Origin of the sequence: Ruegeria sp. R14_0, from assembly GCF_017743975.1 — a bacterium.
GTDB lineage: Bacteria > Pseudomonadota > Alphaproteobacteria > Rhodobacterales > Rhodobacteraceae > Ruegeria.
Genome location: NZ_JAGHRC010000001.1, coordinates 228,890 through 341,713, shown reverse-complemented (window position 1 = coordinate 341,713; position 112,824 = coordinate 228,890). Strand labels below are relative to the sequence as shown.

At 58.7% G+C, this 112,824-nt stretch carries 112 protein-coding genes, 2 tRNA genes and 1 pseudogene (2 of these 115 only partly in view); 60 read left to right on the top strand and 55 right to left on the bottom strand.

Going from position 1 to position 112,824, the window contains the following annotated elements; translation table 11 throughout:
• The 9 genes from cobA to mdoH all read left to right on the top strand — a co-directional run.
• Positions 1–281: the end of a uroporphyrinogen-III C-methyltransferase gene (gene cobA, locus J7416_RS01650; protein ID WP_209222453.1), read on the top strand. The gene continues 448 nt to the left of window position 1, outside the view; the window shows 281 of its 729 coding nt (coding positions 449–729); the start codon falls outside the window, past its left edge; its stop codon occupies positions 279–281.
• Entirely contained in the window at positions 274–1,017 is a 744-nt protein-coding gene (gene cobF, locus J7416_RS01645; protein WP_209222451.1) for a precorrin-6A synthase (deacetylating), read from the top strand. Before cobA ends, cobF begins: the two co-directional genes overlap by 8 nt.
• Before the next feature lie 115 nt (positions 1,018–1,132).
• The gene (locus J7416_RS01640; RefSeq protein WP_209222448.1) at positions 1,133–1,591 is read left to right on the top strand and encodes a DUF302 domain-containing protein; all 459 of its coding nucleotides are present in this window, start codon (positions 1,133–1,135) and stop codon (positions 1,589–1,591) included.
• Positions 1,592–1,669: 78 nt separating this feature from the next.
• Positions 1,670–3,289, top strand: coding sequence for a thiamine pyrophosphate-binding protein (locus tag J7416_RS01635; RefSeq protein ID WP_209222446.1), 1,620 nt, complete (start codon positions 1,670–1,672; stop codon positions 3,287–3,289).
• Positions 3,276–4,460, top strand: a complete 1,185-nt coding sequence (locus tag J7416_RS01630; RefSeq protein ID WP_209222444.1) for a CaiB/BaiF CoA-transferase family protein — start codon at positions 3,276–3,278, stop codon at positions 4,458–4,460. Before J7416_RS01635 ends, J7416_RS01630 begins: the two co-directional genes overlap by 14 nt.
• A gap of 181 nt (positions 4,461–4,641) precedes the next feature.
• On the top strand, positions 4,642–6,012 hold the full coding sequence (locus J7416_RS01625; RefSeq protein ID WP_209222442.1) for a tetratricopeptide repeat protein: 1,371 nt from the start codon (positions 4,642–4,644) through the stop codon (positions 6,010–6,012).
• A gap of 32 nt (positions 6,013–6,044) precedes the next feature.
• Positions 6,045–7,262, top strand: a complete 1,218-nt coding sequence (locus tag J7416_RS01620; protein ID WP_209222440.1) for an OpgC domain-containing protein — start codon at positions 6,045–6,047, stop codon at positions 7,260–7,262.
• Complete coding sequence (locus J7416_RS01615) at positions 7,259–8,758, top strand: glucan biosynthesis protein G (protein ID WP_209222438.1); 1,500 nt, start codon at positions 7,259–7,261, stop codon at positions 8,756–8,758. The genes J7416_RS01620 and J7416_RS01615 overlap by 4 nt, the downstream gene beginning before the upstream one ends.
• Positions 8,755–10,623 carry a glucans biosynthesis glucosyltransferase MdoH gene (mdoH, locus tag J7416_RS01610; protein ID WP_209222436.1) on the top strand — a complete coding sequence of 623 codons (1,869 nt, stop codon included), beginning with the start codon at positions 8,755–8,757 and terminating at the stop codon, positions 10,621–10,623. The genes J7416_RS01615 and mdoH overlap by 4 nt, the downstream gene beginning before the upstream one ends.
• On the opposite strand, the gene J7416_RS01605 is transcribed toward mdoH, so the two are convergent.
• Together J7416_RS01605 and J7416_RS01600 are read right to left on the bottom strand one after the other, a co-directional pair.
• Entirely contained in the window at positions 10,624–11,448 is an 825-nt protein-coding gene (locus J7416_RS01605) for a PHB depolymerase family esterase (protein ID WP_209222434.1), read from the bottom strand.
• The gene (locus J7416_RS01600; RefSeq protein ID WP_209222432.1) at positions 11,445–11,918 is read right to left on the bottom strand and encodes a rhodanese-like domain-containing protein; all 474 of its coding nucleotides are present in this window, start codon (positions 11,916–11,918) and stop codon (positions 11,445–11,447) included. Before J7416_RS01600 ends, J7416_RS01605 begins: the two co-directional genes overlap by 4 nt.
• A gap of 220 nt (positions 11,919–12,138) precedes the next feature.
• Here J7416_RS01600 and J7416_RS01595 point away from each other — a divergent pair, with 220 nt between their 5' ends.
• Genes J7416_RS01595 through selD form a run of 7 tightly spaced genes read left to right on the top strand, consistent with a single transcriptional unit; the run spans position 12,139 to position 20,231 of the window.
• The gene (locus J7416_RS01595) at positions 12,139–15,009 is read left to right on the top strand and encodes a monovalent cation/H+ antiporter subunit A (protein ID WP_209222430.1); all 2,871 of its coding nucleotides are present in this window, start codon (positions 12,139–12,141) and stop codon (positions 15,007–15,009) included.
• Entirely contained in the window at positions 15,009–15,368 is a 360-nt protein-coding gene (locus J7416_RS01590; protein WP_209222428.1) for a Na+/H+ antiporter subunit C, read from the top strand. Before J7416_RS01595 ends, J7416_RS01590 begins: the two co-directional genes overlap by 1 nt.
• Positions 15,365–16,909, top strand: coding sequence for a monovalent cation/H+ antiporter subunit D (locus J7416_RS01585; RefSeq protein ID WP_209222426.1), 1,545 nt, complete (start codon positions 15,365–15,367; stop codon positions 16,907–16,909). Before J7416_RS01590 ends, J7416_RS01585 begins: the two co-directional genes overlap by 4 nt.
• Positions 16,909–17,406, top strand: a complete 498-nt coding sequence (locus J7416_RS01580; protein WP_170465898.1) for a Na+/H+ antiporter subunit E — start codon at positions 16,909–16,911, stop codon at positions 17,404–17,406. Before J7416_RS01585 ends, J7416_RS01580 begins: the two co-directional genes overlap by 1 nt.
• A complete protein-coding gene (locus J7416_RS01575) occupies positions 17,403–17,672 on the top strand; it encodes a K+/H+ antiporter subunit F (RefSeq protein ID WP_209222424.1) in 270 nt (89 codons plus the stop codon). Before J7416_RS01580 ends, J7416_RS01575 begins: the two co-directional genes overlap by 4 nt.
• A 7-nt stretch (positions 17,673–17,679) precedes the next feature.
• Positions 17,680–18,066, top strand: coding sequence for a Na+/H+ antiporter subunit G (locus J7416_RS01570; protein ID WP_209222422.1), 387 nt, complete (start codon positions 17,680–17,682; stop codon positions 18,064–18,066).
• Positions 18,067–18,071: 5 nt separating this feature from the next.
• On the top strand, positions 18,072–20,231 hold the full coding sequence (gene selD, locus J7416_RS01565) for a selenide, water dikinase SelD (protein ID WP_209222420.1): 2,160 nt from the start codon (positions 18,072–18,074) through the stop codon (positions 20,229–20,231).
• Here the strand turns inward: selD and mnmH are convergent.
• From mnmH to J7416_RS01550, 3 genes are all read right to left on the bottom strand, one after another.
• Positions 20,222–21,274, bottom strand: a complete 1,053-nt coding sequence (mnmH, locus tag J7416_RS01560; protein ID WP_209222419.1) for a tRNA 2-selenouridine(34) synthase MnmH — start codon at positions 21,272–21,274, stop codon at positions 20,222–20,224. The genes selD and mnmH overlap by 10 nt on opposite strands.
• Positions 21,275–21,310: 36 nt before the next feature.
• Entirely contained in the window at positions 21,311–21,976 is a 666-nt protein-coding gene (locus tag J7416_RS01555; protein ID WP_209222417.1) for an SOS response-associated peptidase, read from the bottom strand.
• A 132-nt stretch (positions 21,977–22,108) separates the two neighbouring features.
• Positions 22,109–23,692, bottom strand: a complete 1,584-nt coding sequence (locus tag J7416_RS01550; RefSeq protein ID WP_209222415.1) for a bifunctional metallophosphatase/5'-nucleotidase — start codon at positions 23,690–23,692, stop codon at positions 22,109–22,111.
• Positions 23,693–23,800: 108 nt separating this feature from the next.
• On the opposite strand from J7416_RS01550, the gene J7416_RS01545 reads away from it, so the two are divergent.
• From J7416_RS01545 to arsC, 4 genes and pseudogenes are all read left to right on the top strand, one after another.
• Positions 23,801–24,139 carry a DUF952 domain-containing protein gene (locus J7416_RS01545; RefSeq protein WP_209222413.1) on the top strand — a complete coding sequence of 113 codons (339 nt, stop codon included), beginning with the start codon at positions 23,801–23,803 and terminating at the stop codon, positions 24,137–24,139.
• A complete protein-coding gene (locus J7416_RS01540; protein ID WP_209222412.1) occupies positions 24,136–24,567 on the top strand; it encodes a DUF1330 domain-containing protein in 432 nt (143 codons plus the stop codon). Before J7416_RS01545 ends, J7416_RS01540 begins: the two co-directional genes overlap by 4 nt.
• Positions 24,564–25,622, top strand: coding sequence for a quinone-dependent dihydroorotate dehydrogenase (locus J7416_RS01535; protein WP_209222410.1), 1,059 nt, complete (start codon positions 24,564–24,566; stop codon positions 25,620–25,622). The genes J7416_RS01540 and J7416_RS01535 overlap by 4 nt, the downstream gene beginning before the upstream one ends.
• Positions 25,619–25,959, top strand: a pseudogene (gene arsC / locus J7416_RS01530) (arsenate reductase (glutaredoxin)). Before J7416_RS01535 ends, arsC begins: the two are co-directional and overlap by 4 nt.
• Here arsC and J7416_RS01525 read toward each other — a convergent pair.
• The 3 genes from J7416_RS01525 to J7416_RS01515 are packed head-to-tail and all read right to left on the bottom strand — an operon-like array spanning position 25,956 to position 28,216.
• Positions 25,956–27,272, bottom strand: a complete 1,317-nt coding sequence (locus J7416_RS01525; RefSeq protein WP_209222409.1) for an MATE family efflux transporter — start codon at positions 27,270–27,272, stop codon at positions 25,956–25,958. The pseudogene arsC and the gene J7416_RS01525 overlap by 4 nt on opposite strands.
• Positions 27,273–27,281: 9 nt before the next feature.
• On the bottom strand, positions 27,282–27,797 hold the full coding sequence (locus J7416_RS01520) for a PaaI family thioesterase (protein WP_170426565.1): 516 nt from the start codon (positions 27,795–27,797) through the stop codon (positions 27,282–27,284).
• A complete protein-coding gene (locus J7416_RS01515; protein WP_209222408.1) occupies positions 27,797–28,216 on the bottom strand; it encodes a PaaI family thioesterase in 420 nt (139 codons plus the stop codon). The genes J7416_RS01520 and J7416_RS01515 overlap by 1 nt, the downstream gene beginning before the upstream one ends.
• Before the next feature lie 117 nt (positions 28,217–28,333).
• Between J7416_RS01515 and J7416_RS01510 the strand changes: the two genes are divergently transcribed.
• The 8 genes from J7416_RS01510 (at position 28,334) to J7416_RS01475 (ending at position 36,306) form a co-directional block, all read left to right on the top strand.
• Positions 28,334–28,702 (top strand): MerR family DNA-binding transcriptional regulator, encoded by a 369-nt coding sequence (locus tag J7416_RS01510; protein ID WP_209222407.1) that lies wholly within the window; start codon positions 28,334–28,336, stop codon positions 28,700–28,702.
• A 283-nt stretch (positions 28,703–28,985) separates the two neighbouring features.
• Complete coding sequence (locus J7416_RS01505; RefSeq protein WP_170426568.1) at positions 28,986–29,387, top strand: MerR family DNA-binding transcriptional regulator; 402 nt, start codon at positions 28,986–28,988, stop codon at positions 29,385–29,387.
• A 48-nt stretch (positions 29,388–29,435) separates the two neighbouring features.
• The gene (locus J7416_RS01500) at positions 29,436–31,217 is read left to right on the top strand and encodes an acyl-CoA dehydrogenase C-terminal domain-containing protein (RefSeq protein WP_209222405.1); all 1,782 of its coding nucleotides are present in this window, start codon (positions 29,436–29,438) and stop codon (positions 31,215–31,217) included.
• A gap of 55 nt (positions 31,218–31,272) precedes the next feature.
• Positions 31,273–31,485 carry a hypothetical protein gene (locus tag J7416_RS01495; protein ID WP_170426570.1) on the top strand — a complete coding sequence of 71 codons (213 nt, stop codon included), beginning with the start codon at positions 31,273–31,275 and terminating at the stop codon, positions 31,483–31,485.
• A 276-nt stretch (positions 31,486–31,761) separates the two neighbouring features.
• Positions 31,762–32,400, top strand: a complete 639-nt coding sequence (locus tag J7416_RS01490; protein WP_209222403.1) for a glutathione S-transferase — start codon at positions 31,762–31,764, stop codon at positions 32,398–32,400.
• 12 nt (positions 32,401–32,412) lie between these two features.
• A complete protein-coding gene (locus J7416_RS01485; RefSeq protein WP_209222401.1) occupies positions 32,413–33,624 on the top strand; it encodes an acetyl-CoA C-acetyltransferase in 1,212 nt (403 codons plus the stop codon).
• Complete coding sequence (locus tag J7416_RS01480) at positions 33,624–34,112, top strand: cupin domain-containing protein (RefSeq protein WP_209222399.1); 489 nt, start codon at positions 33,624–33,626, stop codon at positions 34,110–34,112. Before J7416_RS01485 ends, J7416_RS01480 begins: the two co-directional genes overlap by 1 nt.
• Positions 34,105–36,306 carry a 3-hydroxyacyl-CoA dehydrogenase NAD-binding domain-containing protein gene (locus J7416_RS01475; protein ID WP_209222397.1) on the top strand — a complete coding sequence of 734 codons (2,202 nt, stop codon included), beginning with the start codon at positions 34,105–34,107 and terminating at the stop codon, positions 36,304–36,306. Before J7416_RS01480 ends, J7416_RS01475 begins: the two co-directional genes overlap by 8 nt.
• Positions 36,307–36,370: 64 nt before the next feature.
• On the opposite strand, the gene J7416_RS01470 is transcribed toward J7416_RS01475, so the two are convergent.
• A complete protein-coding gene (locus J7416_RS01470; RefSeq protein WP_209222395.1) occupies positions 36,371–37,108 on the bottom strand; it encodes a Hint domain-containing protein in 738 nt (245 codons plus the stop codon).
• A 286-nt stretch (positions 37,109–37,394) separates the two neighbouring features.
• Positions 37,395–38,330: a DMT family transporter gene (locus J7416_RS01465; RefSeq protein WP_209222393.1), complete on the bottom strand. Its 936-nt coding sequence runs from the start codon at positions 38,328–38,330 to the stop codon at positions 37,395–37,397.
• 151 nt (positions 38,331–38,481) lie between these two features.
• Between J7416_RS01465 and J7416_RS01460 the strand changes: the two genes are divergently transcribed.
• Positions 38,482–39,495, top strand: coding sequence for a hypothetical protein (locus J7416_RS01460; RefSeq protein ID WP_209222391.1), 1,014 nt, complete (start codon positions 38,482–38,484; stop codon positions 39,493–39,495).
• Between the two features lie 6 nt (positions 39,496–39,501).
• On the opposite strand, the gene upp is transcribed toward J7416_RS01460, so the two are convergent.
• The 7 genes from upp to J7416_RS01425 form a co-directional block, all read right to left on the bottom strand.
• Positions 39,502–40,134 carry a uracil phosphoribosyltransferase gene (gene upp, locus J7416_RS01455; protein WP_209222389.1) on the bottom strand — a complete coding sequence of 211 codons (633 nt, stop codon included), beginning with the start codon at positions 40,132–40,134 and terminating at the stop codon, positions 39,502–39,504.
• Positions 40,131–41,117 (bottom strand): adenosine deaminase, encoded by a 987-nt coding sequence (locus J7416_RS01450; RefSeq protein WP_209222387.1) that lies wholly within the window; start codon positions 41,115–41,117, stop codon positions 40,131–40,133. Before J7416_RS01450 ends, upp begins: the two co-directional genes overlap by 4 nt.
• Positions 41,114–42,325: a phosphopentomutase gene (locus J7416_RS01445; protein WP_209222385.1), complete on the bottom strand. Its 1,212-nt coding sequence runs from the start codon at positions 42,323–42,325 to the stop codon at positions 41,114–41,116. The genes J7416_RS01450 and J7416_RS01445 overlap by 4 nt, the downstream gene beginning before the upstream one ends.
• On the bottom strand, positions 42,322–43,629 hold the full coding sequence (locus tag J7416_RS01440; RefSeq protein ID WP_209222383.1) for a thymidine phosphorylase: 1,308 nt from the start codon (positions 43,627–43,629) through the stop codon (positions 42,322–42,324). Before J7416_RS01440 ends, J7416_RS01445 begins: the two co-directional genes overlap by 4 nt.
• Positions 43,630–43,633: 4 nt before the next feature.
• A complete protein-coding gene (locus J7416_RS01435; protein WP_209222381.1) occupies positions 43,634–44,026 on the bottom strand; it encodes a cytidine deaminase in 393 nt (130 codons plus the stop codon).
• Between the two features lie 105 nt (positions 44,027–44,131).
• Positions 44,132–45,235 carry a cupin domain-containing protein gene (locus J7416_RS01430; protein ID WP_209222379.1) on the bottom strand — a complete coding sequence of 368 codons (1,104 nt, stop codon included), beginning with the start codon at positions 45,233–45,235 and terminating at the stop codon, positions 44,132–44,134.
• Positions 45,198–45,902 carry a hypothetical protein gene (locus tag J7416_RS01425; protein WP_209222377.1) on the bottom strand — a complete coding sequence of 235 codons (705 nt, stop codon included), beginning with the start codon at positions 45,900–45,902 and terminating at the stop codon, positions 45,198–45,200. The genes J7416_RS01430 and J7416_RS01425 overlap by 38 nt, the downstream gene beginning before the upstream one ends.
• 185 nt (positions 45,903–46,087) lie before the next feature.
• Between J7416_RS01425 and J7416_RS01420 the strand changes: the two genes are divergently transcribed.
• The 3 genes from J7416_RS01420 to J7416_RS01410 all read left to right on the top strand — a co-directional run bounded on the left by J7416_RS01420 (position 46,088) and on the right by J7416_RS01410 (position 52,054).
• Positions 46,088–48,361, top strand: coding sequence for an NADP-dependent malic enzyme (locus J7416_RS01420; RefSeq protein ID WP_209222375.1), 2,274 nt, complete (start codon positions 46,088–46,090; stop codon positions 48,359–48,361).
• A gap of 275 nt (positions 48,362–48,636) precedes the next feature.
• Positions 48,637–50,526: a propionate-CoA ligase PrpE gene (gene prpE, locus J7416_RS01415; protein WP_209222373.1), complete on the top strand. Its 1,890-nt coding sequence runs from the start codon at positions 48,637–48,639 to the stop codon at positions 50,524–50,526.
• A 94-nt stretch (positions 50,527–50,620) separates the two neighbouring features.
• Positions 50,621–52,054 (top strand): amidase family protein, encoded by a 1,434-nt coding sequence (locus J7416_RS01410; protein WP_209222371.1) that lies wholly within the window; start codon positions 50,621–50,623, stop codon positions 52,052–52,054.
• Positions 52,055–52,313: 259 nt separating this feature from the next.
• Here J7416_RS01410 and J7416_RS01405 read toward each other — a convergent pair whose 3' ends face one another.
• Entirely contained in the window at positions 52,314–53,075 is a 762-nt protein-coding gene (locus J7416_RS01405; protein ID WP_209222369.1) for an NAD kinase, read from the bottom strand.
• Positions 53,076–53,243: 168 nt separating this feature from the next.
• Here J7416_RS01405 and glyA point away from each other — a divergent pair, with 168 nt between their 5' ends.
• The gene (glyA, locus tag J7416_RS01400) at positions 53,244–54,539 is read left to right on the top strand and encodes a serine hydroxymethyltransferase (protein ID WP_209222367.1); all 1,296 of its coding nucleotides are present in this window, start codon (positions 53,244–53,246) and stop codon (positions 54,537–54,539) included.
• 59 nt (positions 54,540–54,598) lie between these two features.
• Here the strand turns inward: glyA and J7416_RS01395 are convergent, their stop codons facing one another.
• The gene (locus tag J7416_RS01395; protein WP_209222365.1) at positions 54,599–54,973 is read right to left on the bottom strand and encodes a hypothetical protein; all 375 of its coding nucleotides are present in this window, start codon (positions 54,971–54,973) and stop codon (positions 54,599–54,601) included.
• Between the two features lie 89 nt (positions 54,974–55,062).
• On the opposite strand from J7416_RS01395, the gene J7416_RS01390 reads away from it, so the two are divergent.
• Positions 55,063–55,821 carry an alpha/beta fold hydrolase gene (locus tag J7416_RS01390; RefSeq protein WP_209222363.1) on the top strand — a complete coding sequence of 253 codons (759 nt, stop codon included), beginning with the start codon at positions 55,063–55,065 and terminating at the stop codon, positions 55,819–55,821.
• Here the strand turns inward: J7416_RS01390 and J7416_RS01385 are convergent, their stop codons facing one another.
• The 6 genes from J7416_RS01385 to J7416_RS01360 all read right to left on the bottom strand — a co-directional run bounded on the left by J7416_RS01385 (position 55,822) and on the right by J7416_RS01360 (position 64,989).
• On the bottom strand, positions 55,822–56,010 hold the full coding sequence (locus tag J7416_RS01385) for a hypothetical protein (protein ID WP_209222361.1): 189 nt from the start codon (positions 56,008–56,010) through the stop codon (positions 55,822–55,824).
• A 101-nt stretch (positions 56,011–56,111) separates the two neighbouring features.
• Complete coding sequence (locus J7416_RS01380) at positions 56,112–56,483, bottom strand: rhodanese-like domain-containing protein (protein ID WP_209222359.1); 372 nt, start codon at positions 56,481–56,483, stop codon at positions 56,112–56,114.
• An 80-nt stretch (positions 56,484–56,563) separates the two neighbouring features.
• Positions 56,564–57,916, bottom strand: a complete 1,353-nt coding sequence (locus J7416_RS01375) for an HlyD family type I secretion periplasmic adaptor subunit (protein ID WP_209222357.1) — start codon at positions 57,914–57,916, stop codon at positions 56,564–56,566.
• A complete protein-coding gene (locus tag J7416_RS01370; protein ID WP_209222355.1) occupies positions 57,913–60,168 on the bottom strand; it encodes a type I secretion system permease/ATPase in 2,256 nt (751 codons plus the stop codon). The genes J7416_RS01375 and J7416_RS01370 overlap by 4 nt, the downstream gene beginning before the upstream one ends.
• Positions 60,169–60,242: 74 nt before the next feature.
• Complete coding sequence (locus tag J7416_RS01365) at positions 60,243–62,189, bottom strand: type I secretion protein (RefSeq protein ID WP_209222353.1); 1,947 nt, start codon at positions 62,187–62,189, stop codon at positions 60,243–60,245.
• A gap of 130 nt (positions 62,190–62,319) precedes the next feature.
• Entirely contained in the window at positions 62,320–64,989 is a 2,670-nt protein-coding gene (locus J7416_RS01360) for a hypothetical protein (RefSeq protein WP_209222350.1), read from the bottom strand.
• Between the two features lie 602 nt (positions 64,990–65,591).
• Between J7416_RS01360 and J7416_RS01355 the strand changes: the two genes are divergently transcribed.
• Complete coding sequence (locus tag J7416_RS01355; RefSeq protein ID WP_209222348.1) at positions 65,592–66,341, top strand: response regulator transcription factor; 750 nt, start codon at positions 65,592–65,594, stop codon at positions 66,339–66,341.
• On the top strand, positions 66,334–66,831 hold the full coding sequence (locus tag J7416_RS01350) for a hypothetical protein (RefSeq protein WP_209222346.1): 498 nt from the start codon (positions 66,334–66,336) through the stop codon (positions 66,829–66,831). The genes J7416_RS01355 and J7416_RS01350 overlap by 8 nt, the downstream gene beginning before the upstream one ends.
• Before the next feature lie 8 nt (positions 66,832–66,839).
• On the opposite strand, the gene J7416_RS01345 is transcribed toward J7416_RS01350, so the two are convergent.
• Positions 66,840–66,925: transfer RNA gene (locus J7416_RS01345), tRNA-Leu, on the bottom strand.
• 199 nt (positions 66,926–67,124) lie between these two features.
• On the opposite strand from J7416_RS01345, the gene J7416_RS01340 reads away from it, so the two are divergent.
• Positions 67,125–67,607 (top strand): hypothetical protein, encoded by a 483-nt coding sequence (locus J7416_RS01340; protein ID WP_209222344.1) that lies wholly within the window; start codon positions 67,125–67,127, stop codon positions 67,605–67,607.
• Between the two features lie 409 nt (positions 67,608–68,016).
• Here J7416_RS01340 and J7416_RS01335 read toward each other — a convergent pair whose 3' ends face one another.
• On the bottom strand, positions 68,017–69,774 hold the full coding sequence (locus J7416_RS01335; protein ID WP_209222343.1) for an ATP-binding protein: 1,758 nt from the start codon (positions 69,772–69,774) through the stop codon (positions 68,017–68,019).
• Positions 69,775–70,123: 349 nt separating this feature from the next.
• Positions 70,124–70,199, bottom strand: a tRNA-Thr gene (locus J7416_RS01330).
• Positions 70,200–70,383: 184 nt separating this feature from the next.
• Here J7416_RS01330 and J7416_RS01325 point away from each other — a divergent pair.
• Positions 70,384–71,259, top strand: coding sequence for a hypothetical protein (locus J7416_RS01325; protein WP_209222341.1), 876 nt, complete (start codon positions 70,384–70,386; stop codon positions 71,257–71,259).
• Positions 71,260–71,273: 14 nt separating this feature from the next.
• Here the strand turns inward: J7416_RS01325 and J7416_RS01320 are convergent, their stop codons facing one another.
• Positions 71,274–71,540 (bottom strand): DUF2312 domain-containing protein, encoded by a 267-nt coding sequence (locus J7416_RS01320; RefSeq protein ID WP_170426601.1) that lies wholly within the window; start codon positions 71,538–71,540, stop codon positions 71,274–71,276.
• A 161-nt stretch (positions 71,541–71,701) separates the two neighbouring features.
• Here J7416_RS01320 and J7416_RS01315 point away from each other — a divergent pair, with 161 nt between their 5' ends.
• Positions 71,702–71,920 carry a hypothetical protein gene (locus J7416_RS01315; protein WP_209222339.1) on the top strand — a complete coding sequence of 73 codons (219 nt, stop codon included), beginning with the start codon at positions 71,702–71,704 and terminating at the stop codon, positions 71,918–71,920.
• Between the two features lie 9 nt (positions 71,921–71,929).
• Here J7416_RS01315 and J7416_RS01310 read toward each other — a convergent pair whose 3' ends face one another.
• A complete protein-coding gene (locus J7416_RS01310; protein ID WP_209222337.1) occupies positions 71,930–72,145 on the bottom strand; it encodes a hypothetical protein in 216 nt (71 codons plus the stop codon).
• A 244-nt stretch (positions 72,146–72,389) separates the two neighbouring features.
• On the opposite strand from J7416_RS01310, the gene J7416_RS01305 reads away from it, so the two are divergent.
• The 4 genes from J7416_RS01305 to J7416_RS01290 are packed head-to-tail and all read left to right on the top strand — an operon-like array spanning position 72,390 to position 74,580.
• Positions 72,390–73,253 carry an MBL fold metallo-hydrolase gene (locus J7416_RS01305; protein WP_209222335.1) on the top strand — a complete coding sequence of 288 codons (864 nt, stop codon included), beginning with the start codon at positions 72,390–72,392 and terminating at the stop codon, positions 73,251–73,253.
• Between the two features lie 32 nt (positions 73,254–73,285).
• Complete coding sequence (locus J7416_RS01300; RefSeq protein WP_170465386.1) at positions 73,286–73,708, top strand: YeeE/YedE thiosulfate transporter family protein; 423 nt, start codon at positions 73,286–73,288, stop codon at positions 73,706–73,708.
• Positions 73,708–74,139, top strand: a complete 432-nt coding sequence (locus J7416_RS01295; RefSeq protein ID WP_209222333.1) for a DUF6691 family protein — start codon at positions 73,708–73,710, stop codon at positions 74,137–74,139. Before J7416_RS01300 ends, J7416_RS01295 begins: the two co-directional genes overlap by 1 nt.
• Before the next feature lie 9 nt (positions 74,140–74,148).
• Positions 74,149–74,580 (top strand): TIGR01244 family sulfur transferase, encoded by a 432-nt coding sequence (locus J7416_RS01290; protein WP_209222331.1) that lies wholly within the window; start codon positions 74,149–74,151, stop codon positions 74,578–74,580.
• Positions 74,581–74,593: 13 nt separating this feature from the next.
• Here J7416_RS01290 and J7416_RS01285 read toward each other — a convergent pair whose 3' ends face one another.
• From J7416_RS01285 to J7416_RS01265, 5 genes are all read right to left on the bottom strand, one after another.
• Positions 74,594–75,700 carry a FliM/FliN family flagellar motor C-terminal domain-containing protein gene (locus J7416_RS01285; protein WP_209222329.1) on the bottom strand — a complete coding sequence of 369 codons (1,107 nt, stop codon included), beginning with the start codon at positions 75,698–75,700 and terminating at the stop codon, positions 74,594–74,596.
• 77 nt (positions 75,701–75,777) lie between these two features.
• Positions 75,778–78,456 carry an ATP-binding protein gene (locus J7416_RS01280; RefSeq protein WP_209222327.1) on the bottom strand — a complete coding sequence of 893 codons (2,679 nt, stop codon included), beginning with the start codon at positions 78,454–78,456 and terminating at the stop codon, positions 75,778–75,780.
• On the bottom strand, positions 78,444–78,758 hold the full coding sequence (locus tag J7416_RS01275) for a hypothetical protein (RefSeq protein ID WP_209222325.1): 315 nt from the start codon (positions 78,756–78,758) through the stop codon (positions 78,444–78,446). The genes J7416_RS01280 and J7416_RS01275 overlap by 13 nt, the downstream gene beginning before the upstream one ends.
• Positions 78,755–79,135, bottom strand: a complete 381-nt coding sequence (locus J7416_RS01270; protein ID WP_170426611.1) for a response regulator — start codon at positions 79,133–79,135, stop codon at positions 78,755–78,757. Before J7416_RS01270 ends, J7416_RS01275 begins: the two co-directional genes overlap by 4 nt.
• Positions 79,136–79,211: 76 nt before the next feature.
• Entirely contained in the window at positions 79,212–80,507 is a 1,296-nt protein-coding gene (locus J7416_RS01265; RefSeq protein ID WP_209222323.1) for a helix-turn-helix transcriptional regulator, read from the bottom strand.
• Between the two features lie 193 nt (positions 80,508–80,700).
• On the opposite strand from J7416_RS01265, the gene J7416_RS01260 reads away from it, so the two are divergent.
• The 4 genes from J7416_RS01260 to aat all read left to right on the top strand — a co-directional run bounded on the left by J7416_RS01260 (position 80,701) and on the right by aat (position 83,929).
• Positions 80,701–81,237 (top strand): helix-turn-helix transcriptional regulator, encoded by a 537-nt coding sequence (locus J7416_RS01260; protein ID WP_170426613.1) that lies wholly within the window; start codon positions 80,701–80,703, stop codon positions 81,235–81,237.
• A gap of 151 nt (positions 81,238–81,388) precedes the next feature.
• Entirely contained in the window at positions 81,389–81,889 is a 501-nt protein-coding gene (gene accB / locus J7416_RS01255) for an acetyl-CoA carboxylase biotin carboxyl carrier protein (protein ID WP_209222321.1), read from the top strand.
• A gap of 9 nt (positions 81,890–81,898) precedes the next feature.
• Positions 81,899–83,248 carry an acetyl-CoA carboxylase biotin carboxylase subunit gene (accC, locus tag J7416_RS01250; protein WP_209222319.1) on the top strand — a complete coding sequence of 450 codons (1,350 nt, stop codon included), beginning with the start codon at positions 81,899–81,901 and terminating at the stop codon, positions 83,246–83,248.
• Between the two features lie 48 nt (positions 83,249–83,296).
• The gene (aat, locus tag J7416_RS01245) at positions 83,297–83,929 is read left to right on the top strand and encodes a leucyl/phenylalanyl-tRNA--protein transferase (RefSeq protein ID WP_209222316.1); all 633 of its coding nucleotides are present in this window, start codon (positions 83,297–83,299) and stop codon (positions 83,927–83,929) included.
• Here the strand turns inward: aat and J7416_RS01240 are convergent.
• The 6 genes from J7416_RS01240 to J7416_RS01215 form a co-directional block, all read right to left on the bottom strand.
• Positions 83,884–84,252: a DUF2155 domain-containing protein gene (locus J7416_RS01240; RefSeq protein ID WP_209222314.1), complete on the bottom strand. Its 369-nt coding sequence runs from the start codon at positions 84,250–84,252 to the stop codon at positions 83,884–83,886. The two genes, aat and J7416_RS01240, sit on opposite strands and share 46 nt — an antisense overlap.
• A complete protein-coding gene (mlaD, locus tag J7416_RS01235) occupies positions 84,249–84,701 on the bottom strand; it encodes an outer membrane lipid asymmetry maintenance protein MlaD (protein ID WP_209222312.1) in 453 nt (150 codons plus the stop codon). Before mlaD ends, J7416_RS01240 begins: the two co-directional genes overlap by 4 nt.
• 13 nt (positions 84,702–84,714) lie before the next feature.
• On the bottom strand, positions 84,715–85,098 hold the full coding sequence (locus J7416_RS01230; protein WP_209222310.1) for an NADH:ubiquinone oxidoreductase subunit NDUFA12: 384 nt from the start codon (positions 85,096–85,098) through the stop codon (positions 84,715–84,717).
• Positions 85,099–85,177: 79 nt separating this feature from the next.
• Positions 85,178–85,540 carry a RidA family protein gene (locus J7416_RS01225; RefSeq protein WP_209222308.1) on the bottom strand — a complete coding sequence of 121 codons (363 nt, stop codon included), beginning with the start codon at positions 85,538–85,540 and terminating at the stop codon, positions 85,178–85,180.
• Positions 85,541–85,603: 63 nt separating this feature from the next.
• Positions 85,604–86,869: an ATP-dependent Clp protease ATP-binding subunit ClpX gene (gene clpX / locus J7416_RS01220; RefSeq protein ID WP_209222307.1), complete on the bottom strand. Its 1,266-nt coding sequence runs from the start codon at positions 86,867–86,869 to the stop codon at positions 85,604–85,606.
• 134 nt (positions 86,870–87,003) lie between these two features.
• Positions 87,004–87,636 carry an ATP-dependent Clp protease proteolytic subunit gene (locus tag J7416_RS01215; protein ID WP_170426621.1) on the bottom strand — a complete coding sequence of 211 codons (633 nt, stop codon included), beginning with the start codon at positions 87,634–87,636 and terminating at the stop codon, positions 87,004–87,006.
• Positions 87,637–87,951: 315 nt separating this feature from the next.
• On the opposite strand from J7416_RS01215, the gene J7416_RS01210 reads away from it, so the two are divergent.
• Positions 87,952–88,293 carry a metalloregulator ArsR/SmtB family transcription factor gene (locus J7416_RS01210; RefSeq protein WP_209222305.1) on the top strand — a complete coding sequence of 114 codons (342 nt, stop codon included), beginning with the start codon at positions 87,952–87,954 and terminating at the stop codon, positions 88,291–88,293.
• Positions 88,294–88,491: 198 nt separating this feature from the next.
• Entirely contained in the window at positions 88,492–88,629 is a 138-nt protein-coding gene (locus J7416_RS01205; RefSeq protein WP_209222303.1) for an entericidin A/B family lipoprotein, read from the top strand.
• A gap of 969 nt (positions 88,630–89,598) precedes the next feature.
• On the opposite strand, the gene J7416_RS01200 is transcribed toward J7416_RS01205, so the two are convergent.
• The 3 genes from J7416_RS01200 to lepA all read right to left on the bottom strand — a co-directional run bounded on the left by J7416_RS01200 (position 89,599) and on the right by lepA (position 93,572).
• Positions 89,599–90,048, bottom strand: a complete 450-nt coding sequence (locus J7416_RS01200) for a hypothetical protein (protein WP_209222301.1) — start codon at positions 90,046–90,048, stop codon at positions 89,599–89,601.
• 305 nt (positions 90,049–90,353) lie between these two features.
• Positions 90,354–91,739 carry a hypothetical protein gene (locus tag J7416_RS01195; protein ID WP_209222300.1) on the bottom strand — a complete coding sequence of 462 codons (1,386 nt, stop codon included), beginning with the start codon at positions 91,737–91,739 and terminating at the stop codon, positions 90,354–90,356.
• A gap of 33 nt (positions 91,740–91,772) precedes the next feature.
• On the bottom strand, positions 91,773–93,572 hold the full coding sequence (lepA, locus tag J7416_RS01190) for a translation elongation factor 4 (RefSeq protein WP_209222297.1): 1,800 nt from the start codon (positions 93,570–93,572) through the stop codon (positions 91,773–91,775).
• Between the two features lie 163 nt (positions 93,573–93,735).
• Here lepA and J7416_RS01185 point away from each other — a divergent pair, with 163 nt between their 5' ends.
• The 3 genes from J7416_RS01185 to J7416_RS01175 all read left to right on the top strand — a co-directional run bounded on the left by J7416_RS01185 (position 93,736) and on the right by J7416_RS01175 (position 96,154).
• On the top strand, positions 93,736–94,836 hold the full coding sequence (locus tag J7416_RS01185) for a Hint domain-containing protein (RefSeq protein WP_209222295.1): 1,101 nt from the start codon (positions 93,736–93,738) through the stop codon (positions 94,834–94,836).
• Positions 94,837–94,838: 2 nt separating this feature from the next.
• Positions 94,839–95,147 (top strand): hypothetical protein, encoded by a 309-nt coding sequence (locus tag J7416_RS01180; RefSeq protein WP_209222293.1) that lies wholly within the window; start codon positions 94,839–94,841, stop codon positions 95,145–95,147.
• Between the two features lie 65 nt (positions 95,148–95,212).
• Entirely contained in the window at positions 95,213–96,154 is a 942-nt protein-coding gene (locus tag J7416_RS01175) for a LysR family transcriptional regulator (protein WP_209222291.1), read from the top strand.
• On the opposite strand, the gene J7416_RS01170 is transcribed toward J7416_RS01175, so the two are convergent.
• Positions 96,151–96,594, bottom strand: a complete 444-nt coding sequence (locus J7416_RS01170) for a low molecular weight protein-tyrosine-phosphatase (protein WP_209222289.1) — start codon at positions 96,592–96,594, stop codon at positions 96,151–96,153. The two genes, J7416_RS01175 and J7416_RS01170, sit on opposite strands and share 4 nt — an antisense overlap.
• 28 nt (positions 96,595–96,622) lie before the next feature.
• Between J7416_RS01170 and J7416_RS01165 the strand changes: the two genes are divergently transcribed.
• Positions 96,623–97,318, top strand: a complete 696-nt coding sequence (locus tag J7416_RS01165) for an NAD-dependent deacylase (protein WP_209222287.1) — start codon at positions 96,623–96,625, stop codon at positions 97,316–97,318.
• A 63-nt stretch (positions 97,319–97,381) separates the two neighbouring features.
• Positions 97,382–97,990, top strand: a complete 609-nt coding sequence (locus J7416_RS01160) for a DUF308 domain-containing protein (RefSeq protein ID WP_209222285.1) — start codon at positions 97,382–97,384, stop codon at positions 97,988–97,990.
• 87 nt (positions 97,991–98,077) lie between these two features.
• Here J7416_RS01160 and J7416_RS01155 read toward each other — a convergent pair whose 3' ends face one another.
• The 5 genes from J7416_RS01155 to meaB form a co-directional block, all read right to left on the bottom strand.
• Positions 98,078–98,563, bottom strand: coding sequence for a copper chaperone PCu(A)C (locus J7416_RS01155; RefSeq protein ID WP_209222283.1), 486 nt, complete (start codon positions 98,561–98,563; stop codon positions 98,078–98,080).
• A 45-nt stretch (positions 98,564–98,608) separates the two neighbouring features.
• Positions 98,609–99,004, bottom strand: coding sequence for a hypothetical protein (locus J7416_RS01150; RefSeq protein ID WP_247744073.1), 396 nt, complete (start codon positions 99,002–99,004; stop codon positions 98,609–98,611).
• A 360-nt stretch (positions 99,005–99,364) separates the two neighbouring features.
• On the bottom strand, positions 99,365–99,652 hold the full coding sequence (gene rpmB, locus J7416_RS01145; protein WP_170426633.1) for a 50S ribosomal protein L28: 288 nt from the start codon (positions 99,650–99,652) through the stop codon (positions 99,365–99,367).
• A 162-nt stretch (positions 99,653–99,814) separates the two neighbouring features.
• Positions 99,815–100,963 carry a Hint domain-containing protein gene (locus J7416_RS01140; RefSeq protein WP_209222281.1) on the bottom strand — a complete coding sequence of 383 codons (1,149 nt, stop codon included), beginning with the start codon at positions 100,961–100,963 and terminating at the stop codon, positions 99,815–99,817.
• A 148-nt stretch (positions 100,964–101,111) separates the two neighbouring features.
• Positions 101,112–102,089: a methylmalonyl Co-A mutase-associated GTPase MeaB gene (meaB, locus tag J7416_RS01135; protein ID WP_209223798.1), complete on the bottom strand. Its 978-nt coding sequence runs from the start codon at positions 102,087–102,089 to the stop codon at positions 101,112–101,114.
• 84 nt (positions 102,090–102,173) lie between these two features.
• On the opposite strand from meaB, the gene J7416_RS01130 reads away from it, so the two are divergent.
• The 4 genes from J7416_RS01130 to J7416_RS01115 all read left to right on the top strand — a co-directional run bounded on the left by J7416_RS01130 (position 102,174) and on the right by J7416_RS01115 (position 107,493).
• Positions 102,174–102,878, top strand: a complete 705-nt coding sequence (locus tag J7416_RS01130; RefSeq protein WP_209222279.1) for a DUF3108 domain-containing protein — start codon at positions 102,174–102,176, stop codon at positions 102,876–102,878.
• 41 nt (positions 102,879–102,919) lie between these two features.
• Positions 102,920–105,355: an ATP-dependent helicase HrpB gene (gene hrpB / locus J7416_RS01125; protein ID WP_209222277.1), complete on the top strand. Its 2,436-nt coding sequence runs from the start codon at positions 102,920–102,922 to the stop codon at positions 105,353–105,355.
• A gap of 110 nt (positions 105,356–105,465) precedes the next feature.
• Positions 105,466–105,924: an NUDIX hydrolase gene (locus J7416_RS01120; RefSeq protein ID WP_209222275.1), complete on the top strand. Its 459-nt coding sequence runs from the start codon at positions 105,466–105,468 to the stop codon at positions 105,922–105,924.
• A 90-nt stretch (positions 105,925–106,014) separates the two neighbouring features.
• Complete coding sequence (locus J7416_RS01115; protein ID WP_209222273.1) at positions 106,015–107,493, top strand: inorganic phosphate transporter; 1,479 nt, start codon at positions 106,015–106,017, stop codon at positions 107,491–107,493.
• On the opposite strand, the gene J7416_RS01110 is transcribed toward J7416_RS01115, so the two are convergent.
• The 3 genes from J7416_RS01110 to J7416_RS01100 all read right to left on the bottom strand — a co-directional run bounded on the left by J7416_RS01110 (position 107,494) and on the right by J7416_RS01100 (position 110,454).
• On the bottom strand, positions 107,494–108,468 hold the full coding sequence (locus J7416_RS01110) for a 2-dehydropantoate 2-reductase (protein WP_209222271.1): 975 nt from the start codon (positions 108,466–108,468) through the stop codon (positions 107,494–107,496).
• Between the two features lie 67 nt (positions 108,469–108,535).
• A complete protein-coding gene (locus J7416_RS01105; RefSeq protein WP_209222269.1) occupies positions 108,536–109,498 on the bottom strand; it encodes a pirin family protein in 963 nt (320 codons plus the stop codon).
• 119 nt (positions 109,499–109,617) lie between these two features.
• Complete coding sequence (locus J7416_RS01100; protein ID WP_247744072.1) at positions 109,618–110,454, bottom strand: phytanoyl-CoA dioxygenase family protein; 837 nt, start codon at positions 110,452–110,454, stop codon at positions 109,618–109,620.
• 193 nt (positions 110,455–110,647) lie between these two features.
• Here J7416_RS01100 and J7416_RS01095 point away from each other — a divergent pair, with 193 nt between their 5' ends.
• Both J7416_RS01095 and J7416_RS01090 read left to right on the top strand, forming a co-directional pair.
• Positions 110,648–111,136, top strand: a complete 489-nt coding sequence (locus J7416_RS01095) for a twin-arginine translocation pathway signal (protein ID WP_209222266.1) — start codon at positions 110,648–110,650, stop codon at positions 111,134–111,136.
• Between the two features lie 5 nt (positions 111,137–111,141).
• Complete coding sequence (locus tag J7416_RS01090) at positions 111,142–111,741, top strand: ferric reductase-like transmembrane domain-containing protein (RefSeq protein ID WP_209222265.1); 600 nt, start codon at positions 111,142–111,144, stop codon at positions 111,739–111,741.
• Here J7416_RS01090 and argF read toward each other — a convergent pair.
• Entirely contained in the window at positions 111,738–112,664 is a 927-nt protein-coding gene (gene argF, locus J7416_RS01085) for an ornithine carbamoyltransferase (protein WP_209222264.1), read from the bottom strand. The two genes, J7416_RS01090 and argF, sit on opposite strands and share 4 nt — an antisense overlap.
• Before the next feature lie 73 nt (positions 112,665–112,737).
• Positions 112,738–112,824, bottom strand: the end of a protein-coding gene (locus tag J7416_RS01080) for an aspartate aminotransferase family protein (RefSeq protein WP_209222263.1). The gene runs 1,101 nt beyond the window's last position; the window shows 87 of its 1,188 coding nt (coding positions 1,102–1,188); its start codon lies off the right edge, out of view; its stop codon occupies positions 112,738–112,740.

The following is a 112,824-nucleotide window of genomic DNA, read 5'->3' as shown; positions in this document are numbered from 1 at the left end:
GCAAGCTGCCTGAGGACCTGAATCTGGCCGCGCTTGCCGATCCCTATGCTACGACTGTCGTTTTCATGGGCAAGCGCACGTTTCCGCTGTTGGTCAATGCACTGCACGACCATGGCCTGCCGCTGGATACACCTGCGCTAATGGCCGAATCCGTATCCACTCCGGATCAGGTATTGCACCGGTCGACCGTTGGCGGATTGGCCGAGAAGTTGGGGTCCGAGATTGGAACTGCCCCTGCCCTGATCCTGTATGGCCCGCTTGCTGAGACCGATAATGTTTGACCTGACCCTGATCGGTATCGGCACCGGCAACCCTGACCACGTGACCTTTCAAGGCGCGCAGGCCATCCGCAACGCAGACTTGATCCTGATCCCGCGCAAGGGTGAAAACAAAGCCGATCTGGCCGGGCTTCGAGAGGAGATCATCGCTCAGGTCACCGAGACTCCTCCGCAAATTGCCTATTTCGACATCCCCAAACGCCGGGCCGATGACGGGTATCTGCGCGGCGTGGATGAATGGCACGATGCCATCGCGGTTCGATGGCAAGAAGCGATCCGGGCGCATCCCGACGCGAAACAGGTCGCTCTGCTGATCTGGGGCGACCCTTCGCTGTACGACAGTTCGCTGCGCATCGCGTCCCGATTGAGCCCGCAACCCAGAACCCGTGTGGTTCCCGGCATCACCGCTCTGCAGGCGCTTACGGCGGCCCATGCGATCCCGATCAACGATCTGGGCGCGCCTTACGTGGTCACCACAGGGCGCCGCATTCGGGATGAGGGGTGGCCACAGGGCGCATCGACGGTTGCGGTCATGCTGGATGGCGAGTGCTCCTTCCAAAGCCTCGAGATGGCGGAATACGATATCCGGTGGGGCGCTTATGTGGGCATGGAAGAAGAGATTCTGGTCACAGGGGCCTTGGTAGATGTCGCCAAGCAGATCGTTGAAATCCGCGCGAAGGCTCGCGCAGATCACGGCTGGATCATGGACATTTACCTGCTGAGGAAACGTGTCGCCTGAAACTTTGCCCAGTTGACCGTGCAGTAGCCATAGCCTGAAACCCCACGGGATTGTGAGTGCGCGAAACGCCGGTTTCTGGCATCAATCCCGCATCCGAACCGATGAGGACAGCACGATGAAGGCTTTGGTAACTCTATTGTTCATGCTGGCCCTGCCCGCCTTGGCGCAGGAACCACCCGTCGGCTGGGCCGTTCACCCGACCGACAAAAGCTATGAGGAACTGGTCGCAGACACCAAAGCCGCCGTGAAAGAAAACGGTCTGATCGTAGTCACGCAGGCCGGACCGACCAAGGCGGCGGCAGCGCGCGGGATCACCATTCCGGGAAATCTGGTCATCGGTGCGTTCAACAACGATTTCGCCGTTCGGGTTCTGGAAACGTCGGTCCATGCCATGATCGAAGCCCCCATCCGCTTCTACGTGACCGAAAACGCGGATGGAACAGCGACACTGTCCTACAAAACGCCCAGCTTCGTGTTTGCGCCTTATGTCCACGAAGGCGGAGAACCGTTGCGCGAGATTGCCGAAGAACTGGACTCAAGGTTCCAATCCGTGGCGGAATCCGCAGTCAAATAGTCACACTGCTGTGAAGCTGCTTGCGTCGGGGCGTGTCCTCCGCAATCTGCAAAGACGTATTACTTCGGAGCACAACTGATGCAGGACCTCTCGCCCCGCGCCGCGGACCTTTTGGCCCAACGTCTCTATGAGGCCGGATGCCGCCACGCCTTTGGCATGCCCGGCGGCGAGGTTTTGACCCTGGTGGATGCGCTGGAACAGACTGGGATCACCTTTCACCTGACCAAGCACGAAAACGCCGCCGGTTTCATGGCTGAGGCTGTGCATCACCGCGACGGCGCGCCTGCCATTCTGGTGGCCACGCTCGGCCCCGGCGCGATGAACGGGATCAATGTGGTCGCCAACGCGCTGCAAGATCGCGTGCCCATGATCGTGCTGACCGGCTGTGTCGATGCGGATGAGGCACTGACCTATACCCATCAGGTTATGGATCATGCGCAGGTGTACCGCTCGATCACCAAGGGAACGTTCACGCTGACGGCGCAGGGGTCGGACATCGTGGCGGATAAAGCCGTGTCTCTGGCCAATCAGCCGCGCCCCGGCCCCGTCCATATCGACGTTCCGATCTCGGTCGCGGATACGCGGGTATCCGATGTCAAAAAGCGACGTTTGAAAAAAGCGGCTGTCGTCGCGCCCGAAGGCAACTGTGTTGAAAAAGCGCGTCGCTGGGTGGCGGATGCCGAGCGGCCTGTCGCGATTGTCGGTCTGGATGTTCTATATGACGGGTCGCGCAATGTGGTGCAGGCCTTCCTTGAACACTTCGGAATTCCCTTGGTCACCACCTACAAGGCCAAGGGCGTCGTCCCCGAAGACAACCCGCTGTGCCTTGGCGGGGCCGGGTTGTCGCCACTGGCGGATAAGCACCTTTTGCCATTGGTCGAACAGGCCGATCTGGTCTTGTGTCTGGGTTATGATCCGATCGAAATGCGACTCGGTTGGCGTGAGGTCTGGGACCCCGAAGAAACACGCGTCATCGACATATCCGCCGTGGTCAACGATCACTACATGCATCAGGCCGGGCTGAACCTTGTGGCCGATACCGGGGCGACTCTGGAAGCAATCGCCAAGGGCAACCCGGCGCGTGAAACATGGCCCGGAGGCGAGCCTGCGAAGGTCAAGGCCGCGCTGGCGCAGGCCTTTCCGACCAACGAAGACTGGGGCCCGGCTGCCGTCATCGCTGAAACCCGCGCCACTCTGCCTGCCAACACGCTGGCCACCGCCGACAGCGGCGCGCATCGCATATTGCTGAGCCAGATGTGGGAGTGTTCCGAGGAACGCGGGCTGATCCAGTCTTCGGCTTTGTGCACCATGGGCTGTGCTGTGCCGATGGCGATTGGCCTGAAACTGGCCGAGCCAGACCGTCCGGTCATCAGCTTCTCGGGCGACGCCGGTTTCCTGATGGTCGCCGGAGAGCTGTCGACCGCCGCCGAAATCGGCGGAAACCCAATCTTTCTGGTCTTTGTCGATGCCAGCCTTGCGTTGATCGAGTTGAAACAGCGCCAGCGCCAGATGGGCAATAAAGGCGTGGATTTCGACCGCCACGACTTTGCAGCTATGGGTCGGGCGTTTGGCGGCAAGGGACACACGGTCCGTAACCGCGAAGAACTGCGCGAGGCTCTGAATGACGCGATGAAGGCTGATACCTTCACCGTGATTGCCGCCGAGATCGACCGCGGAGGTTACGATGGCCGGATCTGAAGGACCGCTTAAAGGCGTCAAAGTGCTGGACCTCAGCCGCATTCTGGCCGGACCGACCTGCACGCAGCTGCTGGGCGATCTGGGTGCCAGCGTCATCAAGATCGAGAACCCTGCGACTGGCGGGGACGATACCCGCCAATGGGGTCCGCCTTACGTCGAGGATGCCGAAGGCAACAGATCGGACCTGAGCGCCTATTTCATGGCGGCCAACCGCAATAAGAAATCCGTCGCCATCGACATCACCACGCCCGAAGGTCAGGCCGAAATCAAACGCCTGGCGTCACATGCTGATATCCTGATCGAGAACTTCAAACCCGGCGGTTTGGCAAAATACGGTCTGGACTACGCCACCCTGTCGCAGGATTTCCCCAGCCTCGTCTATTGCTCTATCTCGGGCTATGGGCAAACCGGTCCGAATGCGTCCAAACCCGGCTACGACCTGATGGCGCAGGGCTATGGCGGCGTCATGTCTCTGACCGGCGACCCCGAAGGTGCACCGATGAAGGTTGGGGTCGGCATCGCCGATGTAATGTGTGGCATGTACGCGAGTGTCGGCATTCTGGCCGCGCTGCGCCACCGCGATCAGACCGGTGAGGGGCAGCAGATCGATCTGGCTTTGGTGGATGCGCAGATCGCGTGGCTGATCAACGAAGGGGTGAACTATCTGACCTCGGGCAACGTGCCGCAACGGCGCGGCAACGGGCACCCGAACATCGTGCCTTATGACGTATACGAAACCGCTGATGGCCACGTCATTCTGGCGGTCGGCAACGACAGCCAGTTCCAGCGTTTTTGTGAGTTTATCGGCCATCCGGAATTGTTCGACGATCCGCGTTTTGCCACCAACCCTGCCCGGCTGGAACACCGCGACGCCCTGAATGCCATTCTGCGCCCGGCGGTCAAATCGCACCCGACTGACACTGTTATTGCCGAACTTGAAGCTCGCAAGGTGCCGGTCGGCCCGGTGCAGACGCTGGATCAGGTTTTTGCCACCGATCAGGTCGCAGCACGCCAGATGCAGATCGCGATGCAGGCTGACCCGGGTCAGGTGCAACTGATCGGAAATCCGCTGAAACTGTCGCGCACACCTGTAACATATCGTACCGCTCCGCCGGTTTGTGGGGCTGATACGCAGACCGTTCTGAGTGCTGAAAACCCCTTTGAAGATTGAAACACTCTGCCTATTTCGGCGGCATGTTGCTGAAACATGCCATTGAATCGGCGGTTTTATTCATTTTTTGCCCACACGAGATTTCACCAATTCGAGAGCAGGGCCGATACTGATACGACGCTGCCAGAGTCTCTGCTACATCAATTGGTGTAGGAATTCTCGATTGGATCGGAACATGAACATGAAGCAAGACGTTTTCGGACAGATGAACACCCTGAGCCACCCGGCGAGCGTCGAGGCGTGGGATGGTGTTCTGCTTGGGTTCATGGCCCATGCCGCCGTTACGCCGCAGCATCTTGGCAAAGTTCTTGAGCTTGAGCCCGATTTTGCACTGGGCCACGCAGTCAAGGGGTTGTTCATGGTCCTGCTGGGCCGTCGCGAGATGATGCCCGTCGCCGTCGAAGCGCTGGCAGCTGCCAACACCGCGATAGAGCGTCAACCGGTGTCAGAGCGCGAGCGGCTGTATGTCGAAGCCCTTGCTTTGTATCTGGCCGACCTGCCCTCGCAGGCCATCCAGAAGTTCGAAGAGATCCTGCGCGCGCATCCGCAAGACACGCTGGCGATGAAACTCAGCCACGCGACGCGTTTTGTGCTGGGAGATTCAGCAGGGATGCGTCGGTCGATCGAGCGGGTTTTGCCATCTTATGCACCGGATCATGCTGGCCGCGGCTACCTGCTGGGCTGTCACTCTTTCGCGTTGGAAGAGACCGGTGCCTACGAAAAGGCCGAGATTGCCGGACGTCAAGCGCTGTGGATGGTGTCGGACGACGCCTGGGGTTTGCACGCTGTAGCACACGTGCATGAGATGACAGGCAACGCGCAGCTGGGGCTGGATTGGCTGGCGGGCCGCGAAGAGGCTTGGACCCACTGCAACAACTTCCGTTATCACGTCTGGTGGCACAAGGCGCTGATGCATCTGGATCTGGGTCAGGTCGATCAGGTGATGGAACTGTATGACAACTACATCCGTCAGGACAAAACCGACGATTACCGCGACATCTCGAACGCGACCTCGCTGCTATCGCGGCTGGAGCTTGAGGGTGTCGATGTCGGCAACCGCTGGGAAGAGCTGGCCGACCTCAGCGCCGCACGGACCGAGGATGGTTGCCTGATTTTTGCCGACCTTCACTATCTGCTGGCGCTGACGAGTGACAACCGATCGGACGCAACCGGCAAAATGCTGCAGCGTATTCAAAAGGATGCGCAGCGCAATCAGGGGGATACCCCGATCCGAATGTCCGATCCGGGCATTGCGGCGGCCAAAGGGCTTGAGGCCTTTGGCGATGGACTGTACGGCGAAGCCTTCGACTTTTTGTCGAACGCCCGAGCAGGCATGCAACTGGCAGGTGGAAGCCACGCCCAACGTGATGTCTTCGAGCGCATCACAATTGATTCCGGCCTGCGCGCTGGCCGTCTGGATGCTGTCGAGCGCATTCTGGATGACCGCCGCGCAAAACGCGCCGGGGGCGAAGACAATTACGCTCTTGCGCGCCGCGCATTGATCGACGCGGCCCGCGACAACGGAGACGCACAAAGCGTCCCGGCTGAATAACAAAAACAAAAACCAAGAAGGACAGAATTCGCATGGCGACAGTTTCGCCCGCTTCTGATTTTGCGCCGGTGGCTGCCTCTGCAGCCGCCCCTGCCCGCACGCGCGACCCGCGCCTGGATTTCTATCGCGGAATCGCGATGTTCATCATCCTGATCGCCCATATCCCGAATGACCCATGGGCCAGATGGATTCCCGCGCGGTTCGGATTTTCGGATGCAACCGAAATCTTTGTCTTCTGCTCCGGTATGGCTTCGGCCATCGCCTTTGGTGGCGCGTTCCTGCGCAAGGGCTGGTGGATGGGCACCGCGCGCGTGTCCTTCCGCATCTGGCAGGTCTATTGGGCGCATATCTGTCTGTTCTTCTTTGTGGCCATGTCCATGGCCGCACTCGATCAGTCAGGTTTGTTCGAAAAAACATATATTTCCTCGCTGAACCTGCAGCACTTTTTCAACGACCCCGCGCCGCAGATGGTGGGACTTTTCACGCTGACCTACGTGCCGAACTACTTTGACATTCTGCCAATGTATCTGGTGGTTCTGGCGATGATGCCGATCTTTATGGGTCTGTATCGCATCGGATTCTGGGCGGTCGCCGCGACCTCGATCACGATCTGGCTGGTGGCTCAGTTCGACGTCTTGGACTTACCAGCCGAGCCGTGGTCAGAGCGTCAGTGGTTCTTCAACCCCTTCGGCTGGCAGCTGCTGTTTTTCACCGGTTTCGCCTTCATGCGCGGCTGGATCCCGGCCCCGCCGGTCTCGAAAACCCTGATCTGGGCAGCCGCGCTGTTCCTGATTTTCTCGATGCCGTTTGGGTCGTGGAAAGTGTTCACATGGATCAATTCCGCCGCCCCCGATCTGGCGGATGAAATCCGCAAGGTCTGGCCGGTCACCAAGGAATTCCGCGACAAGACCGATTTCGGCCTGTTCCGTTATCTGCACTTCCTGTCGCTGGCCTATTTGGGCTGGGTCGTGGCTGGTGAACACGGCCACCGCCTGATCGCAACCGGTCAGGGCGCAGCGGCCAAAGTGTGGCAATTCCTGCTGACCGTGATCACGAAAGTCGGGCAGCAATCGCTGGCGGTGTTCGTATTTTCCATGGCCGCTGCACGACTTATCGGCGTTGGCCTGGACCAGAGTGGGCGAGATGTCGCCAGTGTCTTTGTCGCCAACATGATTGGCTTTGCGATGATCATCGGCGTGGCATACATGGCCGCTTGGTTTAAGTCTCAACCTTGGAAGTCTAAGAAATGAATTTTACACGCCGCGCATTTCTGGCCTCGTCCACTGCTCTTGCCTTCGCTCCGGCGGCTTTCGCCACAGGGGGCGCAGCGCCGTTTAGCCGCAATGATGTGATTGAGCTAGCCCGTGATCTGGCCAGCCGCCCCTATGCTGAACGCGATATGGTACCAAAGGAATGGCAGGACCTGACGTATCCGCAATATCGCTCGATCCGGTTTAAGCTGGAAAAGGGCCTGTGGTACGACACAACAACCCCGTTCGAGGTCGATTTCTTTGCGCCTGGACTGTACTTCCCCCGCGCTGTGCAGATCTCTACCGTGGACCACGGTCAGGTAGAGCCTGTGGCGTTTGATCTCGACATGTTCACCAAAAGCGAAGATGTGCCTGTCCTGCCCGCCGACGAAACGCTTGGTTTTTCAGGATTTCGCCTGCGGGCCGAGATGCACCGCCCGGGGCTGACCGATGAATTCTGTGTCTTTCAGGGTGCAAGCTATTTCCGCGCCATCGGACTACACGAAGCCTACGGTCTGTCGGCGCGTGGGCTGGCTTTGAAAACCGGCGATCCGGACGGTGAAGAGTTTCCGGAGTTCATACGTTTCTGGCTGGAACGCCCTGCGCCCGGCCAAAGGAACATGGTTGTTCATGCGTTGATGGACAGCCCCAGCGTCAGTGGTGCGTATCGCTTTGAGGTCACACCCGGACAAGACACCATCATGGATGTCGAGGCGACGCTTTTCCCGCGTGAAGAGATGACGCATGTCGGGATCGCTCCGGGCACCTCGATGTTCCTGTTCGATCAGACCAATCACAGCCGGTTTGACGATTTCCGCCCTGCCGTCCATGACAGCGACGGCCTTTTGGTTCGTAACGGCGCTGGCGAGGTTCTGTGGCGGCCTCTGGCCAACCCGACCCGCCTGCAGATTTCGTCCTTCGTCGATACCAACCCGCGTGGTTTTGGCCTGTTGCAACGAAAACGAGAGTTTTCGGACTATGCCGACCTTGAGGCAAACTATCACAAGCGCCCCAGCCTGTGGGTCGAACCTGCCGGGGATTGGGGTAAAGGGTCGGTCACGCTGGTTGAAATTCCGGCGGATCAGGAAATCTATGACAACATCGTCGCTTATTGGCGACCCGCCGAGCCCTATACGCCGGGCAGTCAGGTCGATCTGTCCTACCGCCTGATCTGGGGTGAAGAACCCCAGCGCTCGCCAATGCCGCGTGTGATCAACACAGCCATGGGCGACAACACCTTTGGCGAAGGGCGTCTGGCCGTCATCGACTTTGAAGAAAGTGAGCTGTTTGACGACCCCGAGGCGATGACGATCTTTGTGGACTCTCCGCACGCTGAAACCTCAGAGGGTGTTTTGCAGCGCAACCCTGACACGGGTGGCCTGCGTCTGGCGTTTTCGTTCCAGCCCGGCGACCGCGATCATGTCGAGCTGCGTGCGCAATTGCTGAAAGACAGAAAGCCGGCCTCTGAGGTGTGGCTGTACCGTTGGACCACATGAGCCGCGACCTACATATCATGCCGCCAGAGGCCCCTCTGGCGATGCCCGCGCAGGATTTCAGCGCGGGGTTTCGGGATGCGCAGGTGCCCGATGCCAAACGCCCCTCGGCCGGGTTCTGGCGCGCGCTGGCGTTTTCGCCCGCAATGGTGGCGACACTTGGCCTGCTGTGGGTCATGACGGATTGGTTCGGTGCCGAAGGCATCAACATGATCGAGGCAGTGCTGCTGGCGCTGATCTCGTTCAACTTCTTCTGGATTTCCTTCACGGTCTGCACCGTCTTGCTGGGCATGGTGTCTCTGTCCCGGCAAGATCGTCCTGTCCGGCGGGGCCGGGCTCAACCTCTGCGCGTCGCGCTGCTGACACCCGTTTATAATGAGGTGCCGTGGAACGTGCTGGGCAATGCCCGCACGATGCTTGAGGATTTGCAGAAGCGTGGCGGACAGCACCACTATGCCATGTTCATCCTGTCCGACACACGCGACCCTGAGATCGCCGCACAGGAACAAGCCAGCGTAGAGGCGCTGCGCACCACACTCGCCCCCGGTCTTGAGCTCTATTATCGCCGCCGTCCGCAGAACACGGACCGCAAGGTTGGCAACATCGCCGATTGGGTCAGCCGGTGGGGCGCGGACTGGGACGCGATGCTGGTGCTGGACGCCGACAGTCTGATGACGGGCCGTGCCATATCACGGCTGACGGACGCGCTGGCCCGCGATCCCGGTGCCGGGTTGATCCAAAGCTACCCGCAATTGATCGGCGCGCAATCCGTCTTTGCCCGGATGCAGCAGTTTGCAAACGGCGTCTATGGCATCGCTTTTGCCGAGGGTCTGGCGCGCTGGTGTGGGCAGGAAGGTAACTATTGGGGCCACAACGCCATCATCCGTACGCGAGCGTTCGCGACCAGTGCAGGTTTGCCGAAACTGCGGGCGATGAACGGTCAGGAAAAGCTGATCATGAGCCACGATTTCGTCGAGGCCGGGTTGTTGCGCCGGGCCGGGTGGGCCGTGCGGTTCCTGCCGCGTATTCGTGGATCCTACGAAGAAACCCCGCCCACTCTGATCGACCACGCTCTGCGCGACCGGCGCTGGTGTCAGGGCAACCTGCAGCATCTGAAACTGCTGGGCTCGGCTGGATTCCAGCCTGTGTCACGGTTCCACATGTTCCACGGCGCGGTCGGCTATTTGATGTCGCCGCTGTGGTTTGCGCTGCTGGTCATGTGGGCACTGATCGGTCAGGGCGAAGAAGCGTCCGTCCTTCATTACTTCAGCCCCGACAATCCGCTGTTCCCGCAATGGCCCGAGATGACGGAAACCCGCCATGTGCTGATCATTCTGGTCATGTATGCGATGCTGCTCGCACCCAAGGTGCTGGGCGTTCTGGCGCTGCCGCTCAGCGGTGTGCGCTATGCCGAGTTCGGTGGTGGGCGCAAGTTCCTGACCTCTTTCCTGACCGAGGTCGTGTTGTCGATCCTCTACGCCCCTATTCTGATGGTCCAGCAGATGATTGCCGTCATCCGCACCGCGCTTGGCATCCAAAAAGGCTGGTCACCGCAGGCGCGCGACGGCGGCACCTATAGTCTGCGCACACTGATCCTGTGCCACACGGTCGAAACGATCAGTGGCCTGGCGTTGAGCGCAGGCATCCTGTCCGGCCTCGTTTCAATCTGGTTGGCTCCGATTGCAATCAGCCTGGCTCTGGCGATCCCTTTGTCAGCGCTGAGCGGCGTTTCGGCAGGCGCAGCACGCCGGATGGTTGGCATGAAAGAAGATTTTCAGGAACCCGCCATCACCCGGTCGGCGCGTCGGTACAGGGATGAGCTGAAAAACGTGATCGAGGGCAAAGGTGTCATGACCCCTGCCGAGTGATTAACCACCCGGCAGGCCCTCGTACCAATCAACCATCATGTCCGCCCAGCCTTTGGGTACTGTGTGACCGCCCGGAAACAGTGCAAACTCCAACGCGCTGCCTTCGTCACACCCGCCCCAATAACGGCGCATGAACACGCCTGTGGTGGAAAACCCGCTGGGTTTGGTATCGACACAGCCATTTGCCACGCGCCAGATTTCGAGCCCCGCAAAGATGTCGCCCTGATGGAACCTGCCCCCGCCCAACAGCCGACCCTCGAGAGGCACCACATTGTCGGTCCAGCCATGGGTGTGGAAAAGGCGCACAGGGCCATCGCAGGCCTCAGGATGCGGCCGCCAGAACCCGCCGGATACCGGCACATATGCCGAAAACGTATCCGGCGCGGCACAAGCGAGGTAGTAGACCATGAAAGCCCCAGCCGAGAACCCGCCCAGAACGACCCGGTCCGTGTCGATACCGAACCGAGCGCCAGCATCCTGCACGGCCTCGGTCAGAAAGGCGGTTTCATCGCGTTCGCCAAATCCGGGGTAAAAATTCCAGCTTTTGACCCCGGGCCGGTTTGATCTTTCCAGCCCTTCCGGGGCCATTACCGCATATCCCCGCGCCAGCAGGGGTTCGACCATGCCCCGGTTGTTCATAGTTCCGGTCCCGCTGCCGCCATAACCGTGAAGGAAGACGACAAGCGGCGGATTGTCGGCCTGCGGAAGTTCGATGTGATATCCGCCCGACGCGGTCTCGCACATCCCCTCCTGTTCGGCGCAGGCAGCCAAGCTGGCCTGCCCGGTCAACGCAAGGCCCGCGGCCAAGGTCAAATTGCGGATCATCCTGTCTCTCCTGTATTGCGCTCAACCGGCAACCCGGCGCGCACCCACCCCGGGCCCGCAGCCGAGCCCAACATGCCTTCGGGCACATCAATGATATTGGTGAAACCGGCCTGGGTCAGCCGGTTGCTGAGACGCGCGGACCGGACGCCGCGCGCGCAGATCAGGGCAACAGGGGCATCCTGGTCCCCGTTGGCCAATTCTGTCAGGACCTGATCGAAATCGTCACGGCGCATGTCCAGCGGATAGGCCCCCTCGCCGACCCCGGTCGCACGCCATTCTCGGGGCGTGCGAATGTCGACCAGCACGATCTCACCGGACATCGCTCGCTGATGGGCGTCCTGAACGCTCAGTTGACCGCCCGCATAATCCGGCGGGATCAGCCGGTACTCGCGAATGGCAAACCCCGTGGCGATGGCCGCACCACCGCCCAGCAAAACCCACCTTCGGGTTCGGTTCACCTTGCTTGCCATTCGGGCTCCTCCTGACACTTAGTGCCGCTTGTAACACAGCCTGTTCAGGGCCGCTGCGTCCAAATTCGGGCAGCAGATCAAGATCGCGTCATTATCGCGCAGGTAAATTGCATCCAATATGTTCCTTTTAGAACCGTTCGAAACCTTGCATTTTTTGAACAGTCATTAAATTATCCCTACTAAATCTGTCATGTTGACCGCCTAGCTCGGAGTATCGCACTTGTCCCTATTCCTCATCGCGGCCCTTCCCTTTCTTGGCGCTGTTTTTCCAGCTCTACTGATCCGGGCAGGACGAAATGCAGCCGCTTCCGCAGCTGGGTTAACCACCTTCTTGGCGCTGATGGGGTTATTGATTCACATCCCCTCTGTCATGCGCGGAGAGGTCATAACCGCCCGGTTCGAGTGGATCCCGGCACTGGGACTGAACGCGAATTTCATGCTGGACGGGCTGGGTTTTTTGTTTGCCCTGCTGATCCTTGGGATCGGGTTGCTGATCATCCTTTACGCGCGTTTCTATCTGTCGCGCGAAGATCCGATGGGCCAGTTTTACACCTATCTGCTGCTGTTTCAGGGCGCGATGGTCGGGATTGTTCTGTCCGACAACATCCTGCTTTTGCTTATCTTTTGGGAACTTACGTCGCTCAGCTCATTCCTGTTGATCGGCTATTGGAAGCACCTGCCCGAGGGGCGGCAAGGCGCACGGATGGCTTTGGCTGTAACAGGCTCGGGCGGCTTGGCCATGATCGCGGGGATGCTGATCCTGGGCAATATCGTCGGATCCTATGACCTGAGCGTCATTTTACAGAACAAAGAGCTTATCCAGGCCTCGCCCTATTACCTGCCGGCTCTGATCCTGATCTTGCTGGGCTGCTTTACCAAGTCGGCACAGTTCCCGTTCCATTTCTGGCTCCCCCATGCGATGGCCGCGCCGACGCCGGTTTCGGCCTATCTGCACTCGGCCACCATGGTGAAGGCCGGGTTGTTCCTGATGGCGCGGATGTGGCCCGTTTTGGCCGGGACGGACGCTTGGTTCTACATTGTTGCCACAACTGGACTTATCACCATGTTGATGGGCGCGGTGATCGCGCTGTTCAAAGATGACCTCAAGGCGCTGCTGGCTTTTTCCACCGTTTCGCATCTGGGACTGGTGACCATGCTGTTGGGCTTTGGCACCAAATTTGCAGCGGTCGCTGCTGTGTTCCACATCATCAACCACGCCACGTTCAAGGCGGCGCTGTTTATGACCGCAGGGATCGTCGACCACGAAACAGGGACGCGTGACATCAAGCGGTTGGGCGGCCTGCGCCACCTGATGCCGATCACCTTCACCATTGGCACGATTGCCGCGCTGTCGATGGCCGGCCTTCCTCCGCTCAACGGCTTCCTGTCCAAAGAGATGATGCTCGAGGAAACCGTTCACACAACTTGGTTGAACTCGCATTACCTCGTGCCGGGATTGGCGTTGCTGGCCGCTTTGTTCTCGGCGGCGTATTCCTTCCGGTTCGTCAGCCACGTGTTTCTTGGCCCCGAACGCCACGACTATCCGGCGCATCCGCATGATCCGCCCGTCGGGCTGTGGCTGGCTCCGGCCTTCCTTGTCATACTGGTGGTGCTTATCGGCCTGTATTCAAACGCCATTGTCGGCCCGCTGGTCGCGGTCGTGTCCAGTGCGGTTATTGGTGGCGAGAAACTGCCTTATTACTCACTGAAGCTCTGGCATGGGTTCACGCCCGCCCTCTACATGTCCGTTGTAGCAACCCTGGGCGGCCTGTTCCTGCTGAGCCTGCACAGGCATGAAGAGCGGTTCTGGAACGCACTGCCCCGCCCCGAGGCCAAGGTGATCTTCGAGGCGGTGATCGCAGCGCTGACAAAGCTCAGCCAGGTGGTCACCGACACGCTCCACAATGGCGTTCTCAGCCGCTATGCTGTCATCCTGATCGCCTTCACAGTTGGCCTGGGCTACTACGCCTATACCACCGGCACGGTCGGGCCGGAGACCCGGACCGGGCTGGGTATTCAGATCATCCCGCTGATCGGATGGATTTGCCTTGTCGGGGCAACTCTGGCGATCATGTGGTTCCACCGCAACCGCCTGTTGTCGCTGGTCCTGATCGGTGTCGTTGGCCTGATTGTCTCGATGGCGTTTAACTATCTGTCTGCTCCGGACCTGGCGCTGACGCAGATCTCGGTCGAAGTCGTGACGATGATCCTGCTGCTGTTGTCGCTGAACTTCCTGCCCACGGACACGCCATGGGACAGCAGTGCTGCCCGTCGCTGGCGCGATGCGGCCATTTCTGTTGTGGCGGGGATCGGTTCAGGTGCGTTGATCTATGCGCTGATGCTGCGGGATTTCGCCTTTCCGACGATTTCAGATTTCCACCTGGCGAACTCTTACAAAGGTGGCGGTGGCACCAACGTGGTCAACGTAATTCTGGTCGACTTCCGGGGCTTTGATACCTTTGGCGAGATTATCGTGTTGGGCATCGCCGCCCTGATCATCTTTGCTCTGACCGAGTCCGTTCTGGGCACAAATGTCCGCGCTTACCTGCTGAATCGCAAACCGCACTGGCCGCAATCAGGGGACTCGCACCCGTTGATGATGGTGGTTGTGACCCGGATGATGATGCCCATCGCGCTGATGGTCGGAGCCTACATCTTTTTCCGCGGCCACAACCAGCCGGGCGGTGGCTTCATCGCCGGCCTGGTGGTCGCGATTGCCTTCCTGATGCAATACATGGCGAGTGGCTATACCTGGGCGATCGAACGACAAAGGTTTTACTACCACGGCACTATCGGCTGGGGCGTTTTGATCGCTGCGGCCACCGGCCTAGGCGCGTGGTTCAACGAACGGCCCTTCCTGACCAGTGACTTCGGCTACATCAACTGGCCCCCGCTCGAAGAATTTGAGTGGGCGACCGCGATGTTGTTCGACGTCGGCGTGTTCCTTGCCGTTTTGGGCGCGGTCATGCTGGCGCTGGATAGCCTGTCACGATTTGCCTGGCAGCCGGGCATGGCACAAGAACACCCGATGGATATCAACCCGTTGCGGGATACTCCGCCGGAAGAAGACAAAGAGAAGGAGCAGGCCTGATGGAAGCGCTCGTAGCCTCTGCGGTCGGCGTCATGACCGCCGCCGGTATTTTCCTGATCCTGCGCCGCCGGACGTTTCCCGTCATTCTGGGCCTGTCGCTGCTGACCTACGCGGTGAACGTGTTCCTGTTCGCAACCGGGCGGCTCGCGCTGGACGCGCCGGCCGTTCTGAACAAATACGAGGAAGTGCCCTATACTGATCCGCTGCCGCAAGCGCTGGTTCTGACGGCCATCGTGATCTCGTTCGGGATGACGGCGGTGATCGTGATGATCTCTCTGTCCGCCTATCTGTCTGCGAAGGATGACCATATCGATATGACCGCCCATGACAGCGTAGACGCGCCGGGAGATGACGCATGAACCACTGGATCGTTGCGCCGATCGTCCTTCCCGCGATCCTGGCCCCGTTTATCATCATGGTCCTGCGCTATCACCTGGACCTGCAACGCATCTTCTCGGTCGCCGGGGTTGTGGCCCTGCTGGGGATTGCCCTGACCATCACCGCACAGGCGGCAGGCGGCGACATCCAGGTCTATGAGCTGGGCAACTGGCCCGCGCCTTTTGGCATTGTGCTGGTTTTGGACCGCTTGTCCGCCATGATGGTCTTGCTGACCGCTCTGCTGGCCTTGCCCATCGTGCTCTATGCCATCGCGTCCGGCTGGGACGACCGGGGCAAGCATTTCCATGCGCTGTTCCACTTTCAGCTGATGGGGGTCTGCGGGGCGTTTCTGACCGGCGATGCCTTTAACCTGTTCGTGTTCTTCGAGGTTCTGCTGATCGCGTCCTACGGCCTGATGACCCATGGCGGCGGTTCTGTTCGCCTGAAGGCTGGGGTGCAGTATGTGGCCTATAACCTTCTGGGGTCGACGCTGTTCCTGTTTGCTCTTGGTACGCTCTATGCGGTGGCCGGAACGCTCAACATGGCCGACATGGCCGCGCGTGTGGCCGACCTTCCTTCGGACGACACCGCCCTGCTGCGGGTCGGTGCGGTCCTGTTGCTGCTGGTGTTCTGCATCAAGGCTGCCGTTCTACCCCTGCATTTCTGGTTGCCCGCCAGCTATGCCAGCGCACCCCTGCCCGTGGCTGCCCTGTTCGCCATCATGACCAAGGTCGGGGCCTATTCGATCCTGCGCATGTACACTCTGGGCTTTGGCCCCGAAGTTGAAGCAACGCAGGGCCTTGTCGGAACCTGGCTGCAACCCGCAGCCTTGGTCACTCTGGCAGTCGGCGCCATTGGCATCCTTGGCTCACAACATATCGCGCGCATGGTGGCGTTTTGCGCGATAACCTCGATGGGTACGCTACTGATCGCAATCTCGCTGTTCACCGAAACGGCGACGGCCGCCGCGCTGTACTATGTTTATCACTCGACCCTGGCCACCGCGCTTATGTTCCTGGTTGCCGATCTGGTGATGGAACGCCGGGGCGGAGCAATCACACCGACGGCCCCCATGCCGCAAACCGGCCTGATCTCGGCGCTGTTCTTCGTCGGCGCAATTGCGATGGCCGGTATGCCGCCGTTGTCGGGCTTTATCGGTAAGCTGCTGGTTTTGGACGCTGCACGTGATGCTCCCGATGTGACGGCCATCTGGGCCGTGATCCTGATCGGATCATTTGTCACCATCGTTGGTCTTGCTCGGGCGGGCTCTTTGATCTTCTGGAAAAGCCACGACGTCCAGCACAACACCGAACGAGACCCCGAAAACGAAGAAGACATCACAGCACCCCCTGCGCCCGAGCCCAACCCCGGCCTCGCCTTCACTGCCGTCTTTGCGATGGCCATGGGTCTTGTGCTGCTGACACTGTTTGCAGGTCCCGCGCTGGAGTATACCAACAAGACGGCCGAGCAACTGTTCACACCCGAGAACTATATCTCGGCCGTATTGGGAGGCGACACATGATCAGACTTCTGCACCGCATTTTCCCACACCCGCACCTCACGGTGCTGCTGACGATTGTCTGGGTCTTGCTGGCCAACAACATGACGCTCAATTCGTTGGTGTTTGGCCTGATCCTGGGCATCATCATTCCATTCATCACGCAGCCCTATTGGCCCGACCGGCCCAAGTTGCGTAACTGGCCGATGGTTGTGGAATATATGCTGGTGGTTCTGTGGGACATCGTGGTCGCCAACGTCACCGTTGCGCGGATCATCCTGTTCAAACGCGATGCAGACCGAAAGCCGGCCTGGATTTCTGTTCCGCTTGAGTTGCGCACGCCAGAGGCCATCACTGTGCTGGCGGGCACCATCACCATGACCCCCGGCACCGTCAGCAGCGACCTGTCGGCCCAAGGCCATAACCTGCTGGTACATTGCCTGGACGCGCCGGACCCCGACGCTGTGCGCGATCAGATCAAGAGCCGTTACGAACGTCGCCTGAAGGAGATTTTCGAATGATCGACTATGCGATTTTGTTTGCATTCGCCTGTTTCGGTACGGCCATCATGATGTGCCTGTGGCGGATCATCACCGCAGACGGCGTTGGCACACGTGTTCTGGCCCTTGATACGATGGTCATTAACACGATCGCGCTGCTGATCCTTTATGGCCTGAACCTGGGAACTGAGGTGTTCTTTGAATCCGCGATGATCATCGCCATGCTCGGGTTCGTTTCAACGGTCGCTTATGCGCGCTTCATGTTGCGCGGCAATATAATCGAGTGAGGATGCCATGACTTTCATCGTCGAACTGCTGATTGCCTTCTTCCTCGTCATCTCGGGCATATTCGGATTTGTCGGCTCGTACGGCATGATCAAGCTAAAGGACCCGATGTCCCGTCTGCACGCCCCCACCAAGGCGACAACGCTGGGTGTGGGCGGTGTTTTGCTGGCCTCGATCTGCCATTCGGTCCTGCTTGAGGGCAAGCTGTCCATGCACGAACTGCTGATCACGCTGTTTTTGTTCCTGACCGCGCCGATCACGGCCCTGTTCATTGCCAAATGGCACATTCATCGCCATGAAAAGCCCAGCGATTTGCCAGACGCGGGCGAAGATGAGCTTTGGGCCACACACGCGGTTGAGCAGGTCGAAGACGTTCCTGATCACAGCAAGACCTGAGTTTGATGCACCACCCACCGCTGCCCCTGACCCGCGATCTGGTTCTTATCGGCGGCGGTCACACCCACGCCTTACTTCTTCGAAAGTGGGGGATGAATCCTCTGCCCGGAGCACGGGTTACGGTGATCAACCCTGGCCCGACTGCGCCTTACTCCGGAATGCTGCCGGGATTCGTAGCCGGCCACTATTCCCGGTCTGAGCTGGACATTGATCTGGTAAAACTCGCCCGTTTTGCAGGGGCGCGTGTCATTCTGGGTGCGGCGCAGGGGATCGACCCGGATCGGCATGAGGTCCACGTGGCAGGCCGCCCGCCTGTGGCCTTCGATGTGGCCTCGGTCAATGTAGGGATCACCTCGGACATGCCTGCCCTGCCCGGCTTTGCCGAGCATGCTGTACCCGCCAAACCGCTTGGACCGTTCGCCGCCAAATGGGCTGCGTATCTCGAAGAGGCTGGCGATGCCGCGGTCGCCGTCATCGGTGGCGGCGTGGCCGGGGCCGAACTGATTATGGCCATGGCCCACGCCCTGCACGCAAAGGGACGCGCCGCGCAATTGACCCTGATCGACAATGCTCAGGTCCTGACGGCCACGCTGCCTAAGGCAGCAGCGACCATTCGCAAGGCGATGGCCGAGCTGGGTATCGAGGTGATCGAAGACGCACCCATTGCGCGGATTGCGACCGACCACGTGGCTTTGGACGATGGGCGTCAAATTGCAGCTCATTTTGTGACCGGCGCAGCAGGTGCAAAACCTTATGGCTGGATCTCGAAGACGGGGCTGGACCTGCAGGACGGGTTCATCCGAGTCAACGCACAACTGCAATCCAGCGATCCGGCCGTTTTTGCCGCGGGTGATTGTGCACACCTCACCGAGAACCCTCGCCCCAAAGCCGGAGTGTACGCCGTGCGCGAGGCTCCGATCCTGTTCCAAAACCTGCGCGCCGCGCTGGGGGCTGGCACTATGCGACGCTACGAGCCGCAAAAGGACTACCTCAAACTGATCTCTCTGGGCGGCAAATCAGCATTGGGAGAACGGTTGGGGACGTCATTCAGCGGTTCGCTGATGTGGAAGTGGAAAAATCACATCGACCAAAGCTTCATGAACAAATTCCGCGACTTGCCCCAAATGAAGCCTCCGGCCTTGCCCAGCCAGCACGCGGCTGGCTTGATCGAGGCTCTGGGCAACAAACCGATGTGCGGCGGCTGCGGGGCCAAGGTGGGTCGCGGTGCGCTGCAAACTGCGCTTGCCGATTTGCCGCCGCCTTCCCGCAGTGATGTGACTTCGCTGCCGGGGGACGACGCTGCCCTTCTGAACACTGGCGGTGCGAGACAGGTCATGACATCGGACCACCTGCGCAGTTTTACCAACGATCCCGCGCTGATGGCGCGCATCGCTGCCGTTCACGCCCTGGGGGACATTTGGGCCATGGGGGCACGTCCGCAAGCGGCCACCGCGACGATCATCCTGCCGCGTATGTCCCCTGTGTTGCAGCACCGCACCATGGCCGAGATCATGGCGGCCGCCACCGACGTTATCCGCAGCGCCGGGGCCGAGATTGTCGGCGGGCACAGTTCCATGGGTGATGAAATGACGATCGGTTTCTCGCTGACCGGGTTGTGCGATACCGACCCGATCACCCTTTCCGGCGCGCAGCCCGGCGATGCGTTGATCCTGACCAAATCCTTGGGTAGCGGTATTCTGATGGCCGCCGAGATGGCTGGCGCGGCGAAAGGCGAATGGGTCGCAGCAGCCTTTGCGCAGATGGTTCAGCCGCAGGGCAAAGCCTCGGAGATACTGGCAGATGCGCATGCGATGACAGATGTCACCGGCTTTGGGCTGGCGGGGCACCTTTTGGGCCTCGCTGACGCCTCGGGGTGTGGGGCCATTCTGGACCTTGAAGCGATCCCTGTGATGGATGGCGCCCTGGAACTGAGCCAGCAAGGCATTCGGTCAACGATTTTCGAAGACAACCGCTCGATCGCGCCCGAACTGCCGACCGGCGGCAAGGCGGATCTGTTGTTCGATCCTCAGACGGCCGGTGGGCTTTTGGCCGCCGTACCAACGGGTCAGGCGCAGACGATTTGCGACCGTTTGCGCGAGGCAGGGTATCCCGCCGCGATCATCGGGCAAATAACCGAAGCACCGGGACTAGGGCTTCACACCTGATCCAAAATGGCTTCGATCTGCGATGCTGCCGCGGATAAACCTGCTGCATCCAGCGCGGGGACCGCAATGGACGCAATGACCTCAGCTTTGCGCGCGCGGCCGGCTTTCGCATAGGCAGGATCGTAGTGCTGTTCGATCAACGCTTGGGTCAGTGCCCGCTTATCGCCCGCATCGATCAGGGTCATCCAGCCGTCCACCACCTCGTGCCCGCGATGGAACCGCAGCGGCGACAGACGGTCGCGCAGGCGATCCTGATCCGACAACACATCATCATAGGCAGTGACCAGATATGCGGACCGCGCCTGAATCGACGCGTTGATCTGAATTCTCGGAGCCTGGCGCAAGGCAGTCCACAGCGAAGGTGGCAGGATCAGAGACCCGATCTTGGACGACTCAGCCTCAACCACCACAGGACGCGCGGACTCCAGACGGCACAATGCAGCGGCCAGAGCAGATTCGAACGCCTTTTGGCTGGGTTGACCGCCGGGCATCTCTCCCAATAGAGACCCCCGGTGATTGGCCAGACCCTCAAGGTCCAGAACCTGAACACCGCGTTCCTTCAGATGGGTCAAAAGCTCGGTCTTTGCTGTTCCGGTGTACCCATCCAGCGCAATCAGACGATGCGACAACGGGTCGTCATAGAGGTAACGATTCACCAACCGGCGGTAGGTGCGATAACCGCCCTCGACCACCTGGGCGCGCCAGCCGATCTGTTGCAGCATCCACGTGAACGAGCCCGATCTCTGCCCGCCGCGCCAGCAATAGACCAGAGGCCGCCACCCGCCTTCGTGATGCGACAGGCTGTTTTCGATGTGGTTCGCCGCATTGCGAAAAACCAGCGCGGCCCCCAGTTTGCGCGCCAGGAAGGGGCTTTCCTGCACATAGATCGTGCCCACACGGGCGCGTTCTTCGTCGTCCAGAACCGGCAGGCTGATAGCGCCGGGCAGGTGATCTTCGGCATATTCCGCAGGGCTGCGCACGTCGATGACCGTATCGAACTCATGCGCATAAAGATCGGGAAGGCTGTCGAATTTCAGAACCATGCCAAAGGTCTATCCCGCGGCGGTGGGATTGAAAAGTCAGGCTTCTATCGGTTCGATCAAGTCAGGCCCGCTGGCCCGGTTCGAATTCACCGCAGGATCGACGCGGTGAAACGCCAGGACATCTTCGGCACCGGGTTGCATCAGGCGCGCGGCACCCTTGCCCGCCTCACCCAGCCACAGCGACCAGTCGTCGGGTTCCAGGATCAGAGGCATGCGGTGATGGATTGTGCTGAGGTTTTGGTTGGCGGGCGTTGTCACAATAGCACAAGTGCCCTGCCGGGCCTCTTCTGGCCCCCAATCCTGCCACACGCCGGCAAAAGCAATCGGCGCGCCGTCCTGCCGGTGAATGTACCACGGCAACCGGTCACCCTGCTCGGTCTTGGTCCATTCATAAAACCCCGTCGCAACGATCAGGCAGCGGCGTTCCCGGCAGGCCGCCCGAAAGGCAGGCTTTTCTGCCAGCGTCTCGGCCCGTGCGTTTATCAACAACGGTCCGGCGTTTTCCGCCTTGTACCAATGCGGCAGAAACCCCCAGCGCAACGGATCAAGCGTACGCCCGTTTTCGCCTGCGCGCACCACATGCACCTGATTGGTCGGACAAACATTGTAGTTCGGAACAACGGGCAGATCATTCGCCGGGCGCGCAGCAAAAAGCTGCGCCATCGCATCGTTGGGAAGTGTTACGGCAAACCGTCCGCACATGCGCTTTGGCTCCGGGGTTCAGATCAGGTCTTTGCAAAATGGACCAGCCCGCGCGGCAATGGCAAGACAGGTTCAAACATGAAAAAAGGCCGCGTCCAGCGCGGCCTTTCCGTAGTGTCCTGACATGCAGGTTTACTTTTGCTGGATGCGCCCGTCCAGATAGGGCTGATACGGCGCGTTCTCGGCCAGATACTCGGCCGTCACGTCGGCGAGGTCGGGACCGAAGTCATAGGCGTTCTTGTCGTCGCCCTCGAACATCTTGTAGCCATCGCCGCCATTGCGGACATAGTTGTTGGTGACCACCAGATAGGTCGCAGCCGGATCAATCGGAACGAACCCGTCACCGTCGGCCACCATCACTTCGACAATACGTCCCTCATTCGGAGCGACGCTCGGGTCCCAGGTGAATTTCATCCCGGCAACCTGCGGAAAGCGGCCCTTGACCTCTTCCACCTGGCTGACGCCGTTTTCCAGCGCATCGATGACGCCCTGACCACTGATCTCAAAGGTCGACAGGGTGTTCTGGAACGGCAGCACGGTCAGCACTTCGCCCATGGTCACCTCACCCGGATCAATCGAGGCCCGCAAACCGCCCGAATTGGCAATCGCCAGCTGAGCGCCTTGATCCGCGACCCGCGCCAGCATGGCGTCGGCGACAAGGTTGCCCATCTCACATTCCTGCACGCGGCAGACATTGCGGTCGCCTTGGATGGCTGCAGCAGAATTGGCCACGACCTGCTTTTTCATCTCTTCGATCGGTGCGCCCATTTCAGCGACGCGCGCTGCAATGTCAGCATCAGGTTCGACCGAAGCGTCCAGCAGGATCGGTTCACCTTCTGCCGAGACGAGGTTGCCGTCGTCATCGAAGGTCAGTGTGATTTCGCCCAGATACTTGGAATAGGCATAAGCCTGAACGACCGGAACGTCGCCAACCATCATCGGATACGATCCTGCCGCGCCCTCTTGCGTGTTGGATAGCAGCGTGTGCGAGTGTCCACCAATGACCAGATCCAGACCGGGCACACGCTCGGCGATTTCAAGGTCTTTGGCCAAGCCCACGTGGGTCAGAGCGATGACGATATCGACACCCTCGGCCTTCAGCGCCTCGACATCTGCGGTCAGGCTTTCAATCTCGTCCTGAAACAGGACATCCTTGCCGGGGCTCGAGGTGTCCACGGTGTCCGTAGCCAGAGCTGAGATAATGCCGATCTTTTCGCCGCCGACCTCAAGCACCACGTGGTTCAGAACCCGGTCTTTCAGTTCAGCCGACGAGGACAGATCAAGGTTGCCCGAGATCACGGGGAAGCTGACCGCATCGACAAACGCTGCCAGACCCTCGGGGCCATCATCGAACTCGTGGTTGCCGACAGCCATTGCGTCATAGCCGATGGCCTCCATGAACTCGGCCTCTGCCGCGCCCTTATAGGTCGTGTAGAACAGCGAACCCTGGAATGGATCACCTGCATCTAGCAGCAGAACGTTTCCATCGCTCAGCGCATCGCGGCGTGCGTCCACGATGGTTTTCAGGCGGGCAACGCCACCGAAACACTTGCCTTCGGCTTCACCTTCAGCGTCGCAGGTCGAGTCGTATTTGTTGATGGATTCAATGCGGCTGTGAATGTCGTTGGTGTGCAGAATCGTCAGTTTGTATTCGGCAAACGCCATGCTTGCGGTCAGGCTGAGCGCGGCGGCGGATGTCAAAAGACGGGTGAGCATAGTTTAACTCCCTATTGTTAATTGCGGCGATGTTGCGACGCGCACCGCCGAGAGTCAAAGGGGGAAATCCGGCTTGATTCTAACCTTGGCCCGGTGCATCACGACCCCATGCTGATTTACAAGATTTTCCGGGCCGATGAATGGGCCACGCTTCAGGCGCATGGCGCATCGGATGGTGCTCCGATCGATGTCTCAGACGGGTTTGTGCATTTCTCGACCGCCGAACAGGCCGCAGAGACCGCCGCCAAGCATTTCGCCGGGGTCGACGGGTTGACGCTGCTGGCCTGCGATGCAGACGCGATGGGTGATGAACTGAAGTGGGAAGTGTCGCGCGGCGGCGCGCTGTTCCCGCATCTCTACCGGCAGATCCGCATGAGCGACGTTGTCTGGTCGCGCCCCCTCCCCTTCGACGGAACTGCGCACCAGTTCCCGAAAGAGATGACATGACAGGGTTTATTGACCCCGACCGCGCCCAGTTCGAGGCTTTTAAGAACCTCGACCGGGATCATCCGATCGAGATGCTGAACCTCGTCAAATTTCGTGACACCGCCAAGTATCCGGCTGGGCATGCACTGGCGGACGCGGGCCTGACCGGCGCGCAGGCCTACGCCAATTACGGCGCAGAAACTGCGCCGATCATTGCACGCATCGGGGCCGCAATCCTGTGGCGCGGTGAATATCAGACAACGCTGATCGGCCCGCAGGGTGAAGACTGGGATGAAGTGTTCATTGCCCGCTATCCTACCGCGCACGCGTTTCTTGAGATGGTGACAGACCCCGTTTACCGACAGGCGGTCGTGCACCGGCAAGCAGCCGTTGCAACCTCGCGTCTTGTTCGATGCGCCCCGGCCCGGGGCGGAGAGGCTTTTGGATGAAACTGACTGAGAAACTGGGGCTGGCGGCCCTGCACCGTATGGACCCCGAAACGGCCCATGGTCTGTCGATCAAGGCGCTCAAGGCGGGGCTGGCGCCTGCACCGGGTCCGGTGACGTCCGCCAGATTGCGCACCCGCGTCGCAGGGTTGGACCTGCCGAACCCTGTCGGTCTGGCCGCCGGGTTTGACAAGAACGCCGAGGTTCTGGGCCCGCTGTCCCGTGCCGGATTCGGTTTCATCGAGGTCGGGGCAGTAACCCCGCGCCCGCAGCCCGGCAATCCGAAACCGCGGCTTTTTCGCCTGATCGAGGATTTGGCCGCAATCAACCGGTTTGGCTTTAACAACGATGGCATGGAGGCCATGGAGCGTCGGCTGGCCAACCGTCCCAAGGATGCCGTGATCGGCCTGAACCTTGGTGCGAATAAGGACAGCGATGATCGCCCCGGTGATTTTGCCAAGGTTCTGGACCATTGCGCGGCGCATCTGGATTTCGCCACGGTCAACGTGTCTTCGCCAAACACCGAAAAGCTGCGCGATCTACAGGGCAAGGCCGCGCTGACGGCCCTGCTCAGCGGCGTAGTCGAAACCCGTAACGCGCTGCCCCGGCCCTTGCCGATCTTCCTTAAGATCGCTCCGGACCTGACCGAGGCCGAGTTGCAGGACATCGCTGATGTGGCCCGCGAAACCGGCGTGGATGCGGTGATTGCAACCAACACCACCCTGTCACGCGATGGTTTGCGCAGTGGCCACAAGGGCCAGGCCGGTGGCCTGTCCGGCGCACCTTTGTTCGAGAAATCGACCCGTGTGCTGGCGCGACTCAGCCAATTGACCGACGGGCAAATCCCGCTGATCGGTGTCGGCGGCATCGGCACGGCCAAGCAGGCGTATGCCAAGATCTGCGCCGGGGCCTCGGCGGTGCAGTTCTACACGGCCATGGTCTATGGCGGCATTTCGCTGGCTGCCGAAATCGCCCAGGGTCTGGACGACCTGCTGGCGCAGGACGGTTTCACCACGGTCGAGCAGGCCGTTGGCAGCAAAAGAGAGGACTGGCTGTGATCGAATACTGGCACAACCCGCGCTGTTCCAAATCCCGCGCGGGATTGGCGCTGCTGGAAGAAAACGGCGCGCAGGTCGAGGTTCGCAAATACCTTGAAGACACACCGTCCGCGGATGAGTTGCGCGCGGCCCAGTCCAAGCTGGGCATCCCGGCGATCGAGATGATGCGTACGGGAGAGAAACGGTTCAAAGAACTGGGCTTGACGAAAACGACACCCGATGACGACCTGATCCAGGCCATGGCCGAGAACCCCATTCTGATTGAACGCCCGCTGGCTATTCTGGTGGCAAGGCTGCAATCGGTCGGCCGCCTGAAAACCTGTTGGGTTTGCTCTAGGCGATTTGTGCTTCCAGCTTGGGGTAGCGCCATCCCAGCGTGACCCCACGCGCGATGTTCAGAACCATCAGCGCGGCCCAAAGGCCGTGGTTGCCAAAGGTCGGCACCAGCAGAAACAGGGCCACCACGTAGATCGCCACCGACTGGATCATCGCCTGCCGCATAGCGCGGGTCCACGTCGCCCCGATATAGATACCGTCGAACATCCAGCTGGCCACCCCGATCACGGGCGCAAGCGCGGCCCAGAACAGGAACTCGCGGGCGGCCACCCGCACTTCGGGCGACGTCGACATAAGATCAATGAGCGCGGGCCCGGCTAGATAGAACGCCAGCCCAAGGGCAAATGCACCGCCGACCCCCCATTGCGACGCCATGATCGACGCGCGCCTGACCTGAGATCGGTCGCGCGCCCCGACTGCGCTGCCCACTAACGCTTCGGCTGAGAAAGCGAACCCGTCCAGGGCAAATGCGGTGATTTCGAGGAACTGCAGCAGCACCTGATTGGCCGCCAGATTGACGTCGCCCAGATCAGAGCCAACAAACAGGAACGTCGTAAATGACCCCGTCAGCAGAATCGAACGCACCATGATATCGCCGTTGACCTGCATCATTCGACGCAGGCGCGCGGCGTCAAAAATCCGCGGCCAGTCGCGCCATTGGTTTCCGCTGAAGGCGTCTCCGCACAACCAAAGACCCAGCACCAGCCCGGTCCATTCGGCGATCAAAGTGGCGATGGCGACGCCTTCGACGCCCCAGCCCAGCCCAAGCACAAACCACAAGTCCAGCACGATGTTCAGACCGTTCATCCAGATCTGAAGCACGAAAACGCCCTTCGTGCGCTCCACCGCGATCAGCCAGCCGGTGACCGCATACAGCGCGATTGTCGCCGGGGCGCCCCAGATACGGATTTCCAGATAGGCACGCGTAAAGGCCTCGACCTCGGGGCTCGCGGGGGATAGCGCAAAAGCCCCCCAAAACACCCAGACCTGCGTGAGAATAAAGAACAGACCCGCCGCGCCACCAAGTAGCAGACCGCGCGTCAACAAGGCCCCAGTTTCTGCCGTATCCCCTGCCCCGCGCGCCTGGGCGGCAAGGCCTGTCGTTCCCATGCGAAGAAACCCAAACACCCAGTAGATGGTGGCCAGAATAACCGCGCCCATACCGACAGCTCCGATTGGCGCGGCCTGCCCCATCTGCCCCACGACACCGGTATCCACCGCACCCAGTATCGGGACGGTCGCATTTGACAGCACTATGGGCGCTGCGATCTTGAGCACCCGCTTATGCGTGATGGGTGCCGACGCGTCCTGCATGGCGTGGTATTATCCGTCGGCTTTGGGCTGCGGCATCAGAAAATGCCCTGACGCCTGCGCGAACAGCCGCGCGTGGTTATCCTGCCAGGCCTCAACGCGCACTGAAGCATACCGACGCCCAGCCCGGCTAATGTAGGCGCGCGCATATGCGTCGCGCGGCAGGCCAGAGCGCAAGTAATCAACTGTGAAATCGACCGTCTTGGGAAAGCGCACCTTTTGGTAATCCGCGATATCGCTGGCCTCTAGCTCGCCACTTTCGATCTTGGGCAGCAAGAAATCCCAGCTCAGTGTGATTACGGCGGTGATCTCAAGGAAAGCCGCGGTTACTCCTCCGTGCAGGGCGGGTAGCATCGGGTTGCCGATCAGCTTGTTGTCAAAGTGCAGCACGCCGGTCAACTCGTCGCCACGGCGGTCGAACGTGGTGTTGAGGAACCTGATGTATGGAACACCTTCGACAATCGCGTTCAGTGCGGCATCTCGGCGTTGTTTGACAACCTGAACGGGCTCGGGACGGGTTCGCGCCATCACAGACCCTCCACCGTAAATGAGCCCGCGGCCGTGGCCACAGGAAGGTCCTCGGCCTCGTCCAATGCCGTGGCCCGCACAAAGGCAACGTTCCGAGTGATGTGATAGCAGGTCGCTTGCGTCTTGATGGTCTGCCCCGGTGTTGCCGCGCGCATGTAGTCGATCCGAAGATCGATTGTTGCCGTCCCGCCGGGCGCAGCGGGATGACTCATGACTGCGGCACCACAACAGGTGTCAAGGGCGGCAAAAACCGCGCCGCCATGAATCACACCTGTTCGCGGATCGCCGACCAGGTCTTCGCTGTACGGCATGCAAATCTCGGCTTTGCCATCGCCAATCTCGGTCAGCTTGAGGCCCAGCGCCTTGGCGTGGGGGATCGCCTCGATGAACTGGCGCGCAATTGCGGCTTTGTCGACCATGTACTTGAATCCGTTCTTTTGGTTTGTCCCTTTATGAGCCTGTGTCCGCCAAAAGAGCAAGCCCGCCGGTTGCGCTTGCCGCTGACAGAACATAGGCTGCGGCAGAGGAGATCAGGAATGTCCGACAACCGTTTGTCATTCAAAGAGATGTGCGCCGAGTTCGATGTGACTCCGCGTACCCTGCGCTACTATGAATACATCGAATTGCTGCAACCCGACCGGGAAGGCAGATCGCGCTTTTATGGACCGCGCGAATGCGCGCGTATGACATTGATCCTGCGAGGCCGAAAATACGGGTTCTCGCTGGAGGACATCCGCCAGTGGTTGCTGATCTACGAGCATGAAGGCAACGAGGTTCAGATGCGTGCCTTCGTCGACGTCGCTGACAAGCAGATCATTGAGCTTGAGAAGCAAAAGCAGCAACTGGACGAAGCAATCGACGCCCTGACCAAGATGCGCGACGAGACCGCCAAATCGTTGAAGTGATTCTTTCGGGGCATCCCTCCACAGCCGGAAAATGATGCGAAATCCGTAAGCTCCGCCCTTTTGACAGGGTGCGGAGTGATCTGCTGCGGCGCTTTTCCGTCCAAAATTCCGTTACGTTAAATCGTCAAAAGTAGGAAATCCGCGACTTGACGCGTAAGGAAGTTACGTAAACCTAATTTGTGACGCAGCGTTCGCATTACGTAAACGTCACCGACGTGTTGTAACAACCGCAACGACTGCGCACCTGACTTTCATAGACGCCAGCCACAAGAGTACTGAAACCATGACCGAAGATCTGATGACCATCCGCGAGATGTGCGAGACTTACGACGTCACGCCCCGGACCTTGCGGTTCTACGAGGCCAAAGAGCTTCTGTTTCCCATTCGTGAGGGCCAGAAACGGCTGTTCACCAAAAGCGACCGTGCGCGCCTGAAACTGATCCTGCGCGGCAAGCGTTTTGGCTTCAGCCTCGAGGAAATCCGCCAGCTTCTGGACCTGTACCATGTGGGCGACCAGCAGCTGACCCAGATATCGCGCACGTATGAAATCGCCTGCGAGCGCCTGGCCGATATGGAGTCGCGCCGCGAAGAGCTGACGCAGGCCATCGACGACCTGAAAGAACAGTTGCGGTGGGGCGAGAAAGTCATCGCCTCAATGAAACAAGACAAAAAGGCTGCCGAGTAACCCCTCGCCTGCCTTCCACCCGGACATATGAATTAAAGGGAGCTTCACATGCCCGTCTACAACGCACCAACTAAAGACACGCAGTTCGTGCTGCACAATGTTCTGAAAGTTTCTGAATCCGATATTCCGGGATACGGCGAACTTGAAGCAGAATTCACCGGTGCAGTGCTGGAAGAAGCAGGCAAGGTTGCCACAAACATTCTGCACCCTCTGAACGTGGTTGGCGACACCGAAGGGTGCCGTCTGGAAAACGGTATCGTATACACCCCCACAGGCTTCAAGGACGCGTTCGAGCAGGTCAAAGAAGGTGGCTGGACCGGGCTGGACATGCCCGAAGAATATGGCGGCCAAAACATGCCATATGTACTGGGCACCGCAGTTGGCGAGATGTTCTCAGGGTCGAACCAGGCGTTCACCATGTACCAGGGCCTGACCCACGGCGCGGCCTCGGCCATATTGGCACACGGAACCGATGCGCAGAAAGACAAGTATCTGCCGAACATGGTCAGCTGCGAATGGACTGGCACCATGAACCTGACCGAACCGCATTGCGGCACCGATCTGGGCATGATGCGCACCAAGGCGGAACCACAGGACGACGGCAGCTACAAAATCTCCGGCCAGAAGATCTTTATCTCGTCCGGTGATCACGACATGGCCGACAACATCATCCATCTGGTGCTGGCCAAAATCCCCGGCGGCCCCGAGGGTATCAAAGGCGTTTCGCTGTTCATCGTGCCCAAGTTCATCGTCAACGAAGACGGCTCACTGGGCGAGCGCAATGGCGTCTCGGTGGGCAAGATCGAAGAGAAAATGGGCATCCACGGCAACTCGACCTGCGTCATGAACTATGACGAGGCGACCGGCTGGCTTCTTGGCGACGAGCACAAAGGCATGCGCGCCATGTTCACCATGATGAACGAAGCGCGCTTGGGCGTTGGTATGCAGGGCCTGAGCCAGGCAGACGCGGCCTTCCAGAACGCACTGGAATACGCCAAGGACCGCCTGCAGGGTCGCGACGTGACCGGCGTGAAAAACCCCGATGGCCCCGCCGATCCGCTGATCGTTCACCCCGATATCCGCCGCAACCTCATGGACCAGAAAAGCTTCACCGAAGGCGCGCGTGCATTCATCTTGTGGGGCGCAACCATGCTCGACAAAGCACACCGCTCGAACGACAAGGATGCGGATGGTCTGATCTCGTTGCTGACACCGGTCATCAAGGGTTTCCTGACCGATGAAGGCTATGACATGACCGTGCAGGCCCAGCAGGTCTATGGTGGCCACGGCTACATCGAAGAATGGGGCATGTCGCAATACACCCGCGACGCCCGTATCGCGATGATCTACGAAGGCGCAAACGGTGTTCAGGCGCTGGACCTTGTGGGCCGTAAGTTGGCGCAGGATGGCGGTAAGCACGTCATGGCGTTCTTCGAGCTGGTCAAAACCTTCTGCAAGGAAAACGCGGGCAAAGACGAAGCCTATGACAAGGCGTTCATAGAACCGCTGAAAGCTGCGTCCAAGGATTTGCAGGCCGCTGGCATGTATTTCATGCAGGAAGGCATGAAGAACCCGAACAACGCCCTGTCCGGCTCCTATGACTTTATGCACATGTTCGGCCACGTCTGCCTGGGCCTGATGTGGGCGCAGATGGCGAAAGCCGCGCAAGAAGCTCTGGACGGTGGCGCATCGGACAAAGAGTTCTATGAGACCAAGATCAACACCGGCCGCTTCTACATGGCGCGCCGCCTGCCCGCGACTGCGATGCACCTGTCGCGCATCCAGACGGGCGCGGACACGGTGATGGCTCTGGACGCGGCGAACTTCTGAGCTCAGTCTGGGTCCGGGTAGCACTGCCCGGACCCAGCCTTTCGGAGGACACCACATGCCAAAACGTTTTCGCCTGACCCGCCGGTTCCCCGTAGCCATGACCGAAGACGGCTATCGCAAACTCAAAGCGTTCTCGCGCGAGGCTGGGTTGGACGAGGGAGAAGCACTGTCGTTTTTGTTCGAAAACTTCAACAGCGTGATTGATGAGGAGAACCTGACCCACCGCCTTCGTATCTTCAATTCCGAGCTGGAAGAGCGCAAACGCTAAACTGAGCGCACCAGACGTCTAATCGAGAAAAATCAAAAGCCGGGAGCCTCCGGCAGGAGTATTTGTGAAAAGATGAAGGAAAACGCGCCCCTGCCACCGGGCGCACTCGCCATCAGGACAGGGACGACTTCACCTTTTACGGCCATCGGCTCTCCAGCCTGTACCGCAAGATCAGTGAAGCAGATCAAGGTTGATCAAAGGTAAACGTCGCCTCTTCATCTTTTCAAAAATACTCAATTCCGACTGAACCACATGCGCCTTGGGAGGGGTAGCTGCATGACCATCAAACTTCACTGCTTCGGAGAAAGCGGAAACAGCTACAAGGCCGCTTTGGCATTGGAAATGTCGGGGCTTGAGTGGGAACCGGTTTTTGTCGACTTTTTTCAGGGCGCGACCCGCACGCCGGAATTTCGCGCCGATGTCAATGAAATGGGCGAAGCGCCGGTTCTGGTCGACGGTGACTTTCGCACCAGTCAGTCCGGGGCCATTCAAGCCTATGTCACCGAGAAATCCGGGAAGTTCGGCGGCAAAACCCACGAGGAAAAATACGATGTCCTCCGCTGGGTTCTATGGGACAATCACAAACTAAGCTCGATGGCAGGGCTGACGCGGTTTCTGGTGAATTTTCTGCCGGAACAGCACCGTAACCCGGACGTGATAGCCTTTAACCAAGGCCGTCTCAAAGCCGCCTATGAGGTTCTGAATACCCATCTTGAGGGCCGCGACTGGATCGTTGGTGATGACGTCACCAACGCGGATCTCAGCTGCTGCGGCTACCTCTATTACCCCGAACCATTCGGCTTTGACCGGGCCGACTGGCCCCATATCGACGCCTGGCTGACCCGCTTGTCGGAACAACCCGGCTGGAAACACCCCTATGACCTGATGCCCGGCAAATTGTCGGATCGAGCTTAAGGAGAGCTACTGATGACCGAAGCTTATATCTATGACGCCCTGCGCACACCGCGCGGTAAGGGCCGCAAGGATGGCAGCCTGCACGAAGTAACCTCGGTGCGGTTGTCCGCCGTCACCCTGAACGCGATGAAAGAACGTAACAATCTCGAAGGTCACGCGGTTGAGGACGTGATCTGGGGCAATGCCACGCAGGTTATGGAGCAAGGCGGGTGTCTGGCTCGCACCGCGGTCCTGTCCTCGGATCTGGACGAACGCATCCCTGGCCTCTCGATCAACCGGTTTTGCGCCTCGGGCATGGAGGCTGTGAACCTAGCCGCGAACCAGGTCAAGGGCGGTGCCGGTGACGGTTACATCGCCGGCGGTGTCGAGATGATGGGCCGCGTGGCCATGGGGTCTGACGGTGCAGCGATTGCCGTCGATCCGTCGGTTGCAATGGAGACCTATTTCGTACCGCAGGGGATCTCTTCGGACATCATCGCGACCGAATACGGTTTCACGCGTGATCAGGCCGACCAACTGGCGATGGAATCACAGCGCCGTGCAGCGCAGGCGTGGGAAGAGAACCGGTTCGAGAAATCGGTGATCGCAGTCAAAGACCGCAACGGCCTGACCATTCTGGACCGTGACGAATACATGCGCCCCGGCACCGACATGCAGAGCCTCGGTGCGCTGAACCCCGCCTTTCAGATGATGGGCGAGCAGATGCCCGGCTTCGACAAGGTGGCTATGCTGAAGTACCCGCATCTGGAAAAGATCAACCATATCCACCACGCGGGCAACAGCTCGGGCATCGTGGACGGTGCGGCAGCTGTTCTGATCGGCAACAAGGAATTCGGTGAAAAGCACGGCCTGAAGCCGCGCGCCCGCATCAAGGCAACCGCCAAGATCGGTTTGGACCCGACCATCATGCTGACCGGCCCCGTCCCTGTGACCGAGAAGATCCTGGCCGACAGTGGCATGGCCATCTCTGATCTCGATCTGTTCGAGGTCAACGAAGCCTTTGCCTCGGTTGTTCTGCGCTTCCAGCAGGCATTCGATGTCGACCCCGAGCTGGTCAATGTGAACGGCGGTTCGATCGCCATGGGTCACCCGCTGGGCGCAACCGGTGCGATCATCATCGGCACGCTGCTGGATGAGCTTGAGCGTCAGGACAAGGAAACCGGTCTGGCGACCCTGTGTGTGGCATCCGGCATGGGTGCGGCCACGATCATCGAGCGGGTCTGATGCCCAAGCTGGATCTTTCTCAGATCCCGTTCAGGGGCGGCTCGGCCTATCCCGGCAAGCTGGCCGAGGCGACCGCAGGTCGCTTCGTGCAGCGTGTCGGTGATGCGGGCGGGCTGACCCAATACGGGGTCAACATCGTGCGGCTGGAACCGCAGGGCATGTCCTCACTGCGCCATTACCACATGGAGCAGGACGAGTTTGCCATCATGCTCAGCGGCACCTGCGTGCTGATCGATGACGATGGTGAGCATGAGATGCAGCCCGGCGATTGCGCCGCTTTCCCGGCAGGTGAGGCCAACGGCCATCACCTTGTGAACAAGACCGATGCGCCCGCGACCTTTCTGGTGGTGGGCACACGGACCCCGACCGAGACCGGCTATTACAGCGACATAGACATGATGGTGAAGGATGACGAGAACGGTTTCTCCTTCACCCGCAAAGATGGCAGCCCGCTGACGGCTGACCAGATTGGAGATGACAATGACTGATTTCACTCTGACAAAAGACGCCGATGGCGTCGCGGTGATTTCCTGGGATGTTCCAGGCAAAACAATGAACGTGATGTCCTTTGACGGATTGGCGCAACTGAGCGACCAGATCGATCAGGCCCTGGCCGATGATGAGGTCAAAGGCATCATCATCACATCGGGCAAAGAAGGCTCGTTCGCGGGCGGGATGGACCTGAACCTGCTGGCCGTGATGAAGGAACAGGCAGGCGGCGACCCGGCCAAGGGTCTGTTCGAAGGCACAATGCAAATGCACGCCCTGCTGCGTAAGATCGAGTTGGCAGGCATGGACCCCAAGACCAAGAAGGGTGGCAAGCCAATTGCCGCTGTTCTGCCCGGCACCGCTGCGGGCATCGGCATGGAACTGCCCCTGTCCACGCACCGCATCTTTGCCGCCGAAAACCCCAAGGCGAAATACGGCCTGCCCGAGATCATGGTCGGCATCTTCCCCGGCGCGGGCGGAACCACACGGATGGTCCGCAAGGTTGGCGCTCTGGCGGCGGCACCGCTGCTGCTGGAAGGCAAGATGCTGGACGTCAAGAAAGCCAAGGGCGCGGGCTATATCGACGAGATCGCAGCCGATCCAATGGCCGCAGCCAAGGAATGGGTGCTGAACGCCAAGGAAGCTGATCTGGTCAAGCCATGGGACGCGAAGGGCTACAAGATGCCCGGCGGTGCCCCCTACCACCCTGCCGGTTTCATGAACTTTGTGGGTGCCTCGGCGATGGTGAACGCCAAAACCCAGGGCGCGTTCCCGGCTGCCAAAGCTCTGCTGAGCGCGGTTTACGAAGGGGCCCTGGTCGACTTCGACACCGCCCTTAAGATCGAGGCACGCTGGTTCACCTCTGTGCTGATGAACCCGTCCTCGGGCGCAATGATCCGGTCGCTGTTCCTCAACAAGGAAGCGTTGGAAAAAGGCGCTGTTCGTCCGGCGGGTGTTCCGGATCAGTCGGTAAAGAAAATCGGTGTTCTGGGCGCAGGCATGATGGGTGCCGGTATCGCGCTGGTTTCGGCGCAAGCCGGGATGGAAGTCGTGCTGGTCGACCGCGATCAGGAAGCTGCCGACAAGGGCAAAGCCTACACCGAGACCTATCTGGACAAGGGCATGAAGCGCGGCAAAGTCACAACCGAAAAGAAAGAGGCCATGCTGGCGCGCATCACCGCGACCCCGGATTTGGACAACCTCAAAGGCTGTGATCTGATCATCGAAGCTGTCTTCGAGGATGTGGGCGTCAAAGCCGAGATGACCAAGAAGGTCGAGGCGATCATCCCCGAGGAGTGCATCTTTGCCTCGAACACATCGACCCTGCCGATCACAGATCTGGCCAAGGCGTCGGTCCGTCCGGATCAGTTCATCGGCATTCACTTCTTCTCGCCGGTGGAAAAGATGTTCCTGGTCGAGATCATCAAGGGCAAGGAAACCGGTGATCGCGCGGTGGCCAAGGCGCTGGACTATGTGCGTCAGATCCGCAAAACACCGATCGTGGTCAACGATGCGCGTTTCTTCTACGCCAACCGTTGCATCATTCCCTACATCAACGAGGGCGCACGCATGATCACCGAGGGCGTCAGCCCCGTTGTGATCGACAACGCCGCGCGTCAGTTGGGCTTCCCTGTCGGACCGGTTCAACTGACCGACGAAACCTCGATCGACCTGGGTGCAAAGATTGCCCGCGCGACCAAAGCCGCTATGGGTGATGCCTATCCGGAAAGCCCGGCAGATGATCTGATCTTCTGGATGGAAGAACAGGGCCGACTGGGCCGCAAGGCGAACGCGGGCTTCTTCGACTATGACGAAAAAGGCAAGCGCGTCGAATACTGGAAAGGCCTGCAGGACAAGTATCCGTTGGCCGAAGATCAGCCGGACCTGATCGAAGTGCAGGAACGCCTGATGTTCGCCCAAGTTCTCGAAGCGGTACGCGCATTGGAAGAAGGCGTTCTGGAAGACATCCGCGAAGGCGATGTTGGCGCGATCCTGGGTTGGGGCTTTGCGCCCTGGTCAGGTGGCCCGCTCAGCTGGCTGGACATCATCGGCACGCCCTACGCGGCCGAACGTTGCGACCAGCTGTCTGAAAAGTATGGCGATCGCTTTGCCTGCCCGCCGCTGTTGCGTGAGATGGCAGAAAAAGGCCAGTCCTTCTATGGCCGCTTCAATCCCGAAGCCAAAGCCGCCTAAAAAAATAGACGCTGGTGCGGATATCCGCGCCAGCGTCTTTCTTTAATCAATTACTTAAATAAAATCAGATTAATGGAGCCGGCCGCCCCGGCCGCCCTGCCCGACGCGCCGCTTTGACGGGCCGTACCGGAAATATCGGGTTCTGCTGAATCGGCGCAGGCAACGCGCCTAGTGAATTCGCCAAAACGGCGATGTCTCGGCTATGGGCCACGCTATCGACAAGCTCTTCACTCTGCTCGGCATCGACGATCTTGTACGAAGCATTCTGAGGACGGCCCGTCGACCCGAAACGCCCTGCGGAACAAAACGCACGCAGACCGCCTTCGATGTAGATCACTTCGTCTTGTTCAAAGAAAAGCGAACAGACATCAAAATAAGATGCCGGTGTACCTGATGTCAGCCGAAACGTTCCGCTCAGCACACGCGCCGGGACAACGGGCATACTGATTGGCAAAGTGATCGGACCATTGGTCAGCTTAGTGTTGTCCAACGCCATACCCTGCTCCGGCATCAACCAGACCGATCGACCATTGTACAATGTGTTCGAGGGCACCCGGACCAACAGATTTTCCGTCCGGTTTTCATTTACGGGAACCGAGATGCAATCCGTCGAAATCCGACAAACCTGTTGGAACCCGTTGTCCATCGTTCGCACCAGATCACCAGCCTGAAGGTCCTCGACCGCTTTCCACCCGCGGTCGGTCGCGATTTTAGTTCCGTGAACAAAACCGCCGCGACGCGAATTCAAGGCGGTCGCCGGGCTATCCTGAATCTGGCCTTCCGGTACGTCGGAATAGCTCAAAACACTCTGTACATTTAACACGTGTCGCACTCACTTCTGACACAAACCAACTACACCTAACGGTTAGCACAACAGAAGTACGGCAGTCTTATTTCGGACACATTATGGTCCAATTTCGACCGCTAAGGCCCCAAAAACCAACATATTTTCGAACAACACTGCGCAATTTTGATTAATTGGTCGAAATTTGGAAACTGTGACTCGGGCCAAATTTCAAAGTTTCCCCGAATCTGACCTCTAAGCCTTGGCCCTAAATGGCAGGACACACTCAAAGGATCGGTTTGCGTTACACCGTCTCAGGCTGCGCGGTCTCACGCCCTGCCCGCCAACCCAACACCGCACCTGCGCATGCAATCAAACCGATCCCCGCGATCTGAATCGGTTCGATGGTCTGCCCCAACGCAACAAAGGCAAAGAGCGGGCCGAATATCATCACTGAATATTCGAACACCGCAACATAAGACGGTTCACCCACCTGATAGGCCTTGATCAACATGAACACGGCAATCGTGGACCCAACCGCTTGAACAACAATCCAGAGCAAGGCGGGCTGCATATCCCATACCCAGCCACGCGTAGCAAAACCCTCGGGTCCGTCAGGCGAGGCAATCGGGAAGAATTCCAGAACCACCAAACCAATTGCCCCCGCCGAACCCAGAGTAACGATCATAGCGGCCAGCAGCGCGACGGTGCTCTCGCCGGAGCAATGGCTGCGCGTGATAACCGAGCTGAATGCGTAAAACAGCCCCCCAGCCACTGGCAGAAGGTTGCGCATATCGAAATCATGGGGATTCAGCTGCAACACGCACAAGATCCCCGCAAATCCCAATAGGACCGCAAAGATACGCCAGGGGCCGATCCTTTGCTTCATTGCAATGGCCGAAATAAGCAGAACAAAAATGGGCGAGGTAAAAAGACCTGCCAGAGCCTGCGCAATCGGCATAAGCGCCAGAGAGGCAAAGTAAAACAACATCGCCAGCGTGATCATCACGCTGCGCAAGATCACAGGACCAAAACGCTTGGGGCGCATCCCGCCCAGCCCCAACAACGACAGACCAAAGATCAGCGGCAACATCATCAAAGCCCGGCTCAGATGAAACTGCCACAGGCCAACCGTCTCGGCCAACAGGATCACCGCATTGTCGATCACACCGATAATCGCCATCGCACCGATCATGAGCAGCGAGGCCAGTATGGGTGACGTCTGAGTATCTGCCTGCATCTGTCGCTATGTTACCCGATTGGCACGGCAGGCCGATCCTGCATGCGTCGTGGTATCCAGCACATTTACCCAAGGTGACGCAACCGGTTTGCGCCCTTCGAATTTACCATGTTAAGCTGAGGCAAAATACCAACGAGCAGACCTCATTCAGATGACGGCCCTGAAACAGTACCAGCGGATCGAAGCCACCGGTCTGTGGCGCCCCTCGCCCGATGTACAGCGGCGCGAGGTCGTGGTCTCGATTGGCGAAGCGACGCTGACGATTTCGGACTTCAACGATCGGGCGCTGACCCACTGGTCGCTGGCCGCACTGGAACGGCAGAACCCGGGGACCTTCCCTGCTGTCTTCAACCCCGACGGCGATCCCGACGAAACGCTTGAGCTGGATGAGTCTGAAACCACGATGATCGCAGCCATCGACCGGCTGCAAAAAGCGATTGATCGGTCCCGCCCACATCCGGGCCGGCTGCGCTGGCTGAGTGTTGCCGGTGTTGTCGCCGCCGTTGCGGCGCTGTTGCTGCTGTGGGCGCCCGCCGCTTTGCAGAGCCACGTTGTTGCGGTCGTCCCCGAGATCAAGCGCTATGACATCGGCGACACGATCCTGCATCGGATCGAACGGGTCTCAGGTGTGGCGTGCAAGTCCGAAGATGCGCAGACAGCGTTGGATCAACTGGCGACGCGGACCGGGGTCCGCGAAGTTGTCATCCTTCCCGCCGGGGTACAAACCAGCCTCAGCCTGCCTGGCGGGATCATCCTGTTGAACCGCGCTTTGGTCGAAGATCACGAAGATCCTTCCATCGCGGCCGGGTACATCATCGCCGAACGCGCGCGGTCCGTTGCACAAGAGCCGCTGGATGAGCTGTTGGACCGTACCGGTCCAGCCACCGCGTTCCGCCTTCTGACGACCGGAGAGCTGACGCCCGAGATCGTTGATTCCTATGCCGAGCAGGTCCTGTCGGAATCGCGGCCATCTGTACCAGACGAACAGTTGTTAGAGGTATTTGCGCAGGCCGCTCTGCCTTCGACGCCCTATGCGTATGCCGTAGATGTGACGGGAGAAACGACTCTGGGCCTGATCGAGGCCGACCCGATGGCCGGTCGCCCCCTGCCCCAAGTGCTGCCGGACCGCGATTGGGTCCGGCTGCAGAATATCTGCGGCGAATAAGGCCGCTTACTTGGTGCCGAACATCCGGTCGCCTGCGTCACCCAACCCCGGCATGATATAGCCTTTCGAGTTCAGCTCACGATCCAGCGACGCCGTTACGATATGCACATCCGGGTGCGCCTCTTTCATGCGGGCAACGCCTTCGGGTGCGGCCAGCAGGCAGAGGAAACGGATGTCTGTCGCACCGGCCTCTTTCAGGAGATCAATCGCCGCGGCCGAGCTGTTGCCTGTGGCCAGCATCGGGTCAACCGCGATAACCAGTCGGTCTTTCAGGCCCTCGGGCGCTTTGAAGTAGTATTGGACCGGCTGCAAGGTTTCTTCGTCCCGGTAGAGACCGACAAAGCCCACACGGGCCGACGGCACCAGTTCCAGCACGCCGTCCAACATCCCATTGCCTGCGCGCAGGATGGACACAAGCGCCAGCTTCTTACCGGCCAAAATAGGGGCGTCCATCTCTTCCATCGGGGTTTCGATATGGCGGGTCGTCAGCTTCAACTCGCGCGTGACTTCGTAGGCCAGCAGCAGCGTGATCTCGCGCAGCAGCTGACGGAACTCAGCGGTCGAGGTGCCCTTGTCCCGCATGAGCGTCAGTTTGTGCTGCACCAGCGGGTGGTCAACGACGGTCAGGTGTTCGCTCATGTTCTCTCCAGTCTTTTCTTGACCCGCGCGCGGGTGTCTTCATCACAAAAGGCCGCGCTCAGGGCCGTATCATTCAGGGCTGCAAAGTCTTCGGCCTCCCAGCCAAAGGCCTGGTTCAGCATCTCATATTCGCGCCGCATGGTGGTATGGAAAAAAGGCGGATCATCGGTAGAAACCGTGACCTTCACGCCGTGATCGCGCAACCGGGCAATCGGGTGTGCGCCAAAATCGGGGAAGAGCCCCAGCACCACGTTCGAGCCGGGGCAGACCTCAAGCGTGACTTCCCGGTCAACCAACTCGCGGATCAGGTCAGGATCTTCAATCGCGCGGACACCGTGGCCCACACGCTCCACGCCCAGATCACGCACCGCATCGCGCACGCTTTCCGGGCCGCCGAATTCACCAGCATGGGTGGTCAGGCGCAAGCCAGCTTCATGCGCGCAATCAAAGGCCCATTTGTAATCGCCCTGCGCGCCTACGCCCTCATTTCCGCCCATTCCGAACCCGGTGATCCAATCGCCAGCCGTTTCAGCCGCGCAATGGGCGCTTAGCTTGGCTTTCTCCGGCCCAAAATGGCGCACACATGTGACTACCCCGCGCATGGTAATGTCGAACTTGCGCTCTGCCTCATCTGCCGCGTCCTGAATTGCGTTCAGATAGTCCCGCCACGCCGCAAGATCACCCCCGCCACAGAAATCCGGGCTTAGGAAGGTTTCCGAGTACACCACGCCGTTTGCAGCGCTTTCTTCGAGGATGGCCAGGGTCAGACGGCGGAAATCCTCAGGTGACTTGAGCACTTCGCAGGCGGCCTCATACACGCTGAGGAAATGGGCGAAATCGCGGAAGTCATAGCTTCCGTCCGGCTTGAAGATACCGCTCAGATCAATGCGCTTTTCATGCGCAAGCTGGCGGATGAATGCGGGCGGCGCTGCACCTTCATGGTGCAGGTGCAGTTCGATTTTTGGCAGGTCTGCGACAGTCATAGAAAGCTCTTCCCCGGTCCTTGTGCCGGAATGTTCAGGTGGTGCGCGATGCTGGCGGCGACATCGGCAAAATCGACGACACCGATCTGGCCTCTGCCCTGCCCGGCAATCAAAACCGGCACCTGTTCGCGTGTGTGGTCAGTGCCGATCCAGCTGGGGTCGTTGCCATGATCGGCAGTCAGCAGCATCAGATCGCCCGGACGCATCTTTTTCAGGATCAGTCCAATCTCATGGTCAAACCATTCGAGCGCGCGGGCATAGCCGCTGATGTCGCGGCGGTGCCCATACAGGCTGTCGAATTCGACGAAATTAGCGAAGGTCAGGCTGCCCTCTTCCGCCTCGTCCACCAGATCGGACAGATGCCCCATCAACTCGGGATCCGAGCCTTTGCGCAGCGTGTCGATCCCCTGCATCGAGAAGATGTCTCCGATCTTGCCGACCGCATATACCCGACGCCCGGCATCCTGTGCCCAGTTGGTCAGAACCGGCGCTGGCGGCAAAATGGCAAAGTCTTTGCGGTTGGTGGTGCGGGTGAACCCCTGCTCGGGCGAGCCGACAAAGGGTCTCGCGATGACCCGGCCTACTTTCATCTCGTGCAAACGCGAGGCCAGCGCCTTGCACACAGCCAGCAGGCGGTCGAGGCCAAAGCTCTCCTCATGCGCGGCGATCTGGAACACGCTGTCAGCAGACGTATAACAGATGGGCCAGCCAGTCCGCATATGCTCGGCGCCCAGTTCGGCGATGATGGCCGTGCCAGAGGCGTGGCAATCGCCCAGAATGCCGTCTGTGCCCGCTGCTTCGGCAGCCGCGCTGCTGAGATCCGCAGGGAAAGATGGCTTGGTATCGGGGAAATAGTGCCAGTCCCACGGCACCGGCACCCCGGCCAGTTCCCAGTGGCCCGAAGGTGTGTCCTTACCGGGCGAATGCTCGCGCGCGCATCCCCAGAGGCCGGTTGGGTCAGCCGCCAGCCCGGGCGTTTCGTCCCCCGAGGCCAACCGCGTCGCGGCCCCCAGCCCCAGCGTATCAAGGTTTGGCAGATACAACGGGCCTGATCGCCCCTCTTCTGCCCGGCCTTCGGCGCAAGCCTGCGCGATATGCGCCAGCGTGTTTGCGCCGCTGTCAGGCGTCTCGCCATTGAAGAAGCTGTCCGCATCCGGCGCGCCGCCGATGCCGACCGAGTCCATCACCACCAGAAACGCGCGGGTCACGGTGTGATCCTTTCGTGGATCAGCGCGGGCCCTGTCGAGGCATCGTCACCGAGGGTGATCGCAGCCACAACAGCCTCGGCGGCCTGTTTGGCAGCGTCCTCGCGCGCGGCGTGGATCACGGCCAGGGGCGCGCCCTTGTCGACCTTGTCGCTCAGCCGGACGATGTCAGACAAACCGACCGCCGGGTCGATCACGTCATCTTCGACCTGCCGCCCACCGCCCAGTGCCACAACGGTCAGACCCAGCGCCTCACCATCTATTGCGGTGACGTATCCGTTTGCCGGGGCCGGGACCTCAAGAATTACACTGGCTTCGGGCAGGTAACGCGACCAGTTTTCAACAAACTGCAACGGGGCGCCAACAGCGGCCATCATGCGCCCGAACCGCTCAGCTGCGCGCCCGTCGCGGATAACGTCCGTGATCTTGTCGCGGCCCTCATCAGCGGTTTTGAACATCCCGGCATCGGCCAACAACACGCCACCCAACTCGGCCGAGATTTCAGCCAGCGGAGCATATGGATCTTGCGTCAGAACCTTCATCACCTCGGCGACTTCCAGCGCGTTGCCCAGCGCGGGGGCCAAAGGTTGGTGCATATCGGTGATCACCGCCGAGGTTCGGCATCCCGCCGCATTCGCGGTTTCCGACAGGGCGCGCGCCAGTTTGCGCGCATCTTCCAGCGTTTTCATAAACGCACCAGAGCCGACCTTGACGTCCAGCACCAAAGCCTCGGGGCTGGCGGCCAGCTTCTTTGAGAGGATCGAGGCGGTGATCAGATCCAGGCTTTCCACAGTGGCAGTCACGTCGCGGATCGCGTAAAGCCGCTTGTCCGCGGGGGCGATCTGCCCCGTCGCCCCAACGATCGCTGCGCCGGTGTCGTGCAAAATTTGCGTCAGGCGCTCCTGCCCGATCTGCGTGCTGACGCCGGGGATCGCCTCAAGCTTGTCTAACGTACCGCCCGTGTGACCCAGACCACGGCCCGAGATCATGGGCACATATGCCCCCAACTCGGCCAACGCAGGGGCCAGAACCAGAGAAACGCTGTCCCCCACTCCTCCGGTCGAGTGTTTGTCGATTACCGGACCATCGAAATCCCAACTCAGCACATCGCCGCTGTCACGCATGGCGATTGTCAGATCGGCGCGCCCCTGAGCGCCCAGCCCGCCCATACAGACGGCCATGGCGAACGCCCCCGCCTGCGCGTCACTGACGCCGCCATCGGCCAGTCCTTGCGCGAACCAGTTTAACTCTTCGCCGGTCGGGACCTGCCCGCGGCGCAGTTTTGCAATGATCGAACGGGCGTCCATGAGGTCACACGTCCTCCATATGCGAGGCGTCGAACGCGCCCGGCAGCAGGTCTCCGATCGTGGTTTCGAACTCGGCCCCATCTACGGTTGCCAGTGTCACCTTAACGTCCCGTTTGCCGAACTCTGCCAGTTTTTGTCTGCATCCCCCGCAGGGCGGTACAGGTTGCGGACTGGAAGCAACCACATAAACCTCGGACAGTTCCAATTCGCCGGCTGCGACCATTGCCGCGATAGCACCTGCCTCGGCGCAAGTGCCCTCGGGGTAAGCTACATTTTCAACGTTGCAGCCCGCAAAGACTTGGCCGGATTTCGACCGAATTGCCGCGCCAACTTTAAAGTTTGAATACGGCGCATAGGCTTTTTCGCGGACAGACAGCGCTGCATCTTTCAAAGTCATGGCGATTCCCCGTTTTTTGATCAACTGGTCAGAAAAACATACCCTAAATGAAACTTGCCGGGGAGTTGAACCCCCGGGACACAAGATTCCTGAACCAAGACTGACTTAATCCAGTGTGGTATTGAATACCCCCGGCAAGGTAACCTCGAGCAATTCTACATTATCGGACGGGTCGGACAGCCTGGTGCGCATACCAGGCGGGATCACAAACGCATCGCCTTGCTCCAAGCGATATGGTTCGCGGCCTTCCCCTTCCAGCGTCACCTCGCCCTCCATCACGAAGGTAAAGTGAATATCCGTGTCATGCGCCGCCCAAACCGGATCGCCCTGCCCCTTGCGCACGACCTGCACGCCTGCGACGCCCTTGGTGTTTTCGGCAATTGTCGTGTCCCGGCAAACATAACCCGGTAGCCGGAAAGATTCCCACGTGGCCCCTTCGGCTTGGTTATAGACGAACCGCTGGCCCTGCCATTCGCGGTCCGGGCGGAAATGCGGAGTGGGCAACTCCATCTCGTGGTCAATCTCAGTGACATGCTCTGCGGGAACGCCGATTTCGATGACCTGCACATTGTCGGATGCCTCAAGCACCCGATGGCGGATTTCGGGCGGTTGGATAAAGCAATCTCCGGCGGTCAGGCGCATCTTTTCACCCTGATCCTCGTAGACAACATCCACCCAGCCATGAATGCAGAAGATCAGCTGAAACCCGACTTTGTGGAAATGGACCATATCCGGCACCGGGCCGCCGTCAGGAATGCGGATGTGGCTGGCGATGATAGACCCGCCCAGCCGGTCCGGCACCAGATCGCGGTAGTGCATCCCCGCCCGCCCGATGATCCAAGGCGCCTGATCCTTGAGCCTGCGAACCACAAAGGAATGCACTGTTTCAGGCATCTCCATAGGCGGGTTCAGCTCGTCAATCTCAATCCGCGTACCATTTGGCGCGATCAGGCTGCGTTCGCCATTGGCGAACCCGTCCGGATCATCCGTTAGAATGCGGATGGTCCCCGGTGCCTCGGGCGCGTCCTTTTCTACCCGCAGGCGCAACCCGTGGCCGGAAAACACGGCCACCCGTGGGTCGTCGGCGGGATAGATCATGTCCATCCGCATACCGAGCGTTTTTGTGAAAAACGGGATGTCGTCGCGCAGCTCGCTGGTTGGCAGGCGGATTTCAGCGCGCGTCTGGTCGATGCTTGGGGTTGAGGTCATACAGAGTCTCTTCGCTGGCGGGTTTTGGCCATCCGATCAGAACAGAGGCCAAAATGCCAATCGAAAAGAACATCTCAAGCGTTTCTTCCAGAACAAAAAAACGAACTCTCATAAGGGCCGTCAAATCAGCGCTGTAGATCCCCGAGACTTCTTCGAGCACCTGAGCAACGACTGCCAGAATGCCGGCCAGGACGAAAACAGCAAAGAACGGAGCACGTTGTTTTATTGCCTGCCAAGCGCTTGGAGCGCCATGCCGAACCACGCCACCGATCACGATGACACCCAGGGCGACCCTGATCAGTGTCATATCCAAAACCGTATCGAGGCTGTTCAACGCCCAATATGGAAGGCTACCAACCGAATAGATTTCGGCCTCAAGCTCTCGTTCCGCCAACAGCAGACAAACCAGACCGATATACAGGCGGCTCAGACCGGGATACCGCCAGAGCGCGGCAAGGCCCGCAACAAAAAGCGCCGCGGCTGACATGGTCTCGAACAATCCACCCTCTTGGTTCAACGCAAGGGCCTGCACCGGCCAGATACTGACGGCGGTAAGAACAAGAATCGCGATAGCCAGCACACTTGCGTAGACGACGCGCTCGGCCGTCAGCGCAGTCTGGCCAGCCGGAAAGGCGATCCCAGCCTGGAATTCATCTTTGTAGCTCATGTGTAGCGTTCGCTGCTCGACGGTCTTGGGTTTGTTCCAAAGATGCCCGAACGTAAAATCTATGTGACAGAATTCAACCTGAACCGCCTCAGGATTTACAGAACTGTTGCAAAATGACGTAACGTAGCCAAAGCGGAAGAAATAGTTTAGCACTCAATCAAATTTCCGAAGGAGCTAGATCGCCGATGTCTGATACACCCAGCCTGCGGCAGGCAGCACTTGAATATCACGCACATCCAAAACCCGGTAAGCTTGAGATCAAGGCAACGAAACCCATGGCGAACGGCCGCGACCTGGCGCGTGCCTATTCCCCCGGTGTGGCCGAGGCCAGCCTGGAAATTAAAGCAGACCCCTCCAACGCCGAGCTTTATACGGCGCGCGGAAATCTGGTGGCGGTGGTTTCAAACGGAACGGCTGTTCTGGGACTGGGCAACATCGGCGCGCTGGCGTCGAAACCGGTGATGGAGGGCAAGGCCGTCCTGTTCAAGAAATTCGCCGGGATCGACTGCTTTGACATCGAAGTAGACCAACCCGACCCCGAAAAGCTGGCCGATATCGTTTGCGCGCTGGAACCGACTTTCGGAGCGATCAACCTTGAAGACATCAAGGCACCCGACTGTTTTATCGTGGAAAAGCTGTGCCGCGAGCGCATGAACATCCCCGTCTTTCACGACGATCAGCATGGTACAGCGATCGTGGTCGGCGCTGCTGCCAAAAACGCGCTGCACGTTGCAGGCAAAAAGTTCGAGGACATCAAGGTTGTTTCCACCGGCGGTGGCGCGGCGGGGATCGCCTGCCTGATGATGCTGGTCAAGCTGGGCGTCAAGCGCGAGAATATCTGGCTGTGCGACATTCACGGGCTTGTTTACGAAGGCCGGGAAGAAGACATGAACCCGCACAAGGATCAGTTTGCTCAGAAATCGGATCTGCGCACATTGGCTGACGTCATCGGTGATGCGGACCTGTTTCTGGGCCTTAGCGGGCCCAACGTCCTGAAGCCCGAGATGGTTCAGAAGATGGCCAAGCGCCCGATCATCTTTGCACTGGCCAACCCGACGCCGGAAATTCTGCCGCAGGCAGCCCGCGAGGTCGCACCGGATGCGATTATCGCCACCGGGCGCAGCGACTTTCCCAATCAGGTCAACAACGTCCTGTGTTTCCCCTTTATCTTCCGGGGTGCGCTGGACGTGGGTGCGACCGAAATCAATGACGAGATGCAAATCGCCTGTGTCGACGGCATCGCCGAGATGGCCCGTGCGACGACCAGCGCTGAGGCCGCGGCGGCCTATAAAGGCGAACAGCTGACCTTTGGCCCGGACTATCTGATCCCCAAGCCGTTTGATCCGCGCCTTGTCGGCGTGGTGTCCTCATCCGTAGCCAAAGCTGCGATGGAGAGCGGTGTCGCCAAGCGCCCGATCAAGGACATTGATGCCTATAAAGAGCGCTTGAACCAGACCGTGTTCAAGTCTGCCCTTCTGATGCGCCCGGTTTTCGAAGCCGCCGCAGCTGCCTCGCGCCGGATCGTTTTTGCCGAAGGCGAGGATGAGCGGGTTTTGCGCGCGGCTCAGGCTATTCTCGAGGAAACGACCGAGACGCCTATCCTGATCGGCCGCCCCGAGGTGATCAATGCGCGTTGCGAACGGCTTGGCCTGACAGTTCGTCCGGGCAAAGACTACCAGATCGTCAACCCGCAGGATGACCCGCGGTATTATGACTATTGGAACTCTTACCACCAGATCATGCAGCGCCGTGGTGTCACGCCGGATTTGGCCAAAGCCATCATGCGCACGAACAACACCGCCATCGCGGCTATTATGGTCCATCGTGGCGAGGCAGACAGCATGATCTGCGGTACGTTTGGCGAATACCGCTGGCACCTGAACTACGTCGAACAGGTTCTGGACGACGGCGATCTGCGACCACACGGTGCGCTGTCCCTTATGATTCTCGAAGATGGGCCGCTGTTCATTGCTGACACCCATGTGCGGCAGCTTCCCACCCCCGAGGAATTGGCCGAGTCGACACTGGGCGCTGCGCGCCATGTGAGACGTTTCGGGATCGAGCCCAAGATCGCCTTTTGCTCGCAATCACAATTCGGCAATCAGGCCGAAGGGTCAGGCAAACGCTTGCGGGCCGCGATGGAAATACTGGACTCCAAGCCGCGCGATTTCACCTATGAGGGTGAGATGAACCTGGACCTGGCTCTGGACCCCGAGCTGCGCTCGCGCATCTTCCCGAATTCGCGCTTGCAGGGGTCGGCCAACGTCCTGATCTTTGCCCACGCGGACGCGGCTAGCGGCGTGCGCAACATCCTCAAGATGAAGGCTGACGGCCTCGAGGTCGGCCCGATCCTGATGGGCATGGGTAACAAAGCGCACATCGTTACGCCTTCGATCACGGCGCGCGGATTGCTGAATATGGCGGCTATCGCGGGCACGCCCGTCGCCCACTACGGTTGATTAAACAATACCCACTATACAGGGCGCCAAAGCGGCGCCCTGTTTGATTCAAACGCGGACGTTCAGTTTGCACGCGAAATTATTCAACTTTGCAAAACCTCGAATACAATCGCAAAAACAAAGCAAAATCTTGGTGGTTTGCAAAAATTTGCAGGTGAATCAGCGGTTTCCTGCAAATATTTTGCGATAAAGTGACGCTCCGTCAGCCCGGTCGCTTGTGCGGTGACCTCTGGCCACATAACACATCCACCAAGGAGTTTTTGGAGGAGGTCACCGTGGCTTATCAGGACGTTTACGCAAGCTGGAAATCAGACCCAGAGGCATTCTGGATGAAAGCCGCACAAGAGATTGATTGGGTTCAACCACCGACCAAGGCTCTGTTCGACGACAACGCACCGCTTTACGAATGGTTCAGCGATGCCAAGGTAAACACCTGCTGGAACGCGGTGGACCGGCATGTTGAAAACGGTCGTGGCGAACAAACAGCCATCATCTATGACAGCCCGATCACACACACCAAGCGCGAGATTTCATATGTCGAGCTGCGCAACCGCGTCGCAAACCTGGCCGGCGCGCTGCGGGCCAAGGGTGTCGAAAAAGGCGATCGCGTCATCATCTACATGCCCATGATCCCCGAAGCGCTTGAGGCGATGCTCGCCTGCGCGCGCCTCGGGGCCGTTCACTCGGTCGTATTCGGCGGCTTTGCCAGCAACGAGTTGGCCGTTCGGATCGACGACGCCAAACCCAAAGCCATCATCGCCGCCTCCTGCGGGATGGAGCCGGGCCGCGTGGTGCATTACAAACCGCTGCTGGACGGGGCCATCGACATGGCCAGCCACAAGCCCGAATTCTGCGTCATCTTCCAGCGCGAACAGGAAGTGGCGCAACTGGTCGAAGGCCGCGACCATAACTGGCATGGCTTTCAGTACGGTGTTGAACCGGCGGAATGCGTGCCGGTCGAAGGCAATCATCCGGCGTACATCCTTTACACCTCGGGCACGACCGGTGCGCCGAAAGGTGTTGTCCGCCCAACTGCTGGTCATCTGGTCGCGCTGAACTGGACGATGAAGAACATCTATGACGTTGATCCGGGCGATGTGTTCTGGGCGGCCTCTGACGTGGGGTGGGTCGTTGGGCATTCCTATATTTGCTACGCCCCCCTGATCCACGGCAACACAACGATTGTGTTCGAGGGCAAACCCGTTGGCACGCCCGATGCAGGCACCTTCTGGCGGGTGATTTCCGAGCACAAAGTAAAAAGCTTCTTCACTGCGCCAACAGCTATTCGGGCCGTCAAACGCGAAGATCCCAAGGGTGAGATGCTGGCGAAATACGACCTGTCCAGTTTGCGCGCCCTGTATCTGGCCGGTGAACGCGCTGACCCTGACACGATCGAATGGGCACAGGATGCCCTGAAGGTCCCTGTGATCGACCACTGGTGGCAGACCGAGACCGGCTGGACCATTGCGGGCAACCCGTTGGGGATTGAGGAGCTACCGGTCAAGCTGGGCTCTCCGGCAATGCCAATGCCGGGCTATGACGTGCAGATCTTGGACGAGGGCGGTCATCCCATGAAACCGGGTGAACTGGGTGCGATTGCAGTCAAACTGCCCCTGCCCCCAGGAACTCTGCCAACGTTGTGGAATGCAGAAGAGCGGTTCAAAAGCTCGTACCTCAACCATTTCCCCGGTTACTATGAGACCGGAGACGCGGGCATGGTGGACGAGGACGGATACCTTTACATCATGGCGCGCACCGATGACGTAATCAACGTCGCGGGCCATCGTCTGTCCACCGGCGGGATGGAAGAAGTTCTGGCCGCCCATCCTGACGTCGCCGAGTGTGCCGTGATCGGCGTGACCGATCAGTTGAAAGGTCAGATGCCGGTTGGCTTTTTGTGCCTGAACGCAGGCTGTGACCGCGATCATGGCGAGGTCGTACAGGACGTGGTCAAGCTGGTCCGCGAAAAGATCGGGCCGGTTGCCGCATTCAAACTGGCTGTGGTGGTGGACCGTTTGCCCAAGACACGTTCGGGCAAGATCCTGCGTGGCACCATGGTGTCGATTGCGGACAGTAAAGACTACAAGATGCCCGCAACCATCGATGATCCGGCCATCCTGGACGAGATCACGGATGCGCTGAAAACCATTGGTTACGCGCAATAACAGGCACCTGGGCGACGGATCGTCGCCCGTCGTCTGTCTTTCGCTTGCAACCTGAAACAGGCCCCCTACTGTCATCCCAAGACAGTGAGGGCCCATGACACAAACCGACATCTGGCGTCTGAACGCCACCGACCTGGCCGCCTTGACCCGCAGTGGTGAACTGAGCGCCGAAGAAGTCACTCAGAGCGCCATTGACCGGATGCAACAGGCCAACCCTGCGCTGAATGCGGTCGTCGAAGACCTGAGCACAGAGGCCCTGAGCCGCGCACGTGGTCTGGATACGGCCGTGGCGGGTGGCGCACCGGCAGGGCCGCTGCACGGTGTCCCGGTCACCATCAAGATCAACGTTGATCAAAAGGGGCACGCAACCTCGAACGGTGTGGTCGCGCTGAAGAATGTGATCGCTCCGGACGATTCCCCTGTGGTGCGCAATTTGCAAAACGCTGGGGCTATCGTGATCGGGCGGACCAACACGCCCGAATTCTCGTTCCGCGCTGATACGGACAACCCGCTGCATGGACGCACCCATAATCCTTGGGGGCGGCATATCTCGCCCGGCGGATCTTCGGGTGGGGCCGGTGCGGCGGTGATGGCCGGGATCGGCGCGCTGGCCCATGGCAACGATATTGGCGGCAGCCTGCGGTTTCCTGCAGCGGCCAATGGCGCGGTCACGGTCAAACCCGGATTGGGCCGCGTGCCAGCATGGAACCCCAGCCAGCAGGCCGAGCGTGGAATTCTGGCGCAATCCATGTCGGTGCAGGGGTTGATCACCCGCTCCGCAGCCGACCTGCATCTGTCCATGCCCAGCCTGATCGCCCCGGACCCGCGCGACCCGTTCCACGTTGCTATGCCTTGGCGCGGTGAGGTCATGGACGGCCCAATCAAAGTCGCCTTCACCAAGAACACCTTTGGCTACGCCCTGCACCCCGAGGTCGACAAGGCGTTGGACACGACCCGCGACGCGCTGGTCGACGCCGGGTATCTGGTCGAAGAGATCGACCCGCCTGACGTATTCGAGTGCGGGCGGTCCGGCTATCGCGCCCTGATGGGCGAAGTTCTGACACTGCTACGAGGCGACATCGAGGCGGCGGGGTCAGAGACCATCCGCGAAATATTCGAGGTCTACTTTCAGGAATTCCCGCCCATCGTGGAAACCGAACTGGTCCGCATGTTGGCCAAGCGCACCCATTATGCCCGCGAATGGTCAATTTTCATGGAAGACTACCCCTTGGTCCTTTCACCCTTCCTGCCCCAACCGTTTTTTAAACCGGACCGAGACACCGAAGGCGCAGAAGGCGTGCACGAGGTTCTGGGCTGTGCGGTCTATTCCTATTCGATGAACTTCCTTGGCCTTCCCGCCGCGTGTGTACCTGCCCGACTGGCCGAGTTGCCCAATGGGCCGCAACCGATCAATGTTCAGATCGCGGCCCGCCGCTGGCGTGAAGACATGGCCGTGGATGCCGCCGCCGCGATCGAGTCGCGCGTCGGCCAAATGTGCCTGCCATTGTGGGAGAAGATGGGCGCCTAAAAACGGCCCTGAACGAAAATAGACCCCGGGTTATTGTGCCCGGGGTCCGCTTGCTAAAATATGCCCGGATATCTTTAACGAGCGTAGCACCACCTACCCTCGCCAGCGCGAAAACTGCGCAATCGTTCGAAAACGTCGTTTGGTGGCCACTCACTCCCACCGTGACGTGATCTCCGGGCAATTCAAGATTAGCGGAATGTTAATGAACCTCATGTGAACCAGTTCACACAAGCTCTAAAAATTTCGTAAATCCCATATTTTAGGTGAATTGCTCGGAAATAAGGCGTTCTTCTAACCCATGCCCCGGGTCAAACAGAATGCGATGCTGGATCGAGGGTTCGGACCGGATCTCGACCCAGTCGATGTCTGGGAAAGACACCGAATCCGCATCGGCCATGACCGGGCGCTTGTCAGCGTCCAGTACATCGAACCGGACTTTGGCGATCTTGGGCAAAAGCGCGCCTCGCCACCGGCGCGGTCGGAATGCGGCGATGGCTGTCAGGGCCAGAACGTCAGAGCCAATCGGCAAAATCGGGCCATGTGCCGAATAGTTGTACGCCGTCGATCCCGCGGGCGTGGACAGCAGCGCACCATCGCAAACCAGCTCGTCCATCCGCACCCGGCCATCAACGCTGATCTTTAGCCGAGCGGCCTGCGGACCGGCCCGCAGCAGCGACACCTCGTTGATCGCGAGGGCCTCGTGCATCTTACCTGACTGATCCATCGCGCGCATGGCCAGCGGGTTGATGACCTCTTCTTCAGCCGCATCCAGGCGCGCCATCAGGTCGGTTTCATGAAACTCGTTCATAAGAAAGCCGATTGTGCCACGGTTCATGCCGTAAACCGGCGTGTCCAGGTGCTGCATATTGTGCAGGGTATGCAGCATGAAGCCATCACCGCCCAGCGCCACCACCACATCTGCATCCCGCGGCGCGGCGTTGCCATAGCGTTCTACCAGAACGTCGCGGGCGGTTTGCGCCACTTTGACGTCGCTGGCGAGGAAAGCGATTCTCTGGATCATTTGTTACGGTTTCCGGTCTTGCACATTTGGTTCCGAAACAATCATACCTTTCCCCGATAGGCCAGACTTGACGCCACTGCTGGCCAAATCGTCGCTTTAAAGCTTTTGCACCTGTACAGTTTCCGATAGGAAATCCGCAAGATTTTGACACAGCCATGTGGAGCGCCCATGAACGCCAATCTCCGTGATACCGGATTTTTCACCCAGTCCCTCGCCGACCGTGACCCCGAGCTGTTCGGCTCGATCACATCCGAGCTGGGCCGTCAGCGCGACGAGATCGAGCTGATCGCATCCGAGAACATTGTCTCTGCCGCCGTGATGGAAGCGCAGGGTTCGGTGATGACCAACAAATACGCCGAAGGGTATCCTGGTCGTCGTTACTATGGTGGGTGTCAATTTGTTGATATCGCTGAAAACCTGGCCATCGACCGCGCCAAAGAGCTGTTTGGCTGCGGGTTCGCCAACGTGCAGCCGAACTCCGGCTCTCAAGCCAACCAGGGCGTGTTCCAGGCGCTGATCAAACCCGGCGACACTATTCTGGGCATGAGTCTGGATGCCGGTGGTCACCTGACCCACGGTGCACGCCCAAACCAGTCGGGCAAGTGGTTCAACGCGGTGCAGTACGGCGTACGCAAAGAAGACAACATGCTGGACTATGATCAGGTCGAGGCACTGGCGAAAGAGCACCAGCCCAAGCTGATCATCGCCGGTGGCTCGGCCATCCCGCGCCAGATCGACTTTGCCCGCATGCGTGAAATCGCCGACATGGTCGGTGCCTACCTGCACGTGGACATGGCGCATTTTGCCGGTCTGGTCGCTGCTGGTGAGCACCCCAGCCCCTTCCCGCATGCGCATGTGGCGACCACCACCACGCACAAGACCCTGCGCGGTCCGCGTGGCGGCATGATCCTGACCAACGATGAAGATATCGCCAAGAAAGTGAACTCGGCCATCTTCCCCGGCATTCAGGGCGGCCCGTTGATGCACGTGATCGCGGCCAAGGCCGTCGCTTTTGGCGAAGCTCTGCGCCCCGAGTTCAAGAACTATATTCAGCAGGTCGTGACCAACGCGCAGGCACTGTCGGATCAGCTGATCAAGGGCGGTCTGGACACGGTCACCCACGGCACTGACACGCATGTTGTTCTGGTCGACCTGCGCCCAAAAGGCGTCAAAGGCAACGCGACCGAAAAGGCCCTGGGCCGCGCGCATATCACCTGCAACAAGAACGGTGTGCCGTTTGACCCCGAAAAGCCGACCATCACCAGCGGCATCCGTCTGGGTTCACCCGCCGGCACCACGCGCGGCTTTGGCGAGATCGAGTTCCGTCAGATCGCAGACTGGATCATCGAGGTTGTCGATGGTCTGGCAGCCAATGGCGAAGAGGGCAACGACGCAGTTGAAGCCAAGGTCAAGGCCGAGGTCGCGGACCTTTGCGCCAAATTCCCGATCTACCCGAACCTGTAAATCCTACAGGCTTGATGACACACAGGCGGCGCCCCCAATGGGCGTCGCTTTTTTTGCGTTCAGATAAACCCGCGCCAGCGCAGAACGACCAGCACCAATGCCGACAGGGCCAGAAAACCCAGCGCGAGCGATCCAAGAAAGCTGAGGAACCAGCCCCAGCGACGATCCGCTAGATTGATTGCGGTCAGATGGGTCTGAACCTCTTCAGATGCCTGCGCCAGTTTGGGCGTGTCCAGCACCAACCGCAATTTCGGATGTGCAGCCATCTGTTCGGCCCGGGCGAGCAGCATTGCCTGCTTGTAAATCCTGCGCGGAAGGCGGCGCTTGGCCTTGCGAACCGAGGCCGTCAGCGTCTTGTCCTTTATGCCAAGCTTCGCACGCAACAATTGCACCGTGTCCGCGATCTGGCCTTGGATATCCGTTGTCTGCGTCATGACGCCCTCCTGCGCGCGGAATGTAACCTCGGGCAGCGGGGTCGACAATGGGGCTGGCTGTTTGAAACGGGTGAAGGTATCACGGCCATATGCTGAACACGATCATCCACGGCGAACCGACCTCGAATCCTCCTCTTTTGATTGCGCATGGCCTGTATGGGTCGGCCCGCAATTGGGGGGTCATCGCGCGGCGTTTGTCGGATGAGCGGCAGGTCGTGGCCGTGGACATGCGCAATCATGCCTACAGCGCCTGGACAGACCAGCACAGCTATCCCGAACTGGCTGCCGATCTGGCCGAGGTGATTGAGCATATCGGAGGGAAAGCAGACGTCGTCGGCCATTCGATGGGCGGCAAGGCCGCGATGATGCTGGCACTTGGGCACGGTGATCTGGTGCGCAAACTGGTGGTCGCGGACATTGCGCCGGTCACCTATACGCACAGCCAGATCCAGTTCATCGACGCTATGCGCGCTGTCGATTTCTCGACCATCGAACGCCGGTCTGACGCCGAGGGTCAACTGGCAGCGCAAGGCGTCGAAAAAGCGCTGCAGAGCTTTTTTACGCAATCCCTTGATATCAAGGGAAAGCGATGGCTGCTGAACCTGGACACGCTGGCGGCAGAGATGCCCAAGATCATGGGTTTCCCCGAAACGGGTGCGTCATGGAACGGTCCGACTTTGTTCCTGTCGGGCGGTGCGTCAGATTACGTCCTGCCTGAACACCGCGACACGGTCCGCACCCTGTTCCCGGCTGCGCGATTTGCAAAGATCCCCGGCGCGGGCCATTGGCTCCACGCCGAGAAACCACGTGAATTCGAAGCGGCCGTCAGGACATTCCTCAACGCCTGATCAGGCAGCGTTTTGATACAGACGTTTCGCAACCAGCCAGGACGCTGGCAACGCGGCAAGGCAACCTGCCGCAGCTGCCGAAACAATCGCAACCGTTGATACAAGCCCGGCGGTAAGGACCGCGATAACGGCTGAACCGGCCAAGGCGGTTGCGATCAGGGAATAGAGTATGGCGGCAAGGCGTAGCATCTTCCGTTTTCCTTATGTTTGAAGCCCGAAGATTACATTACATAGTTGGAATATTAGGTGCCTTGATCTGCGTCAGATTTTGGTGGTACTGGGTCCGAAACTCACGTGACCTCGCCACCACCATTGATCCAGTCTGGCAGGCCGCCAACGTTGTAGACCTGTTCATAGCCCATATCTTTCAACAGCTTGCCCGCCAATGCCGCCCGGCTGCCTGCGGCGCAATACAGCACAATGGCCCGATCCTTGCGCAGTTCGGGATCGTGAGACTTCAGACTATCGTCAGCGCGAAACTCTAACATGCCACGTGGGATGTGATGTGCGCCTTTGGCGCGACCGGTCTGCTGCAACTCGATCGCGTCGCGTACGTCCAAAAGCAGCGCGCCCTGCCCGATCAGGTCTTTGGCCCCGTTTGTATCAACCCGTGCGACGACAGCGTTCGCCGCCTCCATCATCTGGCTTACGGTCAATGGCATGAAAGGTCCCCTCTGGTGAATCTCACCAGATGCTAGCACGCAAAATCGAGAATGCGCAGACTGATTGCCCGATTGGGCAATCAGTGCTCGCGGAAGGCGCGCGACATACTGTCTGTCACGGGCTTTGCGATATAGGCCGCAAAGGTGCGCTCCTCGGTCTGGATCATGATCTCGGCCGGCATGCCCGGCGTGGGAACGAATCCACGCACGCGGTCCATCTCTTCCGGGGCCAGCGAGATACGCGCCAGATAGACCTCTTGCGGGACACCAGCCGAATCTTCGACCAATGCGTCCGCCGAGACATAAAAGACCTCGCCACTCAGCACCGGCGTCGTGCGCTGGTTCAGCGCCACCAGTCGAACGGTGGCCTGCTGACCAGTTACAACGCTGTCGATCTCGGTCCGGGGTACCTGAGCCTCGATGATCAGAGGCGCGTCCGAGGGTAGGATTTCGGCAATAGGCTCACCGGTTTCGATTACGCCGCCTGCTGTATGGTAATGCAGGCGCACCACGGTACCGGAAACCGGAGCCCGAACCACCGCCCGTTCCAGAACGCTGCGGGCCTGACGGCTTTTTTCCCGAACACTTTCAAGATCGGCTTCGATGACACCCAGTTCGTCCAGCGCCGCTTCGCGATAGGCAGAGCGGGTGCGGGTGATCTGTTCTTCATACTTCAGGATCATCTGGTTGATTTCGGCTGTTTCGGCCATCAGACGCGCCTGCTGGCCTTCCGCTTCGGCTTGAACGCGGCGGATCGTGTTCAAATCGCCTTTGCGCACCAATCCCTTTTCGAACAGGGCCTCTTTGGTTTCGAACTCTTCCTGCAGGATTTCCGAACGCCGGATCATGCTGTCCAGCTGCGCCTCAAAACCGCTGGAACGGATCTTGAGCGCCTCCATGTTGCGTTGCAGCAGGGCGATGTCGTTCAGCAGCGTTTTGCGGGACACGTCAAAGCTGATCTTTTGCCCATCCAGAATGCCCATGACTTCGACGTCATCCGACGCTTCTATCAATTCGGGCGAGAACTCCAGCCGTTCTTTTTCGTTGTACTCGGCCGACAAACGTTCAGTCATCGCCTGCAGGCGGATTTTGCGGACGAACAGTTCGCGCTCATTCGCCTCGGCCGAGGTTTGGTCCAGGGTCATCAGAACCTGACCCTGCTTGACCGTCTGACCTTCGATCACCTTGATGTCGTCGATGATGCCGCCTTCGAGGTGCTGCACAATCTTGTTGCGACCTGTGGCAACAAAACTGCCTTGCGCAATCACGGCCGCGGCCAGAGGCGCGCGGAAGGACCAGATGCCAAATCCGCCGAAGCAGACCACCAACATAATCAAGCCGATCACCACGAACCGGCTGATCGAGCGCGGAACCTCGGCATACCAGACCGTTGGGTCCTTGGGATCGTTGTTTACTGGGACAAGTTCATTCATGCCGGACCCCCTTGCTGTGATTGAATGCCGGGCCTGTTGCCCCGCGACGCATTCAACTGCTGCAGCACCTGTTCACGCTGACCAAACAATGCCACGCGGCCATCCGTCAGCAGCATGATCTTGTCGACAACATTCAACAGTGTTGGTTTCTGAGTGATCACCACAACGGTAATCTTGTTTGCCTTGGCCTGCGCGATCGCGCGGGACAGCGCCTGATCCCCAGCCACGTCCAGGTTCGAGTTTGGTTCGTCCAAAACAACCATGCGTGGGTTGCCAAAGAAGGCGCGCGCCAGTGCGATGCGCTGTTTCTGACCACCCGACAGCGGTGAGCCATCGGCAGCCACCACAGTCTCGTACCCCTGTGGCAGGGTGGCGATCATGTTGTGCACATCAGCCAGAACGGCGGCGTCGTGGATTTGTTCATCCGTCGCATCCGCGCGCATCCGGCCGATGTTGTCTTTGATCGTGCCGGGGAACAGCTGCACATCCTGCGGCAAGTAGCCGATGCTTTCGCCGAACTGGCGCGGATCCCAGTTGCGGATGTCCATCAGGTCCAACCGGACACTGCCGGATGTCGGCAGGATCGAGCCCACCAGCGTCTTGCCCAGCGTGGTCTTGCCTGCACCGGAGTTCCCAATCACGGCGAGTGTCTCACCGGGGTTCAGCGAAAAACTGATTCCGTTCAGGACAACGCGCTTGGTACCACCCGGTACAAACAGCAGACGTTCCACATCCATGCGCCCTTCGGGGCGCGGCAGACGCAGTTTTTCGAATTGCAGAGCCGAGTTGGACAGCAGGTTCCGGATGCGCCCAAAGGCTGCGCGGGTCAGCAGGAATGAGTTCCAGCCTTCGATCGACCCTTCGATCGGTGCAAAGGCCCGCCCAGCGATGATCGAGGCCGCGATGACCATACCGCCAGTGATCTCACCCTGCAGCGCCAGGAACGCGCCCCAGCCCAGAATGGCGATTTGCGTCAACAGGCGTACAGCGCGCGAGATTGCAGCGAAAATCACGTTCCGGTCCTGCGCGCGCACTTGCCAGGTCAACGATTGCGCTGTGTCCCGGCCCCAGATGCGTACCGCCTCGGGGATCATCGCAAGCGCGTTGATGATCTGGCTGTTGCGCGCCATCGAGTCCAAATGCTGGTTCGCCATGGATTGTGCCCGGTTCGCCTCTGCAAACGGTTTGGCGGTCATTTTCTGGTTCACGAACGCGATGATCATCAGCAACAACGCAGTTACGATCACGATGGATCCCAGCTGCGGATGCACCAGGAAGATCATCAGGATAAACAAGGGCGCGAAAGGCACATCCAAGAATGAAATCAGGGTTCCCGACACCAGGAACCCACGCACTTGCTGCAGATCGCCCAATGTCTGGTATTCACGACCATTGCCATGCAACGAAGCATGGGCTGCGGCACTCAGAACAGGTGCGCCCAACCGAGCGGCCACCTCAACCGCAGTGCGCATCAGCATAAAGCGACGCACCGCATCAAAAGCCGCCTGAAAGATCACCGCACCAGCGACGATGGCCGTCAGCATGATCAGTGTGTCCAGCGACCGGCTGGTCAATACCCGGTCACTGATCTGGAACAGGTAAATCGGGATCGCAAGGATCAGAATGTTCGTGGCGCAGGTCAGCACCAGAACAAAGGCCAGATTGCGCCAGATTGCGCGCAGCGACGTGCGCAGCGTGTTCTGGAAATCCTCTGGAGGAGTGCGCTTGTGGAAAGTCTGGGGTGGCCCCTTGCCGTCACCTCCGCCCGTTTTTCGGAGTTGCATCGGCTCGTTCGCCTTAGCCTCGATTGTGGCACCTATGCGTTCACCGCCCTTCGAGCGCGATTGAGGGGTCGCTCGCGCTGTCGTTTCCGTAGCGGTTTCAGGATCGGGGCTTGAGGCATCCTCGGCCACCCCAGCGTCGCGGCCCTGGGCATTCTGGTCTTGATCGGGCTGCGACTGAGCGCGCCGGGGGGAAGCTGCGGCGCGTATTGGTGGTTCAGATCTGGGTTGAGTCGCTTTCTTTTTGGGCTTCACAGCTTTTGCGGCGACAGACTCTTCCTGCTTGGCAGTCGCTTTGGGACTGCCTTCAGATTCTGGCACACGCATTTTTTTGTTTAGACGCAAACTGGGCGCCTTTGCTGTTTGTTGTTGGGACTTATCGCTGCCATCTGGCTGCGTAGGTTGACCAACGCCCTCAATATCAAGCGGGCTGGCATCAGGAGAACGACGCGACGAAAAAACAATCGACATTTTAAAACTTTCGGAGCACTCGCAACAAATACAGTCTTTACGCTAACATGAATCGACCGAAACGGATATAAAATTTACGCCAGCATGGATTGCAGCGCATCATCACTGCCTGCCATCTCGGACGGTGTCAGGTTCGACTGCGCCTGAGCGATCGCTTCATCGCCAGCCGCTGCCGTTTCTTCCATAAGTATGGCGATCGCTTCATTTGCGATCTCGGAGACGTCTTCCTGATCGGGAATATCGAGCAGTGACGCTTGGTGAATCAGAAGGTCGGAATACTCTCCTCCCCCCGCCATCACGGTCGAGTCGACGCCAGTCTTGGTAATGTTTGCGGCGTTCAGCAGAGCATTGCCAGCGCCATTTACCGCCGCATTGACTGCTTCGGCTCCTTCGACCGTCATATCATCCTGATCTTGCAACAATGTGATCTGTTCGACAGAATTGACCTGCACCAGATCACCTTCGATGTTGAGAACGCGGATCAACTCCATCCCTGCATAGTCGGGGTTGGACGTCAGAGCATCCTCAAACGCTTCGCGGTCGACCTGCTGAAGGGTCAGCGCCTCTGCGTGCGGCATGTCCAGCTCTTCCAGCGTGTCCTCGCCGGTGGCCGTCACAGACGCCTGGTTCATGACCAGGTTTTCATTGCCTTCCTGATCCGGCGTGCCGCTGCCGTAGACGTCATCATCCATCAAGGCAATTGTCTGGTGCAGCACATCGACGGAAACCATGTTCCCGCCAATCATGATCAGGTCGTAGAAGTTGCCCAGCTGAATGATGTTGGTCACGTTGGTCAACACGTTGTCACCCAAGGTGTACAGGCTGGTCGAGGCCGAGAGTTCAGTGCTGATCTTGTCGATATCCGTGGCGTCGATCACTTGCTTGATAAAGTTGGTGACCCACAGATCACCTTGAATCCAAGTGACCGAGACAATCGGGTCCGCACTTGACTCCGAGACATTGTCTTCAACCCACCAGGCTTCGCTGGCTTCGGTTCCTATGTGCGCTGACTGCACTACATTTGTGCTGCTTTGTACGCCGGGTCCGCCCTGATCGACGTCCGATACAACCGCCACCTGGCTGACAACCGTGAGGCTGACAGACTTGCCGCCCACCGCGATCACAGGCGCATCAACCCAGGCCAACGTGATGTCGACCTGATTGACTGCAAGGTTTCCACCAGCGATTACCGTGTGACCTTCGCCGAATTCCTCGTCATCCGACCGGTCCCACTCGTCGGGCGTCATGTCAGGCGTATCGCCCTCTTCTTCCTCTTCTTCGTCAGTCTGGTGATGGGCTGGCAACAGATCGTTCCAGTCCGGCATCTCATCCACTTTTTCACCGTTCACGAAAATGCCCAGGGCGTCCTCGCCGTGGAACTGGTAAACGGTCACGCCCTCGATCTGCGAAACCATCGGCGACTGCATCTGGTCGGCCAGGCTTTCGAGATACTCGAGCGATTGGTAATCTTCGATGTTCAGGGATGGGGTCACAATCGCATGCATCGACAGCGCGACGTCCAGCATCTCCTGACCTTGGGCGATCTGCAGCTCAAGGTCGCGGAACACGCCTTGGCCGATCACATCGTTGTCGTTCATGACAATTGTCTGGAACGTGTAGGTCACAGCCGAGCCGATAATCAGCGGCGCAACCTGCGGATCCGGGACGACGATAACGGTCTGGGCCTCGCCCAGTTGAACGGCCGGCACATAGGGGTCGGGTCCAAAACCCGGGCCCGAAATCATCTGAGCAATTTCCAGCGGTCCATTCGGGACCGGAGGCAAAGGAAGATCAGCAGCAGGCGGCAATAGCTTGTACGGGAGTGGATCGTATTCGCCTGGATCAAGCTTCAGATTGGCTTTGACCCGAATTGTGGTCGGATCTTCCAGTTCTTCCAATTCGTTCTTGCGCCGCAGCGCTACAAATTCCTGATACTCATCACGCAGACGAGCTTGTTCAATAGTAAGTTCAAAGGTTCCAACAAAATGCGCAATCGTTTCTGTAATACTGTCGAGAGACATATCGGTTTCCTTTTCCCCTCTCCGGCCTGAAATTTCCGGTTTGGGTTTGTTGCGCCGAGGCCGCCCGATACGGCCTCGGCAGTTTTATGGAAATGGGTCGGGGCCCGATAATTCGGGCCCTGACTGCGACTTACACGTCCGTGTCGTCGCTGTTGCTGGTCGCGGTCATCGAACCGCCAACCATTGTCGTATCGACCGAGTTGCCAAGAACGTTGGCACCCATGACGATCGACTGGTTGAACGCCGATGTATCGACCACGGCAGCTGCCGATGCATAGGACTCACCGTTGACGATTCCGTCGCCTTGGTTGCCCGAGCCCCACGTACCTGCGTCACCGCCGGTTCCGCCTGCACCCGAGTATGCACCCGATGCAGCGCCACCGTCGACGTCAGCACCGTAGGTCGCACCACCGGTCGCATTGCCTGCGGCACTGCCAGTGGTTCCACCGTATCCGGCTCCGGCTCCACCGCCGCCACCAACACCAGATTGTGCTGCACCAGTGGCGCTGCCCATTCCGGTCGAGTGTGCGTCGTTGTTCGACATCGAGTCGCCGCCGTATCCGGCAATGGCTTCTGCCATGCTGTCTGCCGAACCATCAGTATCCGCGGTCGAGAAGACGTCGGACATGCCGCCGTCACCGGCTTCGTTGTTGGCGTCAGCAGATCCGGCACCCGTACCTGTGGATGCTGCATCCTGCTGCACGGCACCGCCGCCGCCACCAACACCGTCTGCAGTTGCAGTACCGGTACCGTTAGCTTGTGCGAACCCGTCAGCGTTGTTGGTTCCACCGTCACCAGCGTTGACTTGTGCGTCCTGGTTATTGTCGGCTTCACCGGTTGCATCGCCAGGTGTTTGCGTGACGACCGGACCAGCAGCGTTCTGGTCACCTACGCCCTGCGCACCAGCTTGCGAAGCAGCTGTACCGCCGGTTCCGTTGGCGTCGCCAGCGTCGCCTCCGGTTCCTGCTGCACCTGTGCCGTCGCCACCGGTACCCATTCCGCCGTCAGCTTTGCCGCCAACGCCTGTGGCACCATCACCACCGGTGCCCATACCGCCCGTGGCATCACCGCCAGGACCGTTGCCACCGTTGGCTTTGCCGCCAACACCGGCCGCACCGTCACCGCCGTCACCGTCGCCGGTTGTTGCGTCACCGCCTGGGCCGTTTCCACCGTTGGCTTTACCACCAGTTCCGGGGTTACCGTCGTTGGTGTCGCCGCCGCCGTTGGAAGCGTCGTTGGAGCCGTTGTTCAGACCCAGCAGACCGTTTTGCTGGTTCTGTGCTGCAAGCGCCGCGTCGATTTGGCCAGAAGCTCCGCCATTGCCGTCACCAGCATTTGCTTCGCCACCGTCGCCTTCACCAGCGTCGGCTTCGCCGCTGTCGCCGCCAGAGCCAGATCCGCCCGTGCCTTCGCCAGCATTGGCTTCGCCACCGGCACCTTCGCCGGCATTGGCTTCGCCACCTTCGCCGCCGTCACCAGCGCCACCTGTGCCTTCACCAGCATTGGCTTCGCCGCCTTCGCCGCCGTCACCATTGCCTTCACCACCGGTTCCTTCGCCGCCTTCGGTGTCACCACCGTCTGCGTCTGCGTCAGCACCAGAGGCTGCGCCGGCCAGGCCAAGCCCAACGTTGCCACCCGAGGCCGAATCGCCGTTCTCGGCTTCAGATTCGCTCTCGTTGATTGCACCGCCAAGGTTACCGGCCAGTCCGCCGCCACCGTTTGCATCTTCGGCATCGACATCGTTGTCAGCATCGCCATCAACTGCGTTGTCAGCGTTCGACTCGTTGTCGCCACCGGCAGACTCGCCACCGTTCTCGGCATTGGCCGACCCGAAGCCCAGACCCAGACCGATGGATCCGGCGTTTCCGCCTTCGCCGCCGTCAGAGTCGACGTCCGACTCAGAGCTGCCTTCGTTGTTGGCTTCGGATGCGCTATCTGCTGCGCCGCCTTCACCACCGGTGCTTTCGCCGTCAGCGCTGGCTTCCGAGTGTCCGACACCCAAACCGAAGTTCAGAGCATCACCCGAGTCGCCACCGTTGCCGCCATCGCCGTCACCGTCGGCATCGCCGCTATGACCACCAAAGGCCGCAGTGTGTCCGCCGTAGGTTTCGCCGTAAGCGTCACCGCCATAGGTTTTGCCACCGTCGCCGGAGTTTCCGCCGTCAGCGCCAGCAGAGATACCGTCACCGGCACTTGCATCGCCGCCTTTCGCGTCACCCATCTGCTTGAAAGTACCGTCGTTATGCACTTCGGCATTTTCCAGAGTGTCACTGTCTTCAAGGCTGGCATACTGGCTGTTGATCGCCGACATTGCGGTGGTTGTGCCGCTCATGTCGATGGACAGGTCCATGTCGTCGCCGGGATCGTAGTCGATGTCGCCACCAGCAGTGATCACGTCACCGAATTCGGACCCATTGGCGTCAATATCAACAACATCGTCGTCGCTGGGCATGCCTTCTTCACCGAAGTCAATGTTTACCCAGTTCGAGTTGTCGTTGTTGCCGTTGGTCTGACCTTGACCCTGGTTTTGGCCCTGGCCCTGGTCTTGACCTTGGCCCTGGTCTTGACCTTGGCCCTGATCCTGACCCTGACCTTGCTCATTTTCGACCTTGGTCTTCTGAGCCTGTTCCTGGTCCTGACCCTGACCCTGATCGTTGTCGACCTTGGTCTTCTGTTCGGTCATGTCAGCGTCAATATTGGCCTCATCGACGTCTACGTCGGCGTATACAGGCACATACGCTTCATCAACATTGATTTCATCGATATTTGCAACGTTATTTGTCGTGCGTTTATCAGACATATGATTTTCCACTTACTAAGCGCACGGGCCGTCATTCATCTCCAAAACGGCTACTGGCGCGGTTAAAACTAGTCACAACACGCAAGCGCAAAACGCGCTTGGATGCGGTTTCCTTCAGTGAATTATCTCCCACCCTCCTTTCTCGGCTTAGCCGATAAAGTGTCTGCGGAAATGGCTCGCGGTAATGCGCGATTCGCGGACACACTGGACTTGTGGCTTCGAAATAGAAGCTCGGTCATGGTTACAGGCCGGAAGCAATCTGAATAGCTACCCTAAAGCACTAGAACGCGCAGGGGCTTGATTTCATTGCTGTAAAACTTCTGTAACAGAAAACACGCGGAACACCGGGCTGACGGGCGAAATTAAAACCACCAGTTTAGGAAATCCTGCAATTCCCTCTACTTAAGCGAGAAGACTCGGACCTGACCTAATCGAAAGTATTAGAACTTGGATTTTTAGGATGGCGGGCAAAGTTGCTGAAACTTGAACTTTCCGCTATAGTCCTACCTCTATACTGTTAGTAACTTCGAATTCTGCTCTACGAGTACTGTTTACAATTTCGCCGCTTTTTTTTCGCGGTGTGGGTTAATAAGGGGGGAATAATGGGCATTCCGTTTCAGGATAGTGCTGTTCCAAACGATTCTAATCCCGAAGACTTCTCGATCAATTTCGTCGGCAAAGAACTCTTCTATTCAGATCAAACCATCCAAGGTGTTGAAAACGAATTCGGCGTCACCACGCGCCGGGTTGAAACCATCGATGCGCTGCCAGCGTCGAACGGATCAGACGTCGGAGCCGGCAAGGTGATCGTCGTCGATCAGGTTCTGCTTGAGGACCTGTTGAACCGCCCACATGTCTACAAGGACATTGCAGGGTCCGGCTGCCTCGCCTTTGCTTACCGCAAGGAAGAAGCCGCGCGCCTTGTGTTTGAAAAATGGGATCGTGGTCAGTTTGGCGACATCGGGTACTTGCCGATGAATGTTGCGCCGGACGTGTGGCGCTCGATCCTGCGCCTATTGCTGCATGAAGAGTTGTACCTGCCCTGTTTTCTTGCGGATTGTGTAGCGCAGTCCCCGGTACATTCGCCTGATGCGCCGGTGGCGCCAACAAAGCCGGGCGACCTGCATCCGATCTATTCCAAGCTAACACGGCGCGAGAAACAGGTGCTGCGTTTGGTGTCCAAAGGCCAGAGCAACAAGATCATCGCATCGAATCTGGGTATCACCGAACACACGGTCAAACTGCATATGCACAATGTTGCCGGCAAGATCGGTGTCAGCAATCGAACCGCAGCGGCACAATTCTTTTTCGAGGTCGCGCCAGAAGAAGCAAGAGAACTAACCGTTGACTGACGATTTTGAAGCCCGCTTTGACCGCCTGATCCTTATGGTCGGCAAGTTGAACTATATGTGGACCAACACGGAAAGCCTGTTGATTCACCTGATCGCGGGGTTGACCCGCACCAACAAGGATATCTCGGTCATCATCTTCCTGACGCTGAACACGACGCGCGCCAGAATTGATCTGGTCGAGCGGCTGGCCAAGATGGAGGGCCGCCCGCCGGACATCCGGGATCCCATCCTCAAACACACGCAGCGCCTCAGCAAACTCTCGGGCATCCGCAACCGGTACAACCATTGCATCTATTCCTTCGATCCCGACAGTGGGAATCCAAAGACGATTCTGATGCGCATCGCTGACCGGAAAACGGACATCAAGATGGGTCGCCAGGACACTGTGGATGAAGATGCGATGAAGGAAATCGAAAAGGTCGTCGATCAGCTTTCTGACGCCAACCGGGATATCTGGAAGTTAATCAACCAACTTGGCTTTCCAACCTGACGTCACCGTGGTGCGGGCGGTGGGACTCGAACCCACACGGGCATACGCCCTTCAGATTTTAAGTCTGATATGTCTACCATTCCATCACGCCCGCTCCTGCGTGACAGGCCACTGTTGGACCTGAAAATCTCAGTAAGGCGATCAGATCATGAATACAATCTGTTTCGCCGGGGAAAATTCAATTTACCCCGGCACCTGACTGTGACGCCGCACGTCAGGGTTGCACAGCGCTTGCGGCAGCGGCACCAAGCCGCTAACTCTTTCATATAGTGAAAAAGCATTTGAGTTTCGCCGTGAGCACCGAACAAAAGTCCTTTCAGGACCGCGTCGCGCAGATCAACGAACGCGCAGAACAGGCAGCCAGCACAGCCCCGGGTCCCAGAAAGGAAACGATCTGGCAACGCCTGGCCTATCCGGGGGCTTTTGTAGCAGCCTTTGCCGTGGGCGCCGCGGTGGTTTTCCTAACCCGTTACATTCAATTTCTGTCTGTTGGCGTTCCCGAACCCGGTCAGGTAAATACGCAGGACTTTGTCGGTATCGTGTTGGCCAGCATGGCCGGCATCGTCATTTCGAAGTTTCTGAGAGAAAAGCAAAAAGAATTCGCGGGCGCCTGCACGGCTGGCGTTTTGCTGACAACTTTTTCCTTCCATAATCTTGTCTGGAAGTACCCCGCCCAGTTCGAACGGATTTTCAACGAAGACTGGGTCGAATTCCTGCAGCGACTCACCGAACCCTCCAGTCTTTACATTTTTGGCTTAACAATAGGCCTGAACTGATGCGCACCATCGCCGCGCCTAGGTGCCTTCGAACCTCAGATAGATTCTGAACTACGGCTCAGAGGTTCGGACATCATTTGCTTTGCAGAGATAGTGGTGCCCCCACACGGACTCCGACGTCAATAATATCAACAACTTACAGTGAGGAATTTAGCTCGTTACGTGCATCTTACGTCTTTTTACCCGAAAGGTGATGGTCTCCCTTTCAGGTGACGTAACGCTCTATTTCCCCAAAAATAAGTTTCTATGTGCGCGATCTCCTTTCAACTCCTCACCAAACGATCGGACTCAACCAAAACACTAACCCTAATGTGGGGCCTCCGTCAGTTAAGACCCGAGACCAGTTTGTCAGAAATTTACCATAGATGAACTCGATCTTTGGTTTGATTGCGCCCGGCTGACGAATTAGTCATCCATCTAGATGCTTTTGGATTTCCTTAAGAGTCTCGAAAAGTTCCGGATTTATGTCCGCAGCTGTCATCTCGTCTATAACTCGAGATGACGTGATCGTAACTTTTAGCCTCTTCTGAATCTCTCCAGCAATCGTTGTGAAAACTGACTTTCCAGGGACAACGCGATATCGAAACTCTTCGTCATTCCATAGCGTTGTGAAGTTAGATTCTTCCTCCGCAGATATAGTTGCAATATCCTTTTTGGATCCCTTTCCAACCTCATAGCTAATTCTGGCTCCGATACGAGCGGATAAAGTCTTGGACTTCATTTCTTCGACACTGGCGCCGATGATGTCCATAACTAGCTCTTCGTATCCGTCAGGCAGGGAGTCGCCGCCATACTTCTCAACGACCGCTAAGATCGCATCGGGAACAAGCAAAAAGTTCTCGACCTCTTTATGAGGAAGAACTCGACAAAGGGTGTCTCCCACATTCACTTCGCTTAGAAAGTCTGCGATTTCTTCGTCGCAACGATAATCTCTGTCAAACACCGCAGACACAGGTATTTTGAAACCAAAGAAGTTCTCGAACACCCATGACGAAGTCGTAACTCGGGACCAGTTTGAGAAACCATCCGTTTTCATTAGTGTGACAGACGAATTTGAAATGAAATCCATTCCGCCAAGTTTCTTTGCGATTTTTGATAGAATCTTCGCGTCCTTGCCCTCGAAGTACATAACCTTCTTTGTTTTGGCGAGACGGGCAAACTGCGCGTTTTCTGAACTTCCGATTGCCGAATACACATCCGAATATCCGGCCTCCCCTTGAATGCGTTTTGCACCTCTCGATTCTGGCCGGACAATCAACACCTCGCCTGGCTCGACATCATTGATAATTTCGGTGGAGTGCGTCGCGATGAAGTACTGACCTACACGTTGACTGGCTAATCGCAACAAGCGGTGTTGCAAATCTGGGTGCAAGTATATGTCGGGCTCATCAAGAATGAGGGTAGTGGAATGGTTGGACGCCGAAAGGTGCATCATCGTTTGCATCCAAACCTGGAATCCGAACCCAGCCCACTGCACCTCCCTCACGTGAGGGCCATCTCTAAAGTACATTCTTACAACCGGACGTTTTCCTCCACGTTCGATTTCTGGACGAGTTACCCTGATGCCCGGCCATCCTAGTTCAACAAGATCAGCAAACGCTTCAAACTCAGCTTCGTTCTTGTGAAGCCAAAAATTTCTAAAGTTCCTGCTTGCCAGCCTTCCGTAGCGGTTTCTTTCAACAGTCTCCTGCAAGACCAATTCTTCGTTTTGCTCTAGGGGGCTGAGGGTGGGAACGATTACCAAGTTTAAAGGAAACTGATCTCGCAAAAACTGTGTGTTCTTCCTTGGTTGAAGATCGGTCTTTAAGTAGCATTCCAACGGCCCATCATTGGGCAGCAATACCTTGAAGGTATTACCATTTTCCAGCTTAACGGATATCCTTGCCCGCCCATCTCCGAAGTTGTGAATGCAGTAGCGAAGGTCTGTTTGAATTGCTGACGCAGGAACATCCCAAGTAGAACATACGCCATCGTCTCCTTGCGTCTTTAAGAACGCATTTCTTCGCCCAGCATATCTTAGGGCATCAAAGACAATCCTAAACGCATCCAAAGCAGTTGATTTACCAGCGTTATTCGGCCCAACCAGAACATTCTTCTCCCTGGCAGAGAGCGTAAATCTTGAAAAGGTTTTGTAGTCTTGGAACTCGACAGATTTAACTTTGCTCATCTCACGCATTCATAAAATTGATTTTACTTTTTGGGAAAGCAGGCTGTTATTGAAACCATCAACCAATGAAACTAACTAACGGCAGTTTGAAGCCAAGGTCCGTGGTTTTCCAGACCGTAGTGATCTGCACGGATAGCGGGGCTTCGGATGGAGCGAAGCTGCAACACCTCCACATAGTTCAAAGAACTAGTCGAAGTGAACCAGCCACGTTTAACACACAATCCTAAGCAGGTGTTCAAAGGCGACTATGTATCAATTCGAATCCCATATGCGGATTCCAGCCATACGTCATCTTACGTACATCTTACGTACATTGAGATCTTATAAGTCATTGATTTTAAAAGGTTTGTGGTGCCCCCACACGGACTCGAACCGCGGACCTACTGATTACAAATCAGTTGCTCTACCAGCTGAGCTATAGGGGCGTTGGGTGTCGATTACTGTCTCTTTTCGCGGACTGCAAGCCTCAATTTTCATCGGAACTTAGGGAATGTGAAATTTCCTTGTGGTGCAATCGAACACCGTTATGTGAGTTCCCAGATTTGACTGTCTCATCCACAGCCTGTAACTCGACAGACGGGCATAGGGATGCAAGGACATGAGCCGAATATGAAGGTTGCCATCCATGCGGGCGCGGCATTCACAGATGATGGGCGGTTGCTCAGGTCGCTGCAGGCTAACAGAGAAGCTCTGGCCCAAAACAGCGTGGCGTTTTTTGGACGTCGTCGCTATCGGCAGTTGTTCCAACCGACATTCCATGTGCTGAACACCCGCCCTCCTCTGCCGGATGAAATAGAAACACTTCGAAGCAGCTTATCTTGGGGTCCTGAAATCAAGCGCGCGGTTTTTACCAACGAAGGCTTTGTCGGAGATCCCGACACCCGGCTTTCGGAAGGTCAGTTTTACCCTCTGGCCGGCAAACGTATGTCCGTTCTGCAAGAAGCATTCGGAGAAAACCGGGTGGAGCTGTTCATGGCGCTTCGGAACCCCGGTAGCTTTATTCCCAAGCACCTGATGTCTCTGCCTGAAGACACGCGCAACGAGACAATCCGAAAAAACGACCTGAGCCATCTCAGCTGGGTTGAGATGATCGAAGATATCCGCGATTTCGCTCCGAAGGTGAAGATCACCTTGTGGTGCAATGAGGATACTCCGTTCATCTGGGGTGACGTCATGCGGTACGTTGGCGGGCTGCCGGACGCTGTACAGATCATCGGTGAATACGACCTGCTGATCTCATTGTTGACTGACGATGGCCAGGAACAGGCCAAAGCGCTGCTGGATCAGGACACGGCCCAGTCCCGGGCCGAGCTGCGCTATGCATTGGCACAGATTCTGGAAGACCATGCACAGCCTGATAAAATTGAGGAAGAACTGGATCTGCCCGGCTGGAGTAGCGAGGTCATCGACGCGTTTTCCGAACTGTATGAACAGGACGTCGCCACGCTTGAGGCGATGGATGGGGTAAGGGTTCTGAAACCCTGACCCCCGTGCAGGGCTCACATGCCCAGCGCTTCCTTGTACATTTCAAGCACCGCCTCTTCTTCGGCGATGTCGTCCTTGTCGCGCTTGCGCAGCGCAATGACCTTGCGCATCACTTTGGTGTCGTAACCGCGCGCTTTGGCTTCGGCCATGACCTCTTTCTGCTGCTCGGCCAGGTCCTTTTTCTCAGCATCCAGACGTTCAAACCTTTCGATGAACTGACGCAGCTCGCCCGCGGTTACACGATAGTTGGCTGCGGCCTGATCTTCGGTCATGTCTTCCATATTCATCTCTCCAAAAGGCTGCGATCTGATGCGTTAGCAACGGCACGTAGCCGGATACATTGCCACCGCCCAGGCTGCAAGCATCCAATCCCTGTTAGGCTTGTGCGCGCCTAACCGATCCGCTAAGCGCAGTGGAGATTTGCTGGGAAATGTGGGGCACCATGTTCGAATTCATCACCTGGGGCGGTGCTGCCCTGTCGCTTGCCGGCCTGCTGGGCCTGGTCTGGTGTATCCTGCGTGTGATGAAGGCGCGCAAATCCGGCTTGTCAGATGACGAATTGCGCGCCGCTGTTCAAAGCGTGCTGCCGTGGAATTTGGCGTCGCTGTTTCTTTCTGTGATCGGGTTGATGCTGGTGATCCTAGGGATTGCGTTCAGCTGAAGCCGATCCTCAGATCGGCATATTGTCAAAACGGGCTTCCATTGCATCTTCGCATAACGCGGCATCCAGCCGTCGCAGCCGCGATGGCACATGTACGCCCTGCTGTCGCATCCGATCAATCACATTGGTCACACTGGGCTGCAGCGCCAGACGCGTTTCGAGACAAGCGTTCTGCAGCTTTTGCTCCAGGTATTCGGCTTCGGAATACAGGCTATTCATAGACATCTCGATCCTCCCAGTTAGCGTTACAATCCATCATATAGGTAACCGTTTTAAGACTTGCCGAGCTTAACCCGGAAACGCGCGGAAAACTGCCTGTCCCCTGCTCGGCATAAGTAACCTAAGGCGGAATGATTAAATTCTACTCGAATTTGGATTAACTTGCCTTGACCCGCATCAAATCGAAGAAGGTTCTTGCATCACATTCCAAAACTAATATATGAACTAAGGTGCACGGACGGAGGACCAGATGACACCCATTGTGAAAGCGTTTTTTGATCCCGCAACCAACACGGTCTCGTACCTCGTGCAGGAACCCGAGGGCACGGCCTGTGCGATCATCGACAGCGTTTTGGATTTCGACCACGCTTCGGGTCGGACGGATACCAGTTCAGCTGACCAAATCGTGGCTTATGTGCGCGACAATGATCTGCGGGTCGAGTGGATTCTGGAAAGCCATGTCCATGCTGACCACCTGTCCGCGGCCCCCTATCTGCAACAGGAACTGGGCGGAAAAATCGGCATCGGAGAACAGATCGTGACGATCCAGGATACCTTTGGAAAGATCTTCAACGAAGGCACCGAATTCCAGCGTGATGGCAGCCAGTTCGACGCGCTGTTCCAAAATGGCGACAGCTTTCACGTTGGCCAGATGCGGGGCGACGTTCTGCACACGCCGGGTCACACGCCCGCCTGCCTGACTTACGTGATCGGAAACGCAGCTTTTGTTGGCGATACTTTATTCATGCCGGACTTCGGAACAGCGCGCTGTGATTTCCCCGGCGGTTCGTCAGAACAACTGTTCGAGTCGATCCAAAAGATCCTGTCGCTGCCGGACGAGACCCGGATTTTTGTCGGACACGACTACAAAGCGCCCGGCCGCGATGAGTTCGCATGGGAAACAACCGTCGGAGAGCAAAAGGCTCTGAACGTCCATATCGGACAGGGCAAAACAATCGAAGAGTTCGTCGAGATGCGCGATGCACGGGATGCAACACTGCCAATGCCCCGCCTGATCCTGCCGTCGCTGCAGGTCAATATGCGCGCAGGGCAGATGCCTCCGGCAGACGAAAAGGGCAACGTGTATTTGAAGGTCCCGATCAACAAGCTGTGATGCGGACCTTCCGAGAAATCAAAGGATAATCGATGTATACGGAATGGATATGGGGGCTGGCGGGCGGCTTGCTGATCGGGCTGGGCGCGGCAGTCTATCTGCTGGGCAATGGGCGCGTCATGGGTGCCAGCGGAATCCTCGGCGGGCTCGTGGACGGCAGTGACCGCACCCTTGAGAGGCTGAGCTTTATTGCGGGCGTCATCGCCATGCCGTTGCTGCTGCGGCCTTTGCTTTCCTCTGCGCCCGAGACGCACCTGACCAGCAACATCGCCGTGATCGTCATTGCCGGCATTTTGGTTGGCGCGGGTACGCGCATTGCCAATGGCTGCACCTCGGGACACGGGGTCTGCGGTATCTCGCGGTTTTCGGTCCGGGGTATCGTTGCAACGCTGATCTATATCGGTGCAGGTGGGGTAACCATTGCCCTTATGCGCCACGTATGGGGGCTGATCTGATGCGGGTTTTGATTTCGCTGCTGGCCGGATCACTGTTCGGCGCCGGTCTTTTGATCTCGGGTATGACCGACACCACAAAGGTTCAGGGTTGGCTGGACGTGTTTGGAAACTGGGACCCGACGCTGGCCTTTGTAATGGGCGGTGCGATCTTGCCGATGCTGATCGCTTGGCGCATGACAACCCATCGCACTCCGCTCGCCGGCGGTCAGTTTCCAAAGATGAGCCCACCCGAGTTGGACCGCCGCCTGATCATTGGATCGGTTATGTTCGGCATGGGCTGGGGTTTGGCCGGGCTGTGCCCCGGACCGGCAATCGCGTCGATCACCTATGGCGGCCTGGGCGGGCTTGTGTTTCTGGTGGCCATGATTGCCGGCATGTTTGCGGCCCCCGGACTTGGCGCACAACTAGACAGGACCGCAAACGCGGCCTAAGCAATTGCCATGGAGATTCGACCAATAACCCCCCGCTACGCCGTCTCGCCTCAGATCACGGTCGAGGACGTCCCAGCCATTGCCGAAGCAGGTTTCGTTAAGGTCATCTGCAACCGTCCAAATGCCGAAGTTCCGCCCATGATGCAGTCGGACGCCATTGGCGAAGCCGTCCGCGCGGCAGGGATGGAATATGAGGTTCTGGAGTTGACGCACCAGACCATGACTCCGGGGAACGTAGCTTTACAACGGGAACTGGCCGAAAGCTGCTCTGGCCCGGTTCTGGCCTATTGCGCTTCGGGAACCCGCTGTTCGGTTGTCTGGGCTTTGGGTCAGTGCGACCGCATGAGCACGGATGACATCCTGGAGGCCACGACCAAAGCTGGTTACATGCTGGAAAATCTGCGCCCGGCGCTGGACCACATCCGAAACACGGGTGAATGATTCCGAAAGGCGATCAGGTTAGGCCCGGTTCGTCCTCTAGCCCAGTCAACCCAGCCAACTGGGAAATCTCAGCCACCATCTTATCGGGGCTGTCAAAGCTCAGACCTGGATCTACGTCGCCTAAGCCGTCGACCCCAAGGGGCACCACTGCCTGGGTGGGGGCGGTCTGAATCGCATCTTCCAGAGTTTCAGGCGGCGAGCCTGCGCTCCGCGCCTCGAGAAACTCGGGCAGTTCGGACTGCTCCAGTGCCGCGACCGAAGTGTATTCGTTCAACCGAACAGCGCGCATTCCGCCGCATTGACCCAAACGCCCGATCGCAGCACGGCCTCGGTCGATTGTGAGGATTTCTGCGCGATCCAGCCTCGACCCAGTCAGCGGCAGAACATCCCCCACAGACAGACTCGATAGCGTCGCTAGTGGCAGCGACATCCGGCTGATCACCGTATTCAACTCGGCGCGTACGACCCCAGAAGCCTGTTCCAGGTTCGGGCCAGCCTCGGCCAGATCTGCCTCATCCTCGTCTGTTTCCGCCGGCAGATCAGGCAGCAGGACGGAAACCTGACCCTGCCTGAGGCCTCCGCCAAGCTCGACCGTCAATTCAAATACGCGATAGGCATCTTCGACCAGGGCCAACGATAATGTCCGCAGATCACCCAGCCGCGCCCGAAACTCGTACCCCGACAGGCTGGCCTGATCCGCACTCGCCTCGACCAGCCCAACCGCCCTGCTCAGCGCCTCTTCGACCAGCGGCGCGACCAGTGCTGCATCCGTATCGGTGTACGCACGGGCGTCGGGTTCGCCTGCCAAGACCTGCCCGATCGTCTGCACCTGAACGATCGCCGAGACCGCGCCCATATCCATGCAAATCGCAGCCGCCATCCCCTCGGCATTGCCGAACTGAAGCAGCAACCAATCCGCGCGAATCCCCTGCACTAGTGCGTCCGGTGTCCTATGGGATTGTTTTGCCCCGATCACTGTCAGCGGTAGTTGGTACCGGTCGCCTGCGGTGCGGGCAAAGGCCAGCCGAAGGGCCCGCAGCACGGAACGAGGCTTCTCGCCCTGTTCTTCCTGCCCCGCCGAAAGCTTGCGCGCCATAGCTGTGCTGACAGACTGCGTCATCCCGGATACCGATTTCAGTTACTGAGTCCGGTATCTGGTTTAACCCGGCGCTGGTTACCAATGTCTTTATGATGCCGCTACTGCGCGGCTTGTTGGTACGCCATCGGCAAGCGAACGCGAAACGCTGCGCCGCCCTGTCCGGGAAGGTAAGTGATCTCGCCCCCCAAGCGCTGCATGATCTCGCGGCAGATCGCCAGCCCCAGCCCTGCTCCCCCCGCCTTATCACCACCGACCCGAGCGAATTTTTCGAATACCATCGATTGCGCTTCGGGTGGAATACCGCTGCCGTTGTCGGTGAAATCAATGACTACCTGCCCGCCTACATCATGTGCGGAAATGGTCAGTACGGGGTCCTCGGCATCGCAATACTTTTGCGCATTGGAAATCAGGTTGATGAAGACCTGACCAAGCCGATCAAGATCCGTATGCAGGGGAATCCGTTCGGATTGTCGGGCCCGCCGCACCGTCAGGGTCGAACGCGATCCGGCCAGCGCGCTGGAAACGGCACGGTCCAGAACTGCACTCAGGCTCTCGCCGCTCATATTCAGGTTCACCCGGCCACTTTCCAAAACGCTGAGATCCAGCAGATCATCCAGCAGGCGGGTCAGCCGAAGCGCCTCGTCATGGATGATCGCGGCGTATCGCGTTTGTTCTTCCGGGGTCAGCCCGTCGCTATCCCGCATGATTTCAGAAAACGCCCGGATCGATGTCATCGGCGTGCGCAGTTCGTGACTCACCTGGCTGAGGAAGCTGTCTTTTTGCTCGGAAATCTGCGTCAGCTTGGTATTAGCCTCGCGCAACTGCCGCGCAGTCCTGCTGAGTTCGGCGGATTTCGCCTCTAGCTGGCTGGAGTATTCCAACATCTGAGCCGATTCGTCGGCCACCGCCAGAAGGTCCTCGACCGAGACCGACGAACCGCCAACAATCTGCCCGATCATCGCGTGGGCGGTCGCCGCCCCAACCGAGCCGCTGAGTTCCCGCTCCAGCCGCTCGAGGAATCCCGGCGTTGGCTCGGGCAGGCTAGTTCGTCCGCCCTGGGCGTGCGCCTCGGCCTGAAAGAACTCTTGCGCCGGACCTGCACCCAAAATCCGCTGGGTCATAATCATAAGGTCTTCGCTTTGCGCAACCGAACCGGACCAGCCGCGCGGCGCGACGGAATGGTCAAAGACGTTGACAAACTGCGCGCCCTGAAGGCGTTCCAGCGGGCTGGGAAAGCTCAGCAAGGATGCCGCACAAAAGGCAAAGGTATTCAGCGACAGTGACCACATCACCGTGTGGACCATTGGGTCCATTCCCTCGATCCCGAAAAGGGCCTGAGGACGCAGCCAACCCCACCCGAACGGGCCGTTCTGCAGCACCGTGTCAGGCATAATGGCACCACCCATCCCGGGCAGCAGCAGCGTGTAGATCCACAGAACGAAACCGACCGTCAGCCCGACCAAAGCCCCGGTCCGCGTCGCACCGCGCCAGAACAACCCGCCGACAAGGGCAGGCAGGATCTGCGAAATGCCTGCAAAGGCCACTAGCCCGATCGAGGCCAGCGCCGCGCCGCCACCCGAAAGTCGGTAGTAATAGTAACCCATCGCCATGATGACAGCGATCGACACGCGCCGCGCCACCAGAACCACGTTTCGAACATCACCCGAGACCGAGCCCGACCCTTCCTGCGTGCTCAGCCAGATCGGCATGACAAGATGGTTCGACACCATCGTCGACAGCGCCATCGCCGTGACGATGACCATGGATGTGGCCGAAGAGAACCCGCCGATGAAGGACAGCATCGCAAGCCAGTCATTGCCCTGCGACAGCGGTACAGTCAGTACGAACAGGTCGGGGTTCGACCCTTCGGGCAGCAAATCCAGCCCCACGACGGCGATCGGCACGACGAACAGGCTCATCAGCAGCAGATACAGCGGGAAGGCCCAGGCGGCGGTTCTCAGATGCCCTTCATCCGCGTTTTCGACAACCATCACCTGAAACATCCGCGGCAGACAGATGAAGGCGGCAGCGGACAGGAAGATAAAGGTCGTCCACCGCCCGGCATCCACGTTCCACTGTCCGATTTCCGATGCATCGATGCGCTCCATCATCGGGCCAATCCCGCCAGCTACGCCCCAAACCACGAAGATGCCGACAGCGATCAAGGCGAACAGCTTTACGACGGATTCCAACGCGATCGCGGTCACAACGCCATGGTGGCGCTCGTTTGCGTCCAGGTTGCGGGTGCCGAACAGGATTGCGAACATCGCCAGACCCGCTGCGACCCAAAAGACGCTGGAGCCCTCTCGGTAAAGGCCCGAAGGATCCGCCTCGGCAAAAATCGAAAATGACAGGGTTATGGATTGAAGCTGAAGGGCGATGTAAGGCGTGCCGCCCAACACGGCCAGAATGGTCACACAAATCGCCAGCGTGTTGGACTTGCCATAGCGGGATGAAATCAGGTCCGCGATCGACGTCACACGCTGGCTGCGCCCGACGCGCACCAGTTTGCGCAGCCCCCACCACCAACTGAGCATGACCAGTGTCGGGCCCAGATAGATGGTCACGAACTCTAACCCCGATCGCGCCGCATTTCCGACCGCGCCGTAAAAGGTCCAGGCAGTGCAGTAAATTGACAAGGACAATGTGTAGATCAGCGGAGACCGCAACCACGCCCCACGCCCTGCTGCCGCCATTCGGTCAGCCGCAAAGGCGACACCGAACAGCAATACAACGTAGCCAAGGCAAACAAGGATCAGAACGTTCAGGGTAGCCATCGGTCCGACTCTGCTTCGGAATCGTCACGTGCGGACATCCGTCTGGCGGCGAACCCGAAAACCAAGCTGACCGCTATCAGCAAAACCCAGCACGCAAAGATGTACAACATCGCCGAGGACAACGGCACGCCATCCTCGGGGCTGGTTTGGTTCGGCCACAGAAGCGGAAGCGCGATCAAGGCTGCGCCCAGAATGGGTAATAGCCGCGCCGCGTCCATCAACCTGCGGCGGCGGTAACTCTGACGCTCGAGAAACAGCGAAGGCCGGGCCCTTTGGGGCTTGCGATCTTCGCTCTCGCTCATGACCGCGTTGCCTGAGCGTGCAGGTCGCGCACAGCCGTCAGCACTTCGGCATTGGAAAACGGTTTGGTCATGAACCGGCTAACCCCTGCGTTTTCGGCCATCTCGCGATCGCGCGTCTGGCCGCGCGCGGTCAGCATCAGAACCGGCAAGTTTTGCATACCCTCAAGCCCGCGCAGATCGCGCAGAATCTCCATTCCGCTCTTGCCCGGTAACATAACGTCCAGAATGACCAGATCCGGGTTTGCGCCCTGAATCACCTGTATCGCATCCGACCCTTCTGCGTGCGTTTCGACCTGCCAACCCTCACGAGTCAGCAAAAAACGGATGGCCTCAGCGATGTTCGGCTCATCCTCAATTAACAGAACCTTACGGCTCATATGCTCCATCCCTCCCCGTGACGGGCTCTGTCCGCGAACCTGTCCGCGTCAGCTTACGCGTTCTGTCAGGAAACTGTCAAAAACCTTCGCTCAGAATCGACGGCTCGCGACGCGATGCACAGGTGTCGTTTGGGCAGACACGACAGCTTGGGCCAACCCGGGTGGCGGGCTGTGTATTCTGCTCTGCCTCGTTCACAGGACGGACCAGCATGACCGAATGATAAACGGGCGCATCGTCATACCCCGAAACCGATTGCGGCCACGCATAGGCATAGCAATCAAACTCGGCCGCCGTGCGCCCCAGTTGAACAACTCGCTTGCGGATCGGGACTAAGGGTCGGTTCAACGCCTGAAACACCGGCCAGAGCGGACAGGCCTCGCCAAACCTGGGCATTGCAAAGCCCGGGACGGATTTGCTGAACAAAATACTGCCCGACGCGTCACAGAGAACCAGCCCGGTCGGTCGTCCCTGATATCCGTCCGGCAAAGCTGCCAGCCGCCGCAACACAGTCGCGATGTCGACGGAGAACCGGCGCGCCAAGCGCAGCGGATCAGGCTCGCCTTCGGCCAAGGCCTTCTGAATGTCTTCCAAAGGCATGGCCTGCGCGTCCGTCGCGTAAACGTCCAGAAAGGTCTTGGCTACGGTGCGGGCCGCAGGCGATTCCAATGCGCTCAGATCAATCTCAGCGCTGCTACTGCCTGCTTCGATCTGTGGGAAATGGTTACGGTTGGCGGCAAAGAATGCCTCGACATCTTCGGACGGTACACCCCGGCGATCCTCGGCTGTCTCGGAATCGTCCAGATACGCAACCAACGACTTCGAGCTGTCGGCCAGGCGTTCGGCATCCTGATGAAGGTTGCGGTGAAACCGGTCTTGCCACTCGGGCTCAATCTCCTGCGTTTCAGCCAAAATTGCGGCCGTAGATCGAATCGCGGCGGCCGTGGACAGGACCTCGTGCATCGACGCCGCCAGATGCGGGTCATGGGTCAGGCGGTCTGACAAGGTTTCAACTGTGCGCTCCAGCGAAACCACCCTGCGGTGCATTTGAGCCAAGACTGCGGCCCACCCCGGAAAGCGGCCAGCGAACTCTTCCAGAGCGTCCACTTCGGCTTGCTGCCCCAACGCATCCGCCGCGGCCTCGCGCAGAGCTGAAATCAGCGTCGCCTCGATCCCTTGCGTCAACAGCGACGGCTCAACTGACAGCGCATTGGCAATATCGACCAACAGCTTGCCCCCAATCCGGCGACGGTTGTGTTCGATCAGATTAAGGTAAGACGCCGAAATCCCGACCTGCCGCGCAAGCTCGGCCTGACGCAACCCTGCAATCTGGCGCCGCTCGCGAATCCGGCTGCCCGTTAGTGTATCGCGCATGAACTTTCACCCATAGCAGCAACGCCTTTTCAAAACTCCCTATATATTTCTATAAGTTAGGCGTCAGTTTTCATAGCCCCTTTACAGCTTTCACAGTTTCGACAGTCGATCTCGGCCGCGCCTTGGGCATTCAGTTCGTCAAATATTCCGCCGCCCTCTTCTATTTTCCCTGAAATCCCTGCACGATAGCCGGATGAGCGACCCCGCCTTCGAATATGCCCCCATAGGACTGGTCGAGTTGGAAAACCGCATCATCCGGCGCTGCAATCTGCAGTTCGCCCGCACCTTTGGCGGGGAAGAGGCAGAGTATCGCAACATGCCGTTGCTGCACCTCTACCCCTCGGTCGCGGATTGGGAACGGATCGGCGAGCGCAGCCTGCAGGTGATGCGCGACACTGGGTATTACACCGACGAACGCGTAATGCGCCGCCGCAATGGCGATCTGTTCTGGTGTCGGGCGCGCGGTCGGTCGCTGACGCCCGATGATCCGTTTCGACACGGCATCTGGAGCTTCTCGGACATCTCGGAAGAACGCCCCTTGGTCGAGCTGACAACCCGGGAACGCGAAGTGGCCATCATGTCGTGCCGCGGCTTGTCGGCCAAGGAAATCGGCGTTGAACTTGGCCTCAGCTACCGCACGATCGAGGCGTATCGGGCCCGCTTATTGGAGAAGTTCGGCGCGCGTAAACTACCGGAACTTGTGGCAAAACTCTCGGGAATGCCACTCTGAACCCGCTCACTACTCAAAAACTTGAGAAAAACCCCTATCTGACAGGCTCGGACGCGCTTTTCATGACAGGGCGCTTAGCTTATAACGCTGCGTAATCAAGCCGAAGCCCGCACCAAATAGACGGGCCAAAGGGGAACCGTCGAGGACACTCATGACAGACACCAAACACGAAGCGGATGTGGCATTCATCAAGGCACTGGCCGAATTGCTGCGCGAAAACGACCTGACCGAGTTGCAGGTCAAGCGTGAATATGGCGAGGAAGACAGCCTGAATGTGCGCGTCAGCCGCATGTCGCAGGCCGCACCCGCTCCGGTTCAGGTCGCCGTTCCGGCGGCAGCAGCACCGGCACCCGCTGCAGCCCCTGCCGCAGCGGCCCCCGCCGAAGCACCCGCCGCGCAGGAAGATCCCGCCAGCCATCCGGGCGCCGTGACCTCACCCATGGTGGGCACCGTCTATATGCAGCCCGAACCGGGCGCGCCTGCCTTCATCAGCGTCGGCGCATCCGTTTCCGAAGGCGACACACTGCTGATCGTCGAAGCGATGAAGACCATGAACCACATCCACGCGCCCAAGTCGGGCACCATCAAGCGTGTTCTCGTGGGCGACGGCGACGCTGTGGAATTCGGCACCCCTCTGGTCATCATCGAGTAAGGCGCGCCCATGTTCGACAAGATCCTGATTGCCAACCGAGGCGAGATCGCCCTGCGCGTCATCCGCGCCGCGCGCGAGATGGGGATTGCGACGGTCGCCGTCCACTCCACCGCCGACAGCGACGCAATGCATGTGCGCATGGCGGATGAATCGGTCTGCATTGGCCCCCCGCCCAGCCCGCAGAGCTATCTGTCGGTTCCCGCGATCATCTCGGCCTGTGAAATCACCGGCGCGCAAGCGATCCACCCCGGCTACGGGTTCCTCTCGGAAAATGCTGAATTCGTGCAGATCGTCGAAGATCACGGCATCACTTTTATCGGCCCCACCGCCGAACATATCCGCGTCATGGGCGACAAGATCACCGCCAAGGACACGATGAAGGAATTGGGCGTGCCTTGCGTGCCGGGTTCTGATGGCGGTGTTCCCACGCTGGAAGACGCCAAGCGCATTGGTGAAGAATTCGGCTATCCCGTCATCATCAAAGCCACCGCCGGCGGCGGCGGTCGCGGCATGAAAGTTGCACAGACTGCTGATGAGATGGAAAGCGCATTCATGACCGCGCGTGCCGAGGGCAAAGCCGCCTTTGGCAATGACGAGGTCTATATCGAGAAATACCTGACCACGCCGCGCCATATCGAGATTCAGGTCTTTGGCGATGGCAAGGGTAAGGCCGTCCATCTGGGTGAACGCGATTGCTCGCTGCAACGTCGCCACCAGAAGGTTTTTGAAGAGGCCCCCGGCCCCTGCATAACCCCCGAAGAACGCGCCAAGATTGGTAAGATCTGCGCCGACGCGGTGGCGAAGATCAACTACATCGGCGCGGGGACCATCGAGTTCCTCTACGAGAACGGTGAGTTCTATTTCATCGAAATGAACACCCGCCTGCAGGTGGAACACCCGGTGACCGAAGGCATCTTTGGCGTTGATCTGGTGCGCGAACAAATCCGCGTAGCCGCTGGCGAGGACATGTCGTTCGGTCAGGACGATCTTGAGATCAACGGACATGCCATCGAAGTTCGGATTAACGCGGAAAAGCTGCCGAACTTCTCGCCCTGCCCCGGCAAGATCACCGCGTATCACGCGCCCGGCGGTCTGGGTGTACGGATGGATTCGGCGCTCTATGACGGGTATTCGATCCCGCCCTACTACGACTCGCTGATTGCCAAGCTGATCGTGCAGGGCCGCGACCGGGCTGAGGCTTTGGCACGTTTGGATCGCGCGTTGGGTGAGCTGATCGTGGACGGTATCGACACGACCGTTCCCCTGTTCCACGCGCTGTTGCAAGAGCCCGACATTCACAGCGGTGATTACAACATTCACTGGCTGGAACACTGGCTTGCGGCGAACATGGCTGAATAAAACCCAGGGACCAGAGTGCCTTTGCGCTCTGGTCTCAAGGTATCGCGCATGAGCCTGACCCCCGAACTATTGCTGCACGGATACTCGATCGGCATCTTCCCGATGGCCGAGCATCGGGATGATCCAGAATTGTTTTGGGTCGACCCCAAGTTTCGCGGCGTTTTCCCACTGGATGGCTTTCACATTTCGCGCAGCTTGGCACGCCGAATTCGCAAATGCGGCTTTACCATCAGCATCAACCGCGATTTTGTCGGGGTGGTCGACGGCTGCGCTGATCGTGCGGACACCTGGATCAATGCCGAGTTGCGTGACCTTTATCAGCAACTCTACCGGTCCGGCCACGCCCACTCACTTGAAGTTTGGGAAGAGGACGCATTGGTGGGCGGTGTCTATGGTGTCTCGCTGGGGGCCGCCTTTTTTGGCGAAAGCATGTTCTCTCGCCGAAAGGACGCCTCAAAAATTGCGCTGGCCTATCTGGTCGACCGCCTGCGCCAAACCGGTTTTCGCCTGTTTGACACCCAGTTTCTGACCGCACATCTGGCGTCATTAGGCGCGCTCGAGATCTCTCGCACGCAGTATCGGGTTGAGCTGGAAGAGGCGCTCAACGCGAGCGCCGATTTTGAGGCTGAGCTGCGTCAGTCCGCCGAAGGTGTGATACAGCGGATCACCCACACATCGTAACGTGCATGATCCAGCGCGTTCAGGGCTGGTGACGTGGCAATCATCCAGCCGTCAAACAGTTGATCTGTTTTGCCTTTTTCCCAAATTGTCAGGTAGGCAAAGGCATCTCCGGTCGGGTTGTCTGCTGGATAGCGGCAATCGCCAAGTGCCACGTCCAAGCCGAAAACCGGCTGCGTCTGGCCATTGCGCATCTCAACATCAACCGTTTGCCCGTTTACCTTGTCCAGCCCGCGCAGCATCGCTCCGGGACCGGAAGTCGCCTTTTGCTGAGCCGTGGCCGCCGTAGCAGCCAACACGGCGGCAATCAGTGCAAACCGTTTCATTCGCTCCCGTCTCCGGCAACGAATTTGACCAGAAGGGAGATCAGGCTGACCGCACCTTGCGTATCCTCAACCTGATCACCGGCTTCGAAATAGAACGGCGAGCCACCCGGCATGACCTCGACAAAGTTGCCGCCCAGCAGCCCTTCGGACGAGATAATAATCGCGCTGTCATCCGGGACCAATACGCCGTCAGAGATCGTAAAGGTTGTGTCCGCGCGATAGGTTTCCGGGTTCAGGGTCACGCCGGTAACGGTCCCGATCTTGACACCGGCCAGGCGAACATCCGTGCCCACGCCGACCCCTTCAAGGGACCGGAATGAGGCGCCAAGCTCATAACCGGAACCGTTTTGCGACAGGCCCGTGGACTGGCTGGCATATACGCCAAAAGCGATAGCGCAAGCCAGAACGGCCCCACCGACCAGAACTTCGGTTGCATTGTAGGTCGACATTGTGCGCCTCGTGTTATTCCGGGCTCCAGGCTTCGTAGTCTTTGCGCTCAACCGGATCCGGGCGGCGCAGAGACCCCGCCGGCGCATAGGCCAACGCGGTACCTGTCAGGTTTTCCTGATGGGGTTTTTCCCAGGATTTGTGCTTTAACGGCTTGTCCGTCGGCGGCTCATCCCAAGTGCGGTGCAGCCAGCCATGCCAATCAGGGTCGATGCGGCTGGCTTCGGCCTCACCGTTGAACATCACCCAGCGCTTGCTGTCATCGGCATTGCGATAGAACACGTTGCCTTCATCGTCTTCACCGACTTTGATCCCCTTGCGCGCAGTGAAAATCTGCGTGTTCAATGTGGACCCGTTCCACCAGGTTACGGCCCGCAAAAGATTGTTCAGGATTCCCATCGGCTGCCTCCGGCATTTCTGTACTTGCAGATATGGACCAAAGGCCGGCTAAGGTCCAGTGTCACAAGGAGCGCACCCCCTATTCCGGCAGAAAGGCGGTCACTTCGATTTCAATCCTAAATTTTGGGTCGATCAATCCGCATTCAATCATCGTTGCAACCGGAGGGTTCGCACCAAAAGTCTCGCTCAGGACAGGCCAGCACGCTTCGAATTCTGAACGATCCGGCAGCATATAGGTTACGCGCACCACATCCGCAAAGCTGGCACCGGCTTCAATCAACGCTTTTTCGATTGTGCTAAGCGCTGAACGGCATTGTTCGATGACATCTTGACCCTGGCCCACTGTACCCGCGACGTGGACCCAACCTCCGGCAACAACGGCGCGGCAATATCCGATTTTTGCTTCAAATTCACCGCCGGACGAAATGCGCTTGATCGCCATACTACTCCTCACAAGAAAACGGCGCGGTCAGTGCCGCGCCGTGTTTGGTAAATTGGTTGGACCTTAACCGGCCGAAGCTGATTCCGCTGCATCCGCGTATATGATCAGCGGTTGCTTGTCGGACGAGACAGCCTCTTCGTTCACCACAACCTCGGTCACGTTCTTCATGCCCGGCAGGTCGAACATGGTGTCCAGCAGGATGTCTTCGAGGATCGAACGCAGGCCACGTGCACCGGTTTTCCGCTCGATGGCCTTCTTGGCGATCGCTTTCAAAGCATCGTCGGTAAAGGCCAGTTCCGCATCTTCCAGTTCGAACAGACGCTGGTACTGCTTGACCAGGGCATTCTTGGGCTTGGTCAGGATCGTGACCAGAGCGTCTTCGTCCAGATCCTCAAGCGTTGCCAGAACCGGCAAACGGCCAACGAATTCGGGGATCAGACCAAATTTCAGCAGATCTTCGGGCTCGAGATCCTTAAAGATCTCACCTACACCGCGATCGTCATTGTCACGCACATCGGCACCAAAGCCCATGGCTGAGCCCTTGCCGCGCTGCGCGATGATCTTGTCCAGACCGGCAAAGGCACCACCGCAGATGAACAGGATGTTCGTGGTGTCCACCTGCAGGAATTCCTGCTGCGGGTGCTTGCGGCCACCCTGGGGCGGAACCGATGCCACGGTGCCTTCCATCAGCTTCAGCAGCGCCTGCTGTACGCCTTCACCCGACACGTCGCGCGTGATCGAGGGGTTTTCGGACTTACGCGTGATCTTGTCGACCTCGTCGATATAGACGATGCCGCGCTGTGCGCGTTCGACATTATATTCACTCGCCTGCAGCAGTTTGAGGATGATGTTCTCGACATCTTCGCCCACGTAACCGGCTTCGGTCAGCGTGGTTGCATCCGCCATGGTAAACGGCACATCCAGAATCCGTGCCAGCGTTTGCGCCAGCAAGGTCTTGCCGCAGCCGGTCGGGCCGATCAGCAGGATGTTGGACTTGGCCAGCTCGATATCGCTGCCCGCCTTCTGGGCGTGGTTCAGACGTTTGTAGTGGTTGTGCACCGCAACCGACAGAACCCGCTTGGCGGTGGCCTGACCGATGACGTAATCGTCCAGAACCTCGCAGATATCTTTGGGCGTGGGCACACCATCGCTGGACTTCAGCCCGCTGGCCTTGGTCTCTTCGCGGATGATGTCCATACACAGCTCGACGCATTCATCGCAGATGAAAACGGTCGGACCGGCAATCAGCTTGCGGACTTCATGCTGGCTCTTGCCGCAGAAGCTGCAGTAGAGCGTGTTTTTGCCGTCACCGCCTGAATTCGTCGCCATGATCTACCTTTCGGGCTTCGTCCCTGCGATCCGTATCGAACCGCGTATGCCACATGTTGGTGCAGCTTAGGCCACCACCGGGGCGGCTACAATCTCAAAAATGTTCCCCGCGCCGTTGACGCGGGGACTTAATCCTAGGCGTCATCACCGTCCATTTTGGCGCGGTTTTCGACGATTTCGTCGATATGACCCCAGTCCTTCGCTTCTTCCGGGCTCATGAAGTTGTCACGATCCAAGGCTTTTTCAACAGCTTTTTTGGTCTGGCCGGTATGACGCACATAGATGTCATAAAGGCGATCCTTCAACTTTTGCGTCTCGGCCGCGTGAATCATGATGTCGCTGGCCTGACCCTGATAACCGCCGCTGGGCTGGTGCACCATGATCCGGCTGTTGGGCAGCGAAAAGCGCATTCCCTTCTCGCCACCGGCCAGCAAAACCGACCCCATCGAGGCCGCCTGACCGATTACCAATGTGGAACATTTCGGCTTGATATACTGCATTGTATCGTAAATCGACAAACCGCTGGTGACGACACCACCGGGCGAGTTGATGTAGATCGAGATTTCCTTGTTCGGGTTCTCGGCCTCAAGATGCAGCAATTGCGCAACGACCAAATGGCTCATCCCGTCATGAATCGGACCGTTGATGAAAATGATCCGCTCTTTCAGAAGGCGCGAGAAAATGTCGTATGCCCGCTCACCCCGGCTGGTCTGCTCGACGACCATGGGAACGAGCGTATTCATATAGGTATCAACGGGATCGAACATGAGAACCTGCCTGCTTTGCTATGGATCGGGACACTACCCGAAGAAACGTTACCCGAGTCTTAGTGTCGGCACGGGGGGGCTGCAAGGGGTGCCGGAAATATCGCCGCTTATGCGTCATCAACGGGGCTCTGCGCAGTTGCTTCACAGTGTCGGTTTGACGTGTCTACAGGTAAGTTCCCCTTTATCCATCACAGCATTTTGATCCATGCATATAGAAATTCATGATCATAAAGTGTAGCAAAACGCACCGCGTCAAAGCGGACCACTCAGAAAAACCACCACGCGCCCGGCGTCGGGCCCGAAAGGAAAATAACAATGGCTCTGCCTCAGATTTCACAAAAAATGTCATCTGACGACTTCGATCGGATGGCTGGCAACGCAACCCGAGCATCGAATTTCCTCAAGGCAATCAGTCACGAAGGCCGTCTGATGATCCTGTGTCACCTGGTCTCTGGCGAGAAATCCGTAACCGAATTGGAAGATCTTCTGTCCGCCCGCCAGGCTGCTGTATCTCAGCAATTGTCGAGATTGCGCCTGGAAGGCCTTGTGATTCCCCGGCGCGAAGGCAAAGCGATTTATTATCGTCTGGCTGATGATCGCCCCCGCCGCATGTTGGAAGTGGTGTACGAGCTTTTTTGCAACGGCGAAAAAGGCTGACAGAAATCAGCCTGACTTTCCCGGATCAGTCAGGAGACCATGTTGTGCGCTCAGAGGTGCAGATAACGCATCCGGTGTGCGACCATCAGGCCGTTGTGACATTCGCTTGTTGCATGCGTGGATCACCATGGCAAAACACTGGTTACAGCCGAAGAAAGCTGTTACCCACGACTAACAAAAAACCAAATGGAGGTACCGATGATCCGTGCAATTCTGGTTGGCCTGGCTCTGATTTCTCTTGCAGCATGTGAAACTGCAAAGGGTGCCGGCAAGGACATCGAAAAGGCAGGCGACGCAATTCAAGACGCGGCAACCGACGTTCAACAGAACATCTGACCTTCCGCATTTAGGGATCAAATCACCGCTGGCCACAAGATGTGGTTGAGATATGACCCTGTTCAGGGTACACTGTTCCCTACAGGTGCATAGACGCGGTATTGCATTTCTGACACGACCTCGGGGTTCTTGTGGCAACACAAGAACCCCGTTCCCGTTTAAGTCGAGGGCAAAGTGGCAGGCCAAGTATTCCAGAAAAGGAAAAGGCGTCAGGTGCGCAGACGCGGTCCATGCATGTACCCTCGCGGATACTCCTGACGCCTTGCCGGGTCGACACGCCCGAGGGACGCCCCGATCCAGTTGCCCTAGTCCCGCAGGGGACCTTGGCAGCTGCACGACACCGCAAGGTGCCCTGCAACACGCATCAACCTTCTGAGAGTCTGATCAACGGGGCTGAGTCTGACACCCAAACCAACTGACCATCCACCGGTAAGTCTTTTCAGATAAAGCAAAATCCTAAGATCCGCTTTGTCTGTCTTGACCCCCTTGGTCTTTGCGTCCCGCCCAGGTTCCTAAGAACTTGTGCGGTGATTAAACTGTTACATTGAGGCCCGCATCCGGCAAGAAAATAGCACTGCAGCATGAAAATTAGACGGGGATAACGTGTTGATATCCGCCGGGAGGATTTTGTGGATAACTCGGGAAACTCAACATCGGGGCGGCCTTGTCGCGGGAAAAGGCTGCAACCGTTCAAATGACCCGGTTTTGGGTCTTTTTCTGCACCTGCAAAGGCCCGGCAAGCCGAACTTGGCGTGATTGAACCAGCGAAACCGGTCGAATCAACACAACAGCACCGGGGTCGGACGGCACATCTGCGCTGGCAGATTCACGCCGTCTGACCCGTCTCCTCCCTGAAGAGACCTGCGTTTCAATCCTGAGAAGCGTTCCGACCCGACCGGGATTACTTTTTACGCGCCGCAACACGGATGCAGCCAGTACCCCCTACAGCCGGACCGGGCCGGAACCGCTTCAGTTCACCTGACGTTCCAGAACGGTGCTGTAGGTCGTTCCGGTCCGCAGGCTACGGAAATCTGCATAGATCTTCCCGTCTTCGTACCGCGCATCAATCAGCGCGTTGACACCGATCGAAGGTTCGGTCGAGCTTTCGACGATCCCAATCCGGCCCGAGCCATCCTGGCTGAGCGAACCGGTGGCCTCGTACATGGTCCAGTTGTCGGTGGCATTGCGGCGCCACTTGCTGGGCCCCCAGAACACGTTGTCATGCTGGGTCTGGATTTCGAGCACCCATTCCGACTGATTGAACCGAGGCGCAGCCCCCGTGGCCGCATTCGACGGAGAGACCGTCGTCTGGCTGGCTGTCCAAATCCCACGCAGATCAGGCGTGTCGGCCATCGCAGCGGTGGCCAGTGTGAGGCTCGTGGCCAGAGCGGCTGCTCCGGCAGTCATAAATCTGGTCATGGTCTCTCCTCCTGAATGCGACCCTTCGAGGTTCAAACGCGAACATCTCTGTTGTGGGCTACAGATTGGGAGGAGGTTGCGGGCTTACAAGTTCCCTAAGGGAAACTTCATGAAGGGTTTAGATAGGCGTTAGACAACGCAGCCGACTAGCGCTTGACCCGACAGTCGTTCAACAAAACTAAGGGCAGCGCCGGCCCGAGGGGGGGCGCAAACGCGCCGCCCTATGGGGGCGGGTCGGCGCGGCCCGGCGGTGCCGCCGGGCTACTTCGGAGGAATATTCAGAGCTGTGCCACTCTTAAAGCAATCTAAGTGTCGGGACTTGAAAGAGCTATGCTTCGATTTGCATCCAACGATACAACGGAACCAAAAGCCCTAGTTACTCCATCTATGAACGTTGAGTTGTCTCGGGCTTCTCGAAAAACGTTCCATGTAAATACGTCGGGATATTCCAACGATTGTTCGCCAACGGTCGCCGCTGCTACTACTTTGTCATCAATACCTTCATACTCCCTCCTGAGGCATGCAAGGACAAGTTCGACCAGCGCAGATTTCATTGACCAATCTCTCTGTGACAGACATTTCTCAACTCCCTCAATCCTTTCGCGATCTTCCAACGACTCATCGAAGGCATAGGTTTGAGCTTGGTTTATTATTAGGTATGCGTGTACGACGTTATGCGGCCGGTTTGATTTCCGCTCCAGCGAAAACTTGGAAATTCGACGCGCCATCTTGGTCAAATCATTTTCAAGAAATGTGTGTGAAGCGTTCAAGACGGCAGAGTCTGATCCTTCTGTATCGCGGAGCAACTTTTGCCATAAAAGATGGAGCGAAAAGAAGCCTACTTGGTAGATTCTTGCAGTGGCGCGCCTCAAGTACTTTCGTGAAATCGTAACGTTCTCACCCAATTTCGGCAACGTTTCAATATCACAACCAGCTTCTAAGCAAATCCTAAGATATCTCTTATTCACTTTTGCCCCAGCATGGGTAATCAGATGCCGTCTTTGGCAGACCTCAACAAACTCAGAAATTAGTTTCTTATCAGACAACAGATTTACGCCAAATTTTTTACCTATGAAATCAAGTACTTCAATATGTGATTTTCCGTGAAGGATGTCATCCAGTGCCTGTTGCAGTTTTGCGTACCGAAGTTCTTCGATAGAGTCGTAATCTGTCAACTCTGCTTCCGTGACAACAAATTCATCACCGAGAAACGCGGTCGGTCTTACTTTTGCTAAAATTGCCAACAACTCTACCCAAAAAGCCTCATACTCTGAGACCAAAGAACCTAGCGCAGATCTTTTTAGGGTTTCGGCGGTTTTTAGTAGCTGGCTAATTTTACCAAGAGTTTTGGAGAACAGCTCCAACTCCCTGAAAGGAACATCATACTGCTGTACAGTAAGACCATCTTCCTGTTCTGAGGACTTTAGAGTACCATGTTCTCCGAGAAAATCCTGTGTCTTTTGCTCGAAATCTCGGTCGGCATAAAAGTATCCGATTTCAGACAAGAAAGGCACTACTTCAAAGAAACTTACAGACGTTGTTGTCCAATTGTCTGAGAGTTTCCTAAACTCGCCCGGAAGGGTTTTGCCCGAACTGGGCTCTCCGTCGTCGTCCGCAAAGTCAATTTTGCATTGAAAGCTTTCGCCTTCTTTGCGTTTAATTGTAACCGTAAAGCTTTCTTCTTGCTTCATAATATCCCTCATTTCTAGAGAGAGAATACGCGGTCAACTGTCCATCTTCAACGCAGAGATGAATGCCTCCTGCGGGATATCCACCTTTCCGAACTGGCGCATCTTCTTCTTACCCGCTTTCTGCTTGTCCAGCAGTTTCCGCTTCCGCGTGGCGTCGCCTCCGTAGCATTTCGCGGTCACGTCTTTGCGTAAGGCGGACAGGGTCTCGCGGGCGATGACCTTGCCTCCGATGGCGGCCTGGATCGGGATTTTGAACATATGGCGCGGGATCAGGTCCTTGAGCTTTTCGCACATCGCCCGGCCCCGCATCTCGGCCCGGTCGCGGTGAACCATGGTTGACAGCGCGTCGACGGGTTCGTCATTCACCAGCACCGACATTTTGACCAGATTATCCTCGGTATAGCCGGTCATCTGATAGTCGAACGAGGCATAGCCCTTGGTCACCGATTTCAGGCGGTCGTAGAAGTCAAAGACGACCTCGTTCAGCGGCAGGTCATAGACGACCATGGCGCGGGTGCCCGCATAGGTCAGGTCCAGCTGAATGCCGCGGCGGTCCTGGCAGAGTTTCAGCACGTCGCCGAGGTATTCGTCGGGCACCAGAATGGTCGCCTTGATACGCGGCTCCTCGATATGATCGACCTTGGACGGGTCGGGCATGTCGGCGGGGTTGTGCAGCTCGATCATTTCGCCGTCTTTCATGTAGACGTGATAGATCACCGACGGCGCGGTCGTGATGAGCTCGATATCATATTCGCGTTCGATGCGGTCGCGGATGACCTCTAGGTGCAACAGACCGAGGAAGCCGCAGCGGAAGCCAAAGCCCAGCGCGGCCGAGGTTTCCATTTCAAAGCTGAAGCTGGCGTCGTTCAACGCCAGTTTGTCGATCGCCTCACGAAGGTCTTCGAATTCGGAGCTGTCGACGGGGAAGAGGCCACAGAACACCACCGGCTGCGCGGGCTTAAAGCCGTCCAGCGCGTCCTCGGTGCCGTTGCGGTCATTGGTGATGGTGTCGCCGACGCGGGTGTCGCGGACCTGTTTGATCGAAGCGGTCAGAAAGCCGATCTCACCGGGGCCGAGGCTGTCGACCATCTCCATCTCAGGCCGGAAGACACCGACGCGGTCCACATGGTGCAGGGTGTTGTTCGACATGAACTTGACCCGCATCCCCTTTTTCAGCGTGCCGTCCATGATGCGGACCAGGACGATGACGCCGAGATAAGCGTCGTACCACGAATCCACCAGCATCGCCTTGAGCGGCGCGTCCAGAGTGCCCTGCGGTGCCGGTAGTTGCTGTACGATGGCTTCAAGCGTTTCGTGGATGCCCTGCCCCGTCTTGGCGCTGACCTGAATGGCATCGGTCGCGTCGATGCCGATCACATCCTCGATCTGTTCGGCCACGCGGTCACAATCGGACGCGGGCAGGTCGATCTTGTTGAGCACCGGAACGATCTCATGATCGGCGTCAATGGCTTGGTACACGTTCGCCAGCGTCTGCGCCTCGACCCCTTGGGTCGAGTCCACGACCAACAGAGAGCCTTCGACCGCGCGCATCGACCGGCTGACCTCATAGGCAAAGTCCACATGGCCCGGGGTGTCGATCAGGTTCAGCACGTATTGCTCACCATCATCCGCCGTATAGTCGATGCGGACCGTGTTGGCCTTGATGGTGATGCCACGCTCGCGTTCAATATCCATGCTGTCGAGCAGCTGTTCCTTCATGTCGCGATCCTTGACGGTTCCGGTCTCTTGGATGAGCCGGTCAGCAAGGGTGGATTTGCCATGGTCGATATGCGCGACGATGGAGAAATTGCGGATATGAGCGAGGTCTGTCATGGAACGGGATATGTCCGTAGATTGGGGCCTCGTCAAGCGGTGAAGCGTTGCAGAAAAGGCCGCAATGTTGTCTTTCTGCCCTGTCGCATTTACCCAAAATCAGCCAATGGGTAGGATGATGGCACTGAATGGCCCAAGCACAAACAAGAAAGCAGGGTAATCCTTGGCCAACTATTCGATCTTTGTTCTGGGGGAAAGCCAGCTTTCCATCTCGGTCCCGCAGGGGTTAGACGGCCTCAATCAGGGGACTGGCATTCACCTGATCGGGCAAACCATCACGATTGATACGCGCGCGGCGACGGAAGTCTTCGTATCTGACAGTGGCAATGACACCGACTTTCGCGACAACGACGGTAATCAGCGTCTGGACGGCGACCAAACAATTGACGGCGTGACTTACGCCGACGGAACGCGGGTCGAGGCCGAGTACGGGATCACGCTGACAGATGGTGTGAACACGTGGCAGGCCATTGCGTTCAACGTGAACAACTCGTCTCCAGCCTTCGGCACCGTTGAAGGGATCGCCTTTATAGGCGGTCCGGGCGAGTTTCCTCCGGCGGGCGTCCCGCTAACCGTGGTCAGCACGCAAGAAGGTCCGAATTTCGACTCGAGCGAATACGTCACGCCAATCTGTTACAGCGCCGGAACGCTCATCGCGACTGAGAAGGGCAATGTCCCAATCGAAACAATCCGACCCGGTGATTTGGTGCAGACACAGGATCATGGCTGCCTTCCCGTCCAATGGGTTGGATCTCAGGACGTGATTGCCGCCGGGCGGTTCAGGATGGTTGAAGTTCCGGCCGGCATCCTGTCGACGTTCGCGCGACTAAACGTGTCGCAACAGCACAGAGTCCTGATCTCACATCCTCTGTCAGATCTGTTTTTTGCCGAGTCAGAGGTTTTTGTGCCGGCGATCAGCCTTGTTGATGTTGGCCTAGCGACGCTGTCCAAGGCAAAAACCGCGCGGTATTGCCACCTTCTGCTGAAACATCACAGCGTGATCCGGGCAAACGGCGCTGCATCCGAGAGCCTTTTGGCCGCACCAATGCTGAATTCCGACGACCCGGATTGCCTGTTCTTCCCAGACCTCGCCACCTATCCGGCCAACAGGATGCGGACCTCCCGTCCCGCCCTAAAACGCAATGAGGCCGTGCTGTTACTTCGGAGTATCTTGGCCATTGATCCAAAGAACCGTTTGATTCATACTCCCGCGCAAGCCGAGAGGGACGTCAGATCCCTCCGGGCAGGCAAAAACGAGGCATGAGCATGAAAAAGTTCCTCTTAATCGCATTCTGTGCCACGTCGCTGACGGCGGTGGCTCCGGTCGTAGAAGCGGCGCAGATCAAACGGGCGTGTTTGGCATCAGACCGGTCGGCGGCCACGCGGGATCGGTGTAACTGCATTCAGCGGGTGGCCAATCAGGCCCTGACCCGCAGCGATCAGAAGACCGTCGCAAAATGGTTCAATGACCCCCATCAGGCGCAAGAGCTGAAGATGTCGAAAACCGCGCGCGATGACGCGTTGTGGGATCGGTACCGGAACTTTGGCCAGATGGCACAGGCGATCTGCAGCTAACCCTTTCTGAACGCTTGACCTGATCCTCACTGCGCCCCAGAAAGGCGCAGCGAAAGGTGTGTTCCATGGTTTTGAAAGGGGTGACCCTGCGCGGGCTCGAAGTGTTCGAGGCCCTCGCTAGGACGGGATCGGTGGCGCAAGCTGCTGAGATCACGGGGCTTAGTCAGCCTTCGGTCAGCCAACAATTGCGCAATCTGGAAAAGGCCGTGGGCACCGATCTGGTGGATCACGGGCGACGCCCGATGCGCTTGACGCAGGCCGGGCGCAGCTTTCTGACACGCGCGCAGGCGGTGTTGTCCGAGCTCCAAATGGCTCAAAGCGAGCTGACAGTGATGGAGCTGGGCCACCTTGCCACTCTGTCCATTGGCCTGATTGACGATTTCGACAACGACCTCACGCCGCGTCTGGCCACTTTATTGGCTGAAAGCCTGACCCGGTCGAAGTTCAAGCTGATCACCCTGCCCAGCCTAGACCTGTTCGAAGAGCTCGAGGCACAACGGCTTCAACTGGTCGTCTCAGCCCATAGCGGCGAGGTGCTGGAAAACGTGGTCGAGTACCCGTTGGTACGCGATCCGTTCATACTGGTGACCCCCAAAAGGGCCGAAAACGCGATGGAGGATCTGCCCTTCCTGCGGTACGCCCGCGAGCAATTGATCAGCCGTCAAATCGAAGCTCACCTGGCCCGGCACCAGCTGGACTTTGAAGAGCGGTTCGAAATCGGTTCGCACCTGGCGCTGATGGCAATGGTCGCCCGCGGCCTTGGCTGGGCGATCACCACGCCACTGGGCTACATGCGCGCTACGCGGTTTCACGACGCGCTCGAGGCGCACCCGGCACCGATCGGAGATGTCTCGCGCACGATTTCGCTGTTCACCCGTACCGACTGGTCCGATCAGGTTCCGCAAGAAGTCGCTGGCATGATGCGTCGCCTCATGGGTAGCCAAATTGTGGACCCGGCTCTTGCACAATTGCCATGGCTGAACAATCGCTTGAAGCTTATGAACTAGCCGCGCAAATGGGCGTCTAACCCCTCAACCGCGATCTCAATCAGGTCCAGCGCCCCGTCAAAGTCCCGGGTATAGTACGGGTCGGGCACATGGTCCGCGCCTGACTGTGGCGCAAAATCCGTCATCAAACTTACTGGGGTTTGGTTGCCTGCGGGCCGCAGCGCTTCAATATCTGCGATGTTGTCGGCATCCATTCCAATGATCAGATCGAACCGGTTGAAATCTGCGGCCACGAATTGGCGCGCGCGCAAATCGTCCAGCCTGATCCCGCGCGCCAGCGCCGCCTTTTGCATCGGACCATATGGCGGGTCACCAATGTGCCAGCCGGACGTGCCTGCGCTGTCGATGGTGTGATGCGGTGCGCGTGCGCGAAAGACGCCCTCGGCAGCAGGTGAACGGCAGATATTGCCCAGACAGACGAACAGGATACGGTGGGTCATAGGACAGGGTGTAACGCGAAGGGCCAAGATGGAAAAGATCGTCATACTGACAGGGGCCGGAATTTCCGCCGAAAGTGGGCTGGGCACATTCCGGGACGAAGGCGGCCTTTGGGCTCAGCACCGGATTGAAGACGTCGCCACGCCCGAAGGCTTTGCCCGCGATCCCGCCTTGGTGCATGGGTTCTACAATGCACGTCGGGTTCAGGCGGCCAAAGCCGAACCCAACGCAGCGCATGCCGCACTCGCCCGGCTGCAACGTGATTGGCCCGGCGAAGTCATCCTGGTCACGCAAAACGTCGACAGCCTGCACGAAGCGGGCGGCGCGCAGAACGTCATTCACATGCATGGAACACTGGCCGGGGCTCTCTGCGCGGCTTGCGGCCACCGCTGGGCCGCACCGCCTGAGATGACAGTCGGGCAGCCCTGCCCCGCCTGCGCCGCCCCAACTGCGCGTCCGGATGTGGTCTGGTTTGGCGAGATGCCTTATCACATGGATACCATCTATGATCATTTGTCAGGGGTGGGGATCTTTGCCGCGATCGGCACCTCGGGTCAGGTTTATCCCGCCGCCGCCTTCGTGCATGGGGCCGCGATGGCCGGAGCCAGAACCGTTGAGTTGAACCTCGACCCGTCTTCTGGCGCGTCCAGCTTTGATCAGGTCATTCTGGGACCCGCAACAGAAACCGTACCAGCATGGGTCGATCAGTTGCTGGCTGGTCGATAGACCAAAATCTAAAACACCTTGCACGGTTTCTCGTTTATACTGACGGCAAAACAGGAGCTTCCGATGACAGATCCCCAAACTCCAGAAGGTGAAATCCTCGACGACGACAGCCTCGATGGCCGGGACGCACTGAGCAATCAGCTGGCCGATCTTTGGTGGACCTTCCTGGTGCGCGGCATCCTGGCCGGGGCGCTTGGGATTGCGGCACTGTTCTGGCCCACTGGCAGTATCGCAATGCTGCTAAGGCTGGTTGGCGTCTTGCTGCTTTTGGACGGGGCACTAACCTTGCTGGGGTTCGGCCGGCGAGGCCTGATCGGCGGCTTCGGCATCGGGGCAGTGCTGATCGGACTTATCCTTTTGATCTGGCCCGAAGGTGTCGCACGACTGGCGTTCTTCTTACTCGGGGCCTGGGCACTGATTGTCGGCATCGGCTCTTTGATGGCATGGCGTCAATTGCCTGAGGCACACCCGGATGCCGCGACGATGCGGAATTCCGGGCTGATTACGCTGCTTATTGGCCTTGCGTTATTGTTTTGGCCGGTCAGCGGGATGGTGGCGCTGGGTTGGGCGATTGCCTTCTCAGCACTGTGTTTTGCTGCAGTGATGTTCTGGCTTGCTGTGCGCTTCAAGCGCGCCCATGACCGCATCGCGATGCGGGTCGTCCATCGTTGACCCCTGCCCCGTAACGCCATCAGGCCGGGACACCCCGGCCTGACGCATGGATGACGGCCGCAACGCGGCCCGAAGACAGGCGTTGCCTCAGTTCGAATGCGAGTGCGAATGGTCGCCGTGACCACCCGCATCCTTGCGCTCCAGGTCAACGGGTATCTCGATCTGAACTTCGCCGGCCTTCTCAAAGATCAGCGTCACAGGGACCATCGCGCCTTGTTCGAACGGAGCCGTCAGCCCCATGAACATCACGTGGTCACCCCCACGCTTCAACATGTGCGCCTCGCCGGCCGGAATGGCAAAGCCTTCCTCGACCTCCATCATCTTGGCGACACCATTGTCATCAACGATATGCGTGTGCAGCTCGACTCGCGCGGCCGCATCGGATTTCACTCCGATCAATCTGTCATCAACCTGGCCGGTGTTCTGGACCATCATGAACGCCGCGCCTGCCTTCGCCGTTTTCCCCGACGACCGGGCATAGGCGTCATTGACGGAAATTGTGTCCTGCGCATAAGCGGCAGTTGCGAGGGTTGCGGCAGCCAGCGTGGCTAGCAATTTGGATGTGAGGGACATAGCGCCTCTCCTGAATATAAGTGTTTGGTGTTTTAGGGAATTTGGTCAAACACTTACAGGCGGCGCACGCGCAGGCTGCGCGGGAAGAGGCAAAGCAATCAGGCTGCCACCTGCGCGCAACGGCTCAGGGCGATCAACGTCCGGCGCATCCGGCACCGATAGCTCTGTGATTGCTACCGCACCCAACAGAGTCAAAGCATAGTCCGGGCAGAGATGTGGAGCCTGGGTCGGCTGCCCATCGGCATCCACATAGACCACAACAGGTCCCGATCCGGTACACAGCACCATATGGCCCACGGCCCGGTCCATGCCGCGCGACGCCGCAATACTCTGGCCTGTCAGCACGACAAGCAACGAGACCACTATGGGCAAGCATCTGTTGAAAACGGGTTTCATCCTGATGCTGATATAGGCCTGAGACGAAGCGGGCTTCAAGCGCATTCGGATACGCCTGAAGCCCTGGGTCGGGAGGAAAGTGTCAGCGATCCGGTTCAGGACGTTTGACAGACCCTTTTGTGAGGCTTGTGTGCAGCCGATTCACCCGACGCTGCATCCTAAGACATGCCCCAACAGACTTGCTGAAAAAGTCAGCCAACAGGGAGAAGGAGTTAAATGACTTGAAAGACATGAGGTTCTACTCCGTCAGATGAATATGCCTAAACATAAGTCGACCGGAGCACACAGTATGTGAACAGTTTCACCTATTTCAAAATTTTAATTCGTTTTCTCGAACAAAGCCCCTGAAACAGAAAAAGCCCTGCACCAAGTGGTACAGGGCCCGAATTCTTACTGAAAAAGGGATTAGGCCGAAGCTTGCGCCTTGGCGATTTCCTTTTTCACTTTCAGTGCGTTGGCGGACAGTTCTTCGTCCTTGGCTTTGGCCAGGAACGCGTCCAGACCACCGCGGTGATCCACCGAACGCAGCGCAGCCGCCGAGATGCGCAGCTTGACGCCACGACCCAGGGTTTCGGACTGCAGGGTTACGTCGTTCAGATTCGGCAGAAAACGACGACGAGTTTTGTTGTTGGCATGGCTGACATTGTTGCCAGTCATCGGGCCTTTTCCGGTCAGTTCGCAACGGCGCGACATGGTTTCTTCCTTTGTTTCTGGAGGCCGGGCAGATGCCCTCGGCCAAATCACAAGGGGCGCAACCCGAAGTCGCGCCCGAAAACTGGTTGGATGCGTGTAGTGGGAATCGCCAGAAGGGTCAAGACACACCAAGCGAATTCTTTACCCTCCACCATATTCGTATCAGCGGGCGCGCAATCCGCCCTGCAACGGCGGTTTATTGTTTTTCAAATGCCGCGCAACCAGTTGCGACTGCTGCCGTCCCTTTGGGATCAAACAGGCAGGCTCGGGAGAGTGATTTACCTCGGCCAGCTCGGGGAAAAGGTCAAAAATCTCGCGCCGCGCCTCGGGGTCCAGTGCCCTGAGGGCTTCGGGACCTGTGAACAGGCTTTCGCTGGGGGCATTTTCCGCAAAAACGATCTCATGCTGATCAAACAGCAGGTGGAAATATTCGACGCTGTCGACCGAGTCGTCGACGAACACCCCCGGCAACGCAGTCAGCTTGATCGCGGGGATCAAAACCTCGGATGTGCCGAACATCCGCTCGGCGATCTTCGACTGCACCAACATTCGGTGCTGCCGCGATACCAGCAGATCGCGGTCGGGCAGCCCCCCGCCCAGCGCTCCGGCCAGAATGCGCACGGGTCGGCGTCTTGGATCATCGGCAAGTGCGGAACTGCCAAAACGACGGCGTCCGATCCAACGGATAGGTTGCAGGCCATTGTCTTGGGTCACGACCCTGTCGCCTGTTCGAAGGTCCTGAACAGGAATGGGTCCGTCTTGCGTCCGGATCAGGGTATCGCGGGTAAAGCACAAAAAGCCTGTACCGTTCTCAAAACCGCTATAAAAGACGACGATTCCCGAGGGCAGCTCGAAGCTTCCGCTGGACAGGAAGTAAGACTGCCCCGCGACAACGGTGAACGTCCCGAAATTGGCATCGGTCACCACGGTACCCACCGGAAGGTTGAGCGAATCCTGCCCGCCTCCGCCCCGGACATCGCCGGAGACCTCGGTTCTGATGAAGTTCAGGGTGTCATTGCCCTGCCCCAGACGGATGTTTCCGATCAAAGCGTCATAGACGGTGACCGTGTCGGCGTTTCGACCGGCATTCAGTTGCCCGCCGATCTCGGCGTTAAAGACTGTAATGGTGTCATTGCCGGCGTTGGCCCGCACATTGCCGGAAATCGTACTGCTGACAATCGAGATCTCGTCGTCGCCACCCCGCGCCCGAATGTTATCAATCGGCGTCCCCTGCGGGGCACCGTTCAGCGTACCCTGATCGCCCGCAACGTCGATATTGTCAGCACCACTTGTGCCATTGATATCGGGCATTCTCGGCTGTCCCCGATGCGATTATTTGGCGGTACGTCCCGGATTGGACCCTCCGCACTTTACCTTGGTACAAGCCGCAACCGAAAGGTGCGATTTAGGGCAGAATACACGGCTTGCGGGAACTTGCCACCTTGCCGTGCTGTTATGCCTATTGCGTTGCCAGGATGGTCAACATTTTGTCCGCGGCCGCGCTGGGGCTCAGGCCTCCTGCCCCGACTGCGGTTCCAAGGCGATCCATTTCGGCCCGCGCGCTTGGCGTGTCCAGTCGGGAAAGCAGGGCGTGGCGCACCTCTTGATCGAACCAGAACCGCGCCTGGGCTGCGCGATTTGACGCCCAGTGGCCGGCCTCACGCCGCCAATCGGACAAGGCCTGCATTTCGTCCCAGGCCTGTTCCAGCCCGTGTTCTTCGACTGCCGAAACGGTCATGGCCTTGGGAAATCCTTCGGGATCCTGTGGACGCTTGCGCAACAGCCGCAGCGCGCCTGCGTAATCGGCGCAGGTTCGGGTCGCCGTGGCCTTTAGATCGCCGTCTGCTTTGTTCACAAGGATCATATCGGCCATCTCCATGATGCCGCGTTTGACACCTTGCAGCTCGTCCCCGCCCGCCGGGGCCAGCAACAGCAGGAACAGATCAGACATTTCAGAGACCACCGTCTCGGACTGCCCAACGCCAACGGTTTCGATCAGCACCACGTCAAACCCTGCAGCTTCGCACAAGGCAATCGCCTCGCGCGTTCGGCGGGCAACGCCACCCAAATGCGATTGGCTGGGGGACGGGCGGATAAAGGCGTTCCTCTCGCGGCTCAGCCGCTCCATACGGGTCTTGTCGCCCAAGATGGAACCGCCAGACCGGGCCGAGCTGGGATCGACGGCCAGTACCGCCACGCGCAGTCCCTGCGCGATGAGCATCATGCCGAAGCTTTCGATAAAGGTGGATTTGCCAACCCCCGGCGTCCCCGACAACCCGATGCGCAGCGATTGCCGCCCGGACTTGGACAGGTACGCCAGCAATTCCGAAGCCTGCGCACGATGATCGGCGCGACCGCTTTCGACCAAAGTGATTGCCCGGGCCAGCGCGCGCCGGTCTCCGTTCAAAATCTTGTCACCTAGGCTGTCTATTTCCATTCCGACCCCGATCTCTTGCGGCATGACTACTTGCCGCCCCGCGGGGTGGTTTGTCCAGACCGGAGCATCAAGGAAACGTACCCAATGCCTGCATTTCGCATCTGTGTGTTGCTGCTGATCCTCTGCCTGCCCACAACGGGCATTGCCGAACAAAGCCGGTTTGCCCTGCGCGCACTGGGTGTGAAGGTGGGCGAGATGGCGCTGACCTCGGATCTTAGCGCGTCGGGCTATGCAGTTCGGGGACGGTTGTCGACAACCGGGCTGGCCGGAGCAATCCGGCGTGTGAGTTTCGTGCTTGAGGCCCAAGGCAGGCGTGATGGAAACCGGTTCCTCCCGCGGCTATACGTCGAGGATATGGATACCGGACGCCGTGAATCCCGTGTTCGGCTGGACTATAGAAACGGTGTCGCACAGGCCAGCGGTCCCAAGATCAGCGATCGCGGCGAGTATGCGGTGACAGATGCGCAACAGCGCGGTGCGGTGGACCCTTTGACCGGTATCTTCATGGTGTTGCGGGATCAGGACACCGACTCGCTGTGCACGCTGCGGCAAAAGCTGTTTGATGGTGAGCGGCTGACCGAAATTGCGTTGACCCGACGAATTGAAGAAAACGGCCAGATCCGCTGTTTGGGCGCGTTCACCCGGCTGGCGGGCTATCCGCCCGGCGACCTGCGTACCGGCAGCCGTTTTCCGGTGTCGGTCACTTATGTGCCTTTCGGCGATGTGATGCGGGCAACGCGCGTCGAAGCGCAGACGATTTATGGCGCGGCGGTTGTCGTTCGGAAATAGCGGAACTGGACCTCGCCCCGCAGTTGGCGGATAAAGCGCCAATGACACCACGCCTGCCCATTGATGACGCCATCCCTGACCTGCTTGCGGCACTGAAGGCCGATGGCCGGGCGGTTCTGCAGGCTCCACCGGGCGCAGGTAAAACCACACGGGTCCCTCTGGCGATCCTCGAGGCCAAACTGTCTGAGGGCAAGATCATTATGCTCGAACCGCGCAGGCTGGCCGCACGCGCCGCGGCAGAGCGGATGGCGGAAACACTGGGTCAGCGCCCGGGCGAAACTGTTGGCTACCGGGTGCGCGGAGAGGCCAAGGTTTCCAAAGCAACCCGCATCGAAGTGGTAACCGAAGGCATTCTGACGCGAATGCTGCAATCGGAACCCGACTTGCCCGGTGTCGGCGCGGTCATTTTCGACGAATTCCACGAACGGTCGCTGAACGCGGATCTCGGGCTTGCACTGTGCCTTGAGGTCACCGGAGCGCTGCGGGACGATCTGATCCTGCTTGCCATGTCCGCGACGCTGGATGCGGAACCCGTCGGTCAGTTGATGAACGCGCCGCTCGTCACATCCGAGGGACGCAGTTATCCAGTTGAAACCCGCTGGCTGGATCGCCCACTAGGGGCGCAAGCAAGGCGGTTGGATGCGCTTGTTGATCTGGTCGTTCAGGCTCAGCGTGAAACAGAAGGCGGCATGCTGGTTTTCCTGCCCGGTGAGGGCGAAATCCGCCGGGCCGAAGCCGCCTTGTCCAGCCGATTGCCCGGCTACTGCGTGGTAAGACCGCTGTTTGGCGCGATGCCATTCACAGCCCAGCGCGCCGCGATTGCCCCGGCTGACACCGGGCGAAAGGTGGTGCTGGCAACCTCGATCGCTGAAACCTCGCTGACCATCCCGGATATCCGCGTTGTTGTTGATATGGGTCAGGCTCGAAGAGCGCGGTTTGATCCGGGCTCGGGGATGTCGCGGCTGGTCACCGAACGGGTAACGCGCGCCGAGGCAACCCAGCGCGCGGGCCGGGCCGGGCGCGTGGCCGAGGGTGTGTGTTATCGCCTGTGGTCCAAGGGTGAAGAAGGCGCACTATCTGCATACCCGCCAGCCGAGATCGAAGCGGCCGACCTGACCGGTCTGGCGCTGGAACTGGCGCTTTGGGGGGCAGAACCGGGCGATCTGGCGTTTCTGACACCGCCGCCCGAAGGCACAATGGCCGAAGCCCGGGCACTGCTGACCATGCTGGGCGCGCTGGATACCAAAGGGCGGATCACCGAACACGGTCGGGCGCTGTCCGCCCTGCCCTTGCACCCGCGCTTGGGACATATGTTGGTTACAGCGGGTGCGGATGCCGCCCCGCTGGCCGCGTTGATGGCCGAGCGGGATCCACTTAAAGGTGCGCCTTCGGACCTGCTGTTGCGACTTGAGGCCGTACGCGACCCGCGCGCGTTTCAGCGCAACCGGGTCTGGCAGGTCAACACAGGCGCCATTGAACGGATCAAGGCGGAAACCAAACGACTGAAAACGCAGAGCGGCCGGTCAGAGCTTGGCGCTGCTGCGATGGCCGCTCTGGCCTATCCCGACCGCATCGGGCAGCGCCGCAAGGGCGACGTGCCACGTTATATCTTGTCAGGCGGCAAGGGGGTGGTGCTGGCAAGCGACGATACTCTGGCCGCGGCCCCTTATCTGGTGGTCACCGACACGGATGGAAACCCGCGTGAGGCCAAGGTGCGCATGGCGGCACAAATCTCGGAGCGTGAAATTCGAGAGCTATTCGCGGAGCAAATCGAATGGGTCGACACCTGCGCCTGGTCGAAACGGGAACGCAGGGTCATTGCCCGGCGTCAGGAACGGTTTGGCGCTATTACATTGGACGACCGCATCTGGAAGGATGCACCGGATGAAGCCGTCGCACACGCCATGCTGGACGGCGTTCGCGATCTGGGCCTGCGTCTGGATGGGGCCGCCGCGCGCTTGGCCGCGCGGGTCGAGCTGGTGCGCGCCGACGGGGTCGACCTGCCGGATTTCTCGCTGGATGGGCTATTGGACACGCTGGACGATTGGCTGCTGCCCATGATGTCGGGGCAGCGCAATGCCGACGATTGGAAGCGGTTCGACCTTCTGCCCGCCCTGCGCGCCCGGCTGGATTGGACGCAGACGCAGGAACTCGACCGTCGCGCGCCGGGATCGTTTGAGACGCCATTGGGCCGCAAGGTGCCGATCGACTATGGCGGGACGGTGCCTGAGATCTCGGTCCGCCTGCAAGAGTTGTTCGGCGTCACAAAACACCCGGTCATCGGAGGCGAGGCACTGAAGATCACGCTCTTGTCCCCGGCGCAACGCCCGATCCAGATTACCCGCGATTTGCCCGGCTTCTGGGCTGGATCTTATGCGGATGTGCGCAAGGACATGCGGGCGCAATACCCCAAACACCCCTGGCCCGAAGACCCGACCCAGGCCGACCCAACGCTGCGCGCCAAACGACGGAACTGACGCGTTTCCCATTGGAAAATAACGACCAAATGCCGAAACATTGATGCATCCGAAATAAACTGTTAAGACGCGTCACTTTAATATTGGAAACGCGAAATACTGCTCAACTGATGACGTCATGGCTGCGAAATATGTGGGAAGAGGTCGCCCGGCCTTTTATCCTGCGCCCACACAGGGTGCAGTTTGCAGCGCTGTGTATCCGTGACGGTCAGAATGGCGAAGAGGTTTTGCTGATCACCAGCCGTGATACCGGCCGCTGGGTCATTCCGAAAGGCTGGCCCATGGACGGTAAGGACGGGGCCGAGGCCGCTCTGCAGGAGGCCTGGGAGGAAGCCGGCGTGCGCCCGAAGCAGCTGCACCGCGACTCCATCGGGCACTACAGCTATGACAAACGCTTGAATGACGGGTCGACCGTACCGGTCCGCGCGACGGTTTACCGCGTGGATGTTGCGGAGCTCGCGGATGACTTCCCCGAGGTTGATCAGCGCAATCGCAAGTGGTTTCCCCCGAAAAAAGCCGCTGAACTGGTCGATGAGCCGGAACTGAGCGCCCTGCTGCAACAATTGTAACGGATTTACGACAAAGTTCCGTGAGGCTGGTTGCAACACTTTGGGCCAGTCGTTAAGTGCGCCTGTCAAATCAAGGCACCTTCAAAACCTATGTCAAACGCAAACCAAAAAGCCCGCTGGCAGGCGCTGGACAGCGACCTGCACCGTATCTCGCGCATTGAACACGCGAACGTCCACGTCGCGCGTCCGATGCTGGCGCCTGGTATTGCGTTTGCCTTCATCGCGCTGGCCGGACTGACGGCAGCCGTCTTTTTCGGCCAGGCACAAGGCGGGCTGATTGTAGTCGCAGCGGCTGGTTTCGGGGCCTATATGGCCATCAATATCGGCGCAAACGATGTGGCCAACAACATGGGCCCCGCAGTTGGCGCAAATGCACTGACCATGGGCGGTGCGATCGCCATCGCTGCCGTTGCCGAAAGCGCCGGGGCGCTGCTGGCGGGGGGAGATGTGGTTTCGACGATCTCGAAAGGTATCATCGATCCATCCTCGGTTCAGAACAGCAACGTCTTCATCTGGGCGATGATGTCAGCGCTGATCTCATCCGCGATGTGGGTCAATCTGGCAACTTGGGTGGGCGCACCTGTCTCGACTACGCACTCGGTCGTGGGCGGCGTAATGGGCGCCGGGATCGCCGCGGCAGGTCTGAGCGCGGTCAGTTGGGGCACAATGAGCGCAATCGCGGCCAGTTGGGTGATCTCACCCGTTCTGGGCGGGGTGATTGCCGCAGGGTTTCTGGCGCTGATCAAGGCAAAGATCCAGAACCAGGACGACAAGATCGCAGCTGCGCGTCGTTGGGTGCCGATACTGGTCGCCGTTATGGCCGGGGCGTTCGCAACATATCTGGCCGTCAAAGGCCTCAAGCGACTTGTAAAAGTCGATCTGGAGATGGCTTTGCTGATCGGTCTGGCTTCGGGTGCGTTGGTCTGGGCGATTACAGTTCCGTGGGTGCGCCGAAAATCCGAAGGGCTTGAGAACCGCACCAAATCGCTGAAAACACTGTTTGGTTTGCCGCTGGTTATCTCGGCCGGGTTCTTGAGTTTTGCCCATGGTGCCAATGACGTGGCCAACGCGGTTGGACCGCTGGCCGCAATCGTGCACGCGGCCGAGTTCGGAGATTTCGCCACCAAGGTATCCATCCCAACATGGGTAATGGTGATCGGGGCCTTTGGAATCTCGTTCGGCCTGTTCCTGTTTGGACCCAAGCTGATCCGTATGGTCGGCAGTCAAATCACCAAGCTGAACCCGATGCGCGCCTTTTGCGTGGCACTGTCGGCAGCAATTACGGTTATCGTGGCCAGCTGGTTGGGGCTGCCCGTCAGTTCGACCCATATCGCAGTGGGCGCTGTATTCGGCGTTGGGTTCTACCGCGAATGGCATCAGAACCGACGCCGTAAGCATTCCAACCTTCAACGTCCGATCGAACAGCGCCTGGCCGATGAGGAATACCGCCGCCGCAAGCTGGTGCGCCGGTCGCATTTCATGACCATTGTCGCAGCTTGGGTCATCACCGTCCCAGCGGCCGCGACCATGTCGGCGGTCATCTTCTGGATGCTGACAGCGTTTACCTGATTACGGTCGGATTTGGTCCGGCATCAGGCTCTGGTCTGGCGTCCCTTCGATCAGCGCCCGCACCTTCTCGCAAATCGGTGTAGGGCAGCCATTCTGGGTCCCTAGTCGGATGATCTCACCTTGGAGGCTGTCGATTTCCGTCACGCGACCGGCCATCAAATCATAGGCCATCGACGTCCGTGCGCTGGGATCAATGGTCAGCATACGCGCAGCGATCCGGCTGAACAGCGAAGTCGGAAGGCGCAGGATATGTGGCGTCATCCAAGCGGGCAGCGGAGTAGTCGAGGCCACCGGGTAGCCCGCAGCACGCAGCACGGTCAGGGCCTCAGCCATCTGATCTGCCATGAGGCCACGCCACTTACGGTCCATTAGCTGTTCTTTCAACGTCAATCCCGACAAGGCATTCAGCGCGTTGTTCAGGTTGATCACCAACTTGCCCCATTGGACCGCTTCGATCTGATCGCTTTCAATCACGGGCAACTCGGCAGAGCTGAGCGTCTGCCCCAGACCACCTGGACCAGACTGAATCACAATCTCGCCCGAGGTTGCGCGGTGAAAACAAGCATGTTCAGGGGGCACAACATTGAACGGCACCATCCCGGCGCGTACGTCATGGTCGGGCAAGGCCGCGCGCAATACTCGGGCGTTCTCCATGCCGTTCTGCCAGGACAGAACGGGGGCCGAAGCAGGGGCAAACCGCGCGATTTCACCGGCCACCTCCGCCGTGGCCGCGGCCTTGACGGTGACGATCACAAGCTCTGCCTCGGACAAGCACTCCGGGCTTTCGGACAGCGTCAGGCTTTCAGCATTCACATGCCGCCGCAGGCCCGAGAAATCGGTGACGGTCAAGCCTTTTTCACGGATGGGATCCAGAATACGAGCGCGACCCAACAAGGTGATGTCGTGGCCCGCATCTGCCAACAAGGCCCCGCAATAGCATCCGATACTGCCCGCACCTGCGATAACGATCTTCATTGCAATCCTCCCCTAACGGCGAGGATTGCCGGTATCGCGGTTTCGAACAAGGCCCCCTGACGCAGGGTCAGCGTGCCAGTCTTGGACTTGTGCGCTCCAGTTCTTCCGAGATCGGAATGAACTCCTGATCATCGCCCGGCGGCAGATGGAACGCCCCGTTGGCCCAATCCGCTGTTTTCCATTCGCGGGTGGCGTTTTCGATCTTTTCTTTCGAAGAAGACACGAAGTTCCACCAGATGTACCGATCCTCGTTCAACGTAGCTCCGCCCAACAGCATCAGCCGCGCGCCCAATGGTCCGGCCTTCACCGACAGATGATCGCCCGGACGGAACACCATCATGCGGCCTTCATCAAACGTATCGCCTGCAATCTCGACCGAGCCTTGGGTGACGTAGACTCCACGGTCTTCGTGATTGTCCGGCAATGGGAAGGACGCGCCCGGCTCAAGCTGGACATCCAGATAGAAAGTCTCGGACAGCATCGTAACCGGGCTCGTCTCACCATATGCCGAGCCAAGGATCAGTCGGGCGCTGACGCCCGTGTCCTGAATATGAGGCAACGCGCCTTGCTTGTGGTGTTCAAAATCGGGGGCCATGTCCTCATGCGCTTCGGGCAATGCAATCCAGGTTTGGATACCGAACAGGCTGTGCCGTTTGCCGCGCGTAACCTCGCTGGTGCGTTCCGAGTGGGTTACGCCGCGCCCGGCAACCATCCAATTGACCTCACCCGGATAGATCATTTGATGAGTGCCCAGACTGTCCCGGTGCTCGAATTCGCCTTGGTACAGGTAGGTAACGGTGCCCAGGCCGATATGTGGATGCGGGCGGACATCGATGCCGCCGTCAGTGATGAACTCGGCTGGTCCCATCTGATCGAAAAAGATAAAAGGCCCGACCAGTTGGCGTTTGACCGAGGGCAGCGCGCGCCGCACTTCGAACCCGCCCAGATCACGAGCGCGTGGGATAATCAGTGTTTCCAGCGACGAGTTTTCGGACTTGCATTCGGGGTTGTGGGTCGGGTTCCAACTCATGCATTCTCTCCCATGACAGGCGCGTTTCGTTCATACATGCAGGATATAGCCCGCAATTTGCGCTTTCAATTTGCACAGGCGCACAGACTTGGTGCGGGCGGGGCGCAGGCGAAACACAATCAGGCGCGCGGCCAAAGTCTGGGGAAGAAATCCCCGTCCAGCCGATCCCCTTCGCTGTAACCGGCGGCCTCGAACTGTGCCCGTTCATCTTTGGCCCAATCCCCACGATACCGGATAACCCCATCCGGAGCGGTCATACGGAGCGTAAAGCGGCGGACAGTTTCGGTCGGGGTGACCGAGGATAACCCCCCGTGCAGGGTTCGCATGTCGAAAAAGATGCAGTCGCCCAGGTTCATATCCCACTGCAGCAATTCGTACGCACCCGGATCGGCATTGACGTCAGGCGGCGGGTGATAGGTCTGCCCGGCAACTTCGGTGGGCTCATAGCTGGGATGCCCATCTGCAAACCGCACCCGCATGAACAGCTTGTCCCAAAGATGCGAACCTTTGACAAAGGCGATGCCGTTGTCCTTGGTGACCGGTTCCAGAGGCAGCCACAACACGCACATGGTGCCTTCGAAGTCGAAATACGACAGGTCCTGATGGAACGGCGGTCGAGAGGTTGATCCGGCCTCGCGCAGGAACCAATTGTCCATGACCAAATTGATCGATGGCGCGCCCAGCAATTGGGCCGCCAGCGAAGCGCAGGGGGAGTTATGAACGAAATCCCGAAACTGCGGAATCTTGTTCCAAGCCCAGAAATCTTCGAAATACGCCGGAGCGCTTGGATCTTGGGTATGGCGGGTGAAATTGTCGGTCGGCGTAGCCAGATCGGCATCGATACCTTCGCGCAACAGGGTCAACCAATCCTCCGAAAACTTTGACCGCAACACAACGGCACCGTCACGTTTGAATGCCTGGATGTCGTCGTCTGAAACAGCGTCTTCGATGGTCATGGCGCAGGCCTTCCTGACATGAATTGACGGGGTTGAGGATTGCATCGGGGCTGGGCCCTCGTCAAAGGAATTCACAATTTGGTCGACTGGCCGCACGCCCCCTCGGAATGCCGGCCAATCGTGCTATCCTTGTTTTGAATTCATGCGCGACCCTGTCGCAGCATCGTCTAACGCGTGAAATTGAGAGGTTTGCATGACCGGTGTTACGTTCTCTCGTCGTTCTCTGATTGTGACAGGCGCATCTGCCCTGGCAACTGGTGCAACAGGCCTGATGGTACCTGCGCGCGCCAAAGGTGTGGCGCCAACCCCATCGATGCGCGGGGGCTCCAACAACTATCGCCCCGGTGCGCCGATCGTGGACCGGATCGGTGGCGGTGGATTCTGGATGACAGGCACAGTCCGTCGGGCCGGGGACGGAGCCCCCCTGCCCGGTCAGCGCATCCAGATATGGGCGCATACCACCGAAGGTCACGAGCGCGACCCGCAAAGTCATGGCGCGACCCTGACGGATGCCAATGGAGAGTTCCGGCTGGAAATGCCGCAGATCGTGCCTGCATTTGGGCAGCCGCACGGCCATCTGGCCTATGACAGCGGCGCGTTCGAAACGGTGTTCCTGCGCCCGATCATGGCCAGTTCCAAGGACAAGACGCTGGCCGCGCATTTCGTGCTGCAACCTGCCTGACCCGGGTGCGTCGAAATCTGGCAATCTGGACCGGTGTGATCCTTGCCGTGGCTGTTCCAATCATCGCAGCGGCGGCCAGCCCTCTGCTCGCCTGGCGCGAACCGGTTTACATCGCGGCGGGGTTTGCCGGGGTGGTCTCGATGTGTCTGCTATTGATGCAGCCCCTGCTTGCCGGGCGTCTGTTGCCGAACCTGTCCCCTGTGACAAGCCGCAACTGGCACCGTTGGTGCGGTCTGGCATTGGTGGCGACGATACTGATCCATGTTGGCGGTTTGTGGATCACCAGCCCGCCCGACGTCTTGGACGCACTTTTGTTTGTGTCCCCGACGCCATTTTCAGCGTGGGGTGTGATTGCCATGTGGGCTGCCTTTGCTGTGGCGCTTCTTGGCTTGTTGCGCCAGAGGTTGGGCCTGCGGTTCCGCGTCTGGAGGTTAGGTCATACCGGCCTTGCGACCGTGACCATCATCGGCAGCGTGGTGCACGCCCTGCTGATCGAAGGCACGATGGAGATCATGACCAAATGGGCGCTCTGTGCGCTGGTCCTTTTGGCGAGCGCTCGGGCGCTCGCCAAACTGCGTGTTTGGGATGTACGGCGGCGGGCTTAGACGCCGAGGCACCAACGCATTACTGCCTTTTGCGCGTGTAGACGGTTTTCCGCCTCATCAAAGATAACCGAGTTGGGGCCGTCCATCACTTCGGATGTGGCTTCTTCTTCGCGGTGCGCTGGAAGGCAATGCATGAACAGCGCATCCGGTTTGGCGTGCGACATCAACTCGGCATTGACCTGATAAGGGCGCAAAAGGTTGTGGCGACGCTCTTTGGCGGACTGGGAATCATGCATCGAGACCCATGTGTCCGCGACCACCAGATCGGCCCCCTCGACCGCTTTGAACGCGTCACGTTCAACCACGATCTTGGACCCTTTCTGGCGCGCAAAGCCCATGAACTCTTCCTCGGGGTCGAACTGAGCCGGACCGGCAAACGTCAGGTCAAACCCGAACTGGCCCGCAGCGTGCAGGAACGAAGCGCAGACATTGTTGCCGTCACCGGTCCAGACCACCTTTTTGCCCGCGATGGGCCCGCGGTGTTCCTCGAACGTCAGCACATCTGCCATGATCTGGCAGGGATGGGTACGATCGGTCAGACCATTGATGACCGGCACGTCGGAATACTCCGACATCTCGGTCAGGATCGTCTCGTCAAAGGTCCGGATCATGATCATGTCGACATAGCGCGACAGGACGCGGGCGGTGTCGGCGATGGTTTCGCCGTGACCCAGTTGCATGTCCTTGCCGGACAGCACCATGGTCTGACCACCCATCTGCCGCACGCCCACATCAAAGGATACGCGGGTCCGGGTCGAAGGCTTCTCAAAAATCAGAGCAACCATCCGGTCCTTGAGCGGCTGTTCATCGTCCAGCGCTGCCTTGGGGCGACCAAGACGCGCCTGCTTCATGGCTCCGGCCTGGTCAATCATGGCCCGCAGATCGGCCGCGTCGGTTTTGTGGATATCTAGGAAATGGTTCATATCGTTTCTTTTTTGCTGATGGCGGGTGGGGGCCAGCCCCCACACCCCCGGAGTATTTGGGAAAAGATGAAGATCAGGCCGTCGCCAGATTGGCCTCGACCTGCGCAGCCGCTTTTTCAAGCCGGATTACAGCTTGGGCGATGTCGTCCTCGGTCAGGGT

What these genes read in the sequence shown, in the direction of transcription:
- J7416_RS01130 (WP_209222279.1), top strand. Translation starts at nt 102,174, where the DNA reads ATGCCTGCATTTCGCATCTGTGTGTTGCTGCTGATCCTCTGCCTGCCC.
- lepA (WP_209222297.1), bottom strand. Translation starts at nt 93,572, where the DNA reads ATGACAGACCTCGCTCATATCCGCAATTTCTCCATCGTCGCGCATATC.
- J7416_RS01300 (WP_170465386.1), top strand. Translation starts at nt 73,286, where the DNA reads ATGTATACGGAATGGATATGGGGGCTGGCGGGCGGCTTGCTGATCGGG.
- hrpB (WP_209222277.1), top strand. Translation starts at nt 102,920, where the DNA reads ATGACACCACGCCTGCCCATTGATGACGCCATCCCTGACCTGCTTGCG.
- J7416_RS01540 (WP_209222412.1), top strand. Translation starts at nt 24,136, where the DNA reads ATGACAGGGTTTATTGACCCCGACCGCGCCCAGTTCGAGGCTTTTAAG.
- J7416_RS01465 (WP_209222393.1), bottom strand. Translation starts at nt 38,330, where the DNA reads ATGCAGGCAGATACTCAGACGTCACCCATACTGGCCTCGCTGCTCATG.
- J7416_RS01480 (WP_209222399.1), top strand. Translation starts at nt 33,624, where the DNA reads ATGCCCAAGCTGGATCTTTCTCAGATCCCGTTCAGGGGCGGCTCGGCC.
- J7416_RS01285 (WP_209222329.1), bottom strand. Translation starts at nt 75,700, where the DNA reads ATGACGCAGTCTGTCAGCACAGCTATGGCGCGCAAGCTTTCGGCGGGG.
- J7416_RS01210 (WP_209222305.1), top strand. Translation starts at nt 87,952, where the DNA reads ATGGCTCTGCCTCAGATTTCACAAAAAATGTCATCTGACGACTTCGAT.
- J7416_RS01430 (WP_209222379.1), bottom strand. Translation starts at nt 45,235, where the DNA reads ATGACCTCAACCCCAAGCATCGACCAGACGCGCGCTGAAATCCGCCTG.
- J7416_RS01485 (WP_209222401.1), top strand. Translation starts at nt 32,413, where the DNA reads ATGACCGAAGCTTATATCTATGACGCCCTGCGCACACCGCGCGGTAAG.
- J7416_RS01260 (WP_170426613.1), top strand. Translation starts at nt 80,701, where the DNA reads ATGAGCGACCCCGCCTTCGAATATGCCCCCATAGGACTGGTCGAGTTG.
- J7416_RS01240 (WP_209222314.1), bottom strand. Translation starts at nt 84,252, where the DNA reads ATGAAACGGTTTGCACTGATTGCCGCCGTGTTGGCTGCTACGGCGGCC.
- J7416_RS01395 (WP_209222365.1), bottom strand. Translation starts at nt 54,973, where the DNA reads ATGACGCAGACAACGGATATCCAAGGCCAGATCGCGGACACGGTGCAA.
- J7416_RS01105 (WP_209222269.1), bottom strand. Translation starts at nt 109,498, where the DNA reads ATGAGTTGGAACCCGACCCACAACCCCGAATGCAAGTCCGAAAACTCG.
- J7416_RS01420 (WP_209222375.1), top strand. Translation starts at nt 46,088, where the DNA reads ATGTCTGATACACCCAGCCTGCGGCAGGCAGCACTTGAATATCACGCA.
- J7416_RS01635 (WP_209222446.1), top strand. Translation starts at nt 1,670, where the DNA reads ATGCAGGACCTCTCGCCCCGCGCCGCGGACCTTTTGGCCCAACGTCTC.
- J7416_RS01335 (WP_209222343.1), bottom strand. Translation starts at nt 69,774, where the DNA reads ATGAGCAAAGTTAAATCTGTCGAGTTCCAAGACTACAAAACCTTTTCA.
- J7416_RS01360 (WP_209222350.1), bottom strand. Translation starts at nt 64,989, where the DNA reads ATGTCTGATAAACGCACGACAAATAACGTTGCAAATATCGATGAAATC.
- J7416_RS01325 (WP_209222341.1), top strand. Translation starts at nt 70,384, where the DNA reads ATGAAGGTTGCCATCCATGCGGGCGCGGCATTCACAGATGATGGGCGG.
- J7416_RS01225 (WP_209222308.1), bottom strand. Translation starts at nt 85,540, where the DNA reads ATGGCGATCAAGCGCATTTCGTCCGGCGGTGAATTTGAAGCAAAAATC.
- J7416_RS01355 (WP_209222348.1), top strand. Translation starts at nt 65,592, where the DNA reads ATGGGCATTCCGTTTCAGGATAGTGCTGTTCCAAACGATTCTAATCCC.
- J7416_RS01630 (WP_209222444.1), top strand. Translation starts at nt 3,276, where the DNA reads ATGGCCGGATCTGAAGGACCGCTTAAAGGCGTCAAAGTGCTGGACCTC.
- mnmH (WP_209222419.1), bottom strand. Translation starts at nt 21,274, where the DNA reads ATGGTTCTGAAATTCGACAGCCTTCCCGATCTTTATGCGCATGAGTTC.
- J7416_RS01575 (WP_209222424.1), top strand. Translation starts at nt 17,403, where the DNA reads ATGATCGACTATGCGATTTTGTTTGCATTCGCCTGTTTCGGTACGGCC.
- J7416_RS01435 (WP_209222381.1), bottom strand. Translation starts at nt 44,026, where the DNA reads ATGACTTTGAAAGATGCAGCGCTGTCTGTCCGCGAAAAAGCCTATGCG.
- accB (WP_209222321.1), top strand. Translation starts at nt 81,389, where the DNA reads ATGACAGACACCAAACACGAAGCGGATGTGGCATTCATCAAGGCACTG.
- clpX (WP_209222307.1), bottom strand. Translation starts at nt 86,869, where the DNA reads ATGGCGACGAATTCAGGCGGTGACGGCAAAAACACGCTCTACTGCAGC.
- J7416_RS01460 (WP_209222391.1), top strand. Translation starts at nt 38,482, where the DNA reads ATGACGGCCCTGAAACAGTACCAGCGGATCGAAGCCACCGGTCTGTGG.
- J7416_RS01275 (WP_209222325.1), bottom strand. Translation starts at nt 78,758, where the DNA reads ATGAGCGAGAGCGAAGATCGCAAGCCCCAAAGGGCCCGGCCTTCGCTG.
- J7416_RS01230 (WP_209222310.1), bottom strand. Translation starts at nt 85,098, where the DNA reads ATGGGAATCCTGAACAATCTTTTGCGGGCCGTAACCTGGTGGAACGGG.
- J7416_RS01440 (WP_209222383.1), bottom strand. Translation starts at nt 43,629, where the DNA reads ATGGACGCCCGTTCGATCATTGCAAAACTGCGCCGCGGGCAGGTCCCG.
- J7416_RS01515 (WP_209222408.1), bottom strand. Translation starts at nt 28,216, where the DNA reads ATGGTCGACAAAGCCGCAATTGCGCGCCAGTTCATCGAGGCGATCCCC.
- J7416_RS01100 (WP_247744072.1), bottom strand. Translation starts at nt 110,454, where the DNA reads ATGACCATCGAAGACGCTGTTTCAGACGACGACATCCAGGCATTCAAA.
- J7416_RS01265 (WP_209222323.1), bottom strand. Translation starts at nt 80,507, where the DNA reads ATGCGCGATACACTAACGGGCAGCCGGATTCGCGAGCGGCGCCAGATT.
- J7416_RS01295 (WP_209222333.1), top strand. Translation starts at nt 73,708, where the DNA reads ATGCGGGTTTTGATTTCGCTGCTGGCCGGATCACTGTTCGGCGCCGGT.
- J7416_RS01490 (WP_209222403.1), top strand. Translation starts at nt 31,762, where the DNA reads ATGACCATCAAACTTCACTGCTTCGGAGAAAGCGGAAACAGCTACAAG.
- J7416_RS01500 (WP_209222405.1), top strand. Translation starts at nt 29,436, where the DNA reads ATGCCCGTCTACAACGCACCAACTAAAGACACGCAGTTCGTGCTGCAC.
- J7416_RS01475 (WP_209222397.1), top strand. Translation starts at nt 34,105, where the DNA reads ATGACTGATTTCACTCTGACAAAAGACGCCGATGGCGTCGCGGTGATT.
- J7416_RS01555 (WP_209222417.1), bottom strand. Translation starts at nt 21,976, where the DNA reads ATGTGCGGACGGTTTGCCGTAACACTTCCCAACGATGCGATGGCGCAG.
- mdoH (WP_209222436.1), top strand. Translation starts at nt 8,755, where the DNA reads ATGAGCCGCGACCTACATATCATGCCGCCAGAGGCCCCTCTGGCGATG.
- J7416_RS01180 (WP_209222293.1), top strand. Translation starts at nt 94,839, where the DNA reads ATGAAAAAGTTCCTCTTAATCGCATTCTGTGCCACGTCGCTGACGGCG.
- J7416_RS01385 (WP_209222361.1), bottom strand. Translation starts at nt 56,010, where the DNA reads ATGCTACGCCTTGCCGCCATACTCTATTCCCTGATCGCAACCGCCTTG.
- J7416_RS01175 (WP_209222291.1), top strand. Translation starts at nt 95,213, where the DNA reads ATGGTTTTGAAAGGGGTGACCCTGCGCGGGCTCGAAGTGTTCGAGGCC.
- J7416_RS01590 (WP_209222428.1), top strand. Translation starts at nt 15,009, where the DNA reads ATGGAAGCGCTCGTAGCCTCTGCGGTCGGCGTCATGACCGCCGCCGGT.
- J7416_RS01215 (WP_170426621.1), bottom strand. Translation starts at nt 87,636, where the DNA reads ATGTTCGATCCCGTTGATACCTATATGAATACGCTCGTTCCCATGGTC.
- J7416_RS01510 (WP_209222407.1), top strand. Translation starts at nt 28,334, where the DNA reads ATGTCCGACAACCGTTTGTCATTCAAAGAGATGTGCGCCGAGTTCGAT.
- J7416_RS01505 (WP_170426568.1), top strand. Translation starts at nt 28,986, where the DNA reads ATGACCGAAGATCTGATGACCATCCGCGAGATGTGCGAGACTTACGAC.
- J7416_RS01280 (WP_209222327.1), bottom strand. Translation starts at nt 78,456, where the DNA reads ATGGCTACCCTGAACGTTCTGATCCTTGTTTGCCTTGGCTACGTTGTA.
- J7416_RS01640 (WP_209222448.1), top strand. Translation starts at nt 1,133, where the DNA reads ATGAAGGCTTTGGTAACTCTATTGTTCATGCTGGCCCTGCCCGCCTTG.
- selD (WP_209222420.1), top strand. Translation starts at nt 18,072, where the DNA reads ATGCACCACCCACCGCTGCCCCTGACCCGCGATCTGGTTCTTATCGGC.
- J7416_RS01150 (WP_247744073.1), bottom strand. Translation starts at nt 99,004, where the DNA reads ATGCGCTTGAAGCCCGCTTCGTCTCAGGCCTATATCAGCATCAGGATG.
- J7416_RS01160 (WP_209222285.1), top strand. Translation starts at nt 97,382, where the DNA reads ATGACAGATCCCCAAACTCCAGAAGGTGAAATCCTCGACGACGACAGC.
- rpmB (WP_170426633.1), bottom strand. Translation starts at nt 99,652, where the DNA reads ATGTCGCGCCGTTGCGAACTGACCGGAAAAGGCCCGATGACTGGCAAC.
- cobF (WP_209222451.1), top strand. Translation starts at nt 274, where the DNA reads ATGTTTGACCTGACCCTGATCGGTATCGGCACCGGCAACCCTGACCAC.
- J7416_RS01115 (WP_209222273.1), top strand. Translation starts at nt 106,015, where the DNA reads ATGTCAAACGCAAACCAAAAAGCCCGCTGGCAGGCGCTGGACAGCGAC.
- J7416_RS01205 (WP_209222303.1), top strand. Translation starts at nt 88,492, where the DNA reads ATGATCCGTGCAATTCTGGTTGGCCTGGCTCTGATTTCTCTTGCAGCA.
- upp (WP_209222389.1), bottom strand. Translation starts at nt 40,134, where the DNA reads ATGAGCGAACACCTGACCGTCGTTGACCACCCGCTGGTGCAGCACAAA.
- J7416_RS01600 (WP_209222432.1), bottom strand. Translation starts at nt 11,918, where the DNA reads ATGGCAAGCAAGGTGAACCGAACCCGAAGGTGGGTTTTGCTGGGCGGT.
- J7416_RS01305 (WP_209222335.1), top strand. Translation starts at nt 72,390, where the DNA reads ATGACACCCATTGTGAAAGCGTTTTTTGATCCCGCAACCAACACGGTC.
- J7416_RS01570 (WP_209222422.1), top strand. Translation starts at nt 17,680, where the DNA reads ATGACTTTCATCGTCGAACTGCTGATTGCCTTCTTCCTCGTCATCTCG.
- J7416_RS01170 (WP_209222289.1), bottom strand. Translation starts at nt 96,594, where the DNA reads ATGACCCACCGTATCCTGTTCGTCTGTCTGGGCAATATCTGCCGTTCA.
- J7416_RS01390 (WP_209222363.1), top strand. Translation starts at nt 55,063, where the DNA reads ATGCTGAACACGATCATCCACGGCGAACCGACCTCGAATCCTCCTCTT.
- J7416_RS01380 (WP_209222359.1), bottom strand. Translation starts at nt 56,483, where the DNA reads ATGCCATTGACCGTAAGCCAGATGATGGAGGCGGCGAACGCTGTCGTC.
- J7416_RS01195 (WP_209222300.1), bottom strand. Translation starts at nt 91,739, where the DNA reads ATGAAGCAAGAAGAAAGCTTTACGGTTACAATTAAACGCAAAGAAGGC.
- J7416_RS01365 (WP_209222353.1), bottom strand. Translation starts at nt 62,189, where the DNA reads ATGTCTCTCGACAGTATTACAGAAACGATTGCGCATTTTGTTGGAACC.
- J7416_RS01625 (WP_209222442.1), top strand. Translation starts at nt 4,642, where the DNA reads ATGAAGCAAGACGTTTTCGGACAGATGAACACCCTGAGCCACCCGGCG.
- J7416_RS01140 (WP_209222281.1), bottom strand. Translation starts at nt 100,963, where the DNA reads ATGCCCGATATCAATGGCACAAGTGGTGCTGACAATATCGACGTTGCG.
- J7416_RS01370 (WP_209222355.1), bottom strand. Translation starts at nt 60,168, where the DNA reads ATGTCGATTGTTTTTTCGTCGCGTCGTTCTCCTGATGCCAGCCCGCTT.
- argF (WP_209222264.1), bottom strand. Translation starts at nt 112,664, where the DNA reads ATGAACCATTTCCTAGATATCCACAAAACCGACGCGGCCGATCTGCGG.
- J7416_RS01310 (WP_209222337.1), bottom strand. Translation starts at nt 72,145, where the DNA reads ATGTCTATGAATAGCCTGTATTCCGAAGCCGAATACCTGGAGCAAAAG.
- aat (WP_209222316.1), top strand. Translation starts at nt 83,297, where the DNA reads ATGAGCCTGACCCCCGAACTATTGCTGCACGGATACTCGATCGGCATC.
- glyA (WP_209222367.1), top strand. Translation starts at nt 53,244, where the DNA reads ATGAACGCCAATCTCCGTGATACCGGATTTTTCACCCAGTCCCTCGCC.
- J7416_RS01425 (WP_209222377.1), bottom strand. Translation starts at nt 45,902, where the DNA reads ATGAGCTACAAAGATGAATTCCAGGCTGGGATCGCCTTTCCGGCTGGC.
- J7416_RS01270 (WP_170426611.1), bottom strand. Translation starts at nt 79,135, where the DNA reads ATGAGCCGTAAGGTTCTGTTAATTGAGGATGAGCCGAACATCGCTGAG.
- J7416_RS01155 (WP_209222283.1), bottom strand. Translation starts at nt 98,563, where the DNA reads ATGTCCCTCACATCCAAATTGCTAGCCACGCTGGCTGCCGCAACCCTC.
- J7416_RS01585 (WP_209222426.1), top strand. Translation starts at nt 15,365, where the DNA reads ATGAACCACTGGATCGTTGCGCCGATCGTCCTTCCCGCGATCCTGGCC.
- J7416_RS01410 (WP_209222371.1), top strand. Translation starts at nt 50,621, where the DNA reads ATGACACAAACCGACATCTGGCGTCTGAACGCCACCGACCTGGCCGCC.
- J7416_RS01290 (WP_209222331.1), top strand. Translation starts at nt 74,149, where the DNA reads ATGGAGATTCGACCAATAACCCCCCGCTACGCCGTCTCGCCTCAGATC.
- J7416_RS01615 (WP_209222438.1), top strand. Translation starts at nt 7,259, where the DNA reads ATGAATTTTACACGCCGCGCATTTCTGGCCTCGTCCACTGCTCTTGCC.
- J7416_RS01405 (WP_209222369.1), bottom strand. Translation starts at nt 53,075, where the DNA reads ATGATCCAGAGAATCGCTTTCCTCGCCAGCGACGTCAAAGTGGCGCAA.
- mlaD (WP_209222312.1), bottom strand. Translation starts at nt 84,701, where the DNA reads ATGTCGACCTACAATGCAACCGAAGTTCTGGTCGGTGGGGCCGTTCTG.
- J7416_RS01620 (WP_209222440.1), top strand. Translation starts at nt 6,045, where the DNA reads ATGGCGACAGTTTCGCCCGCTTCTGATTTTGCGCCGGTGGCTGCCTCT.
- accC (WP_209222319.1), top strand. Translation starts at nt 81,899, where the DNA reads ATGTTCGACAAGATCCTGATTGCCAACCGAGGCGAGATCGCCCTGCGC.
- J7416_RS01095 (WP_209222266.1), top strand. Translation starts at nt 110,648, where the DNA reads ATGACCGGTGTTACGTTCTCTCGTCGTTCTCTGATTGTGACAGGCGCA.
- J7416_RS01200 (WP_209222301.1), bottom strand. Translation starts at nt 90,048, where the DNA reads ATGACCAGATTTATGACTGCCGGAGCAGCCGCTCTGGCCACGAGCCTC.
- J7416_RS01165 (WP_209222287.1), top strand. Translation starts at nt 96,623, where the DNA reads ATGGAAAAGATCGTCATACTGACAGGGGCCGGAATTTCCGCCGAAAGT.
- J7416_RS01450 (WP_209222387.1), bottom strand. Translation starts at nt 41,117, where the DNA reads ATGACTGTCGCAGACCTGCCAAAAATCGAACTGCACCTGCACCATGAA.
- J7416_RS01315 (WP_209222339.1), top strand. Translation starts at nt 71,702, where the DNA reads ATGTTCGAATTCATCACCTGGGGCGGTGCTGCCCTGTCGCTTGCCGGC.
- J7416_RS01320 (WP_170426601.1), bottom strand. Translation starts at nt 71,540, where the DNA reads ATGGAAGACATGACCGAAGATCAGGCCGCAGCCAACTATCGTGTAACC.
- J7416_RS01120 (WP_209222275.1), top strand. Translation starts at nt 105,466, where the DNA reads ATGACGTCATGGCTGCGAAATATGTGGGAAGAGGTCGCCCGGCCTTTT.
- J7416_RS01525 (WP_209222409.1), bottom strand. Translation starts at nt 27,272, where the DNA reads ATGCAGGACGCGTCGGCACCCATCACGCATAAGCGGGTGCTCAAGATC.
- J7416_RS01495 (WP_170426570.1), top strand. Translation starts at nt 31,273, where the DNA reads ATGCCAAAACGTTTTCGCCTGACCCGCCGGTTCCCCGTAGCCATGACC.
- J7416_RS01550 (WP_209222415.1), bottom strand. Translation starts at nt 23,692, where the DNA reads ATGCTCACCCGTCTTTTGACATCCGCCGCCGCGCTCAGCCTGACCGCA.
- J7416_RS01545 (WP_209222413.1), top strand. Translation starts at nt 23,801, where the DNA reads ATGCTGATTTACAAGATTTTCCGGGCCGATGAATGGGCCACGCTTCAG.
- J7416_RS01520 (WP_170426565.1), bottom strand. Translation starts at nt 27,797, where the DNA reads ATGGCGCGAACCCGTCCCGAGCCCGTTCAGGTTGTCAAACAACGCCGA.
- J7416_RS01535 (WP_209222410.1), top strand. Translation starts at nt 24,564, where the DNA reads ATGAAACTGACTGAGAAACTGGGGCTGGCGGCCCTGCACCGTATGGAC.
- meaB (WP_209223798.1), bottom strand. Translation starts at nt 102,089, where the DNA reads ATGGAAATAGACAGCCTAGGTGACAAGATTTTGAACGGAGACCGGCGC.
- J7416_RS01375 (WP_209222357.1), bottom strand. Translation starts at nt 57,916, where the DNA reads ATGAATGAACTTGTCCCAGTAAACAACGATCCCAAGGACCCAACGGTC.
- J7416_RS01605 (WP_209222434.1), bottom strand. Translation starts at nt 11,448, where the DNA reads ATGATCCGCAATTTGACCTTGGCCGCGGGCCTTGCGTTGACCGGGCAG.
- J7416_RS01110 (WP_209222271.1), bottom strand. Translation starts at nt 108,468, where the DNA reads ATGAAGATCGTTATCGCAGGTGCGGGCAGTATCGGATGCTATTGCGGG.